Origin of the sequence: Neobacillus rhizophilus (genome assembly GCF_018343535.1) — a bacterium.
Classification (GTDB): Bacteria; Bacillota; Bacilli; order Bacillales; family Cytobacillaceae; genus Neobacillus; species Neobacillus rhizophilus.
Window position 1 is genome coordinate 345368 of record NZ_JAGYPF010000005.1, and the last position, 115343, is coordinate 460710.

125 protein-coding genes, 3 pseudogenes and 2 riboswitches (1 of these 130 cut by a window edge) are annotated in these 115343 nt (G+C 40.5%); of the genes and pseudogenes, 108 read left to right on the plus strand and 20 right to left on the minus strand.

What is annotated here, in order from left to right:
- The 7 genes from hrcA to mtaB all read left to right on the plus strand — a co-directional run.
- Nucleotides 1-831: the 3' portion of a heat-inducible transcriptional repressor HrcA gene (gene hrcA / locus KHA99_RS24555; protein WP_213120122.1), read on the plus strand. 201 nt of this gene lie to the left of the window's left edge; 831 of the gene's 1032 nt are visible here — the last part of the coding sequence; its start codon lies beyond the left edge, outside the window; the stop codon is at nucleotides 829-831.
- 101 nt (nucleotides 832-932) lie between these two features.
- Nucleotides 933-1559: a nucleotide exchange factor GrpE gene (grpE, locus tag KHA99_RS24560; RefSeq protein ID WP_213120123.1), complete on the plus strand. Its 627-nt coding sequence runs from the start codon at nucleotides 933-935 to the stop codon at nucleotides 1557-1559.
- 33 nt (nucleotides 1560-1592) lie between these two features.
- Nucleotides 1593-3428 carry a molecular chaperone DnaK gene (dnaK, locus tag KHA99_RS24565; RefSeq protein ID WP_213120124.1) on the plus strand — a complete coding sequence of 612 codons (1836 nt, stop codon included), beginning with the start codon at nucleotides 1593-1595 and terminating at the stop codon, nucleotides 3426-3428.
- Between the two features lie 215 nt (nucleotides 3429-3643).
- Nucleotides 3644-4780, plus strand: coding sequence for a molecular chaperone DnaJ (dnaJ, locus tag KHA99_RS24570; protein ID WP_213120125.1), 1137 nt, complete (start codon nucleotides 3644-3646; stop codon nucleotides 4778-4780).
- 17 nt (nucleotides 4781-4797) lie between these two features.
- The gene (gene prmA / locus KHA99_RS24575; protein WP_213120126.1) at nucleotides 4798-5739 is read left to right on the plus strand and encodes a 50S ribosomal protein L11 methyltransferase; all 942 of its coding nucleotides are present in this window, start codon (nucleotides 4798-4800) and stop codon (nucleotides 5737-5739) included.
- 109 nt (nucleotides 5740-5848) lie between these two features.
- The gene (locus tag KHA99_RS24580) at nucleotides 5849-6598 is read left to right on the plus strand and encodes a 16S rRNA (uracil(1498)-N(3))-methyltransferase (protein ID WP_213120127.1); all 750 of its coding nucleotides are present in this window, start codon (nucleotides 5849-5851) and stop codon (nucleotides 6596-6598) included.
- A gap of 7 nt (nucleotides 6599-6605) precedes the next feature.
- The gene (gene mtaB, locus KHA99_RS24585; RefSeq protein WP_213120128.1) at nucleotides 6606-7979 is read left to right on the plus strand and encodes a tRNA (N(6)-L-threonylcarbamoyladenosine(37)-C(2))-methylthiotransferase MtaB; all 1374 of its coding nucleotides are present in this window, start codon (nucleotides 6606-6608) and stop codon (nucleotides 7977-7979) included.
- Between the two features lie 877 nt (nucleotides 7980-8856).
- Here the strand turns inward: mtaB and KHA99_RS24590 are convergent.
- Nucleotides 8857-9801: a Na/Pi symporter gene (locus KHA99_RS24590; RefSeq protein WP_213120129.1), complete on the minus strand. Its 945-nt coding sequence runs from the start codon at nucleotides 9799-9801 to the stop codon at nucleotides 8857-8859.
- Between the two features lie 218 nt (nucleotides 9802-10019).
- On the opposite strand from KHA99_RS24590, the gene rpsU reads away from it, so the two are divergent.
- From rpsU to KHA99_RS24715, 25 genes are all read left to right on the plus strand, one after another.
- A complete protein-coding gene (gene rpsU / locus KHA99_RS24595) occupies nucleotides 10020-10193 on the plus strand; it encodes a 30S ribosomal protein S21 (RefSeq protein ID WP_007087607.1) in 174 nt (57 codons plus the stop codon).
- Between the two features lie 13 nt (nucleotides 10194-10206).
- Nucleotides 10207-10653, plus strand: coding sequence for a GatB/YqeY domain-containing protein (locus KHA99_RS24600; RefSeq protein WP_213120130.1), 447 nt, complete (start codon nucleotides 10207-10209; stop codon nucleotides 10651-10653).
- 114 nt (nucleotides 10654-10767) lie between these two features.
- The gene (locus KHA99_RS24605) at nucleotides 10768-11403 is read left to right on the plus strand and encodes an NfeD family protein (RefSeq protein WP_213120131.1); all 636 of its coding nucleotides are present in this window, start codon (nucleotides 10768-10770) and stop codon (nucleotides 11401-11403) included.
- A gap of 22 nt (nucleotides 11404-11425) precedes the next feature.
- Nucleotides 11426-12409, plus strand: a complete 984-nt coding sequence (gene floA / locus KHA99_RS24610) for a flotillin-like protein FloA (RefSeq protein WP_213120132.1) — start codon at nucleotides 11426-11428, stop codon at nucleotides 12407-12409.
- A 24-nt stretch (nucleotides 12410-12433) separates the two neighbouring features.
- Nucleotides 12434-12856, plus strand: a complete 423-nt coding sequence (locus tag KHA99_RS24615) for a YqfB family membrane protein (protein ID WP_213120133.1) — start codon at nucleotides 12434-12436, stop codon at nucleotides 12854-12856.
- 90 nt (nucleotides 12857-12946) lie between these two features.
- Nucleotides 12947-13231, plus strand: coding sequence for a sporulation protein YqfC (gene yqfC, locus KHA99_RS24620; RefSeq protein WP_213120134.1), 285 nt, complete (start codon nucleotides 12947-12949; stop codon nucleotides 13229-13231).
- A 15-nt stretch (nucleotides 13232-13246) separates the two neighbouring features.
- Complete coding sequence (gene yqfD / locus KHA99_RS24625) at nucleotides 13247-14440, plus strand: sporulation protein YqfD (protein WP_213120135.1); 1194 nt, start codon at nucleotides 13247-13249, stop codon at nucleotides 14438-14440.
- Nucleotides 14437-15399: a PhoH family protein gene (locus tag KHA99_RS24630; protein WP_213120136.1), complete on the plus strand. Its 963-nt coding sequence runs from the start codon at nucleotides 14437-14439 to the stop codon at nucleotides 15397-15399. The genes yqfD and KHA99_RS24630 overlap by 4 nt, the downstream gene beginning before the upstream one ends.
- Before the next feature lie 247 nt (nucleotides 15400-15646).
- On the plus strand, nucleotides 15647-17818 hold the full coding sequence (locus KHA99_RS24635; RefSeq protein WP_213120137.1) for an HD family phosphohydrolase: 2172 nt from the start codon (nucleotides 15647-15649) through the stop codon (nucleotides 17816-17818).
- A 50-nt stretch (nucleotides 17819-17868) separates the two neighbouring features.
- Nucleotides 17869-18285: an rRNA maturation RNase YbeY gene (ybeY, locus tag KHA99_RS24640; protein WP_372447638.1), complete on the plus strand. Its 417-nt coding sequence runs from the start codon at nucleotides 17869-17871 to the stop codon at nucleotides 18283-18285.
- Nucleotides 18263-18652: a diacylglycerol kinase family protein gene (locus KHA99_RS24645; RefSeq protein WP_213120139.1), complete on the plus strand. Its 390-nt coding sequence runs from the start codon at nucleotides 18263-18265 to the stop codon at nucleotides 18650-18652. Before ybeY ends, KHA99_RS24645 begins: the two co-directional genes overlap by 23 nt.
- Before the next feature lie 199 nt (nucleotides 18653-18851).
- On the plus strand, nucleotides 18852-19253 hold the full coding sequence (locus KHA99_RS24650) for a cytidine deaminase (RefSeq protein WP_213120140.1): 402 nt from the start codon (nucleotides 18852-18854) through the stop codon (nucleotides 19251-19253).
- Nucleotides 19243-20166, plus strand: coding sequence for a GTPase Era (era, locus tag KHA99_RS24655; RefSeq protein WP_213120141.1), 924 nt, complete (start codon nucleotides 19243-19245; stop codon nucleotides 20164-20166). Before KHA99_RS24650 ends, era begins: the two co-directional genes overlap by 11 nt.
- Nucleotides 20167-20320: 154 nt before the next feature.
- Nucleotides 20321-20464: a YqzL family protein gene (locus tag KHA99_RS24660; RefSeq protein ID WP_213120142.1), complete on the plus strand. Its 144-nt coding sequence runs from the start codon at nucleotides 20321-20323 to the stop codon at nucleotides 20462-20464.
- Nucleotides 20465-20495: 31 nt separating this feature from the next.
- Complete coding sequence (gene recO / locus KHA99_RS24665) at nucleotides 20496-21248, plus strand: DNA repair protein RecO (RefSeq protein ID WP_213120143.1); 753 nt, start codon at nucleotides 20496-20498, stop codon at nucleotides 21246-21248.
- A 286-nt stretch (nucleotides 21249-21534) separates the two neighbouring features.
- On the plus strand, nucleotides 21535-22917 hold the full coding sequence (locus tag KHA99_RS24670; protein ID WP_213120144.1) for a glycine--tRNA ligase: 1383 nt from the start codon (nucleotides 21535-21537) through the stop codon (nucleotides 22915-22917).
- A 1000-nt stretch (nucleotides 22918-23917) separates the two neighbouring features.
- Entirely contained in the window at nucleotides 23918-24553 is a 636-nt protein-coding gene (gene ccpN, locus KHA99_RS24675; protein ID WP_284036049.1) for a transcriptional regulator CcpN, read from the plus strand.
- A 34-nt stretch (nucleotides 24554-24587) separates the two neighbouring features.
- Nucleotides 24588-25397, plus strand: coding sequence for a pyruvate, water dikinase regulatory protein (locus tag KHA99_RS24680; protein ID WP_213120145.1), 810 nt, complete (start codon nucleotides 24588-24590; stop codon nucleotides 25395-25397).
- Between the two features lie 367 nt (nucleotides 25398-25764).
- Nucleotides 25765-25935: a DUF188 domain-containing protein gene (locus tag KHA99_RS24685; RefSeq protein WP_213120146.1), complete on the plus strand. Its 171-nt coding sequence runs from the start codon at nucleotides 25765-25767 to the stop codon at nucleotides 25933-25935.
- A gap of 130 nt (nucleotides 25936-26065) precedes the next feature.
- On the plus strand, nucleotides 26066-27874 hold the full coding sequence (gene dnaG / locus KHA99_RS24690; protein ID WP_213120147.1) for a DNA primase: 1809 nt from the start codon (nucleotides 26066-26068) through the stop codon (nucleotides 27872-27874).
- A 43-nt stretch (nucleotides 27875-27917) separates the two neighbouring features.
- A complete protein-coding gene (rpoD, locus tag KHA99_RS24695; RefSeq protein ID WP_213120148.1) occupies nucleotides 27918-29060 on the plus strand; it encodes an RNA polymerase sigma factor RpoD in 1143 nt (380 codons plus the stop codon).
- Between the two features lie 352 nt (nucleotides 29061-29412).
- The gene (locus KHA99_RS24700; RefSeq protein WP_213120149.1) at nucleotides 29413-30552 is read left to right on the plus strand and encodes an acyl-CoA dehydrogenase; all 1140 of its coding nucleotides are present in this window, start codon (nucleotides 29413-29415) and stop codon (nucleotides 30550-30552) included.
- Between the two features lie 191 nt (nucleotides 30553-30743).
- Nucleotides 30744-31112 carry a cytochrome c550 gene (cccA, locus tag KHA99_RS24705; protein WP_213120150.1) on the plus strand — a complete coding sequence of 123 codons (369 nt, stop codon included), beginning with the start codon at nucleotides 30744-30746 and terminating at the stop codon, nucleotides 31110-31112.
- 79 nt (nucleotides 31113-31191) lie between these two features.
- Complete coding sequence (locus KHA99_RS24710; protein ID WP_213120151.1) at nucleotides 31192-31914, plus strand: tRNA (adenine(22)-N(1))-methyltransferase; 723 nt, start codon at nucleotides 31192-31194, stop codon at nucleotides 31912-31914.
- Nucleotides 31901-33016, plus strand: a complete 1116-nt coding sequence (locus KHA99_RS24715) for a Nif3-like dinuclear metal center hexameric protein (protein WP_213120152.1) — start codon at nucleotides 31901-31903, stop codon at nucleotides 33014-33016. The genes KHA99_RS24710 and KHA99_RS24715 overlap by 14 nt, the downstream gene beginning before the upstream one ends.
- Before the next feature lie 31 nt (nucleotides 33017-33047).
- Here the strand turns inward: KHA99_RS24715 and KHA99_RS24720 are convergent, their stop codons facing one another.
- Nucleotides 33048-33992, minus strand: a complete 945-nt coding sequence (locus tag KHA99_RS24720; protein ID WP_213120153.1) for a 4-hydroxy-3-methylbut-2-enyl diphosphate reductase — start codon at nucleotides 33990-33992, stop codon at nucleotides 33048-33050.
- Nucleotides 33993-34118: 126 nt separating this feature from the next.
- The gene (gene vrrA / locus KHA99_RS24725; protein WP_249366882.1) at nucleotides 34119-34859 is read right to left on the minus strand and encodes a VrrA/YqfQ family protein; all 741 of its coding nucleotides are present in this window, start codon (nucleotides 34857-34859) and stop codon (nucleotides 34119-34121) included.
- 343 nt (nucleotides 34860-35202) lie between these two features.
- Here vrrA and KHA99_RS24730 point away from each other — a divergent pair, with 343 nt between their 5' ends.
- Nucleotides 35203-36516: a DEAD/DEAH box helicase gene (locus tag KHA99_RS24730; RefSeq protein WP_213120154.1), complete on the plus strand. Its 1314-nt coding sequence runs from the start codon at nucleotides 35203-35205 to the stop codon at nucleotides 36514-36516.
- 17 nt (nucleotides 36517-36533) lie between these two features.
- Nucleotides 36534-37427 carry a deoxyribonuclease IV gene (locus KHA99_RS24735; RefSeq protein WP_213120155.1) on the plus strand — a complete coding sequence of 298 codons (894 nt, stop codon included), beginning with the start codon at nucleotides 36534-36536 and terminating at the stop codon, nucleotides 37425-37427.
- 337 nt (nucleotides 37428-37764) lie between these two features.
- On the opposite strand, the gene KHA99_RS24740 is transcribed toward KHA99_RS24735, so the two are convergent.
- Nucleotides 37765-38022 carry a DUF2624 domain-containing protein gene (locus KHA99_RS24740; protein WP_213120156.1) on the minus strand — a complete coding sequence of 86 codons (258 nt, stop codon included), beginning with the start codon at nucleotides 38020-38022 and terminating at the stop codon, nucleotides 37765-37767.
- A gap of 180 nt (nucleotides 38023-38202) precedes the next feature.
- On the opposite strand from KHA99_RS24740, the gene KHA99_RS24745 reads away from it, so the two are divergent.
- From KHA99_RS24745 to zur, 3 genes are read left to right on the plus strand one after another with little or no spacing between them, the layout of a single operon-like run.
- Nucleotides 38203-38970: a metal ABC transporter ATP-binding protein gene (locus tag KHA99_RS24745; RefSeq protein ID WP_213120157.1), complete on the plus strand. Its 768-nt coding sequence runs from the start codon at nucleotides 38203-38205 to the stop codon at nucleotides 38968-38970.
- 1 nt (nucleotide 38971) lies between these two features.
- Nucleotides 38972-39811, plus strand: a complete 840-nt coding sequence (locus KHA99_RS24750) for a metal ABC transporter permease (protein WP_213120158.1) — start codon at nucleotides 38972-38974, stop codon at nucleotides 39809-39811.
- A 16-nt stretch (nucleotides 39812-39827) separates the two neighbouring features.
- Complete coding sequence (zur, locus tag KHA99_RS24755) at nucleotides 39828-40241, plus strand: zinc uptake transcriptional repressor Zur (protein WP_213120159.1); 414 nt, start codon at nucleotides 39828-39830, stop codon at nucleotides 40239-40241.
- A 52-nt stretch (nucleotides 40242-40293) separates the two neighbouring features.
- On the opposite strand, the gene KHA99_RS24760 is transcribed toward zur, so the two are convergent.
- A complete protein-coding gene (locus KHA99_RS24760; RefSeq protein ID WP_213120160.1) occupies nucleotides 40294-40896 on the minus strand; it encodes a 5' nucleotidase, NT5C type in 603 nt (200 codons plus the stop codon).
- A gap of 371 nt (nucleotides 40897-41267) precedes the next feature.
- Between KHA99_RS24760 and KHA99_RS24765 the strand changes: the two genes are divergently transcribed.
- A complete protein-coding gene (locus KHA99_RS24765) occupies nucleotides 41268-41627 on the plus strand; it encodes a DUF4190 domain-containing protein (protein ID WP_213120650.1) in 360 nt (119 codons plus the stop codon).
- Between the two features lie 54 nt (nucleotides 41628-41681).
- On the opposite strand, the gene ispG is transcribed toward KHA99_RS24765, so the two are convergent.
- The 4 genes from ispG to KHA99_RS24785 all read right to left on the minus strand — a co-directional run bounded on the left by ispG (nucleotide 41682) and on the right by KHA99_RS24785 (nucleotide 44900).
- Entirely contained in the window at nucleotides 41682-42782 is a 1101-nt protein-coding gene (gene ispG / locus KHA99_RS24770) for a flavodoxin-dependent (E)-4-hydroxy-3-methylbut-2-enyl-diphosphate synthase (protein WP_213120651.1), read from the minus strand.
- A 114-nt stretch (nucleotides 42783-42896) separates the two neighbouring features.
- Nucleotides 42897-43226: a protein YqfZ gene (gene yqfZ / locus KHA99_RS24775; RefSeq protein ID WP_213120161.1), complete on the minus strand. Its 330-nt coding sequence runs from the start codon at nucleotides 43224-43226 to the stop codon at nucleotides 42897-42899.
- Between the two features lie 95 nt (nucleotides 43227-43321).
- Nucleotides 43322-44095, minus strand: coding sequence for a DUF1189 domain-containing protein (locus tag KHA99_RS24780; RefSeq protein ID WP_213120162.1), 774 nt, complete (start codon nucleotides 44093-44095; stop codon nucleotides 43322-43324).
- A 109-nt stretch (nucleotides 44096-44204) separates the two neighbouring features.
- On the minus strand, nucleotides 44205-44900 hold the full coding sequence (locus KHA99_RS24785) for a Crp/Fnr family transcriptional regulator (protein ID WP_213120163.1): 696 nt from the start codon (nucleotides 44898-44900) through the stop codon (nucleotides 44205-44207).
- A 371-nt stretch (nucleotides 44901-45271) separates the two neighbouring features.
- Here KHA99_RS24785 and KHA99_RS24790 point away from each other — a divergent pair, with 371 nt between their 5' ends.
- The 21 genes from KHA99_RS24790 to KHA99_RS24890 all read left to right on the plus strand — a co-directional run bounded on the left by KHA99_RS24790 (nucleotide 45272) and on the right by KHA99_RS24890 (nucleotide 64848).
- On the plus strand, nucleotides 45272-45880 hold the full coding sequence (locus tag KHA99_RS24790; RefSeq protein ID WP_213120164.1) for a superoxide dismutase: 609 nt from the start codon (nucleotides 45272-45274) through the stop codon (nucleotides 45878-45880).
- A 115-nt stretch (nucleotides 45881-45995) separates the two neighbouring features.
- Nucleotides 45996-47213, plus strand: coding sequence for an MFS transporter (locus KHA99_RS24795; protein ID WP_213120165.1), 1218 nt, complete (start codon nucleotides 45996-45998; stop codon nucleotides 47211-47213).
- 172 nt (nucleotides 47214-47385) lie between these two features.
- Nucleotides 47386-49476, plus strand: a complete 2091-nt coding sequence (locus KHA99_RS24800; RefSeq protein WP_213120652.1) for a peptidoglycan D,D-transpeptidase FtsI family protein — start codon at nucleotides 47386-47388, stop codon at nucleotides 49474-49476.
- 189 nt (nucleotides 49477-49665) lie between these two features.
- Nucleotides 49666-50574 (plus strand): phosphate ABC transporter substrate-binding protein, encoded by a 909-nt coding sequence (locus KHA99_RS24805; protein WP_213120166.1) that lies wholly within the window; start codon nucleotides 49666-49668, stop codon nucleotides 50572-50574.
- A 94-nt stretch (nucleotides 50575-50668) separates the two neighbouring features.
- Nucleotides 50669-51592 carry a phosphate ABC transporter permease subunit PstC gene (pstC, locus tag KHA99_RS24810; protein ID WP_213120167.1) on the plus strand — a complete coding sequence of 308 codons (924 nt, stop codon included), beginning with the start codon at nucleotides 50669-50671 and terminating at the stop codon, nucleotides 51590-51592.
- On the plus strand, nucleotides 51589-52476 hold the full coding sequence (gene pstA / locus KHA99_RS24815; RefSeq protein ID WP_213120168.1) for a phosphate ABC transporter permease PstA: 888 nt from the start codon (nucleotides 51589-51591) through the stop codon (nucleotides 52474-52476). Before pstC ends, pstA begins: the two co-directional genes overlap by 4 nt.
- Before the next feature lie 14 nt (nucleotides 52477-52490).
- Nucleotides 52491-53312, plus strand: coding sequence for a phosphate ABC transporter ATP-binding protein PstB (pstB, locus tag KHA99_RS24820; RefSeq protein ID WP_249366883.1), 822 nt, complete (start codon nucleotides 52491-52493; stop codon nucleotides 53310-53312).
- A 12-nt stretch (nucleotides 53313-53324) separates the two neighbouring features.
- The gene (gene pstB / locus KHA99_RS24825) at nucleotides 53325-54098 is read left to right on the plus strand and encodes a phosphate ABC transporter ATP-binding protein PstB (RefSeq protein WP_213120169.1); all 774 of its coding nucleotides are present in this window, start codon (nucleotides 53325-53327) and stop codon (nucleotides 54096-54098) included.
- Nucleotides 54099-54111: 13 nt separating this feature from the next.
- The gene (gene phoU / locus KHA99_RS24830; RefSeq protein WP_213120170.1) at nucleotides 54112-54771 is read left to right on the plus strand and encodes a phosphate signaling complex protein PhoU; all 660 of its coding nucleotides are present in this window, start codon (nucleotides 54112-54114) and stop codon (nucleotides 54769-54771) included.
- A 363-nt stretch (nucleotides 54772-55134) separates the two neighbouring features.
- On the plus strand, nucleotides 55135-55821 hold the full coding sequence (locus KHA99_RS24835) for a DUF4912 domain-containing protein (protein WP_213120171.1): 687 nt from the start codon (nucleotides 55135-55137) through the stop codon (nucleotides 55819-55821).
- Nucleotides 55814-57055 (plus strand): glycosyltransferase family 4 protein, encoded by a 1242-nt coding sequence (locus KHA99_RS24840; RefSeq protein WP_249366884.1) that lies wholly within the window; start codon nucleotides 55814-55816, stop codon nucleotides 57053-57055. Before KHA99_RS24835 ends, KHA99_RS24840 begins: the two co-directional genes overlap by 8 nt.
- Before the next feature lie 16 nt (nucleotides 57056-57071).
- Nucleotides 57072-57710, plus strand: coding sequence for a hypothetical protein (locus KHA99_RS24845; RefSeq protein WP_213120172.1), 639 nt, complete (start codon nucleotides 57072-57074; stop codon nucleotides 57708-57710).
- A 54-nt stretch (nucleotides 57711-57764) separates the two neighbouring features.
- The gene (rpmG, locus tag KHA99_RS24850) at nucleotides 57765-57914 is read left to right on the plus strand and encodes a 50S ribosomal protein L33 (protein ID WP_082692947.1); all 150 of its coding nucleotides are present in this window, start codon (nucleotides 57765-57767) and stop codon (nucleotides 57912-57914) included.
- 57 nt (nucleotides 57915-57971) lie between these two features.
- Nucleotides 57972-58538 carry a 5-formyltetrahydrofolate cyclo-ligase gene (locus tag KHA99_RS24855; RefSeq protein WP_213120173.1) on the plus strand — a complete coding sequence of 189 codons (567 nt, stop codon included), beginning with the start codon at nucleotides 57972-57974 and terminating at the stop codon, nucleotides 58536-58538.
- Nucleotides 58535-59320, plus strand: a complete 786-nt coding sequence (locus tag KHA99_RS24860; RefSeq protein ID WP_213120174.1) for a DUF92 domain-containing protein — start codon at nucleotides 58535-58537, stop codon at nucleotides 59318-59320. The genes KHA99_RS24855 and KHA99_RS24860 overlap by 4 nt, the downstream gene beginning before the upstream one ends.
- 26 nt (nucleotides 59321-59346) lie before the next feature.
- A complete protein-coding gene (locus tag KHA99_RS24865; protein WP_213120175.1) occupies nucleotides 59347-60303 on the plus strand; it encodes an L-lactate dehydrogenase in 957 nt (318 codons plus the stop codon).
- A 92-nt stretch (nucleotides 60304-60395) separates the two neighbouring features.
- Nucleotides 60396-60590 carry a protein YqgO gene (gene yqgO, locus KHA99_RS24870; RefSeq protein WP_213120176.1) on the plus strand — a complete coding sequence of 65 codons (195 nt, stop codon included), beginning with the start codon at nucleotides 60396-60398 and terminating at the stop codon, nucleotides 60588-60590.
- 338 nt (nucleotides 60591-60928) lie between these two features.
- Nucleotides 60929-62311, plus strand: coding sequence for a rhomboid family intramembrane serine protease (locus tag KHA99_RS24875; RefSeq protein WP_249366885.1), 1383 nt, complete (start codon nucleotides 60929-60931; stop codon nucleotides 62309-62311).
- 67 nt (nucleotides 62312-62378) lie between these two features.
- Complete coding sequence (locus KHA99_RS24880; protein ID WP_213120177.1) at nucleotides 62379-62588, plus strand: YqgQ family protein; 210 nt, start codon at nucleotides 62379-62381, stop codon at nucleotides 62586-62588.
- A gap of 9 nt (nucleotides 62589-62597) precedes the next feature.
- Nucleotides 62598-63593, plus strand: a complete 996-nt coding sequence (locus tag KHA99_RS24885) for an ROK family glucokinase (protein WP_213120178.1) — start codon at nucleotides 62598-62600, stop codon at nucleotides 63591-63593.
- Between the two features lie 118 nt (nucleotides 63594-63711).
- The gene (locus KHA99_RS24890; protein WP_213120179.1) at nucleotides 63712-64848 is read left to right on the plus strand and encodes a YqgU-like beta propeller domain-containing protein; all 1137 of its coding nucleotides are present in this window, start codon (nucleotides 63712-63714) and stop codon (nucleotides 64846-64848) included.
- Nucleotides 64849-64881: 33 nt separating this feature from the next.
- On the opposite strand, the gene KHA99_RS24895 is transcribed toward KHA99_RS24890, so the two are convergent.
- Together KHA99_RS24895 and KHA99_RS24900 are read right to left on the minus strand one after the other, a co-directional pair.
- The gene (locus KHA99_RS24895) at nucleotides 64882-65058 is read right to left on the minus strand and encodes a DUF2759 domain-containing protein (RefSeq protein WP_213120180.1); all 177 of its coding nucleotides are present in this window, start codon (nucleotides 65056-65058) and stop codon (nucleotides 64882-64884) included.
- Between the two features lie 103 nt (nucleotides 65059-65161).
- Complete coding sequence (locus KHA99_RS24900) at nucleotides 65162-65638, minus strand: hypothetical protein (RefSeq protein WP_213120181.1); 477 nt, start codon at nucleotides 65636-65638, stop codon at nucleotides 65162-65164.
- Nucleotides 65639-65732: 94 nt separating this feature from the next.
- On the opposite strand from KHA99_RS24900, the gene KHA99_RS24905 reads away from it, so the two are divergent.
- Entirely contained in the window at nucleotides 65733-66368 is a 636-nt protein-coding gene (locus KHA99_RS24905) for an MBL fold metallo-hydrolase (RefSeq protein WP_213120182.1), read from the plus strand.
- 187 nt (nucleotides 66369-66555) lie between these two features.
- Entirely contained in the window at nucleotides 66556-67653 is a 1098-nt protein-coding gene (locus KHA99_RS24910) for a class I SAM-dependent methyltransferase (RefSeq protein WP_213120183.1), read from the plus strand.
- Between the two features lie 29 nt (nucleotides 67654-67682).
- Here the strand turns inward: KHA99_RS24910 and KHA99_RS24915 are convergent, their stop codons facing one another.
- Both KHA99_RS24915 and KHA99_RS24920 read right to left on the minus strand, forming a co-directional pair.
- Nucleotides 67683-67925 (minus strand): DUF2626 domain-containing protein, encoded by a 243-nt coding sequence (locus KHA99_RS24915; protein WP_213120184.1) that lies wholly within the window; start codon nucleotides 67923-67925, stop codon nucleotides 67683-67685.
- Between the two features lie 85 nt (nucleotides 67926-68010).
- Entirely contained in the window at nucleotides 68011-68709 is a 699-nt protein-coding gene (locus tag KHA99_RS24920) for a helix-turn-helix transcriptional regulator (protein ID WP_213120185.1), read from the minus strand.
- 257 nt (nucleotides 68710-68966) lie between these two features.
- Here KHA99_RS24920 and comGA point away from each other — a divergent pair, with 257 nt between their 5' ends.
- From comGA to KHA99_RS24960, 8 genes are read left to right on the plus strand one after another with little or no spacing between them, the layout of a single operon-like run.
- A complete protein-coding gene (gene comGA / locus KHA99_RS24925) occupies nucleotides 68967-70019 on the plus strand; it encodes a competence type IV pilus ATPase ComGA (RefSeq protein ID WP_213120656.1) in 1053 nt (350 codons plus the stop codon).
- On the plus strand, nucleotides 70006-71037 hold the full coding sequence (comGB, locus tag KHA99_RS24930; protein ID WP_213120186.1) for a competence type IV pilus assembly protein ComGB: 1032 nt from the start codon (nucleotides 70006-70008) through the stop codon (nucleotides 71035-71037). The genes comGA and comGB overlap by 14 nt, the downstream gene beginning before the upstream one ends.
- Before the next feature lie 24 nt (nucleotides 71038-71061).
- Nucleotides 71062-71409, plus strand: coding sequence for a competence type IV pilus major pilin ComGC (gene comGC / locus KHA99_RS24935; protein WP_213120187.1), 348 nt, complete (start codon nucleotides 71062-71064; stop codon nucleotides 71407-71409).
- Complete coding sequence (comGD, locus tag KHA99_RS24940) at nucleotides 71409-71849, plus strand: competence type IV pilus minor pilin ComGD (RefSeq protein ID WP_213120188.1); 441 nt, start codon at nucleotides 71409-71411, stop codon at nucleotides 71847-71849. The genes comGC and comGD overlap by 1 nt, the downstream gene beginning before the upstream one ends.
- On the plus strand, nucleotides 71833-72165 hold the full coding sequence (comGE, locus tag KHA99_RS24945) for a competence type IV pilus minor pilin ComGE (protein ID WP_213120189.1): 333 nt from the start codon (nucleotides 71833-71835) through the stop codon (nucleotides 72163-72165). The genes comGD and comGE overlap by 17 nt, the downstream gene beginning before the upstream one ends.
- Complete coding sequence (gene comGF / locus KHA99_RS24950) at nucleotides 72113-72589, plus strand: competence type IV pilus minor pilin ComGF (protein WP_249366886.1); 477 nt, start codon at nucleotides 72113-72115, stop codon at nucleotides 72587-72589. Before comGE ends, comGF begins: the two co-directional genes overlap by 53 nt.
- Nucleotides 72586-72966 carry a competence type IV pilus minor pilin ComGG gene (gene comGG, locus KHA99_RS24955; RefSeq protein WP_213120190.1) on the plus strand — a complete coding sequence of 127 codons (381 nt, stop codon included), beginning with the start codon at nucleotides 72586-72588 and terminating at the stop codon, nucleotides 72964-72966. The genes comGF and comGG overlap by 4 nt, the downstream gene beginning before the upstream one ends.
- A gap of 56 nt (nucleotides 72967-73022) precedes the next feature.
- Nucleotides 73023-73220, plus strand: a complete 198-nt coding sequence (locus KHA99_RS24960) for a YqzE family protein (RefSeq protein ID WP_213120191.1) — start codon at nucleotides 73023-73025, stop codon at nucleotides 73218-73220.
- A gap of 44 nt (nucleotides 73221-73264) precedes the next feature.
- Here the strand turns inward: KHA99_RS24960 and KHA99_RS24965 are convergent, their stop codons facing one another.
- Together KHA99_RS24965 and KHA99_RS24970 are read right to left on the minus strand one after the other, a co-directional pair.
- Nucleotides 73265-74056, minus strand: a complete 792-nt coding sequence (locus tag KHA99_RS24965) for a YqhG family protein (RefSeq protein ID WP_213120192.1) — start codon at nucleotides 74054-74056, stop codon at nucleotides 73265-73267.
- Nucleotides 74034-75722 carry a DEAD/DEAH box helicase gene (locus KHA99_RS24970; protein ID WP_213120193.1) on the minus strand — a complete coding sequence of 563 codons (1689 nt, stop codon included), beginning with the start codon at nucleotides 75720-75722 and terminating at the stop codon, nucleotides 74034-74036. The genes KHA99_RS24965 and KHA99_RS24970 overlap by 23 nt, the downstream gene beginning before the upstream one ends.
- Before the next feature lie 159 nt (nucleotides 75723-75881).
- A riboswitch (glycine riboswitch) is annotated at nucleotides 75882-75971 on the plus strand.
- A gap of 3 nt (nucleotides 75972-75974) precedes the next feature.
- Nucleotides 75975-76051: riboswitch (glycine riboswitch) on the plus strand.
- A gap of 151 nt (nucleotides 76052-76202) precedes the next feature.
- Here KHA99_RS24970 and gcvT point away from each other — a divergent pair.
- The 3 genes from gcvT to gcvPB are packed head-to-tail and all read left to right on the plus strand — an operon-like array spanning nucleotide 76203 to nucleotide 80127.
- Entirely contained in the window at nucleotides 76203-77309 is a 1107-nt protein-coding gene (gene gcvT / locus KHA99_RS24975; RefSeq protein ID WP_213120194.1) for a glycine cleavage system aminomethyltransferase GcvT, read from the plus strand.
- A gap of 18 nt (nucleotides 77310-77327) precedes the next feature.
- Entirely contained in the window at nucleotides 77328-78674 is a 1347-nt protein-coding gene (gene gcvPA / locus KHA99_RS24980; protein WP_213120195.1) for an aminomethyl-transferring glycine dehydrogenase subunit GcvPA, read from the plus strand.
- Complete coding sequence (gene gcvPB, locus KHA99_RS24985) at nucleotides 78667-80127, plus strand: aminomethyl-transferring glycine dehydrogenase subunit GcvPB (protein ID WP_213120196.1); 1461 nt, start codon at nucleotides 78667-78669, stop codon at nucleotides 80125-80127. The genes gcvPA and gcvPB overlap by 8 nt, the downstream gene beginning before the upstream one ends.
- Before the next feature lie 210 nt (nucleotides 80128-80337).
- On the opposite strand, the gene KHA99_RS24990 is transcribed toward gcvPB, so the two are convergent.
- Nucleotides 80338-80721 carry a rhodanese-like domain-containing protein gene (locus tag KHA99_RS24990; protein WP_213120197.1) on the minus strand — a complete coding sequence of 128 codons (384 nt, stop codon included), beginning with the start codon at nucleotides 80719-80721 and terminating at the stop codon, nucleotides 80338-80340.
- 180 nt (nucleotides 80722-80901) lie between these two features.
- Between KHA99_RS24990 and lipM the strand changes: the two genes are divergently transcribed.
- The 11 genes and pseudogenes from lipM to KHA99_RS25040 all read left to right on the plus strand — a co-directional run bounded on the left by lipM (nucleotide 80902) and on the right by KHA99_RS25040 (nucleotide 92472).
- On the plus strand, nucleotides 80902-81738 hold the full coding sequence (gene lipM, locus KHA99_RS24995; RefSeq protein ID WP_213120198.1) for an octanoyltransferase LipM: 837 nt from the start codon (nucleotides 80902-80904) through the stop codon (nucleotides 81736-81738).
- 318 nt (nucleotides 81739-82056) lie between these two features.
- Nucleotides 82057-82848: pseudogene (locus tag KHA99_RS25000) on the plus strand (ribonucleotide reductase barrel domain-containing protein); the annotation flags it as partial.
- 327 nt (nucleotides 82849-83175) lie between these two features.
- Nucleotides 83176-83823, plus strand: a pseudogene (locus KHA99_RS25005) (ribonucleotide reductase barrel domain-containing protein); the annotation flags it as partial.
- 202 nt (nucleotides 83824-84025) lie between these two features.
- Nucleotides 84026-84382 (plus strand): hypothetical protein, encoded by a 357-nt coding sequence (locus KHA99_RS31030; protein WP_249366887.1) that lies wholly within the window; start codon nucleotides 84026-84028, stop codon nucleotides 84380-84382.
- On the plus strand, nucleotides 84324-84971 hold the full coding sequence (locus tag KHA99_RS25010) for a restriction endonuclease (RefSeq protein ID WP_249366888.1): 648 nt from the start codon (nucleotides 84324-84326) through the stop codon (nucleotides 84969-84971). The genes KHA99_RS31030 and KHA99_RS25010 overlap by 59 nt, the downstream gene beginning before the upstream one ends.
- A gap of 59 nt (nucleotides 84972-85030) precedes the next feature.
- Nucleotides 85031-86149 (plus strand): annotated as a pseudogene (locus KHA99_RS25015) (ribonucleotide reductase barrel domain-containing protein); the annotation flags it as partial.
- Between the two features lie 170 nt (nucleotides 86150-86319).
- Complete coding sequence (locus KHA99_RS25020) at nucleotides 86320-86772, plus strand: C40 family peptidase (RefSeq protein WP_249366889.1); 453 nt, start codon at nucleotides 86320-86322, stop codon at nucleotides 86770-86772.
- 882 nt (nucleotides 86773-87654) lie between these two features.
- A complete protein-coding gene (copZ, locus tag KHA99_RS25025; RefSeq protein WP_213120202.1) occupies nucleotides 87655-87861 on the plus strand; it encodes a copper chaperone CopZ in 207 nt (68 codons plus the stop codon).
- Nucleotides 87862-87894: 33 nt separating this feature from the next.
- On the plus strand, nucleotides 87895-90309 hold the full coding sequence (locus tag KHA99_RS25030; RefSeq protein ID WP_213120203.1) for a heavy metal translocating P-type ATPase: 2415 nt from the start codon (nucleotides 87895-87897) through the stop codon (nucleotides 90307-90309).
- Nucleotides 90310-90409: 100 nt separating this feature from the next.
- Nucleotides 90410-91120, plus strand: a complete 711-nt coding sequence (locus KHA99_RS25035) for a response regulator transcription factor (protein WP_213120204.1) — start codon at nucleotides 90410-90412, stop codon at nucleotides 91118-91120.
- Complete coding sequence (locus tag KHA99_RS25040; RefSeq protein WP_213120205.1) at nucleotides 91096-92472, plus strand: sensor histidine kinase; 1377 nt, start codon at nucleotides 91096-91098, stop codon at nucleotides 92470-92472. The genes KHA99_RS25035 and KHA99_RS25040 overlap by 25 nt, the downstream gene beginning before the upstream one ends.
- A 111-nt stretch (nucleotides 92473-92583) precedes the next feature.
- On the opposite strand, the gene efp is transcribed toward KHA99_RS25040, so the two are convergent.
- From efp to KHA99_RS25055, 3 genes are all read right to left on the minus strand, one after another.
- Nucleotides 92584-93141 carry an elongation factor P gene (gene efp / locus KHA99_RS25045; protein WP_213120206.1) on the minus strand — a complete coding sequence of 186 codons (558 nt, stop codon included), beginning with the start codon at nucleotides 93139-93141 and terminating at the stop codon, nucleotides 92584-92586.
- Between the two features lie 21 nt (nucleotides 93142-93162).
- Nucleotides 93163-94224, minus strand: a complete 1062-nt coding sequence (locus KHA99_RS25050) for a M24 family metallopeptidase (protein ID WP_213120207.1) — start codon at nucleotides 94222-94224, stop codon at nucleotides 93163-93165.
- Nucleotides 94225-94302: 78 nt separating this feature from the next.
- Nucleotides 94303-94800, minus strand: a complete 498-nt coding sequence (locus KHA99_RS25055; protein WP_213120208.1) for a YqhR family membrane protein — start codon at nucleotides 94798-94800, stop codon at nucleotides 94303-94305.
- Nucleotides 94801-95036: 236 nt separating this feature from the next.
- On the opposite strand from KHA99_RS25055, the gene KHA99_RS25060 reads away from it, so the two are divergent.
- Together KHA99_RS25060 and KHA99_RS25065 are read left to right on the plus strand one after the other, a co-directional pair.
- Entirely contained in the window at nucleotides 95037-95981 is a 945-nt protein-coding gene (locus KHA99_RS25060; protein ID WP_213120209.1) for a DUF1385 domain-containing protein, read from the plus strand.
- Nucleotides 95982-96038: 57 nt separating this feature from the next.
- The gene (locus tag KHA99_RS25065; protein WP_284036025.1) at nucleotides 96039-96428 is read left to right on the plus strand and encodes an SA1362 family protein; all 390 of its coding nucleotides are present in this window, start codon (nucleotides 96039-96041) and stop codon (nucleotides 96426-96428) included.
- Nucleotides 96429-96460: 32 nt separating this feature from the next.
- On the opposite strand, the gene KHA99_RS25070 is transcribed toward KHA99_RS25065, so the two are convergent.
- Entirely contained in the window at nucleotides 96461-97345 is an 885-nt protein-coding gene (locus KHA99_RS25070) for a patatin-like phospholipase family protein (protein WP_213120211.1), read from the minus strand.
- A 254-nt stretch (nucleotides 97346-97599) separates the two neighbouring features.
- On the opposite strand from KHA99_RS25070, the gene KHA99_RS25075 reads away from it, so the two are divergent.
- The 23 genes from KHA99_RS25075 (at nucleotide 97600) to KHA99_RS25190 (ending at nucleotide 115211) form a co-directional block, all read left to right on the plus strand.
- Nucleotides 97600-99393, plus strand: a complete 1794-nt coding sequence (locus KHA99_RS25075) for an urease accessory protein UreH domain-containing protein (RefSeq protein ID WP_213120212.1) — start codon at nucleotides 97600-97602, stop codon at nucleotides 99391-99393.
- A 29-nt stretch (nucleotides 99394-99422) separates the two neighbouring features.
- On the plus strand, nucleotides 99423-99914 hold the full coding sequence (locus KHA99_RS25080; RefSeq protein ID WP_213120213.1) for a DUF6803 family protein: 492 nt from the start codon (nucleotides 99423-99425) through the stop codon (nucleotides 99912-99914).
- Nucleotides 99915-100094: 180 nt separating this feature from the next.
- Complete coding sequence (locus KHA99_RS31630; protein WP_338088289.1) at nucleotides 100095-100547, plus strand: PCYCGC motif-containing (lipo)protein; 453 nt, start codon at nucleotides 100095-100097, stop codon at nucleotides 100545-100547.
- A gap of 10 nt (nucleotides 100548-100557) precedes the next feature.
- Nucleotides 100558-101211, plus strand: a complete 654-nt coding sequence (locus KHA99_RS25095) for a c-type cytochrome (protein WP_213120216.1) — start codon at nucleotides 100558-100560, stop codon at nucleotides 101209-101211.
- Between the two features lie 249 nt (nucleotides 101212-101460).
- Nucleotides 101461-102525 (plus strand): hypothetical protein, encoded by a 1065-nt coding sequence (locus tag KHA99_RS25100; protein WP_213120217.1) that lies wholly within the window; start codon nucleotides 101461-101463, stop codon nucleotides 102523-102525.
- Between the two features lie 13 nt (nucleotides 102526-102538).
- On the plus strand, nucleotides 102539-102991 hold the full coding sequence (locus KHA99_RS25105) for a cytochrome c maturation protein CcmE (protein WP_213120218.1): 453 nt from the start codon (nucleotides 102539-102541) through the stop codon (nucleotides 102989-102991).
- A gap of 25 nt (nucleotides 102992-103016) precedes the next feature.
- Complete coding sequence (locus KHA99_RS25110; RefSeq protein ID WP_213120219.1) at nucleotides 103017-104999, plus strand: heme lyase CcmF/NrfE family subunit; 1983 nt, start codon at nucleotides 103017-103019, stop codon at nucleotides 104997-104999.
- 1 nt (nucleotide 105000) lies between these two features.
- Entirely contained in the window at nucleotides 105001-105507 is a 507-nt protein-coding gene (locus KHA99_RS25115; protein WP_213120220.1) for a cytochrome c-type biogenesis protein, read from the plus strand.
- Nucleotides 105508-105519: 12 nt separating this feature from the next.
- Entirely contained in the window at nucleotides 105520-105891 is a 372-nt protein-coding gene (locus KHA99_RS25120; protein WP_213120221.1) for a hypothetical protein, read from the plus strand.
- Nucleotides 105888-106883, plus strand: coding sequence for a hypothetical protein (locus KHA99_RS25125; RefSeq protein WP_213120222.1), 996 nt, complete (start codon nucleotides 105888-105890; stop codon nucleotides 106881-106883). Before KHA99_RS25120 ends, KHA99_RS25125 begins: the two co-directional genes overlap by 4 nt.
- 25 nt (nucleotides 106884-106908) lie before the next feature.
- The gene (locus KHA99_RS25130) at nucleotides 106909-107613 is read left to right on the plus strand and encodes an ABC transporter ATP-binding protein (protein ID WP_213120223.1); all 705 of its coding nucleotides are present in this window, start codon (nucleotides 106909-106911) and stop codon (nucleotides 107611-107613) included.
- Nucleotides 107610-108290, plus strand: a complete 681-nt coding sequence (locus tag KHA99_RS25135; protein WP_213120224.1) for a heme exporter protein CcmB — start codon at nucleotides 107610-107612, stop codon at nucleotides 108288-108290. Before KHA99_RS25130 ends, KHA99_RS25135 begins: the two co-directional genes overlap by 4 nt.
- 3 nt (nucleotides 108291-108293) lie before the next feature.
- Entirely contained in the window at nucleotides 108294-109055 is a 762-nt protein-coding gene (locus tag KHA99_RS25140; protein WP_213120225.1) for a cytochrome c biogenesis protein, read from the plus strand.
- A 12-nt stretch (nucleotides 109056-109067) separates the two neighbouring features.
- The gene (locus KHA99_RS25145) at nucleotides 109068-109199 is read left to right on the plus strand and encodes a CcmD family protein (RefSeq protein WP_213120226.1); all 132 of its coding nucleotides are present in this window, start codon (nucleotides 109068-109070) and stop codon (nucleotides 109197-109199) included.
- 154 nt (nucleotides 109200-109353) lie between these two features.
- Complete coding sequence (locus tag KHA99_RS25150) at nucleotides 109354-109863, plus strand: TlpA family protein disulfide reductase (protein ID WP_213120227.1); 510 nt, start codon at nucleotides 109354-109356, stop codon at nucleotides 109861-109863.
- Between the two features lie 177 nt (nucleotides 109864-110040).
- Nucleotides 110041-110958 carry a stage III sporulation protein AA gene (spoIIIAA, locus tag KHA99_RS25155; RefSeq protein WP_213120228.1) on the plus strand — a complete coding sequence of 306 codons (918 nt, stop codon included), beginning with the start codon at nucleotides 110041-110043 and terminating at the stop codon, nucleotides 110956-110958.
- Complete coding sequence (spoIIIAB, locus tag KHA99_RS25160; RefSeq protein ID WP_213120229.1) at nucleotides 110959-111474, plus strand: stage III sporulation protein SpoIIIAB; 516 nt, start codon at nucleotides 110959-110961, stop codon at nucleotides 111472-111474.
- 11 nt (nucleotides 111475-111485) lie between these two features.
- Nucleotides 111486-111689, plus strand: coding sequence for a stage III sporulation protein AC (gene spoIIIAC, locus KHA99_RS25165; RefSeq protein WP_007084610.1), 204 nt, complete (start codon nucleotides 111486-111488; stop codon nucleotides 111687-111689).
- Nucleotides 111690-111714: 25 nt separating this feature from the next.
- Nucleotides 111715-112095, plus strand: coding sequence for a stage III sporulation protein AD (spoIIIAD, locus tag KHA99_RS25170; protein ID WP_284037974.1), 381 nt, complete (start codon nucleotides 111715-111717; stop codon nucleotides 112093-112095).
- Between the two features lie 29 nt (nucleotides 112096-112124).
- The gene (gene spoIIIAE, locus KHA99_RS25175) at nucleotides 112125-113333 is read left to right on the plus strand and encodes a stage III sporulation protein AE (protein WP_213120230.1); all 1209 of its coding nucleotides are present in this window, start codon (nucleotides 112125-112127) and stop codon (nucleotides 113331-113333) included.
- 16 nt (nucleotides 113334-113349) lie between these two features.
- The gene (spoIIIAF, locus tag KHA99_RS25180) at nucleotides 113350-113979 is read left to right on the plus strand and encodes a stage III sporulation protein AF (RefSeq protein WP_213120231.1); all 630 of its coding nucleotides are present in this window, start codon (nucleotides 113350-113352) and stop codon (nucleotides 113977-113979) included.
- Entirely contained in the window at nucleotides 113972-114634 is a 663-nt protein-coding gene (gene spoIIIAG, locus KHA99_RS25185; RefSeq protein ID WP_213120232.1) for a stage III sporulation protein AG, read from the plus strand. Before spoIIIAF ends, spoIIIAG begins: the two co-directional genes overlap by 8 nt.
- Nucleotides 114635-114650: 16 nt before the next feature.
- Complete coding sequence (locus KHA99_RS25190) at nucleotides 114651-115211, plus strand: SpoIIIAH-like family protein (RefSeq protein ID WP_213120233.1); 561 nt, start codon at nucleotides 114651-114653, stop codon at nucleotides 115209-115211.
- The last annotated feature ends 132 nt before the right edge of the window (nucleotides 115212-115343 follow it).

The following is a 115343-nucleotide window of genomic DNA, read 5'->3' on the forward strand; positions in this document are numbered from 1 at the left end:
GAAAAAGGTTATCGTTACTACGTTGACCATTTGCTTTCACCGCAGACTTTGAATCCTCAGGATATTTCAATCATCCAATCCATCTTTGCAGAGAGGATTTTTGAATTTGAGAAAATTATCCAAAGGTCTGCGAGAATTTTGTCAGAAATGACGAATTATACTTCGATTGTTCTAGGGCAGGATGTCGGCATCAATAAGCTGAAAAGAATCCAAATCATCCCCTTAAACAAAGAAACAGCTGTTGCGATCTTAGTGACAGATACTGGCCATGTGGAAAATAGGACCTTTTCTTTGCCGGCTGCACTTGATATGAGCGAATTGGAGAAAATCGTCAACATCCTAAACGAAAAATTATCCGGTGTTCCGCTTGAAGATTTACATGATAAGATTTTTAAAGAAGTGGCGATGCTTTTAAAACAGCATATTAGTCGTTACGACCTTTTTCTTCATACCATTGCGGAAACCTTTAAAATGCCAGCAACTGAAAAGTTATTTTTTGCAGGGAAAACGAACATGTTAAGTCAGCCAGAATTTCATGATATTGCCAAAATACGTAACCTATTAACCATGATAGATCGAGAAGATTGGATTACGAATTTAATCAGAAGCAATCAAAAGGGTATTAGCGTGAAGATTGGCAGTGAGAATCAAAATAGTATCATGGAAGATTGCAGTCTGATCACGGCTACTTATTCTGCCGGCACAGAAAAATTGGGGACGATTGCGATTCTTGGCCCGACAAGGATGGAATATTCACGTGTTATCAGCTTATTGCAGTTATTAAGCCATGATTTATCGGCAGTATTAACAAAGCTGTATCAATACAAATAACACTGGTAATATTGAGTAAGGGTGAAATCAACCATTTCACCCTCTTACCATGGTTATCAGCCATAAAATAAATGTGATTTGATCCTTTAAGGGAGGTGAGTATGTTGTCAAACGAAAAAAATAATACCTTGAATGAAGAAATGGAAGATTTAAGAGGCAGCGAAAGCGTTGAATTTACTGATAATGAAGCCGTTCGTGCAGGACAATCAATTGAACAAACAATTGAAATGGAGGCAGAAACTGCTGAACAGCCTGTTCATGCTGAAGCTGAAGCGCAATTACAGGAAATGCAAATATTAAAGGATAAACTGGAGGCGGCAGAGAACCGCTACCTTCGCCTGCAAGCAGACTTTGATAATTTCAAACGCCGTACCCGCTTGGATCAAGAGGCGGGAGAAAAATATAGAGCGCAAAAACTAGTTACAGATTTACTTCCGGTCCTTGATAACTTTGGAAGAGCGTTGCAGATTGAGGCAGACAACGAACAAACAAAGTCAGTGCTGCAGGGAATGGATATGGTATACCGCAGCTTAATCGATGCTTTGAAAAAAGAAGGTGTCGAGCCAATTGAAGCAGTGGGGAAGGAATTTGACCCTCATCAGCACCATGCTGTAATGCAAGGAGACGATGCTAACTATGGCTCAAACGTAGTGATTGAGGAATTCCAGAAGGGCTATTTACTAAAAGACCGGGTGATTCGGCCATCAATGGTAAAAGTGAATCAATAAGCTTACATATAATTATAAAGGAGGATAAAGGCAATGAGCAAAATTATCGGTATTGACCTTGGTACAACCAACTCCTGTGTTGCTGTACTTGAAGGCGGGGAACCAAAGGTAATTCCCAATCCAGAAGGCAACCGTACAACTCCATCTGTTGTAGCCTTCAAAAATGGGGAACGTCAAGTAGGGGAAGTGGCAAAGCGCCAGGCTATCACAAACCCAAATACGATTATTTCCATTAAGCGCCATATGGGTACTGCCCATAAGGAAGAAATTGAAGGAAAGCAATATACACCACAGGAACTTTCGGCTATTATTCTTCAGTATTTAAAATCCTATGCAGAGGATTATCTTGGTGAGCCTGTAACAAAGGCAGTCATTACAGTGCCGGCATACTTTAACGATGCTGAGCGCCAAGCGACGAAGGATGCGGGTAAAATTGCCGGTCTTGAAGTAGAACGGATTATCAATGAACCGACTGCTGCTGCTCTAGCATACGGTTTGGATAAAACAGACCAAGATCAAACGATTCTTGTTTATGACCTTGGCGGCGGTACATTTGACGTTTCCATACTCGAACTTGGAGACGGTGTTTTTGAGGTAAAATCAACTGCTGGTGACAACCGTCTTGGCGGTGATGACTTTGACCAAGTGATTATTGATTATTTAGTTGATCAATTCAAAAAAGAAAATGGCATTGACCTTTCTCAAGATAAAATGGCCTTGCAACGTTTGAAGGATGCGGCTGAAAAAGCGAAAAAGGATCTTTCCGGTGTGACTTCCACACAGGTATCCCTGCCATTTATTACTGCAGGCCCTGCTGGTCCACTTCATTTGGAAGTAACTTTATCAAGAGCTAAATTTGATGAATTAACAGCACATCTTGTTGAACGTACGATGGGACCTGTCCGCCAGGCGTTGAGCGATGCTAGCATGTCTCCTTCTGAACTTGACAAAGTTATTCTTGTTGGTGGTTCTACTCGTATTCCCGCTGTTCAAGAAGCCATTAAAAAGGCAACTGGCAAGGAGCCGCATCGCGGAGTAAACCCTGATGAAGTAGTAGCGATGGGTGCAGCAATTCAGGGCGGCGTTATCACTGGTGACGTTAAAGACGTTGTACTGCTAGATGTAACGCCTTTATCCCTTGGTATTGAAACTATGGGTAGTGTATTTACAAAATTAATCGATCGTAATACAACCATCCCAACTTCCAAGTCACAGGTGTTCTCAACTGCTGCTGACAACCAAACAGCCGTGGATATCCATGTTCTTCAAGGTGAGCGTCCAATGGCAGCGGACAATAAAACATTAGGCCGCTTCCAATTATCTGACATTCCGCCGGCACCTCGTGGAATTCCGCAAATCGAAGTAACTTTTGATATCGATAAAAACGGTATCGTCAATGTTCGTGCCAAGGATCTTGGTACAAATAAAGAGCAGCAAATTACTATTAAATCATCGACAGGACTTTCTGATGATGAAATTCAAAAAATGGTCCGTGAAGCAGAAGAAAACGCGGATGCGGATAAACAGCGTAAAGAAGAAGCAGAACTTCGCAATGAGGCAGATCAGCTAGTCTTTACAACAGAAAAAACCTTAAAAGACCTTGAAGGTAAGGTAGACGCTGATGAAGTAGCGAAAGCAAATGAAGCGAAGGATGCGCTTAAGCAGGCTATCGAGAAAAACGACTTAGCTGAAATGCGTGCGAAAAAAGATGCTCTTCAAGAAATCGTTCAAGCTTTAACTGTCAAGCTGTATGAGCAGGCTGCCGCTGCACAGCAAGCGCAGGCAGGAAGCGCGGATGCTGGTGCCTCTGGCAAAAAAGACGACAATGTAGTTGACGCAGAGTTTGAAGAAGTAAAAGATGACAAATAATTGATTAAAAATAAAAAAGTCAAAGTCAGGCTAATGGCTTTGGCTTTTTTAGCTAATCAGAATTTATTCCATAAATTCTGAACGCATAAATACAACTACGCTTCATGAGCAGTCTTAAGGGACTCGCCAGTCGGCGAGTTTTTATTTATTGCTATACCTTTCCTAGGGTGTTAGAATAATCTTTATGTGAAAAGATTCGGGAGTGATGGTAATCAATGAGTAAACGGGATTACTATGAGGTGCTTGGTTTAAGCAAAGGTGCCTCTAAGGATGAAATAAAAAAGGCTTATCGCAAACTGTCTAAACAATATCACCCGGATATCAATAAAGAACCGGATGCAGCGGATAAATTTAAGGAACTTGCAGAAGCCTATGAAGTGTTGAGTGATGATCAAAAACGGGCACACTATGACCAATTCGGACATACAGACCCGAATCAAGGCTTCGGAGGATTTGGCGGCGGTTCTGATTTCGGCGGCGGTTTTGGCGGCTTTGAAGATATCTTTAATACCTTTTTTGGCGGAGGCGGTTCTCGTCGGAGAGACCCGAATGCGCCAAGACAGGGTGCAGACCTGCAATATACAATGACCATTTCTTTTGAGGAAGCGGCATTCGGTAAAGAAACGGATATTGAAATTCCTCGTGAAGAAACATGCGAAACATGTAGTGGTTCAGGAGCAAAGCCTGGAACGAAGCCAGAGACCTGTAAACATTGTCAGGGTTCAGGACAAGTAAGTGTGGAGCAGAATACTCCATTCGGCAGAATTGTGAACAGACGTACCTGCCACTACTGTAATGGAACCGGTAAAGAAATTAAAAATAAATGTGCTACTTGCGGCGGCGCTGGTAAAGTGAAGAAGCGGAAGAAGATCCATGTGAAAATTCCTGCGGGAATCGACGATGGCCAGCAGATGCGTCTCTCTGGACAAGGCGAAGGTGGTATTAACGGCGGTCCGGCAGGAGATCTTTATGTTGTTTTCCACGTTCGTGACCATGAATTTTTTGAGCGTGATGGCGATGACATTTATTGTGAAATGCCAATCACGTTTGTTCAGGCGACACTCGGAGCCGAGATTGAAGTGCCAACCTTGCATGGGAAAGTGAAATTGAAGGTACCTTCTGGTACACAAACCGGAACAAAATTCCGATTAAGAGGAAAAGGCGTTCCTAATGTCCGTGGTTATGGTACGGGAGATCAACATATTCTTGTTCGGGTTATCACCCCAACAAAATTAAGTGATAAACAAAAACAATTGCTGCGCGAATTCGATGAGGCAAGCGGCAATGCTCCTCTTGGGGAACATGAAGAAAGCTTTTTTTCAAAAGTAAAACGTGCCTTTAAAGGCGAGTAAGGATTGGAGCTGGTAGAATGAAGTGGTCTGAAATTAGTATCCACACAACAAATGAAGCGATTGAGCCAATTTCTCATATTTTACACGAAGCTGGGGCGAGCGGTGTTGTAATTGAGGATCCATTTGAATTGACAAAGGAAAGGGAAGATCAATTCGGTGAAATCTACCAGCTTAATCCAGATGATTACCCTGAGGAAGGTGTCATTGTAAAGGCCTATATGCCGGTCAATAGCTTCTTGGGCGAAACAGTCGAAGCGATTAAAGATTCTATTAATAATCTTATCCTATTCAATATTGATATAGGCATAAACAAGGTTACAATCAGTGAAGTAAACGAGGAAGAATGGGCGACTGCTTGGAAGAAGTATTATAACCCTGTTAAGATCTCTGAAAAGTTCACGATTGTTCCTACTTGGGAGATATATAACCCTGTCAGCAGCGATGAATTAATCATTGAATTGGATCCAGGCATGGCGTTTGGTACGGGGACACATCCGACGACGGTGATGTGTATTCAAGCCCTTGAAAGAACGGTCCGCCCGGGTGATCGGGTCATTGATGTTGGAACAGGTTCGGGTGTTCTAAGTATTGCTGCTGCCATGCTGAGAGCCGAGGATGTCAGGGCTTATGACCTTGATGAAGTAGCGGTTACACAGGCAAAATTAAATATTAAGTTAAATAAAGTTCACAATATGGTTAATGTTTCACAGAATAACCTGCTTGATGGCGTTGAAGAAGGATCAGCTGATGTCATTGTAGCCAATATTTTAGCGGAAGTCATTTTGCGATTTACCGATGATGCGGCTCGGATTGTTAAGCCGGGAGGTTATTTCATTACTTCAGGCATTATTCAACAGAAAAAAGATCAAGTAAAAGAGGCACTTGTATCATCCGGTTTTGAAATTACAGAAACCATTTTAATGGAGGATTGGGTTGCCATTATTTCTAAAAGGGTATAATGAAGAAGCTGAGGGGGATATTCAAGTCCCCTTTTTGTATTTCATTCTTTATTATTGCTTTAAATTTTAGTAAAATAAGACGTATTCTGTTTAGAGAGGGTGCAAGGTTGTGCAGCGCTACTTTGTTAAAAATCGAGCAAGTGAAGATCGTTTTTTCATAGACGAAGAAGATCGTCACCATATAGTCAAGGTGATGCGCATGGAACTTGGCGATCAAATCATCTGTGTCGATCCTGATGGAAAGCAGGCCATCTGCCGGCTTGCAGAAATTACCGATGAAAGAGTTGCTGCAGACGTTGTACAATGGAAAGAAGAGGTTTCAGAGCTGCCGATTTCAGTTACCATTGCAAGCGGGCTGCCTAAAGGGGACAAGCTTGAGTGGATTATCCAAAAAGGAACGGAATTAGGAGCTCACCAATTTATCCCATTCACGGCCGTACGCTCAGTTGTTAAGTGGGATGAGAAAAAGGCTGCGAAAAAAATAGATAGATGGCAAAAAATTGCCAAAGAGGCGGCCGAGCAATCACATCGTGCGATGCTGCCAGAAGTGGAAAGAGCGATGAGTTTTAAAGAATTGCTTGCTAAAAGTAATGAATTTGATTATAAATTAGCTGCGTATGAGGAGGAAAGTAGAAACGGAGAAACATCCGTTTTTTCTGCTGTCCTGAAACAATTGAAACCTGGTGAATCTCTTCTTCTTGTCTTTGGACCCGAAGGGGGTCTTTCAGATGAAGAGGTACAGCAGTTAAAGCTTAATGGTTTTGATCTTTGCGGACTTGGTCCGCGCATATTAAGGACGGAAACGGCCCCATTGTATTCACTTGCGGCCATTTCCTATCATTTTGAATTACTGAGGTGAACATATAATGGCAACAGTTGCTTTTCATACATTGGGTTGTAAAGTCAACCACTATGAAACAGAAGCCATTTGGCAATTATTTAAGCAAGAAGGCTATGAGCGCGTGGATTTTGAATCCATGTCAGATGTTTATGTGATAAATACCTGTACGGTTACGAATACAGGAGATAAAAAAAGCCGCCAGGTTATCCGTCGTGCGGTTAGAAAAAATCCTGATGCGGTGATCTGTGTTACAGGCTGCTATGCGCAAACATCACCGGCAGAAATCATGGCTATTCCTGGCGTAGATGTTGTTGTAGGCACACAGGATCGTGTTAAAATGCTGGATTATATCGAGCAGTATAAAACAGAAAGGCAGCCAATTAACGGTGTCGGCAATATCATGAAGAATCGTGTTTATGAAGAATTGGATGTACCATCCTTTACAGACAGAACACGTGCCTCTTTGAAAATTCAAGAAGGCTGTAATAATTTTTGTACGTTCTGTATTATTCCATGGGCACGCGGCCTGATGAGATCGCGTGATCCGCAGGAAGTTATTCGTCAGGCCCAGCAATTAGTGGATGCGGGATATAAGGAGATTGTCCTTACAGGTATTCACACAGGCGGTTATGGCGAGGACATGAAGGATTATAATCTTGCGATGCTGCTTCGTGACTTAGAGGCACAGGTTAAAGGAATAGAACGACTGAGAATTTCTTCGATAGAGGCCAGCCAAATTACCGATGAAGTAATTGAAGTCATCAAGCATTCGAATATTGTGGTCCGCCATTTGCATATTCCGATTCAATCTGGTTCAAATACTGTTTTGAAAAGAATGCGTCGTAAATATACGATGGAATTTTTCGCAGAGAGATTGGAACGTTTGAAGGAAATCTTGCCAGGTCTAGCTGTAACCTCTGACGTTATTGTTGGTTTCCCTGGTGAAACGGAAGAGGAATTTATGGAGACTTATAATTTTATAAAAGAACATAAATTCTCTGAGCTTCATGTTTTCCCTTACTCCAAGCGTACAGGAACACCCGCTGCCAGAATGGAAGATCAAGTTGATGAAGAGGTCAAAAATGACCGCGTACACCGCTTAATCACTCTCTCTGATCAACTAGCAAAGGATTATGCTTCAGAATTTGAAGGTGAGGTTCTGGAGGTTATTCCGGAAGAGGAGTTTAAAGAAGAGGCTGAATCAGGCCTTTACGTGGGCTACACTGATAACTACTTAAAGGTTGTTTTTCCAGCAACTGAAGATATGGTCGGCAAAATTGTAAAAGTAAAGATTACAAAAGCCGGGTACCCTTACAACGAGGGACAATTTGTCCGTGTTATTGAAGATAAAGTATCAGTGAAGGAAGAAGTTTTTACAACTGAAGAAGCGGCCATTTAATAATAAAGGGTGCCCACGGGGACACCCTTTATTTAATTGTTCAGCAAATAAGCTTGGAACAAAAGCGAATTGGTGCCCCAATTGGTAAATGATTCAGGCTTTCGGTAACCAATGGCCTGTATTGGTGCCCCAATTGGTAAATGATTCAGGCTTTCGGTAACCAATGGCCTGTATTGGTGCCCCAATTGGTAATGATTCAGGCTTTCGGTAACCAATGGCCTGTATTGGTGCCCCAATTGGTAAATGATTCAGGCCTTAGGTAGCCAATGGCCTGTATTGGTGCCCAAACTGTTGAATAATCCTGCTCCTCGGTAACCAATGGGCCGTATTGGCACCCCAATAGGTGAATGATTCAGGTTTTGGGTAACCAATGACTCGTATTGGTGCCCCAATTGGTAAATAATTCAGGCTTTCGGTAACCAATGACTCGTATTGGTGCCCGAACTGTTGAATAATCCTGCTCCTCGGTAACCAATGGGCCGTATTGGCACCCCAATAGGTGAATAATTCAGGTTTTGGGTAACCAATGACTCGTATTGGTGCCCGAACTGTTGAATAATCCTGCTCTTAGGTAACGAATGGGCCGTATTGGCACCCCAATAGGTGAATAATTCAGGTTTTGGGTAACCAATGACTCGTATTGGTGCCCCAATTGGTAAATAATTCAGGCTTTCGGTAACCAATGACTCGTATTGGTGCCCAAACTGTTGAATAATCCTGCTCCTCGGTAACCAATGGCCGTATTGGCACCCCAATAGGTGAATAATTCAGGTTTTGGGTAACCAATGACTCGTATTGGTGCCCCAATGGGTGAATAGTTCAGCCTTTCGGTAGCCAATCTCCTTCTGATTAGAATATAAGGTTAAAGTCCAGCAGATTATTTCACAATAGGCTTTTTTGGTCTTCTATCGTGTAAGAATAAAATCATCTCGCCAAACTTTGTTGCAAACGGCAGCACCAACAGAGAGGACACGACATTAAAAATAACGCTGATATGAGCCAATTGAACATCCTTCCTGGCTGCGAGCAGCGGGGCATTTTCAGTCAGCAGAGGGATGAGCGGGATAAATAATAATACGCCAAAAACATTCAGCCACACATGCGCATAGGCCGCCAATTTCGACTCCTTCCCGCCGCCAATGGATGCAATAATGGCGGTGATACAGGTTCCAATATTAGCCCCTAGAACAATGGCAATTCCCGCATCAAGCTGCAGGAGACCTGCTGTTAGAAATCCCATTGTAATCCCAGTCATTGCCGTACTTGATTGAATAATGGCAGTAATGATCGTTCCCGTTAATAAACTCATCAGAATATTATCATTTATGGAAAGAATGAATTGATTGATCACATTCATCGATGTTAATGGCTCTGCTAACCTTTCAAATCCCTTCATCGCCGTAAAAACAGAAGCGATGCCAAACAGAAGCATTCCGATACTTCTTGCTTTTTTATTGGGAAATAAAATTAGAATTGCCCCAATTATCGCAAATGGGACAAGAACAGCATCTATGTCAAACGTAATTAATTCTGTCTTAAAGGTAGTACCAATATTAGTACCAAGAATAATCCCAATCGATTGAGGAAAAGTCATGATTCTTGCGGATATTAAGCCGATTGTAATAACCATTACCGCAGAACTGCTTTGCAGGAGTGCGGTTATAAATGTCCCGGTCAGCATTCCTTTTAAAGGTGTACTGGTTAGTTTAATCAGCCATGACTTAAGTTTGTTGGCGGATAAATTAAATAGTCCAAATCTGATAATTGTCATGCCAAAAATAAATATTAAAATGCAAAGTACAAATAATAATATGTAAAGCATGGTCTATCCTCCCCTCCCTTCATTGTATGGTCCGATAGGGGGGGACATGCCATCTTTAAAAGGAAAATTAAGACATGCTAAAAAATTTTCTGCATAAAATGTACATTCCTTGTCACTTCACTGTGAAATACAGTTGACCTTGCACCTAGGTTATATTATAATTGCAAGGTACATGGATTGAATGTAAGTGTGTTGTGTTTCGGAGGGAGGGAAAGAGAATGTCTAAAACCGTTGTTCGTAAAAACGAATCGCTTGAAGATGCTCTTCGTCGCTTCAAACGTACAGTATCAAAAACTGGTACTTTGCAAGAGGCAAGAAAGCGCGAATTCTACGAAAAGCCAAGTGTAAAACGTAAGAAAAAGTCTGAAGCAGCAAGAAAACGTAAGTTTTAAGAGGGTGTAATAAATGAGTCTTCTCGAGCGTTTAAATAATGACATGAAACAAGCGATGAAAAACAAGGAAAAAGACAAACTTTCTGTTATTCGGATGATTAAAGCTTCGATTCAAAACGAGGCGATTAAGCTTGGTGTAAGTGAGCTGTCCGATGCAGATGAGTTAACGGTCCTTTCTCGCGAATTAAAACAACGCAAAGACTCCCTCCATGAGTTTGATAAGGCCGGTCGTGAAGACTTGGTTGAAAAATTGCGTACAGAGATCGCTATTGTCGAACTGTATATGCCGAAACAGCTTTCCGAAGAGGAACTTTCAGAAATAGTAAAAGAAACTATTGCTGAAGTCGGTGCAAAATCAAAAACGGAAATGGGAAAAGTGATGGCTGCTATAATGCCTAAAGTAAAGGGCAAAGCAGACGGGTCACTTGTTAATAAATTTGTACAACAACACCTTTCATAGTATTCTGACACTAAGACCATAGGTAAATGCCTGTGGTCTTTTATTTTTTAAATGAAACTTTCAGGCCAATAATCCGTATGTATTATTATAGGATGTAAAGGAAGGAGGGCTCGGATGGTTGAGTTTCTTATGAACCCTGTTGTTGTAACCGTTCTCCTGACGATTGGCGGAGTTGGACTGGTATTGGAGCTTTTTTCGCCAAGGTTTGGACTGTCCGGCTTAATTGGACTTTTGGCGCTTGTTTTATTTTTTTATGGGCATTTCATGGCAGGCTATGCCGGTGTGGGCACTCTGGTGTTATTTGCTGGGGGAATCCTGCTGCTTTTTTTTGAATTGTTTCTTCCGGGTGCAGTTGCGGGAACTTTGGGCCTGGCAGCTTTGATTTTAAGCTTCTTTCTTGCCGGGGAGGATGCTTTACAAATGGGTGTTTCAATTTTAATTTCAATTTTCTTATCAACCCTCGTGTTCTTTTTAATGATAAAGGTGTTGGGAAAAAAGCTTGTTTTATTCAATAAAATGGTTTTATTTGATGCCGCCAAAAAAGAAGATGGTTATGTTTCCAATATTAATCGTACCGATTTATTGGGGAAAGAAGGAGTCGCATTAACTATCTTAAGGCCTGCTGGTACAGCAATTTTTAATAATGAAAGAGTTGATGTGGTAAGTGAGGGCGGGTTTATTGCCCAAAATGCAAAAATTAAGGTCATCAAGGTAGAAGGTGCTCGAATTGTTGTCAGAGAGGTAATTTAATAACAGAAGGGAGTAATGGACTGTGGACGGATCTATTTTTATTATTGGTTTTGTGGTTATTGCCTTAATTTTATTTGGCATCCTGTTATCGTTTGTACCGGTCATGCTTTGGGTTTCTGCACTTGCTGCGGGTGTTAGAATCAGTATTTTTACCTTAATAGGAATGAGGTTGAGAAGGGTAACACCAAGCAAGGTGGTTAATCCCCTAATTAAAGCCCATAAGGCTGGTTTAAATGTTACCACAAACCAGCTCGAAAGCCATTATTTGGCGGGCGGAAATGTTGACCGTGTGGTAAATGCACTTATTGCAGCACATCGGGCAAATATTGAGTTATCATTTGAGCGTTGTGCTGCAATTGACCTAGCGGGACGTGATGTACTGGAAGCCGTTCAAATGAGTGTAAATCCGAAGGTTATTGAAACACCGTTTATTGCAGGTGTTGCCATGAACGGAATTGAAGTAAAAGCAAAGGCAAGAATTACTGTTCGTGCCAATATTGATCGGCTTGTTGGGGGCGCCGGCGAGGAAACGGTCGTTGCTCGTGTTGGCGAAGGCGTTGTCTCCACCATCGGTTCATCAGATAGCCACAGCAAAGTCCTAGAAAATCCTGATTTGATTTCGCAAACGGTACTGGCCAAAGGGCTTGATGCAGGCACCGCATTTGAAATTCTCTCGATTGATATTGCTGATGTTGATATCGGCAAGAACATTGGCGCTGAATTGCAGACGGAACAAGCGGAGGCTGACAAAAAGATTGCCCAGGCGAAAGCGGAGGAACGGAGGGCTATGGCTGTCGCCCTAGAGCAAGAAATGAAGGCCAAGGTGCAGGAAATGAAGGCCAAGGTGGTAGAGGCCGATGCAAAAGTGCCGCTTGCGATGGCTGAGGCATTGAAATCGGGCAATATCGGCGTCATGGATTATCTTAACTTTAAAAACATCTCCGCCGATACTGAAATGAGAGGGTCAATCGGGAAAATAACAGGAGAAAACAAAGATGGTCAGTAAAATTCATCTTCGGAGGCGGTTGTAATGGAAACGCTGCTTTTCCTAATCATTATTGGAATCATCTCCACAATTTTTCGCAAAGGGAAAAAACCAACGACAAAATATAAACCATTTTCTATGAATACCTTTGAAGATTTAAGGGCTTATTTTCAAAATGAGCCGGTTAAAACGAAATTTAAACAATCTAAAGAAAACAACGAAAAGGATATAGAAAAAGCGTATCAAAAGGTAAAACAGAAGATGGCCGGTTCAACTGTCAATCATAACCAGGAAAAGCCTGCCGAAATCAGCCAGAAAGCAAAGGTAGATCATAATGTAGTCGAGGAGGAAACTGCCATTTCTGTGGAACCAACTCCGCAAAAAATAATCAACGGTATCATTTGGGCCGAAATTCTTGGTGAGCCACGATCTAAAAAAAGGTATTACGTAAAAAAGGGTAGAGGGTAATGCCTTAAGAACGCAGACCCCAATACGAAAAAGATGTGCTAGAACCCCTATTCATTTCATAAACATGAGATGAAAGGGGGTTCTTTTTTTATGGCAAAAAAATGGGGCCAACGGATTCGCAACTGGATGGCTAATAAAATGGATCTTCCTCAAGACGTTCTGATGGATTTGCCCCGAATTACGATGATCGGACAAATCCATATTTATATAGAAAATCACCGAGGCTTGCTCGCCTTTACCGATAAAGAACTCCGTCTGCTATTAAAACAGGGGCAGTTGCAGATAAAAGGAAAATCTTTCGTCATTAAAACCATCTTACCTGAAGAGATATTACTCGAAGGAAAAATAGATCAGGTTATGTTTATTAATGATTAATCTGGGAGGAACATAATGAAGAATTTGTGGATGGAATATTTATTTGGAATTGTCACAGTAAAAGTATCAGGTAAAGGGATGGAGCGCTTTATTAATGTCCTGATTAGGAATGGCTTTTACATCTGGAAGGTAAAGCGGCATGGAACGGAAACCATTACGTTTAAAATGAGGCTTGAGGATGCCAAGAAAATCAGGTATTTTGTTCGTAACAGCGGGTGTAGGGTTTCATTTTTACGAAGAACAGGTATGCCCTTTTTATTTAAAAGAATGTTGAAAAATAGCGGCTTCTTGATAGGTGCGGGAGCCTTCCTAATCATAATTTTTGTTTTATCAAATGTCATTTGGGGTATCGAGATTAAAGGGGCTAAGCCCGCAACTGAGTATCAAATTCGTAAAGAATTGGACAAGATGGGCGTTAAGATTGGCAAGCTGCAATTTTCGGTAAAAAATGTTGAGGGAATTCAAAGACAGTTAACCAATAACATTGGTGATCTTACATGGGTTGGTGTGGAATTAAAAGGGACAACCTATCATCTCCAGGTGGTCGAAAAAAACGAACCGAAGAAGCCTGAGCAACTATCTCCGCAAAATCTCGTCGCCAAAAAGAAGGCGATTATAGTTAAAAGATATATTGAAGAAGGACAACCAATGGTGGATAAGAATGATCATGTGGAGGAGGGGCAATTACTCGTTTCCGGTGTAATCGGGGAAGGTGAAAATTCCAAAATGATTGCAGCAAAGGGAGAGGTCTGGGGCGAAACTTGGTATATGAGCCATGTTGAGCTGCCGTTTGAAACCAGTTTTAAAGTCTATAACGGAAACGAGGAACAAAAGCATTCATTATTATTTGGAAAATATGAGCTGCCAATCTGGGGCTTTGGTAAACCGGATTTCAAGGAATCTGAAACCGAAACGGTTGAACATAAAATTCATTTCTTAAAATGGGAGCTGCCCATCTCCTATGTTCATAAAACCATTCGGGAAAGAGAGGAATATACGAGAAATTACACAGAAAAAGAAGCGGAAGAAAACGCACTCGAATTAGCCAGAAAACAAATAAAAAGTCTTTTAGATGAGGATGCTATCATTAAAGATGAAAAAATTTTACACAAAGACAATAAAAATGGTAAAGTTATACTGGACGTTCATTTTAAAATAATTGAAAACATTGCAGTCGGACAACCGATTTCCAAGGAGACTCATGAATGACAGAAAAGTTAACAACCATTAAGGTACAGCTTGAAAATCCTGCAGAAGCAATGGCGCTGCTCGGAACTTCAGACCAACATTTAAAAATTATTGAGCAGGAACTTAATGTTTCGATTATTACAAGGGGTGAGTCGCTCAACCTCTCGGGAGATGAGGAGCAGGTTTCTCTTGCTGGGCAAATACTCGACCGTTTAATGTTTGTCATCCGAAAGGGAATTGCCATTAGCGGGCGAGATGTCTTATATGCCGTGCAAATGGCTCAAAAGGGAACCCTTGATTACTTTGTAAATCTATACGAGGAAGAAATCGGCAAAAACGTTAAAGGAAAATCCATTCGTGTTAAAACACTTGGCCAAAGGCAATATATCAACTCTATTAAGAAAAATGATTTAGTATTTGGAATTGGCCCTGCTGGTACAGGAAAAACGTATTTAGCCGTTGTTATGGCCGTTAACGCCCTGAAAAATGGTCAGGTTAATAAAATCATTTTAACTCGCCCTGCTGTTGAAGCAGGAGAAAGTCTTGGATTTCTTCCCGGCGATTTAAAAGAAAAGGTCGACCCATATTTACGGCCATTGTATGACGCGCTCCATGATATATTGGGGGCAGAACATACAGGAAGGCTTATCGAACGGGGGACAATCGAAATTGCTCCGCTTGCGTATATGAGGGGACGAACGCTTGATGATGCTTTCGTTATCCTGGATGAAGCGCAAAATACCACTCATGCGCAAATGAAAATGTTCTTGACCAGGCTTGGATTCGGCTCAAAAATGGTCATTACAGGCGACCGAACCCAGATAGACTTGCCAAAAGGCGCTAAATCAGGCCTAGTTGAGGCTGAAGAAATTCTACAAAATATAAAAGGCATTTCCTTCGTCTATTTTGAAGCTGTCGACGTCGTTCGCCACCCGCTTGTCGGAAGAATCATACAGGCATACGAAAGAAAGGAAAAATAAGATGGATTTGAAAGGGACTCACTGCATATAAAAGTGAGTCCTTTTTTGCTAATAGGAAAGTATAAATTCAACTACGCCTTTGTCTTCGCCCTAAGGGGCTCGAATCGGCGAGTTTTCTTTATTTGAGGATGAAACTTGACGGAAAAACTGTTATCATTTTACATAAAGCAAACTTTCATCTAAAATCAATAAATAACATAAGTGTAAAGACTTGATAATTCAGGGAAACGTGGTTGGAGGGATATAGTTGGAGAAACTGCAGGAGCATTTCATTCGAATTCGCAAACTGCTGGATAATACATTCTTTCGTATTCTTTTTTTCCTGGTATTAGGAATTGTTCTTTTCACAGCTATGTTTAACAACGTAAAGCCGGAAAAGCTGGATATTGAATTGTTTTCAGTTGCAGGAAAAACGATACGGTCTCCAGGGACAGTCGAGGATAAGAAAAGCACGGAGAAGAAAAGAAAAGAGGCGCGCGATCAAGTTCAGGCTGTCTATACATTAAAAAATGAATATACACAAAACCGAGTTGACCTAATTACCTCCATTTTCAGCGCTGCGGCTGAAGTAAATGATGAAGTAAAGGATAATAAAAAAAAGCAGGCTGCAGAGGCTTCTGAGGAGCCGCCACAAATTATAGAGCCTAGTGTTTCAGAAAAAGTTACGATGCTTAAGTCGAAATTAACGCCGACGGTATCGAAGGATTTATCAGATCAGGTTTTTTCCGCATTAGTTCAGGCAAATAATGAAGAATTGTCCATTGCAAAAGATTTAACGGTTACCGCCATTAACAATGTAATGACGAAAAGAATATCTGCGGATGAAGTCGAAAATGCTAAAAAAAGGGTTGAAGAAGAGGTAAAATATTCAGCATTGAGTGAGAATATGAGAATTGCGGCAATTGATCTTGGCAGGTATGCTGTGATCCAAAATGAATTTTATGACCCTTCGGCAACCGAAGAGCTTAGGAGGCAGGCGGCTGAAAGTGTTGAACCCGTTAAGATTCTACAAGGGCAAATTATTGTAGAAGAAGGGAAACTCATAAATCAGGATATTTACCGTCAATTGAAGCTTGTTGGACTGCTACATAACGAAAAATCCTTTAAGCCGTTCATTGGATTAGTTGTTTTAATAAGCATTATACTTACTTCGCTTTATTGTTACTTTTACCAAATGAAATCGCACCCCGAAAAGAGACAAAGCTTTTTGTTATTGTTCGGGATGATTTTCATTCTATCAATTTTTTTATTGAAAATACTCAGCATGCTGCAAGTATTTAATTATTCTGCGATTGGCTATCTATTTCCTGCAGCCTTGGCGGGGATGATGATAAAAATTTTAATTGATGAAAAGCTGGCTATTATGACCTCTATCATCCTTGCAGTTTGCGGCAGTGTATTATTTAATGAAGGGGTATCGGGTACATTAAACTTTTCAGAAGGTATCTATATTTTATTTAGCGCTTTGGGAGGCATATTATTTTTAAGTAATCAAAACCAGCGCTCAAAAATTCTGCAGGCTGGGATATTTTCAGCAGTAGTGAATCTGTTGACCATTTTGGCTTTAATGTATTTGCCAAACGGGCAGTATTCCGGCTTGGAATATGGGTATTATTTTATTACAGCCCTTGTATCAGGTATTGCTTCTGCGGTGTTGACTATTGGCTTACTGCCTTTTTTTGAGGCAAGTTTCGGCATACTATCAACCATGAGGATGATCGAATTATCGAATCCAAACCATCCGCTTTTAAGGAAAATCTTAATGGAGGCGCCTGGGACATATCATCATAGCGTGATGGTGGCAAATTTAGCGGAATCTGCCTGCGAAGCTATTGGTGCAAATGGTTTGCTCGCAAGGGTAGGAAGCTATTATCATGATATAGGCAAAACGCGGCGACCAAACTTTTTTATCGAAAATCAAATCCACCATGATAATCCGCATGACCGTCTGCCGCCGGACAAAAGCGCGAGCATCATCATTGCCCATGTAACGGATGGTTCGAATATGCTAAAGAAGTGCCATATGCCAAAGGAAATAATTGAAATCGCGGAACAGCATCATGGGACCACTTTACTTAAGTTTTTCTATCATAAAGCGCTTCAGGCCAACCCTGATGTAAGGGAAGATGATTTCCGTTATCCCGGTCCGAAAGCACAGTCAAAGGAATCGGCCGTGGTGGGAATTGCAGATAGTGTTGAGGCTGCGGTACGGTCCTTATCACAGCCTACGCCAGAGTTGATTGAGTCTCTTGTGAAAAAAATTGTGGCTGACCGTCTTCAAGATGGGCAATTAAATGAATGTGATCTGACCATGAAGGAAATTGAAACTGTCACTTTCACATTGTGTGAAACATTAAAGGGGATCTTTCATTCTAGGATTGAATATCCTGAGCTAACAAAGAAGGTGAAACAAGCATGACATTACTTATTGATTCATTAGATGAAACAGAGCAGCTGTCTGACCAACAGATGCTTGATGTTGAAAGGTTACTAAATTTTGCAGCAAATAAGCTAAGCATTGAAGAACATAGTGAAGTTTCGGTTACCTTTGTGACAAATCAAAGAATCCAAGAAATTAATCGTGAATACCGCGATAAGGACGCACCAACTGATGTGATTTCTTTTGCCATGGAAGAGTTAGGTGAGGGAGAAATAGAAATCGAGGGCGCTGAGATGCCAAGAGTATTGGGGGATATTATCATTTCAGTTCCTAAGGCAATGGAGCAGGCAGAAGAATATGGCCATCCTTTTGTAAGGGAACTTGGCTTTTTAGCTGTGCATGGATTTCTTCATTTGTTAGGGTATGACCACATGACAGAAGAAGAGGAAAAAGAAATGTTCTCTTTGCAGAAGGAAATTTTAAATGAATATGGACTCATTAGATAAGTCTAAACGCAGAAAATTTTGGGATACCTTTGCCTATGCCACAGAAGGAATTGTGACGGCCTTAAAGCAGGAAAGAAATATGCGGTTTCATGCAATAAGCGCGGTTATTGTGATTGCCTTTGGCTTGTTCTTCTCTATTACTAAAATAGAATGGCTGTTTATTCTTGTTTCGATCGGCGGTATGTTTTCGTTGGAATTACTGAATACGGCCATTGAACGCGTAGTAGACCTGGCAACAAATGAGTATAAACCTCTAGCCAAACAGGCTAAGGATATTGCTGCCGGAGCAGTGTTCATTTTTGCCATAATTGCACTTGTAATGGGAATCGTCATATTTTTACCCTATGTCTTGAAATTGTTTTTGTAAGCTTTTGATTACAGGATTTGAAATGGCCGCTTGATTTAGGTAAAATGACTAAACAGCTTCTTCTAAGAGAAAATGATTTTTGGGAATATTTCAACTATTTTAAATCTTTTATTTTTTTAATTACAAATAATGTTTTTTTGGAAAATTTGAGGTAAAATAAAGAAACAGCAGGACTCCTGCTGGAAAGGAAAGAAGACTAGTGAACATCGAACAACTAATCGAAGAAGCTAAAAAAGCAAGAGAAAAAGCTTATATTCCTTATTCTAAGTTTGGCGTGGGAGCAGCGCTTTTAACAACAGATGGTAAAGTATATCATGGCTGTAATATTGAGAATGCCGCCTACAGTATGTGTAACTGCGCAGAGAGGACTGCTGTTTTTAAAGCGTTTTCAGAAGGCGACCGGCAATATCAAATGATGGCCGTTGTTGCTGACACTGATAGGCCATGCTCGCCATGCGGGGCCTGCAGGCAGGTCATTGCAGAATTATGCCCGAGGGAAATGAAGGTGGTTTTAACCAACCTTAAAGGGGATGTTCTAGAGACCACAGTAGAACAGTTATTGCCGGGTGCTTTTTCGCCGGAGGATTTAAATGGTAAATAATACGAGTTCAGGAACAGATTATAAATCAGGGTTTATATCCATTATTGGCCGCCCAAACGTCGGGAAATCAACTTTTTTGAATCGGGTAATCGGCCAAAAAATCGCCATCATGAGCGACAAGCCGCAAACGACGCGCAATAAAATTCAAGGAGTTTTGACCCTTTCAGACGCCCAAATGGTGTTTATCGATACCCCTGGTATCCATAAACCAAAACATAAATTAGGTGACTTCATGATGAAGGTTGCCCAAAATACTCTTAAAGAAGTAGACTTAGTTTTATTTATGGTCAATGCCGAAGAAGGTTTTGGGCGTGGTGAAGAATTTATTCTTGAAAAATTTCAAACCATTGATACACCAGTCTTTCTAGTCATTAATAAAATTGATCAAGTTCACCCTGATGAGCTGTTGCAGATTATTGAATTGTATAAAGAAAAGTATGCTTTTCAAGAAATTGTGCCAATTTCTGCACTGGAAGGAAATAATGTCGAAAGACTGCTTGAGCAAATTAAAGCGATTCTTCCTGAAGGGCCGCAATACTATCCTGCTGATCAGGTAACCGATCATCCGGAACGCTTTATCATTACAGAGTTAATCAGGGAAAAAGCCCTTCATTTAACAAGGGAGGAAATCCCTCATTCCTTGGCCGTTGTCCTTGATAAAATGGAACGGCAGGGGAATAAAGACATTATTCATGTCATGGCAACCATTATTGTCGAACGCGATTCACAAAAAGGGATTATCATTGGCAAGCAGGGAAGCATGCTGAAGGAAATAGGCAAGCGTGCTCGTGTTGATATCGAAAACCTTCTAGGTTCCAAAGTCTTTTTGGAACTGTGGGTAAAAGTTCAAAAGGATTGGCGCAATAGAATGTCCCAGCTTCGTGAATATGGCTTTAATGAAAACGAATATTAGTGAATCACTTTAACTAAAGTATTAACACTCGTTCAAGAATATGCATAATCAGTTTTAACAAAATTTACGTCTTATGATTAATGCGTAGGCAGGCTATGATAATTGTAAGGTTTGAACTGTAACGCTAGTCTAAATATCGAAAGGTGGGGTTTTCATGTTGGATTTTACGTGGAAAATATTTAGCCAAACAGGTAATATTGACACATATCTTCTCTTTAAAGAGCTTGAGAAGGAAAACCAAGAAATACCCGGTAATCTGAATGAAGAGCTAGCACAAATCGATTTTCCAGTTTCATAAGCAAGTCACGCGCCTCGAGAAGGTGACAATCATGCTTCAGAAATGTGAAGGCATCGTCATTAGAACAACAGATTATGGTGAAACGAACAAAATTATTACACTATATACAAGGGAATGGGGAAAGGTCGGCTTTATGGCCCGTGGAGCTAAAAAGCCTAACAGCCGTCTTTCTGCTATTTCCCAGTTATTCACTCACGGTTACTTCCTCGTTCAAAAAGGAACAGGCCTAGGAGGCCTTCAGCAGGGTGAAGTCATTTCCTCGATGCGATCGATTGGGGAAAATATTTTTCTAACCGCATATGCAAGTTATATTGCCGAATTAACGGATAAATGTACTGAGGAGAAAAAGCCTAATCCTTTTCATTTTGAATTGCTTTATCAGACCCTTCACTATATGAATGAAGGCTATGATGCCGATATTCTTGTGAATATCTATGAGATGAAAATGTTGAATGTTTTAGGATTATATCCTATCTTGAATCAATGTTCCGTTTGTGGAAGCACAGACGGGCATTTTTCTTTTTCCATCCGGGAAGGCGGATTTATCTGTCACCGGTGTGTAGACAAGGATCGCTATCATATAAAACTATCACAAGCAGCAGTAAAATTATTAAGGTTGTTTTATTATTTCGATTTGTCTAGATTAGGGAATATCTCTGTTAAAGATGAAACAAAGGCAGAACTGAAGAAAGTTATTTCGGTTTATTATGATGAATATTCTGGGCTTCATTTGAAGACAAAAAAATTCCTCGACTCGATGGGGCAATTTCGTAATCTTTTATAAATGCGATGTTGACAATGTTAAAAGTTTTGGTTAATATTAGCTTTAAAATTAATATTTGCGTTGACAGAAAGTAGTACTTAGTTCCCTCTATAAAAGCGAACCTAGGACAGTGTAAGCTAGGGTGTAGAGCATTAAGGAAGGCGTTCTTGAGCAAAGTTGTATTAAGGTGGCTGCTTTTAGGCAGCAAATAGGGTGGAACCGCGGGTAACTCTCGTCCCTATGCTTATTATAGGCATAGGGACGGGAGTTTTTTATTTATTAAGAATATGAAAAAGGAGTTATTACGATGAGTGTAACAATGGAACAGATTGTCTCACACGCTAAGCACAGAGGTTTTATTTTTCCGGGGTCTGAAATTTACGGAGGACTTGCAAACACTTGGGATTACGGTCCTTTAGGTGTCGAATTTAAAAATAATATAAAAGCTGCCTGGTGGAAGAAGTTTGTTCAGGAGTCACCATATAATGTTGGCTTAGATGCGGCAATCCTCATGAACCCAAGGACATGGGAAGCTTCAGGGCATATCGGCAACTTTAACGATCCAATGATTGACTGCAAAAACTGTAAAGCCCGTCACCGTGCTGATAAATTGATTGAAAATGCGCTTGAAGAAAAAGACATTGAGATGGTGGTAGATGGCCTTCCGTTTGAAAAAATGGAAGAGCTGATTAAAGAGCATAATATTGCCTGCCCAGAATGTGGCAGCCACGATTTTACCGGCATCCGCCAATTTAATCTTATGTTTAAAACATTCCAGGGTGTTACGGAAACAAGTGCAAATGAAATTTTTCTTCGTCCGGAAACAGCTCAAGGTATTTTCGTAAACTTTAAAAATGTACAGCGGACAATGCGTAAGAAACTGCCATTTGGTATTGCCCAAATCGGTAAAAGCTTCCGTAATGAAATTACACCGGGTAACTTTACCTTCCGCACGAGAGAATTTGAGCAAATGGAGCTCGAATTCTTCTGCAAACCAGGAGAGGAACTAAATTGGTTTGATTATTGGAAGCAATTTGCGGAAAAATGGCTCTTGTCATTAGGTCTTAACCAAGAAAACTTAAGGCTTCGCGACCATTCCGAAGACGAACTGTCCCATTACAGCAATGCTACAACTGATTTTGAATATAAATTCCCGTTTGGCTGGGGTGAGCTTTGGGGTGTTGCCTCTAGAACAGATTATGATTTGAAGCAGCATATGCAATATTCCGGTGAGGATTTCAATTATATTGATCCGGAAACAAATGAGCGTTATATTCCATACTGCATTGAGCCTTCCCTTGGTGCAGACCGGGTAACGTTGGCTTTCTTAATCGATGCTTATGATGAAGAGCAGTTAGAAGATGGAACATCCAGAACAGTTATGCGTTTCCATCCTGCCCTCGCACCGTTTAAGGCAGCAATTCTTCCGCTTTCGAAGAAGCTTTCCGACGGAGCACGAGAAGTATTTGAACAATTAGCAAAACACTTTAACGTAGATTATGATGAAGCAGGCTCTATCGGTAAACGATACCGCCGCCATGATGAAATTGGTACTCCATTCTGTATCACATATGACTTTGATTCCCAGGAAGATCAAATGGTTACCGTCAGAGACCGCGACACAATGGAACAAACAAGGGTTCCAATCGCGGAGCTTGCTGCATTCTTACAGGAAAAGGTATTATTCTAAGAAAAAGGTGCGGAAACCCGCGTCTCAGATTGTCATGAAAAGTTATTTTTAATTCGGCAAATTTTTATTAATAGATTGTCCCTGCTAACTGGCCTGTTGATTTCCGCTCCGGGCACTCGCTTTCCGCGGGGAGGTCCTGGAGCCTCCTCGGCGCTGAAGGCGCCTCCGGGGTTTCCAGTGACCTCTATATCCCGCAGGAGTCGGTGCCCTCCGCTCCAATCAACAGGGAGGTAAATCAAATAAAGTATTGCAACACACTTTTTCCAATCTTGCTTAGTGTGTTGCAATCTTTTTTTTATTTTGGCATGCTGTAGCTTGGAGGGCTCGTTCACTGGAATTTTCAATTCGCTGATTTTGTTCTTCTACGTATTTGAGGGACATTTCCTTATCGGGTTCCTGCTTTTTTATCCTTCGATTGATGAAAGGCATTTGTAAAGGGGAGACCATGGTAATATTAGAATCAGCTTCTTTACCATTTGTTTCATCACATCCCTTTTTATTATTTTGTGAGTTGAAGGCATTATTGAGCACACCTGTTGATTGGAGCGGAAGGCGCGAAGACTCCTGCGGGAGTACGGGGCAGGGGAGACCCCGCAGGAGCGATAGCTCCGAGGAGGCTCCACGGCACGCCCGCGGAAAGCGAAGCGCCTGGAGCGCAAATCAACAGCCCTTTTGAAAAGTCTTTAAATTAATAAGGATATAACAAATTAAAGAGGAGTATTGTTAATGAATGAAATATAAGGCTATCGAAAGTTTTTCGACAGCCTGAGGTGCGGAAACCCGCACCTTTTCCTATTTGGCTAATAGGAAATTATAAATTTTCACAAATTTATAATTTCCTAACGCATAAATTCAACTACGCCTCATGAACCGTCCTATCGGACTCGCCAATCGGCGAGTTTGCATTTATAGTTCATAGCCTATTCATTTCAATTAGATAGCATTTAGTATATAATATTGCTAAATAAAAGGCTTCTGGATACTTTCAGGAATTTTAAGGGTGGTGAGGACAATCGAACTGACAAAACGCCAAGAGCTGATATTAGATATAGTAAAGGAAAATGGGCCGATCACAGGGGAGCATATTGCTGACCAATTGAACTTAACCAGAGCTACCTTAAGACCGGATCTTGCCATTTTGACAATGGCCGGTTTTTTAGATGCCAGGCCCCGGGTCGGATATTTTTATACAGGAAAATCAGGAGCGCAATTATTAACGGAAAATCTCCAACGAGTATATGTGAGGGACTACCAATCCATCCCGGTTGTCGTAAATGAAAACGTCTCGGTTTATGATGCTATTTGCACCATGTTCCTTGAGGACGTAGGGACATTATTTGTGGTCGACCAAAATACTGTTTTAGTTGGAGTTCTATCCAGAAAAGATTTGCTTCGGGCAAGTATTGGGAAACAAGAGTTAACGACCATTCCTGTCAATATCATCATGACAAGAATGCCCAATATAACCATGTGCGAACGGGATGACCTGCTGATTGAGGTAGCAAAAAAGTTGATTGAAAAACAAATTGATGCACTTCCGGTAGTGAGAAAAACGGAAAAAGGCTATGAAGTTATCGGCAGAGTAACGAAAACGAACATTACCAAAGCCTTTGTTTCATTAGGCGATGATGAATAAAAGTTTGTTAATAAGAAGGAGTTGATTTGGGAGAATGGTCTCGCCAGTGATTTATGTGGTATCAGATTCAGTAGGTGAAACGGCCGAATTAGTAACAAAAGCGGCTATCAGTCAGTTTAACGGATCCGGGATGACATTAAAGAGATTCCCTTATGTAGAAGATAAGGAACATATAGATGAAGTCTTGTCACTAGTTTCTATGGACCATGCAATGGTGGCATATACACTTGTCAAACCGGAAATGCGTACATATATGAAAGAAAGAACAGATATAGAAGGAATATCAGCTGTGGATTTAATTGGTCCGATTATCGATCAAATTCAAAGCTTCAGCGGCAAAGAACCATTGTGTGAACCAGGGCTTGTCCGTAAATTGGATGAGGATTATTTTAAAAAGGTTGAGGCAATTGAATTTGCTGTAAAGTATGATGACGGCCGTGATCCCCGAGGGATTTTAAAGGCAGATATTGTGCTAATAGGTGTATCTCGAACCTCGAAAACTCCTTTATCCCAGTATTTGGCCCACAAACGTCTAAAAGTGGCCAATGTCCCGCTTGTTCCAGAGGTTGATCCGCCGGAAGAACTTTATAAAGTCCCGAAAGAGAAATGCTTTGGCTTAAAAATCAGTCCAGAAAAGTTAAATAACATAAGAAGAGAAAGACTGCTTTCTTTAGGATTAAATGATCAGGCTAGCTATGCAAACATTGACAGGATAAAAGAAGAGCTGAATTTTTTTGAAAAGGTTGTACAGAAAATTAATTGTCCTGTTGTTGATGTAACCAATAAAGCAGTTGAAGAAACGGCCAATGTTATTTTAAACTATATTCAAAAAGGCAGGCCATAGCACATAATCTTATGATTATGTGCTTTTTGCTTATTGGGTGAAAAAAATAATAAAAAAAATAATAAAAAAAAGTTATGGCAAAATGATAACGAATATACTATAATAAAAAATTGTGATAAAAATATATGTTTTTAGGTTTAGACTTGCATTTGAACGAATAAACTATTTACTGTGAGATGTCAAGGGGACCTACAAAAAAAAATTCGACATAAATCCTTTTTTTCACTCTAAGGAATTTTTTTTTGAAATTCTTATTTTATCGGGAAAATTTCTCCATAACCCGTTTGCCTGCTCGTAAATCGGCGAGTTTTCCCAATAAAATTAATCTGGAAAGAAGGAATATTCGGAGTGATGTAGAATTAATAAAATGGTGAGAGACCACCCGACAATTTATGTCGATGCTGATTCCTGCCCGGTCAAGGCGGAGATTGTCGAAATTGCAAAGAAATTCGCCATTGACATATTTTTTATCGCCTCCTATGACCACTACAGCAAGGAACAGATTCCCCAACGCGAAGGCTTTGAGGAAGGGAGTTAAGGTAAAGATCCAACCTTTTCGTTTAGCGGATCGGCAAAAATTTACGGCAGAATTAACAAAAATTTTGTCGAAATTTGCAGGAATTTAAAATGAAGGTGTTGAATACCTGTATATCAATGGAGTTGTTTTCATGGCAGACCGTATTGCCGAAGAAAAAATAGATCAAATTCGTCAGGCTGTTGATATTGTCGAGGTAATCAGCGATTATGTAGGGTTGAAAAAACAGGGGCGAAATTACTTCGGATTATGTCCTTTCCATGGAGAGAGCACCCCGTCATTTTCAGTATCGCCTGACAAACAAATCTTCCATTGCTTTGGCTGTGGTGCAGGCGGAAATGTTTTTTCTTTTTTAATGGAACTAGAGGGAATTTCATTTCAGGAAGCGGCTATGAAACTGGCTGCAAGAGGAAATATTAATCTTGAAATAAATTTATCCTCCGCTCACTCCGAGAAAAAAATTTCTGATGAACTTCAGGCCATGCTTGATGCTCATGAGCTGTTACGTAAATTTTATCATCACTTGCTGGTAAATACAAAAGAAGGACAGCATGCATTGGAGTATCTGCTTGGAAGAGGATTTACACATGAGTCGATTGAAAAATTTCAAATTGGTTATTCCTTGAATTCGTGGGATTTTGTTTATAAGTTCCTAACGAAACGGGATTTTTCTCCCGAATGGATGGAAAAAGCCGGACTCATCATTAAACGTGAAAAAGATGGAACATACTTTGATCGATTTAGGGATCGAATTATGTTTCCGATATTCAACAGAAATGGAAATACGATTGCTTTTTCAGGGAGAACACTAGGGGCCGATGAGCCCAAATATTTAAATAGTCCCGAAACAGCAATCTTTAATAAAAGCAAAATTTTATACAATTACAACTTGGCTAAGCCCAGCATAAAAAAATCCCAGCAGGCAGTTTTATTTGAAGGGTTTGCAGATGTGATTGCCGCTGACCGCGCTGGAATCGAAAATGGCATTGCGACAATGGGGACATCGTTGACTGATGATCATATCGCTCTTTTGCGTACTAGCGCGCAAATCATCACCATTTGCTATGATTCAGATAAAGCAGGAATTGAAGCAGCGTTTCGAGCTGGCAACCATTTGAACGATGCAGGCTTTCAAATAAAAGTAGCTTTAATGCCTGATGGTATGGACCCGGATGAATATATTAAGAAGAACAGTCCGGAGAAATTTCGCGGCGAGGTAATTGGCGCAAGTTTAACTTGGATGGCTTTTAAAATTCTTTATTTTCGAAGAGGAAAAAATCTTCAGAATGAAGGAGATAGGCTTGCTTATATCGAACAAATAGTAAAAGAAATCAGCAAATTAACAAAAGCCGTTGAAAAGGATCATTATTTGAGGCAAATTGCGGCAGAGTTTTCCCTATCATTAGATTCCTTAAAACAGCAGGAACAGCAGATTTATTTTGCGGAGAAGAAAAAGGAAATTGGTAAGAACGAACCAAAATCTAAACCGATTCTTGTACAAAAAAAAGTAAATGAATTAAAACCTGCGTATTATAGGGCAGAAAGATGTCTCATTGCTCATATGCTAAAAAGCAGGGATAACACCTATAAGGTGCAGGAGTTACTACAGGGAGATACGTTTAACGAAGATGAACATCAGGCAATCATAACCTATCTTTTGGCATTTTACGAAGAACATATTAACCCTGATTCAAGCGCATTTTTATCCTATATTCATGATGAAAATCTAAGAAGAATAGTCGCCAACATCGAAATGATGTCAATTAATGATGAATTAAGTCATCAGGAATTAACTGATTATATCAAACAGGTGTTGAAACATAAAAAATTGTTAAAAATAAAGGAAAAAGAAGCTGAGTTAAAAGAAGCGGAGCGACACAGTGATTTTAGGCTGGCTGCTGCGATTGGAAATGAAATCAATCAATTGCGTAAATCACTATAGAGTAATTTAGTGTGTTTGATTATTTGAAGGAGGGGACCCCCGTATGGCTGCTGAAAAATCAGCACGTGCAAGCGAGGTCGAGAATGAATTGACCCTTGAGCAAGTGAAAGACCAGTTAACCGCATTGGGTAAAAAAGTTGGTGTCCTTGCCTATGATGATATTGCTGAGAAAATGGCAAATTTCGACGTGGAATCCGATCAGATGGATGAGTTTTATGAATTCCTTGGCGACCAGGGAATTGAATTAGTTGGTGATAGTGATGAAGAGGACGATGATGATCCAAGCATCAAGGCGCTATCAAAAGATGATGATGGCGATGAATTTGATTTAAATGATCTAAGCGTACCTCCAGGTGTAAAAATCAACGACCCTGTTCGTATGTACTTAAAGGAAATTGGCCGGGTTGATTTGCTTTCTGCTGAAGAGGAAATTAACTTAGCCCACCGCATTGAACAAGGTGATGAAGAAGCAAAGCGGCGCCTTGCTGAAGCAAACCTCCGTCTTGTTGTTAGTATTGCAAAACGCTACGTTGGCCGTGGCATGTTGTTCCTTGACCTTATCCAGGAAGGAAATATGGGTCTCATCAAAGCGGTTGAAAAATTTGATTATCGTAAAGGCTTTAAATTTAGTACATATGCCACATGGTGGATTCGCCAAGCCATAACCCGCGCCATTGCCGATCAGGCGAGAACAATCCGGATACCAGTGCATATGGTAGAGACAATTAACAAGCTTATTCGTGTTCAGCGTCAGTTGCTGCAGGATTTAGGCCGGGAACCAACTCCGGAAGAAATTGCCGAAGATATGGACCTGACACCTGATAAGGTAAGGGAAATTTTAAAAATTGCCCAGGAACCTGTCTCACTTGAAACACCAATTGGTGAAGAAGATGACTCGCACCTTGGAGATTTCATCGAGGATCAGGATGCTACATCCCCTTCAGAACATGCTGCTTATGAGTTGTTAAAGGAGCAGCTTGAAGATGTTCTCGATACCCTGACGGACCGGGAAGAAAATGTTCTTCGCCTTCGTTTTGGGCTGGATGACGGCCGTACCCGCACCCTCGAAGAGGTCGGCAAGGTTTTTGGTGTCACCCGCGAGCGAATCCGGCAGATTGAAGCAAAAGCCTTGCGGAAACTGCGTCACCCAAGCCGCAGCAAACGCCTTAAAGATTTCTTGGAATAAGGCTCAAAAGATAGTTTACTTCTTTTATGAAGTAAACTATTTTTTTTACTTTTTTTGAAAGCACTTTCTCTTTTTTCTCTATTTTACTGAATTGTCTCTCATTTTGCAAATATGCCAATTGGTGTTTTCTCCCAAATAGCAACTTAATTATTATTGTAAAAAAGGTGATCTAAAGTCAATTTTGCCTATTCAGATAAGGTTTATAGTGCTAAATGCCATACCTGATGAGGTTTTTCGCCCCATATTCAGATAATATTATATTTTCTAAAATTTATTAAAGTTGAGAATTGTTAGGTGAAAAGAATATAATATATTTGTAAGCGTATACATAGATGATTAGGGGGAGATGGACTTGAACTTTGACTTAACATCTGAACAACAAATGATTAAAAAGACAATTCACCAGTTTGCAGAAGAAGAGGTTGCGCCAGATGCAATAGAACGTGACAGAACAAAACAGTTTCCGACAGATGTGTTTAAAAAAATGGCAGAAATGGGAATGATGGGACTTCCCTTTCCGGAGGAATACGGCGGGGGAGGGGCAGACACCGTTAGTTTTGCGATTGTGGTGGAAGAGTTAAGCAGAGTTTGCGGTTCAACAGGTATCACTTATTCAGCGCATATTTCCTTAGGGGGCGCTCCTTTAAACTTATTTGGTACAGAAGAGCAAAAGGAAACCTATTTAAGACCCATTTGCACAGGCGAATCGTTAGGTGCCTTTGGATTGACAGAGCCAAATGCCGGATCCGATGCCGGGGGAACTAAAACAACCGCAAAGGAAACGGAAGGCCAGTTTGTCATCAACGGGAATAAATGTTTCATCACGAATGCCAGTTATGCCAAGCATTTGGCACTGACCGCCGTAACGAATGAAACAAGCGGTAATAAAGAAATCAGTGCCATCATTGTTCCAACGAATACAGCTGGATTTACAGTTATTGATAATTACGAAAAAATGGGCTTAAATTCCTCCAATACAACTGAGCTTGTTTTAGAGGATGTCAAAGTACCTGTGGAAAACCTGCTGGGAAGACGCGGCGAGGGTTTTAAGCAATTTTTAATTACCCTTGATGGAGGCAGAATTGGAATCGGCGCCATGGCTGTCGGGATTGCTCAGGGTGCTTACGAGAAAGCGCTAGCCTATGCTAAGGAAAGAAAACAGTTTGGCAAATCAATTTCATCCTTCCAAGCTATTCAATTTAAGCTGGCTGACATGGCGATGAAAATTGAGCTGGCCCGCAATATGGTCTATAAGGCTGCTTGGTTAAAGGATCAAGGAAGAACATTTTCAAAGGAAGCAGCTATGTGTAAATTATATGCATCCGAAATATGTATGGAAGTTACGAGCCAAGCAGTCCAAATTCACGGCGGATACGGCTATATGAAGGAATACCAAGTAGAAAGAATGATGCGTGACGCCAAGCTCTTGGAAATTGGCGAAGGAACATCCGAAGTCCAACGAATGGTTATTTCAAGGTTAATTGGTTGTTAAAAAATAAATTGGGAACTATAACAAAGAGGCTGAAATAAATAATTATTTTAGCCTCTTTGCTCTTTTTTTAAAAGATTATAGTGATAAAATAACTTTAGGGCTTTTCCTTCTGTTCATTTTCAAGTAAAATAGTAGTTGTTTGCAGGCGGTTTTATTTATTTACAGATGTTTATACATAGGGAGGTAAAATTATGAAAAAGAATCCGGTAATTCCTTACATTCTCATCATGGTTTTTGGGATTGTCCTTATGTTCACTTTGTCTTTTAAAGGACTAGGGGATAGTAAGGAGCTTGCTGCTGAGAAAGGTGAAGGCAAAGGCAGTGAGAAAACAGAAGTGGCTGCATCCAAGCCAGAAGACATTTATAAAACAACTTGTATTGGCTGTCACGGCGATCAATACCAAGGGGTTGTAGGTCCTCCGTTAAAAGGTGTTGGCGACAAGCTTTCTAAAGAAGAACTTAAAAACATCGTGACTCACGGTAAAGGCTCCATGCCTGCCGGTCTTGTTCCCGAAGATAAAGCAGCTGCAATGGCAGATTGGTTATCGAAACTTAAATAATTTGACAAAAGGTCCTTTGCATCTGTAAAGGACCTTTTATATTATTAAGGCATACATATTGAAAAGCAGGTGTGTTAATTTGAATGCAGAAAAATTATCAATGCGTTTAACGGCTGTTGCGAAATACGTTCCAAAGGAGGCAAGATTAGCAGATATTGGTTCTGATCATGCCTATCTGCCTAGTTACTTGGTTAAGAACGCTGGCATTCCGTTTGCCGTTGCCGGTGAAGTAGTGAGAGGTCCATACCAATCTGCAAAAAGCAACGTAATGGCAGAAGGACTGTCAGATAGAATTTCAGTCAGGATGGGAGACGGCCTCGAGGTTATTGAATCTGGTGAGATAGACTGCATTACGATTGCCGGCATGGGTGGCGCTTTGATTGCCAGTATTTTAGAAAATGGAAAAGAAAAGCTGGAAACCGTCAAGAGGCTTGTGTTACAGCCAAACATTAGCGCCATTTCCATCCGTTTATGGTTTTTGGAAAATGAATGGGAGTTGATTACCGAAGAAATTCTTGAGGAGGACGGCAAAACCTATGAGATTTTAGTTGCTGAAAAAGGTGATGCAAAACGCCCTTATCAAAAGAATAAAATGGAGATGGAGCTGTTAATGGGACCATTTCTCATTCGGCACCAAAATGAGATTTTTAAGAAAAAATGGCTGTCTGAAAGCAGCAATTGGGAAAGAGTTAAAAAACAGTTAGAAAACGCTGCTGCGACCCCTGAAACAGTGGAGAAAAGAAAGGAAATAGAAGATAAGCTAAAACTTGTGGAGGAGGCATTGAAAATTGAAAAAAGCTAATGGTCATGAAATTATTCAGCTGTTTGAAAAATTTGCGCCAAAGAGTCTGGCAATGGAAGGCGATAAAATCGGCCTGCAAATTGGACGCCTTAATCAAAAGGTAGAACGGGTAATGATTGCCTTGGACATTCTTGATTCCGTCATTGATGAGGCCATTGAAAAAAAGGTTCAGCTTATTATTGCTCATCATCCGCCGATTTTCCGACCATTAAAAAATATTATTACTGATACTGTTCAAGGGCAGATAATTGAGAAATTACTCAAACATGATATTGCAGTATACGCTGCCCATACCAACCTAGATGTGGCCAAGGGCGGGGTAAATGATTGGCTGGCTGAAGCTTTAGGGTTGGAGGATGCAGAGGTTTTAGTTCCTACTTTTGATACAAAATTAAAGAAATTAGTGGTGTTTGTGCCTGTCAGTCATGCTGATGAACTAAGACAGGCGCTTGGGAACGCCGGTGCAGGTTTTATTGGCAGCTATAGCCATTGCTCATTTACGGCAAACGGTACTGGACGATTTTTGCCTGGGGAAGATACGAATCCTTTTATCGGTAAGCCTGGGGAGCTAGAAACGGTCGAAGAGGTTCGGATTGAAACGATTGTACCTGAGCCTATCTTAAAAAAGGTAATTACCGCTATGATTAAAGCTCATCCATATGAGGAAGTGGCTTATAATGTTTATCCGCTTGAAAATAAAGGAGAGGTACTTGGGCTAGGCAGAATAGGAAAGATCCCGGAAATGACGTTAGGGGAGTTTGCCGAAAAGGTAAAAGTGGCTCTTGAGGTGGACAGGGTTCGCGTTGTAGGAGATTTGCAGGCCAAAGTGAAAAAGGCTGCCGTCTTAGGGGGCGATGGCAATAAATATTATTCCCATGCCAAATTCAAAGGGGCGGACGTGTACGTGACAGGGGATATTTATTATCACACCGCACATGATGCGATGATGGATGGCTTGAATATGATTGACCCAGGACATAATGTTGAAAAGGTCATGAAAAAAGGCCTGACCGAAACGTTGCAGACATTATGCCAGGAAGCAGGATATGAAGTGGAGATTTTTCCTTCACAAATTCATACCGATCCTTTTCAATTCATATAAGAAGAGGCTGACCTTTGTCAGCCTCTTTCGCTTAGCTTTCTCTTTTTACTTTCGGCAAGATTTTTGCCAATGGAACGTTTTTCTTGCGTTCCCATGTAGCTTCATTAATTGGATCGAATTGTTCAAGGAACGCGATGACTTCCTTCGTAATTGGTGTCGGAGTTGATGCACCCGCAGTAACAGCTACTGCTTTGGCGTCCTTAATCCAATCAATGTCAAGTTCTGTTATATCAGCAATCCTATATGCTGTTGTACCAGCAATTTCCTGAGAAACCTGAGCAAGGCGATTAGAATTATTGCTTTTTGGATCACCGACGACAATGGTGACATCCGCTTGTTTAGCCTGCTCGGCAACAGCTTCCTGCCGGATTTGGGTGGCATGGCATATCTCATTAAATACCTCGACATGGGGATATTTTTCTTTTACCTTTTCCATCGTATCGAAAACGTCCCATTGGCTCATGGTTGTTTGGTTAGTGACAATGAGTTTATCATAATCGAGATTCAATGCTTCGACATCAGCAGGTGTTTCCACAAGGTGGACCATGCTAGGTGCCACTCCAAGTGCCCCTTCAGGCTCTGGATGCCCTTTTTTGCCGATGTAAATCGTTTGGTATCCTTCCCTGGCCTTTTCTTCAATAAGGTCATGCGTCCTGGTTACATCCGGGCAGGTCGCGTCAATGGCGACTAGCCCTTTCTTTTTCGCAAGTTCCCTTACCTCTGGCGAGATGCCGTGGGCTGTAAAAATAACGGTCCCTTTGTCAACTTTCTCTAAGATATCAAGACGATTCTTTCCGTCAAGGGTGATGATTCCTTCTTCTTCAAAGGCATCTGTAACATGTTTATTGTGAACAATCATCCCCAAAATGTAGATGGGACGAGGCAGCGTTTTATCTAATGCCGCATTTCTTGCAATGACCATGGCATCAACAACACCATAACAATAACCACGCGGCGAAATTTTAACGATTTGCATATATGAAGTCCTCCAAAAGGATTTTAGTAGATTATATGTCCATTATATAAAACTAATAGATATATTACAAAGAGACATTTTTCCTGCCCAAAATAGTAAAGAATGCCGGAGGCCGGCATTCTTACGTTAAATATATAATTTTGGTATCGAGGTTCCTTTTGGGTGCTGTCTTTTTTCCTGCGCACTTGTCTTGTGTGTGCTTTTTCTACTGCTTTTCCTGTCGGAACTGGTTTGCTGAGTTCCTTTTCGACTCGTTTTTTTAGATGAAGTTTTGGTTGTTGGATTTGTTGATGTTAAGCGGCTGCTAGAGGATTCTTCCCCTGAATGATTTTTCTTTTCATTCGATTCTTCCTTATCTGAATCAGAGCTTTTTAAACCGCGATATAACTTCCATAAGGCTGGCAGATTTCTCACTAATGGACCATACTGCTGGATCATCGGGCCGATTGTCTGGGCAGTCTTTATAACTTGTTGTGTATTGTTAAGAATACTTGATAGTCCACCCGGGTTAGACAAGGATTGGAGCAATCCGCCTCCTCCTGCGGCTCTGCCGGCACCCTGCATCCCCATCAGGCCGCCAGGTCCACCGCCGCCCATCATTCCGCCTGGACCGCCCATGCGGTTTCCTCCACCCAAAAGCCTAGAGAGTAATCCGCCGCCCCTGCCCATTTGTTGTCCGCCCATTCCGCCAAAGGGATTTCCTTGCGGGCCCATCATTTGATTTCTTCCACCGCCAAACAGTCCTCCACCGGGTCTCATCATTTGATTTCCCCCGCCTAATAAACCGCCTGGTCTGCCCATCATTGATCCACCGCCGCCAAACGGTCCCATTCCCCCTGGCATTGGGAATCTAGGTCCTGGTTGCATACCATAAAACCTCCTCTCGTTTTTCAGCACATGAAGACACCGTTTTCCCATAAAAAAGAAATTATAAAAGGAAAAAGTGCGAATGGGGAAAACTTCTTGAACATGTGCGGAATTTCCACTTTTACCCTCTTGAATTACAATATGCATACACCTTGTTTTTGTTTAGGTATTATACTCAGAATCAAATGAAATTTATGGTTTTAAAAGCTGTAGGAAAGTAAAAGATGATAATAGCTGGAGATTTCCCTTGAACTCTACTATAATTACTTGATGGACGTGAAATTCGCAGGTCCCCCAATCATTTGACTTAAAAATAAGATATTTTTATATAAGGAGTACGTAAATGAAAGAAACTAAATTTGAACGTTTTGATTTTCAAGGCTTTATTATTGAGGCGCTTAACAAGCTGGACTTCAATCAACCGACGGAAATTCAGGAACGAATGATTCCGTTGGTATTAAAAGGGGAAAGTGCGATTGGCCAATCACAAACCGGAACGGGAAAAACATTTGCCTATGTGCTGCCAATCCTAGATAAGGTGGATGCTTCGAGACAAGAGGTTCAAGCAGTCATCACGGCACCTACCAGAGAGCTTGCCAGCCAGATTTATCAACAAATTTTAAAAATTACTGAGCATTGTCCCCCTGAGAAAACAATTACCGCCAAATTATTTACAGGCGGAACAGACAAGCAGCGGACTATCGAGAAGTTAAAAATACAGCCTCATATTGTCGTCGGAACGCCTAGCAGAATTAACGACCTTGTAAAGGAACAGGCGCTATTAGTACATACAGCCCGGATTCTTGTCGTCGATGAAGCGGATATGATGCTTGACATGGGCTTTATTGAGGATGTTGACCGTGTTGCCTCAAGGCTGCCGGAAGATCTGCAAATGTATGTTTTTTCCGCCACCATTCCGGAAAAGTTAAAGCCTTTTCTGAAAAAATACATGGAGAATCCAAAAAACATTCAGATTGAACCGACAAGGAAGGCTGCTGAAAACCTTGAGCATTATTTGCTTCCATCAAGACACCGCGATAAAAAGGGGCTTGTTCATGATGCTCTTATCGCCTGTAATCCCTATTTAGCCATTGTATTTACAAATACGAAAAAAATGGCCGATGAAGTGGCGGATTATTTATATCAAAAAGGGTTGAAGGTTGGACGAGTTCACGGGGATTTAACACCAAGAGAACGAAAAAAAATGATGAAGCAAATTCAAGATTTGGAATTTCAATATATTGTTGCGACAGATTTGGCTTCACGGGGAATTGATATTGAAGGGGTAAGCCATGTCATAAACTATGAAATTCCTTCTGACTTGGATTTTTATATTCACAGGGTTGGCAGAACCGCTAGAGCAGGAAATGCCGGGATTGCCTTAACGATTTATGATTTATCAGATGAAGATGCTTTAATTCGTCTTGAAAAGATGGGCATTCAATTTAAGAATGTTGACTTGAAAAATAACGAATTTGTTGAACTGGAAGGTCGAAACCGCCGGAAAACACGAGTAAAGCCAGAGGATGAGATGGACCATCGTGTTAAGGCTGTCATTAAAAAGCCGAAAAAGGTAAAACCAGGGTATAAAAAGAAAATGCAAACAGAAATAGAGAATATCAAGAAGCGGCAGCGCAGATTGAATAAGAAGAAATAAGAGAGGGAGAGGAAATGATGTTAAAATTAGGGTCGCACGTTTCGATGAGCGGCAAAGAAATGCTTCTTGCTGCAAGTAAGGAGGCCGTTTCTTACGGTGCCAATACCTTTATGATTTACACGGGAGCCCCGCAGAACACTAGAAGGAAAAAAATCGAGGATTTAAATATTGAGGCGGGCAGAAGACATATGGAGGAGAATGGAATTTCCGAAATAGTTGTCCACGCTCCCTATATTATCAATATTGGAAATACCTCCAATCCGGATACATTTGAATTAGGCGTCCGGTTCTTACGGTCGGAAATCGAACGGACAGAAGCTATTGGCGCCAAGCAAATAGTCCTTCACCCAGGTGCTCACGTCGGTGCCGGTGAGGAGGCTGGGATTAAAAGGATTATCGAGGGTCTTAATGAAGTGCTAACCGGAAAAGAACAGGTTCAAATCGCTTTAGAAACAATGGCTGGAAAAGGTTCGGAGTGCGGGAAATCATTCGAGGAACTTGCGACGATAATCAATGGTGTCAACTATAATGAAAAACTGTCAGTATGCTTGGACACCTGCCATACCCACGATGCCGGCTATAATATCATCGAAGATTTTGATGGTGTTTTAAATGAGTTTGATAAAATTATTGGGATAGATAAATTAAAGGTGCTTCATATCAATGACAGCAAAAATGCATCAGGAACAAGAAAAGACCGTCATGAAAACATCGGGTTTGGCCATATTGGATTTAAGGCGCTGAACTATATTGTCCATCATCCACAATTAATGGATGTACCGAAAATTCTCGAAACTCCGTTTGTCGGTGAAGACAAAAACAATAAAAAGGCGCCATATCGCCACGAAATCGCCATGCTTCGCGAGCAGAAGTTTGAAGAGGATTTACTGAATAAAATAATGCAGTCTTAAATTCCAAACAAAAAAGCTGTGCAATGCGTACAGCTTTTTTATTTAAATCTATTGATTGACTCTGCAACTAGGCCTGTTGATTGCAGCGAAGTGGCCTCGCTTTCCGCGGGGAGGTCCTGGAGCCTCCTCGGCGCTATAGCGTCTGTGGGGTCTCCAGTGTCCTCTATATCCCGCAGGAGTCGAGTGCCCTCCGCTCCAATCAACAGACTTGTTGAAAAGCCTATATATTTACATTATTATAACAAACTATAGCGGTGGATTATTAAAGAAAAATAACAAAATAAAAGGCTATCGAAAGTTCTTCGACAGCCTGCACTGTGCAGATTCTCAATGCTTTTCATTTTTTTACTAATTCTGCAAAAAGTTTATTGACCTCCCGGGCAGTTTGCGGGCCCGCGGCTTTGGCAATTTCCCTTACTAAATGGGCACGCTGCAGGTCATCAAAAATATTGATGTTTTTTCCTCTTAAGTATTCGGCTATTTTTTTTGCCTGACTGCGGGTTATGGCTATATTAAATTGGTTTGCATATTTTAGCAGTTCATCGGCAGTGATGGTATTTATTTTATGATTGATAATACTTTCAAAAATCTTCACCTTAATCACTCCTCCATGCTAATTTATGAAAAAGCGGCTGGAGTGTGACAGTGACTTATAAAGGCGGTAAAATAAGCGTATTCGCGAATTGCTCCGCTTTACAAACACAAAATAACTATTGTATACTACATAAAGTTAAATCGGAATGATTCTTAAAATTAAAGTGAGAGTGCGAAATCTATGCAATCAATTATTGATATTAAACAGCTGTCCTATCGATATGAAAAGGACGTCGTTCTTGAAAACATCAATTTATCCGTGGAAAAGGGTGCGTTTCTCGCCATTGTCGGCCCCAATGGTTCTGGAAAATCAACACTATTAAAGTTAGTTTTGGGATTGTTAAAGCTGCAAAAGGGAGAAATTTACCTATTTGGCCAAGAAATCAATAAATTTAAAAATTGGGACAAAATCGGCTACGTTTCCCAAAAGGCCAACTCCTTTAACACAGGTTTCCCGGCTACCGTATATGAGGTAGTGGCAAGCGGTTTAACAAAAAAGCTAGGCCTGTTGTCTTTTTTCAAAAAGGAGCACTCGGAAAAAGTATTAGCCTCATTGGATGCAGTAGGGATGAAAAAATTTAAAGACCGGAATATTGGCGAGCTTTCAGGCGGCCAACAGCAGCGGGTATTTATAGCTAGAGCCTTGGTGAGTGAGCCAGAGCTGTTGATTCTTGACGAACCAACCGTTGGGGTTGATGCAGAGAACATAAAGGCTTTTTATGAAATGCTTGATGTGTTAAATAAAAATAAGGCGATTACATTGGTGATGGTCACACATGACATCGGGACCGTTTCCGATAAGGTATCCCATGTAGCCTGTTTAAATAAGCATTTGCATTTTCACGGACTGACAAATGAATTTGAACAGATGAGAATGGAAGACCTTTCATCATTCTATGGACATGATGTGCAAATGCTGACTCATCATCATGAACACGGAGGCATGTAGTATGATTCAAGGGATTTTACATTATGAATTTTTACAAAACGCCTTCTTAACTGGAATGTTAATTGGCATTCTAGCTCCATTATTGGGAGTATTTATCGTGGTAAGAAGATTGTCTTTGATTGCCGATGCGCTTAGCCATGTAACTTTGGCAGGGATTGCGGCAAGTCTGTTGCTTGAGCGCTATGTTGCTGCACTTACGGGACTGAATCCATTGTATATGGGCATGGTTTTTTCGGTTGGCGGAGCTTTATTTATTGAAAAGCTAAGAGGAGTCTACAAGCACTATCAAGAGCTGGCGATTCCGATCATTCTTTCCGGAGGAATCGGGCTGGGGGTTATATTTATATCTCTTGCCAAAGGCTTTAATACAGATTTGTTCAGTTATCTATTTGGTAGTGTATCAGCCGTCAGCCGTACCGACCTTTGGGTGATCCTGGTAATCAGTATTGCAGTGGTGCTGGCTGTGGTTCTCTTGTATAAAGAGCTGTTTTTATTGTCTTTTGATGAGGAATACGCCAAGGCATCCGGTATTGCAGCAAAAAGTATCCATTTCATTTTCATTATTTTAGTGGCGCTGGTCATAGCAGCTTCTATGAGAATTGTCGGAATCCTGTTGGTTTCTTCGTTAATGACACTTCCTGTTGCAGCAAGTATCCGAATTGCCAAAGGGTTTAGGCAGGCCATTGTTTTATCGGTTATCTTCGGTGAAGCATCGGTGCTTGGCGGGCTGAGCCTTGCTTATTATGTGGACTTGGCTCCAGGTGGAACAATTGTCATGCTCTCTGTATTGATATTAATATTGGCGATATTTTATAAAAAAATCTTGGTGAATAAAGCATAAGCGAGGTGTGTAAATGATGAATGTACAAGAAGCACTTCAATATTTAAAGGAAAATGGATTTAAGCAGACCGGAAAAAGGGAAGATATGCTTCAATTGTTTGCTGAAAGCGATAAATATTTAACAGCAAAAGATGTTTTAGATCTATTGAAGGATGATTATCCGGGCTTAAGTTTTGATACTATTTACCGTAACCTTTCCCTTTTTGTTAACATGGGAATACTAGAGATGACGGAGTTGTCAGGTGAAAAACATTTTCGTTTTTCCTGCTCGCAAACCCATCATCACCATCATTTTATTTGCTTAAGCTGCGGCAAGTCGAAAGAAATTGAGACATGTCCGATGGAGGACCTCAGTGCAAATTTAAAAGGCTATGACATCTCCGGGCATAAATTCGAAATATATGGCCGATGTCCGGATTGTGTACAATAAAAAGGCTGCCCATGAGCGGAATGACCGCTCATTTAGGGCAGCTTTTTTATTTTTATTTCATTGAGCCAGCCATTTCCCGTATATTATCCTGTTTCTTGAGCCATTTCTCCACCCAAATGGCTGCTTCTGCCCAGTTATTGACACGGATGACACCTTGTGGAATGGGCTCTTGATTATAGGGAGTATCAAATAAAATGACCGGAATTCCGCATTCTTCATGAAGAGCAACGGCGTTGTCGTGTTTATCCTCAAAAAAGAGATCCACTTTCAGATTTTTAGCCGTTTCTACCTTGTCATGAGAGCCAATCAGTTCGATGTGATGGAAAGTTAATCCATGCGCTGAAAACCAATTTTCGGTCACCTCAAGCAAGTGCGGTCCTCTGGCACTAATAAAAAACAATTCATGTTCATTTTTCCATTTATTTAATACCGGCTTTACGCCTTTAGCAAGTGGAGATTCTTTATATATAATCGGCTCGTTTTCTGAAAACCAATGGGCAAATACTTTTTCATCCACATTCACAAAAGGAGTTAAATCGTATTGAGTGATGTCCTCATAGGCAATGTTCATCCCAAATGCCTTGTTTATAAAAGGCAATAACGATGTAGGGCAGGTAACTGTTCCATCAATATCAATTCCAAATCTTTTTTTCATTTTTAAATTCACCTTCAGTTGTTTCCTCTGTTCTATTTTTATTTTACCAAAGACCGTGAACTGTTTGGCATGAAATTTTTTGCGGAATATGAAATAACTAACTAGTTAAGACAAACATTGTCATAGTAAAAAGGCTTTAATGACTAACAATAATAAATGCTCCTACATTGAAAGTGAGGGATTAAAGAATGGCAGATGAACGCGACACGAAGGTGCAAGAAGCTCTTCGTGGCCCAATTATCGGTGAAGATATACCAAATTCTCCATCGGATTATCGTGAGGCCACAACTTCCGAAATCGCAACACCTGTAACAACCCAAGCTTCCAAATATGATGAAGAAACGGCAGAGGAATTTGGAGCGTCTGTCCCAATGAGGGTATCTTTAAAGAAAGATGATCTGCCAATTGGGGCATCCGTGCCAATCCGTTCTTCCTATAATGAAGAAACTGCTGCCGAAATCGCGGCCCCCGTACCTATTATAAGAGGCAGGGAAAAAGACAATATTGATGATAATGGTCGTGGACGTGCTGTTGGCGGTGCCGGACTAGGAACTGTCGCTTTGGTCCTTTCCATTTTATCCTTGTTCGTAATGCCAATCCTCTTTGGTGCAGCGGGGATTATTCTGGGATTTGTTGCTAGACGCCGCGGCTCCGAAGGGCTTGGAGCGTGGGCTATTGGGATTGGAGCGGTATCGATTATCATCGGAATCTTTATTCTTCCGTTCTTTTAACATAGGAGCAAAGAAAAGAGGCTGTCTTTCGGGACAGCCTCTTGTTACGTTTACCTATTTGTTTACCTTTTCTTCTGCTTCCTTCTTGCGGAAATATTCTTCGGCAAGCTGGTCAATTTCCTTTTTGAGTTCTTCGACCATTTGTGATTCTGGCACCTTCCGGACAATTTCGCCTTTCCTAAACAATAGTCCTTCACCACGGGCACCGGCAATTCCGATGTCTGCTTCACGAGCCTCACCAGGTCCATTTACCGCGCAGCCTAGAACTGAAACCTTGATAGGTGCTTTAATATGGGAGATATATTCCTCTACCTCATTGGCGATGCTGATCAGGTCTATTTCAATCCGTCCGCAGGTAGGGCAGGAAATTAAGGTAGCAGCGTTGGAGGAAAGATGGAATACCTTCAAAAGCTCACGTGCTACTTTAACCTCTTCAACTGGGTCTGCACTTAATGAAACTCTTACCGTATTACCAATACCTTTGCTGATGATTGCACCTAATCCGGCTGCGCTTTTAATTGTTCCGGAGAAAAGTGTTCCAGATTCGGTTATCCCAAGATGCAATGGATAATCGAAGGTGCGGGCCGCTTTTTCATATGCTTCAATAGCAAGGTTGACATCAGAAGCCTTCATTGAAACGATAATATCGTGGAAGTCTAAGTCCTCTAGAATTTTGATATGATGGAGGGCGCTTTCGACCATGCCATCAGCGGTTGGGTAGCCGTATTTATCAAGAATTCGTTTTTCCAATGACCCCGCATTTACACCAATCCGGATTGGGATTCCTTTTTCTTTAGCGGCTTTTACGACGGCTTCAACCTTTTCTTTTCTGCCGATGTTTCCAGGATTGATCCTGATTTTATCAGCGCCGCCTTCAATCGCCTTAAGTGCCAATTTATAATCGAAGTGGATATCAACAACAAGTGGAATGTTGATTCTTTTTTTGATCTCAGGAATGGCATTTGCAGCCCTTTCATCTGGGCATGCGACCCGGACAATTTGGCAACCTGCTTCCTCAAGACGTTTGATTTCGGCAACGGTAGCCTCTACATCATGGGTTTTAGTGGTTGTCATACTTTGAATGATGATTTCATCATTGCCGCCGATGGTTAAATTGCCAACCTTAATCGGCCGTGTTTTCGTACGATGTATAATTTCACTCACGTTGAATTCGCTCCTTTAGCTGGATTCGAATATAGGATTAAAAACAATTCACCTTTTATTGTATCAGCCTGCATCTAATTTTGACAAGAATAAGGATTATCTTCATTAGTTTGAGTAATCAGGAAAATGATATGTAGAACCGATTTGGATTTTTTCTGGTGACTTCCCTGGATTTAATGCCTGAAAATCTTCGATTAAGTCAGAAATAGATACAGGAAGAGATTTTCCTAATTGGTGTTCGACAATGGAAATAACAGTTTCACCTGGTTTTACCTTTTCTGTAAAAGAAGGGATGCTGGTACTAGGTTTAGCGGTTTGATTAACATTTGCCTCTACCTGAATGTTTGCTGTAGAAGGCAAAGTTCCGACAGTTAAGTCGAAGTAAATAACATATATGACTAAAATGGCAATTAAAATACCAAACAATTTCTTCATTGGACAAGCCTCCAAACAAAAGTTTCTACAAACCTATGCTTGTCCACCTTTAAATAGAACTTATAAATGAAAAAAGCATCCGTTGAATGGATGCTTTAGCTACTTTTTTTCGGTTTTGGGATTTCATTTATCGCCAAATATAAAACAATGATAACGACAAACCAATTGATCCAAAAGCTGTTTGGTACGGCTGTTTTCAGTGCGGCCATTATCGTAAAAAATAATGTCGGCAATGTTTCACTGTATGCGGCCATTCTCCATAAATGCCGATAAGTAAGCTTTCTTCCGGCGAGATTTTTTAACACAAGTCCGATTAAAGCAAGAACAGAAACTTCAATGAAACTAGCGGCACTTGAAAACAAATAGATGAATAAGGAGACAATCGGGATAATAATGCCCTTTAGTCCACTAATAGAGTTAACAAAATCAACGAGATCTTTCTTTGAAAGTTTCAGACCTTCCATCATGGAATAGGGGTATGTATCGCTTTGACCACCGGCTGTAATAACAAACTCGTCTTTTAACAGGGCGAATGAATTTCCTTGATCGGCTGCATCTTGGCTAGAAACGGCACCGGTAGGGTCCAAGATAATCGTAAAATCATCCTTTTTAATCGTTACAGGAACCTTAGTATCTGCCTCTAATTGTCCATTCTTTATCGTAAAATCAGGAGCCTCCTCTTCCAGAAGGGTTTTGGCAGAATCCAATCCGGTTGTTAAGGCTGTACTGAAATAAACAATCGACGGAAGGACCGAAATAAATGTCAATAAGAAAACAAAAAGAATTGTTTTTCCGATACCTTGGAAACGAAATAAGGCTATATCCTTCGGCGAGTAGATACTTTTAAATAATTGCTTGAAAATATTCATATTAACCACCTCATATAGATTCACCATTCTATTGTAGCTTTTGAAGCTATGATAGACAAGAACAAGGTAGTTAACACTTTAAATAGGGCCGCCATAGAGGCAGGTTAAATCAGTTTAAGCCGCAAATTTCCGCGGAACAGTTTTGGCAATCTACGGTTTGCTTGAGGTAGTTGAGATTTCTTATCGTAAATTTTTGATTGTCATAGGAGATAATGTTTTGCTCTCGTAATTCCTTGAGGGCACGCTGAATCACTTCCCTAGTGCCAAAAGTTAAATTGGCCAATTCTTGGTGAGTCAAGGGCATATCAATCAGGATCCCATCGGGTGTCATGACTCCATACGAATTGCATAGACGGATAAGGATTGAGTAGAGTCCGCCTTTTTTACCGTTCATGATTAAATCCTGGCATTTCATCTGCACCTTCAAATAGCTTGTTGATAGCCATGTGGCAAGTGCTTGCATTGCTTCGGGGTCCGTTAACACAAAATTTTCAAAGTCCTCCCGTTTGATTGCAATCAGCTCACAATCCGTCAAAGTTTTGGCATAGAACTGATAGCGGGGATTTGCTTTAAAAAGCTGGTATTCAATTATTAATTCTTGGTTATTCACGATTTTTAAAATAAAATCCTTTCCTCTAACATGCATTCGCCCTAAGGCAATACCGCCATTTAGGAGCAGGTATATAAATTCGGCCGGATCTTTCTCATGGAAAAGCACACTACCTACTGTTATCTTTTGTACCGGCGCAGTCTTTTTGAAAAAATAATGTAAGATTTCATAAATAGAAAGGCTGTTTTTCTGCATGTCCTGCCACTCCTCAAAACCATGTATATGATGATTAAAAGGAATAAAATATAACTAGTCAATAGTGCGTTTAACAAAATATGTAAATAAAAACAGTTGCTATGACATAAATCGTTGACAGCATGCCGATTGCATGATTCATGACAATTTTTCGAAAAGTCGATAGTTGTGAAACGTTAATGTAAAAAAGCTGCATAAAACTCTGAAAAATGGATATTTTATATATGGTGGTTTAAGCAAATTATTTGATACTTACCACTCAACTTTGGTAATCTTAAGTCACAAAGCTTTGGAAATATTTTAAAATTCTTTTCGCTGAATTTTAGTGTGCCAAGGCCTTTAAAAAAATAGTACATAGGGAGGAATTTTTCATGGCATTTGAATTACCAAAATTACCTTACGCGGAAGATGCCCTTGAGCCACATTTCGATAAGGAAACTATGAACATTCACCACACAAGACATCACAACACTTATGTGACTAACTTAAACAACGCTTTAGCAGGCAACGAAGAATTGCTTTCTAAGTCTGTTGAAGAAGTTATCTCAAACTTGGATGCTGTTCCTGAAGCAGCACGCACTGCTGTTCGTAACAACGGTGGCGGTCATGCGAACCACTCTTTATTCTGGCAAATTCTTTCTCCAAATGGCGGCGGTGCTCCAAGCGGAGAATTAGCTGATGCGATCAACAGCAAATTTGGCAGCCTCGAAGCTTTCAAAGAAGAATTTGCAAAAGCAGCAACTACTCGCTTTGGCTCTGGCTGGGCATGGCTATCCGTTAATAACGGCGAATTAGAAGTATCCAGCACACCAAACCAAGACTCTCCATTAATGGAAGGCAAAACTCCGATCCTTGGCCTTGATGTTTGGGAGCATGCTTACTATTTAAAATACCAAAACAAGCGTCCAGACTACATCGCTTCTTTCTGGAACGTAGTAAACTGGGACGAAGTTTCCAAGCGTTACAGCGCAGCAAAATAATTAATATCTGTAAAAAAAGGCAGCTCATTGCAGCTGTCTTTTTTTCATGCTCAAATTTGAATAAGAACCTGCCGCTTGTTAAAGACTACCTCTTAAGACAAAGGGGAGTTTTTTTATGGCAAAAAAATTTAAGTTTTTAGGGGATGTTGAATTAACAAAGGATTTAACCCTTTTACTGATTATTGGCGGCTTATATTCTTTAAGCGTTGCCTTATCCAACACATTTGTGAACATATATTTATGGAAGCAAACTGGCCAATACTCCGATCTCGCCTTGTATAACCTTTCCATCGTCGTTTTACAGCCGCTCACATTTATTTTGGCAGGCCGATGGGCAAAGAAAATTGACCGCGTGATTGTTCTCCGTATAGGAGTTACTTTTTTAGCGTTCTTCTATTTGGCCGTCTTACTAACCGGGACTAAGGCTGCCACTTATTTGCTGCTCTTAGGGGGACTGTTGGGAGTAGGGTACGGTTTTTATTGGCTAGCCTACAATGTGCTGACTTTTGAAATCACCGAACCGGAAACAAGAGATTTTTTCAATGGCTTTTTAGGAATATTATCTTCCTTAGGCGGGATGATTGGTCCTATCGCAGCAGGGGTGATTATTACTCGATTCGAAAAGTTTACCGGCTATACGATTGTTTTCGGCTTGTCATTAGGATTATTTGCCCTTGCGGTGTTGTTAAGCTTTTCTTTGAAACCAAGACCAGCGAAGGGGAGATATTGCTTCAAACGAATATTTGAAGAAAGAAAACAAAATGAAAATTGGCGTCTTGTCACGAACGCCCATTTTTTTCAGGGCCTCCGAGAAGGGACGTTTTTATTTGTCATTTCAGTCTTTGTGTATATTTCGACTGGCAGCGAAATGGCTTTGGGGACCTTTGGGCTGCTAAATTCGGGAATCTCGTTTGTTGCCTATTTTCTTGCTTCCAGGCTGATTAAAAAAAATTATCGAAAAAAGGCCATACTCATTGGCGGACTTATACTATATGCCGCAGTCATTCTGATAGCCTGGGAAGTAAACTACGCAAAGCTGTTAATTTATGCTGCTATGATTGCGATTGCGTATCCGCTTTTGCTCGTTCCGTATATGTCAACAACGTATGATGTGATTGGAACAGGCTGGAAGGCAGCGGAAATGCGAATTGAATATATTGTAGTGAGGGAAATTTTCTTAAATATTGGCCGTATTGTTTCCGTCCTTGCTTTCCTTGCAGCAGTCACTCTATTTAATGAAGAAAAAAGCATCCCATATTTATTATTGATTTTAGGAGCAGGGCATACATTGATTTATCTCTTTATCAAAAGGGTCCGGCTGCCCGCTGTATAATGCGATGAGTGAAGATTTTGCTCATCGCTTTTTTATTTTGAAAAAATGGTAAGTCTTCTCCATAGAAAAAAACTACACTTTCTTATACAATTAATTAGGTTATGACTTAGGGAGGTGCGTTTTGACCTTGAAAAAGAAAAAGAAGAAGCCGGCGGTTCCTTTTCGCTTAAACATGCTTTTCTTTGTCGTCTTTTTGCTTTTTTCCATTCTTGTATTACGGCTTGGAGAATTACAAATTGTATTCGGAGACGATTTTAAAAGGGAAATTGAACGGACGGACAATATTACGGTCTCGAATCCCGTGCCAAGAGGGAGAATGATAGATCGAAACGGTAACGTTATTGTTGATAATTCACCGCTAAATGCGATTACGTATACTAAATATCAAAATACAACACCGCAGGAAATGCTCGAAACAGCTAAAAAATTGGCAAAATTAATTACTATGGACACCTCAAAGGTCCGCGAACGTGATAAAAAGGATTTTTGGATGTTAATCCATCCGAATAAAGCAAAAGAGAAAATTACCGCTAAAGAGTGGACCGAATTAGAAAACAAAAAGCTGGATGATAAAGACATTTATAAACTACAGCTTAAGAGAATTACTGACGAAGATTTGAACAGTCTGACCCCGGATGAGGTAAAAACGCTAGCTATTTATCGGGAATTCAACAGCGGTTACGCTTTAACACCGCAAATCGTCAAAAATAAAGATGTAACTCCTGAGGAATTTGCCGCTGTCAGTGAAAACCTGGAAAATCTCCCGGGGATTGATACCACCACAGATTGGGCTAGAAATTATGTTTTTGGAGATACCCTAAAATCTATTTTAGGGGATGTATCATCTTCTGATTCGGGGCTGCCAAAGGAACAATTGGACAAGTATCTTGCCAAAGATTACAGCCGAAATGAACGGGTTGGAAAGAGCTATCTGGAATTAAAATACGAAGATGTCCTCCGTGGGGAGAAGGCTAAAGTAAAAAATACAACCAATAAGTCGGGAAAAATTTTATCTTCTGAGGTCATATCGGAAGGCAATCGTGGAAAAGATCTTGTCTTAACCATTGATATGGACCTTCAGGCACAAGTAGATAAAATTATTGAAGAAGAGATTTGGAACGCAAAAAAGAGCCCGAATACTGGACTTATGGATAGGGCCTTTGCCGTTATGATGAACCCAAAAACGGGTGAAATCCTGGCATTGTCAGGTAAACAGCTTGTAAAGAATAAGGAAACAGGCAAACTGGAAATGCGGGATTATGCCCAAGGGACGTTTACAAGCTCATACAACATGGGGTCAGCTGTTAAAGGTGCGACTATTTTAACAGGCTATCAAACTGGTGCCATAAGACCGGGATCTGTCCTTCGGGATGAACCACTAGTCATTAAAGGAACACCTGTTAAAAAATCTTGGAAAACTTTCGGCGACATTAACGATTTACGGGCGCTGCAGGTCTCCTCGAACGTGTACATGTGGAAAACGGTAATTGCTATGGCTGGCGGCCGTTATATTCCGAATGGACCGCTTGTATTGGATACGGACAAAGGTTTCAGTACAATGCGGAAATCCTTTAATCAATTTGGCCTTGGAATTCGTACAGGTATTGACCTTCCCAATGAAATGAGCGGTTTTCCAGGCTCTGACAAACGGTCAGGTCTGCTTCTTGACTTTGCCATCGGCCAGTACGATACGTATACACCTATTCAACTTGCGCAATACATTTCGACCATCGCAAACGGGGGCTACCGGATTCAGCCGCATGTTGTGAAGGAAATTCGTGAACCAGAATTGGATAACAATGAATTGGGTCCGATTGTGGCGGAAATTCAGCCGAAGGTATTAAATCGTATTGAAATGAAGGATGAATGGATTAAACGCGTCCAAGAGGGATTTCGAATGGTTATGCAGGTTGGCGACGGTACCGGTACCGGCTTTTGGAGAAGTAAGCCATATAATCCGGCAGGCAAAACCGGTACAGCGGAAGCTTTTTATGATGGCTCTGATAAATCGAAACGTGGAACCGAAGTTTGGAATTTAAGTCTTGTCAGCTTTGCGCCGTACGATAATCCTGAAGTGGCCATTGCCGTAGTGGTGCCATGGGCTTATGAAGGAAACAGCGGCCCAAGTATTAACCACCTAATTGGCACAAGGGCAATGGATGCCTATTTCAACTTAAAAAATGCCCGCCAAAGCGGAACAGCAGCTGCCGGGGAGGATAACACAGCGGCAAACAACCCACCCGCTGAACAACCGCAACATTAATAAAAGTGACACCTGTCTCCAGGATGAGGCAGGTGTTTTTTTTTGCCAGATTGCTAGATTTTGATTTACAAAAACTAAACATTCATTTACATAACCTTTACAAAACATTAAAACTCTATTTACAGTCATCCTTTATTCTTATGTTTGTAAGGCAGAACAAACAGCCAAACTCTTAGGGGGAATTAGTAAATGAAAAGTTTTAAAAAAATTAGCCTAATGATGTTAATTGCGGCTTTCATGATTATAGCAGCAGCATGTGGAAGTGATTCTTCTTCAGATAAAGATAGTGGTGGAGGGAAAGACTCTGGAGAACTATCAGGCTCAATTTCTGTTTCAGGATCATCAGCTATGCAACCGTTAATTGCTGCAGCTGCTGAAGAATTTATGGCTGAAAATCCAAAAGTTGATATACAAGTAAATGCCGGCGGCTCTGGGACAGGCTTATCACAGGTTGCTGAAGGATCAGTTCAAATCGGTAACTCAGACGTTTTTGCTGAAGAAAAAGAAGGAATTCCTGCTGACAAACTTGTTGACCACAAAGTGGCAGTGGTGGGGATGACAGCTGCTGTTAACCCTAAAGTAGGAATTGATGATATTAAAAAAGAAGATCTAATCAAAGTATTTACTGGAAAAATTACAAACTGGAAAGAGCTTGGCGGTAAAGATCAAAAGATTGTTCTTGTAAACCGTCCTGATTCATCCGGAACTCGTGCGGTTTTCAATCACTTTGCTCTTGATGGTGCGACACCTGCTGAAGGAATTACTGAGGATTCTTCTAACACGGTTAAAAAGATTATTAACGAAACTGAAGGTGCAATTGGATACCTTGCATTCTCTTACTTCACTGATGATTCTGTAACTCCGCTTTCGATTGATGGTGTGAAACCGACTGCAGAAAATGTACAATCCGGAAAATTCCCGGTCTGGGCATATCAGCACTCTTATACTAAAGGTGAAGCAGAAGGTTTAACAAAAGCGTTCTTAGATTATTTAATGTCAGATGATATCCAAAACACTCTTTTAAAGGAACAAGGATATCTACCTGTTACAAAAATGAAAGTAGAACGTGATGCTGAGGGAAATCAAAAAAATATCTAATAGAAACATTTAGAATGAACTGTTGAACAATAAAAGAGGGTAAATGCAGAGCGTTTACCCTATTATCACGTATTCAAGAGGAGTTTGGTTTACTATGGAAAAACTTCTTCCCGCAAAAGATAGATTGCTAAAATCAAAGAGAAGCAGACTCGATGGGGAATTTAGAGGGAAATTAATTGTCATTTTGTGTGCCGTTATCATGATATCGGCTACGATTGCGATTACGATCTTCCTTGGAACAAAAGGAATGCAATCATTTACGAAGAACGGGATTAGCATCATCGAGTTTTTAACAAGCACTAATTGGAATCCTACAGATAAAGCGAGCCCGATGTATGGAGTTCTTCCGTTTATTTTCGGATCCTTTGCTGTTACCTTTCTCGCCGCACTTATTGCCGCACCATTAGGAATTGGCGGAGCGATTTTTATGACAGAAATTGCTCCTTCATGGGGAAGAAAAATTCTTCAGCCAATCGTGGAATTATTAGTAGGTATTCCATCAGTTGTGTATGGATTTATTGGTTTAACTGTATTAGTTCCGTTTATTAGAGAAAATGTCGGCGGGCTTGGATTTAGTTTACTATCCGGGATGATTGTCCTTGCCGTCATGATCTTACCGACGATTACAACGATTGCAACGGATGCAATGAGTTCACTTCCGAACCATCTCCGGGAAGGATCTTATGCCTTAGGTGCAACAAGATGGCAGACGATTCGAAAAGTGTTGGTGCCGGCTGCAATGCCTTCTTTGCTTACAGCCATCATTCTTGGTATGGCGAGAGCATTTGGTGAAGCATTGGCAGTTCAGATGGTCATCGGAAACGTGAGAAATTTGCCATCAAGTATTTTGGATGCATCAGCAACATTAACGACCATTATTACATTAAATATGGGGCATACCACTTATGGCAGCGTGGAGAATAACACTCTTTGGTCAATGGGTCTTATTTTATTGATTATGTCGTTTGCCTTCATTCTCCTCATTCGTTATCTGTCATCAAGGAGGAAGTTACGATGAATAGTAAAGCAGCCGATCGAATTGCAACAGGGGTCTTCGTAGCCATTGCCATCACGATTGTAACGATTCTCGCAGGATTGTTTTTCTATATTTTCGTCAATGGATTTAAACATATTTCGCTTGAATTTTTAACATCTCCTTCAAGTAATGTCCGGGCTGGCGGAGGGATTCGCGACCAATTATTTAATTCATTTTATATTTTGTTTATCACGATGCTGATTACCGTTCCGATTGGAATTGGCGGCGGCGTCTATATGGCTGAGTATGCGAAACCGGGTAAAGTAACCGACTTAATCCGGACCTGTATTGAAGTGTTATCGTCATTGCCTTCCATTGTTATTGGTATGTTTGGATTATTGATTTTTGTCAACACAACCGGCTGGGGTTACACCATTTTAGGCGGTGCATTGGCACTGACAATCTTTAACCTTCCGACAATGGTACGTACGACCGAGGATGCCATCCGGGCAGTACCTCGTGATTTAAAAGAAGCCAGCCTCGCCTTGGGAGTTACCCATTGGCATACGATTAAAACGATTATTTTGCCAGCGGCATTCCCGTCCGTCTTAACTGGAGCCATTCTTGCTGCAGGAAGGGTTTTTGGTGAAGCTGCAGCATTATTATTTACAGCCGGTCTGTCAACGCCAAGACTGGATTATACAAACTGGAATCCTTTTTCAGAACAATCACCGTTGAATATTTTCCGCCCTGCTGAGACATTGGCGGTTCATATATGGTCTGTAAATACACAAGGATTAATTCCTGATGTCAATGAAGTTGCCAGCGGTTCTTCTGCGGTCCTCGTTCTTTCAGTCTTGATCTTTAATCTATTGGCGCGCTGGATCGGAAGTTTGATTCACAAACGGGCAACAGCAACTAAATAAAGAGGTGGAGTCGAATGTTGACAGCGATAAAGGAGAGAACGAATGTGGAATTACCTTTTCAAACAACAAGTGTATTCCAGCCTGAAACTATTTTAGCTGTGAAGAATTTAGAAATTTTTTATGGAGAAAAACGAGCGGTTAATGGGATTTCTTTGGATATTGAGAAGAATACTGTGACTGCCCTAATCGGTCCGTCAGGCTGCGGGAAATCAACGTTTCTAAGGAGTATCAACCGCATGAATGACTTGATCCCCGGGGCAAAAGCAATCGGAGAGATTATCTATGAAGATCTCAATATTTTATCTGAAGATATCAATGTAGTGGCCTTAAGAAAGGAAATTGGCATGGTGTTTCAAAAGCCTAACCCCTTTCCAAAATCCATTTATGAAAATATTACCCATGGCTTGAAATTTGCTGGGATTAAGAAAAAAAGCAAACTTGATGAAATTGTCGAAGAGAGTTTACGAAAAGCGGCTCTATGGGATGAGGTGAAGGATAGACTTCATAAATCAGCCCTCTCGCTTTCTGGCGGGCAGCAGCAGCGCCTTTGCATTGCCAGAACGATTGCTATGAAACCGACCGTCATCCTGCTTGATGAGCCATCTTCAGCACTTGACCCAATCTCGAATGCCAAGGTTGAAGACCTAATTGTTGATTTAAAGAAGGAATACTCAATTATTATTGTTACTCATAATATGCAACAGGCTTCCCGGATTTCGGATAAAACGGCTTTCTTCTTAAGTGGTGATTTAATTGAATACGACAGCACGGAAACAATCTTTACCAATCCATCAGTTAAAAAGACAGAAGAATACATTTCCGGCCGATTCGGATAAGGGGGAAAACTCATGTCCACACAGACATTAACAAGAGATATTTTCGATGTAAAAGATCTTAATTTATGGTACGGTGAGCACCATGCCTTAAAAGGCATCAACTTTCCTATCCAGAAAAAAGAAGTCACAGCCATGATTGGTCCTTCGGGCTGCGGAAAATCAACTTTTCTAAAAACGCTTAACTTGATGAATAAAATGATACCGAATGTAAGAATAACCGGAGAAGTGAACTTTGACGGTGAAAATATTTTAAATCCTAAAACGGACTTAGTAGAATTGCGTAAACATGTTGGCATGGTCTTTCAAAAGGGAAATCCGTTTCCACAGTCCATTTATGATAATGTAGCATATGGGCCGAGAATTCATGGAATTAAGAAAAGAACACATCTTGATGAAATTGTTACGAAGGCATTAATAGATGTGGCTTTATGGGACGAAGTTAAAGATCGTTTGCATGCCCCTGCACTTGGACTGTCAGGCGGACAGCAGCAGCGCCTGTGTATCGCCAGGGCTCTTGCAACTAAGCCTGATGTTTTACTAATGGACGAACCAACCTCGGCGCTAGACCCGATTTCAACCCTGAAAATCGAGGAGTTAATCCTTGAGTTAAAAGAAAAGTATACCATTGTCATCGTCACTCACAATATGCAGCAGGCTGCTCGTGTTTCAGACAAAACGGCCTTCTTTCTTATGGGGGAATTAATCGAGGTAGATTTGACACCAAACATTTTTTCAATGCCAAAAGATTCAAGAACGGAAGACTATATCACTGGACGATTTGGATAGTGGGGTGAAAAGGATGAATACAAGGTCTAATTTTGATAACAATTTAAAACATTTAAAAGAAATGCTGCTTAAAATGGCCGGGATATCGGAACAGGCAATTAAAGACGCCATGCTTGCTTTGCTAAATCAAGATCTTGAATTAGCAAACCGTGTCATTAACGGTGATAATGCCATTGATGACTTGGAACAGGAAATACATGAAAAAGCACTAATGTTGATTGCTACAGAATCACCGGTAGCCAGGGACTTAAGAAGAATTAATGTCGCATTGAAGGTCTCATCCGAGGTTGAGCGAATGGGGGATATGGCTGTCAATATTGCTAAGTCAGTCGTCCATATTGGTGAGGAAAAATATATTAAAGAAATTGTTGATATCCCGCAGATGATGGAAGCTGCCTTGGAGATGGTGACTGATTCCATAACCGCATTTTATACCGAGGATATCACGATTGCTCAAAAATGTGCAGAAAAGGACGATGCAGTCGACAATATGTTTGGGAACCTAGTTCATGAGCTGATGACATATATCCCGCAAAATCCAAACTCTATGAACCAAATTATCCAATTGTCCTTTATTTGCCGGTTCATTGAAAGAATTGCCGACCATTCAACGAATATTGCTGAAAATGTAATTTACCAAGAAACTGGAAAACGGCTGAATTTAAATAAATAATATGATGAAGGATGGGGCTTTAGGCCTCATCCTATTTTTTTGCTAATAAGAAAGTATAAAATTTTCCCGAATTTTATACTTTCTTAACGCATAAATTCAACTACGCCTCTGTCTTCGTCCTAACGGACTCGCCAATCGGCGAGTTTTCATTTATGTTGTCGATTTTTAATTGAAATTCGCATAATTTATAAGTTAATAAAAATTTCCCTGTGGCAAACACGCTTTGCATATGGCTTAGGCAAAATACGACAAATTGCGTTCATTGTCTGACTCTCATTCTGGTGTTACGATTAAATAAACGACTGATAGGAATAAATTGTTATTTTAATGCATATATTGTTTGTTTGCAGAATGGAGGAAACCATGATTAATGAAATTATCGAATTAAGAAGGAAGGGACTTTCCTTTCGTAAGATTGCCGTAGAACTTAACACTACCGTTGGGAAAGTCCAATACAGCTGGAATAAATGGATGGAAAGCGAGAACCAAGATAATAGTGAAAGTCTCCATGTTCAAAATAACCTGAACCAGGAAAAATCTTCGGTTACATCTACTCCACAAACCTTTGTTCCTCTAAAGGGTGAACTTACAGCCAAGCTTGTTACACCCCAAAAAATGTTTCTCTATTGGGATTTTTCAGAAACACCCAAAAAAATCGTTCGTTTATATTTCAATCAACCTTTTGAGGAGTTAGTTACTGTATTAAGGGTTTACGATGTGAAAGATATCATTTTTAATGGAAAAAATGCTCACCATTATTATGAAATCAATGTTCCTTATCAGAACGGGTATTGGTTTGTTAAAGGATTAACAGGAAATAGAAGCTTTATAGCGGAGCTAGGTGTGCTGTTGCCGGGAACAGGATTTTTCCCTCTATACAGGTCCAATTGTATTCAAACACCAGCGGCTGAGATACCAAGCGGGAATGAATTTTATCAAGATTTACTGCAATTTAAACGGTATGAGGATAGCCCTCCGAAGTGGCGAAGCCATGTCAGTACGTATAGTTATTATGAAGAATCAACCAATTTGGAGAATAAAAATGCCTAACATGCTTGTCCCTGAGGCTGATTTGAAGCAAAGTCGATTATCCGGAAGAAATATAAAATTACTGATGCTTTGCTGGGAGTACCCGCCGAATGTAGTTGGGGGCTTGGCGAGACATGTATACGGATTATCAGTTCATATGGCGAAAATGGGATACGAGGTTCATGTCATCACTGCCGGAGACAGTAAGTTTCCTGACCATGAAATCGTGAACCAAGTAAACATACACCGTGTTTTCCCAATCAATGAACTGGACGAAAACTTTCTGTCATGGATTGGCGGACTTAATTTAGCGATGGCTTTTCGGGCGGAAAAATTGGCAGAAGAAATCTCTTTTGACTTGATACATGCCCATGATTGGCTTGTAGGTGCCGCCGCCATTACTTTGAAGGAGTTACTGGACATTCCGCTTTTAACGACCATTCATGCAACGGAGCATGGCCGGAATAATGGGATTTTTACGGAAACCCAAAGATTTATCCATGAAAAAGAAGAGCAATTAATGAGCGAATCAAATCAGCTAATTGTTTGCAGCAGCTACATGAAGGAGCACCTTGCTGGCGTATTTCAGGCTGATGATAAAAAAGTAATCATCATACCAAACGGGGTTGAAGAGCCGAGTTCAAATATGGGTGCCGGAGAGGTAAATTCTTGCCTGCAAGAAAAAAAATATATTTTTTCAATTGGCAGAATCGTAAAGGAAAAAGGATTTGAAACGATTATTGAAGCAGGGGCAATTGCCAAGGAAAAGGGTTTGGATTACTTTTTTGTTGTTGCCGGAAAGGGGCCAATGCTCGAAACTTACCGCCTGCAAGTTCAGGAAAGGCAATTGGCCGGCCAGATTGCATTTGTCGGCTATATTACAGATGAACAGAGAAATACGTTAATTGACAAGTGTTCAATGGCTGTTATTCCTAGTTTGTACGAGCCCTTTGGAATTGTTGCCTTGGAAACAATGGTGTTTGGAAAACCAACTATTCTTTCCAATACGGGTGGCATGAAAGGAATTATCAAGCATTTGCAAACGGGCCTGTTGATGAATCCGGGGGATGCTGAAAGCATGCTTGAACAGATCGGCTATCTTACGGAAAATCCAGCCATTGCCGAGGAAATCGGCTCTAATGGCAAAGAAATTGTAAAAAGCTTATATGGCTGGAGCCGAATTGCTTCGGAGACTGGCAAAGTGATGGGAGATATGGCTCTACAGAAAAAAGTAAATGAAACTATGAAAAAATAATTAGGTGAAAGGTGCAGTGATGAAGGAATTAATCGAGTCCCAAAAAAGTAAACAAAACACGAACCGCCATGGTTTAATGGAGCAGCTGCAAATAGTTCTCGGCATCTGGGTAAATGGAAAATGCTACTTTCTGCATAATAGTGCCGAAAAAGTCATCTATGAAGAAGGCTTAATTCTAAGGATTAAACCGGAGCCGATCCATTCTAAAATTCGCTTCTTCAGCGTTTATATTAGTAATCATAGCAATATCAAGAAGGACATTAAAGTCATTGTCATGCATCATTTTTCTAATGTCAACACAGACAGCCTCACGTTTATTTCACCAGCAGAAGGCAAAATTTTTCACGTCCATGACCATAAGGTATTTCTCGTCAATGGGAATTTTAATGGAGCGGGATTAAGTGAGTATACAACCATTCCGCTTTGGAGTGCGTATACCGACCAAATTTGGAGTTCATTGGAGAATGGAGCCTTAAGATACCAGCCAATGGCAAAAGGGCCTGCAGCAAGCATTTATACCGTTAAAATGTCCCTTGGTTCTCGGGAAACCCAGAAAATGAATGCCTGGACGATTTCCGGCTCGAGTAAAAAGGAATTAATATTAATAGAACAAGCACTTTTAAAAAACCCACTAGCATTTCCAAACGAAAAATGATATTATAGAAAAGTCGTATGAACGAACAGCTTAATCGTTTGGAGGGAAATAGACATGCGTGTAAATATTACGTTAGCTTGCACTGAGTGTGGAGACCGTAACTATATTTCAAACAAAAATAAACGCAACAACCCAGATCGTCTTGAGCTTAAGAAATATTGCCCAAGAGAAAAGCGTACAACCGTACACCGCGAAACAAAATAAGCAGCAGGGCTTCCTGTTGCTTTTTTTGTTGCCTAAAAACAAGGGGGCGCTCTAAAAATGCACGATAAAAATTCCATTCGTCAACAGATGAAAGAATCGCTGTCAAAGCTCACAAAACCTATTTATGAGGATTACTCTTATAAAATTGCTTGCAGGCTTTTTGAATTGGAAGATTGGGAGCAAGCGCAAGTGATTGGCATTACCATCTCCAGGACACCAGAAGTCGATACATATCAAATTATTAGAAAAGCATGGGAATCAGGCAAGCAAGTTGTTGTTCCAAAATGTTATCCGAAGGAAAAAAGGTTATCTTTTCGAAGCTTAACTGAGTTTTCTCAGTTAGAATCCGTTTTCTATGGATTGCTTGAGCCAAATGTAGAACAAACTACTGAAGTCAGTCCAGATAAAATTGACCTTCTCATCGTACCCGGGCTTGCCTACACTCGTTCGGGATTCCGCTTAGGCTTTGGCGGCGGATACTACGACCGATTTTTAACAGGGTACTCCGGGAACACCTTATCCCTTGCCTTCGAAGAGCAATTGATTCCAGAATTTCCTGTTGAACAATATGATATCCCAGTAGCAAAAATTGTTACAACAAATGAGGTTATCAAAACTGTATGATTGTTCCAATCCTTATCATTGTTGTCCTCCTTGCAGGAGGCTTAGCTGGTTACCGGGAAAAATCGCTGACAGCCTCAGGCGCTATTGCAGCCATTTTCGTCGGTCTTGCCATTTATGCTGGATTCGGGATCAAGGGGCTTATTATTTTAGGGGTGTTTTTTGTTTCCTCAAGTTTCTGGTCAAAATATAAAAGTTTTGCCAAAAGGGAATTGGAAGAGAAATTAGCAAAAGGCTCTACAAGGGATTGGCGCCAGGTAATCGCCAATGGCGGCATGGCTGCATTATTTAGTATCTGCCATTATTTTTATCCAGGAGAAGGCTGGGTAATTGGCTTTATTGTTTCATTGGCTAGTTCCAATTCTGATACCTGGGCTTCGGAGATTGGCAGTTTAAGCAGGAAAGAGCCGATTTTTATTCGGACATTTAAGCGAGTAGAAAAGGGCACTTCTGGGGCAGTCAGTTTGCTTGGCAGTACGGCAGCACTACTGGGGTCACTGATTATTGCATTGGTTAGTTTTTGGTTATTTCAGTTAAGTCTCGTTAATGTAATGTTGGTATTTTTATTTGGCTATATTGGGAATGTCATTGATACATTATTTGGGGCATTTTATCAACAGGCTTATGTCTGCAAGCAATGCGGAATAGAAACAGAAAAAAGAAACCATTGCGGTCTGTCGACTTCCCGCATTAAGGGCATTTCTTTGGTGGATAATGATATGGTTAATTTTCTATCCGGTTTGATGGCAGCGGCCATAGCAATATTTGTCGCTCAAATGCTTTAAAAATATTTATTAATGGGGGATTTAGTTTGTTGAATCGTGTGAACAGGGTAGTCGTAATCGGAGCAGGATTTGTGGGTTCAAGCTACGCCTTTGCCCTCTTAAATCAAGGTATTACTGAAGAACTCGTTTTAATTGATTTAAATAAAGAAAAAGCCCAAGGAGATGCGATGGATTTAAATCACGGTCTCCCCTTTGCGCCGTCACATACAAAAATCTGGTACGGGGACTATTCCGAATGTGGTGAAGCGGACATCGTAGTTATTACAGCCGGTTCTAACCAAAAGCCAGGTGAAACCCGCCTTGATCTGGTTGAAAAAAACACGAAAATTTTTAAGGGAATTGTTGAAGAAATAATGGCCAGCGGATTTAATGGGATTTTCCTCGTTGCTACTAATCCGGTAGACATCCTTACTTATGCAGTTTGGAAATTTTCCGGATTTCCAAAAGAACGTGTAATTGGTTCAGGGACTATTCTAGATACGGCCCGGTTCCGTTTCTTACTTGGTGATTATTTCAATATTGATACACGTAATGTTCATGCTTATATTATCGGTGAACACGGGGATACTGAACTTCCCGTATGGAGTAATGCTGATATTGCCGGTACAGCTATCTCTAAATGGGCAGAAAGCAAGGACGGGTTCCGACAGGAAGAACTTGATCAGATTTTTTTGAATGTACGTGATGCCGCCTATCATATCATTGAGAAAAAAGGTGCCACTTATTACGGAATTGCTATGGGACTTGTGAGATTAACAAAGGCAATCTTACAGAATGAAAATTCTGTTCTGACGGTTTCTGCTTATCTCGATGGAGAGTATGGACAAAAGGATCTGTATATTGGCGTTCCCGCCGTCGTGAACAGGGATGGTGTAAGAGATATTGTAGAGCTTGAATTAAGTGAAGAGGAACAACAGAAATTTATTCATTCTGTCGATGTTTTAAAGAAGACAATGAATTCCGCATTTCCTGCCGGTAAATAAATTTTCTTATTCCGAGTAAATTTCTATTTTTTTCTGGAACGTTTGGATAATCTTTCAGTCGGAATCACAAAATAATGGCAGGAGGGATAAAAATGTCTCGAATGCTGACTTCTATTTTAATGATTGGTTCGCTTGGTTATTTTGCTTATAGGTTTAGATACCGTATTATCAACACACTCCTTTCTTCCGGTTGGTTGAGGAGAATTGCGGTTAGCTCAATGATGAGTCTGCCTGGAATAAAACGAAGAATGATGCAATCAGTATTTGGAGGACCATCTGAATGGTGAAAACCGCAGATGGTTTTTTATTTTTGACAGAAAATCAACATCTCAGGTTTTAGAGCCTATTCAAACGGTAAAGCCATTAGTTTCGGTTATAATGAAAGAAACAAGGCAAAAATGAATACAAATATTTATAAAATAATTGATATGAAAGAAAGCAGGGGAGAGCCATTAATCGAGAGGAATATATTTTTTGGAGGCTTGTCTTTTCTTTTATTTCTGAACAAGACTATCGGATTATTCAATTATTTGAGAACCAAAAGGAAATATGGCTGGAAAAATTGGAAAACAAAAAAGCCCCAATCATTAGAGTCCATCTTGAAAATCTTGATTGGAGCAATGTTATGCAAAGAGATATCGAGTTTGCAGCAGCTAATGGAGAAAGAATCCGCCAGCAGTTAGGGCGCCCTCAACTGGATATCGTTAATATTTATATCAGTGAATTTCCACCTGTAGATGAGTATGAATTTCGGCTGAGGCATCCCTACCTTTTTGCTGAAGGAAGTAAAACATCAGTCAGTTCTTTCCTATTAACGAAGGGAGAATGGGAAACAGGCTTGAAGGTTCTTGCAGATCGGCTGCAAAAAGACATCCATTTTGATATCCAAAACGATTATTCGGAAAATGAAGTAGAAGAGCTTAAAAGATTAACTTTGGGGGCGGCTGTAAATAAAGTAAAAAGGGAAAAGGCAGTCCTTACTTATAGCAAGCCTTTCTTTACTTATGTGTTTATCGTGATTCAGCTGGCCGTTTTTGTATGGCTGGAATTAAATGGGGGAAGTACAAATACTTCTACCTTAATCAAATATGGGGCCAAAGTTAATCAGCTAATTTATGAAGGAGAATACTGGAGGTTCATAACACCAGTTTTTCTTCATATCGGTTTTTTGCATTTGGCGATGAATACCTTGGCATTGTATTTTTTGGGCACGGCTGTCGAACAAATCTTCGGCAGAATCCGTTTTTTCCTTATTTATTTATTTGCTGGTGTAGCTGGCGTCATCGCGAGTCTTTTGTTTAGTACGCATTTATCTGCTGGAGCAAGCGGAGCCATCTTTGGGTGTTTTGGAGCTTTGCTTTATTTTGGCGTGATGAACCCCAAATTATTTTTTCGAACGATGGGGCTAAATGTAATTGTCGTTCTCGCTATTAATCTTGTATTTGGATTTTCAGCATCTGGCATCGATAATGCCGGCCATTTAGGCGGTTTGGCCGGAGGATTTCTGGCTGCCGGTGTAGTCAATCTCCCAAAAAAATCAAAGCTTCTGCTTCAGCTTATCTTTTTAATCATGAGTGCAGGTATTGTTTGGGGCTCCTTAAACTATGGATTTAGTGCTTCAGGGCAAAAACAGGATGAAGATTCGCAAATCCTGCTGGCTCAGGAGTATATCAAACAAAACAATTACGATAAGGCATACAGTGTTTTAAAAAATTTTGAGGATCGTTCAAAGTCCGAAACAGAGAAAACCTACTTTCTTTTATCCTACGTTGAAATAAAAAAGCAAATGCTTACGGACGCCAAAATCCATTTGCAGAAAGCTATTCGGCTTGATCCTAAATTTCATCAAGCTTACTTTAATTTGGCGTTAATAAATCTCGAGGAAAATGATCTAAATGACGCAAAAATCAATGCCGAAAAAGCAGTCAAGTTAAACCCGAACCAAAAAGAATATACAAATTTGGTTGATGAAATTAATCAACAGATAAAAACATCGGGCAGTGAATAGATTTGCCTTGAGGTCAATTTTGGCATAGGTTATACTTTTTGTTGACTAGGAATGAAGGAGACCCACAATGAAAACGGTTTATGAAATTCAACAATTTCTAAAAAGGTTTGGAACCATCATTTATATTGGCGATAGGGTTGCAGACCTTGAGCTGATGGAGGCTGAACTGAAAGAACTGTATCAGTCACAGCTTATGGAGCCGAAAGAATATCAAACGGCCCTGTTAATCTTAAGACATGAAATCCAATTTTTAAAAGAACAAGGACAAAAGAAATAGGTGAGAATATTGTCAAAAAAATGGATAGTGGGAGTTGACCTAGGGGGGACAACAACGAAAATAGCTTTTATCACGATGGATGGGGACATTATTCACAAATGGGAAATTCCAACCGATAATTCGGATGAGGGCCAGTATATTACGAGTAATATTGCCAAATCGATAGAAGAAAAATTGCTTGGGCTAAATCATCCGAAAGATATGCTGGCAGGGGTTGGAATGGGCGCTCCTGGCCCTGTCGACTATGATACAGGTGTGATCTTAAATACAGTTAACCTGGGCTGGAAGGATAATTTTCCGCTAAAGGATAGTCTGGAGAAAGCAACATCACTTCCTGCTGCTGTTGAAAATGACGCAAACTGCGCTGCCTTGGGAGAAATGTGGAAGGGTGCCGGCAGCGGTGCGAAGAATCTGGTTTGTGTCACACTGGGGACTGGAGTAGGCGGCGGTGTGATTTCAAACGGAAACATTGTTCAGGGAGTAAACGGGGCCGCCGGGGAAATTGGCCATATCACTGCCATTCCATTCGGAGGAGCACCTTGTAATTGCGGAAAAACGGGCTGCCTTGAGACTGTTGCTTCAGCAACGGGAATTGTGCGGCTAGCGCTTGAAGAAATTCAGAAGGATGGAGCTAAGGGCCCTTTAGCGGATGTTTATGTGAAAAATGGGAAGATAACAGCAAAGGATGTTTTTGATACAGCAAGAACGGATGATAAACTGGCGCTTTCTATCCTTCAGGAGGTTTGTATCCATTTAGGGCTTGCTTTAGCCAATATTGCTAATCTGCTTAATCCGGAGAAAATAGTTTTGGGCGGTGGAGTATCCAAAGCAGGAGAGATTCTGTTAGAGCCTGTAATGGAGAATTTTAGGCGGTTTGCTTTTACACCTGTGAGAAACTCCACCAAACTGGCAATCGCGAATTTAGGAAATGACGCTGGAGTGCTTGGAGCAGCCTGGCTAATTAGAAATAAATTAGAAAATGAGAAGGATACTTTGAATATTTAAAAAAGCCGAATTTTCTGCGGCTTTTTTCCTATTTTTGTAATGAAATTAATATAATTGAAACAAAATAGGCTGCTTTTTCGTACTAAGTATAGAGAGGAAATTGGCGGGGAGGGAAAAAATGATTCAAATAAAGGAAAGCGCTCCAAGAGGTATAGCAATAACTGTGTTTTTAATCGTTTTAACCCTCCTGCTCGGTGCGTGTGCTGACCATAAGCAGATAAAGTCTAAAGGCTCTGCCGGCACAGAAAAGCCGAAGGCGCCGAATACAGAGAAAAGTGATCAGCAGGTAATCCCCATTTCCATTCCGGATGGTGAATTTTATAAAAGTTTTGGCTGGCTGACAGAGGAGGAAATAGTTTATATCACCAATGTCGGACAATCTTCTAATGTATATCGTTATCATCTCTTGACGGGGAAAAGCGAGTTAATCTACAAAAGTGAATTTCCGATTGTCACCGTCCAAATTAGTCCTTCCAAAAGCTTTATTTTAATTCATTCTTCGCCATCTTCCTACGAGGGTTTAGTAACAATAATCGATACGAAGGGAAATGAAAAACTTAAGCAGTCGTTTCCATCCTACGAGTTATCCTTTGAATGGAATCCATATGATGACTCAAAAGTGCTTGTATCAGCTTTCAGTGAAGATTGGGATTTTAACGTTTTCCTATTGGATTTCAAATTTGGTGAGAAAAAGGAATTGTCACTCCCGCAACCATTTAATAAATGGATGAGTGCAAATGAACTTGCTTTTATAAATTGGGATCAAGAACATCCTTCTTTATTTGCCCCGCTGATTAAGAAGGGGTTAAATAATGGGGTGGAAAAAACGTTATTTCCGACTGTTTTACAATTTTCAACATTTAAAGATCTTCTTCTCAAAATTGAGATAAATGACCACAGCCAATTAGCGCGTTATTCTTTCTTGGATAAAGATTTGCAGGAAATCTATTCTTTTTCAAACCCACTGCTGACGAAATATTCTGATTGGCTCGTCCCTTATTTTGATTATAACGAGAAGGAGAAGGAATTTATTACTTTAAACGCAGTAAAAGATGGAGAAGCTGATGTGTACACGGAAGGTTTTAATCTTGTTGCTTATGATTTGAAGAAAGACAGCAGCCAAATAATTTTAACCGGCCTTAAAAATGCTCCAATAATGATTTCACCATCAGGAAAAACGATTTTATATGGAGAGCGGTTTGATAAAATCATTGATTTGGATACCAAGAAAATTTTCGACTTGGTCAAGGAATAATCATAAAAAAAGACTGCCAAGGGCAGTCTTTTTTTAGTGGGTACCAGTTGGGTACCCTGAGTTGATAAGAGTCATAACGGTAAACCATCCAAATACTACGAAGGAAGCGATCCCCCAGAATGCACCCAATAGATTTTTTCTTTTAAGTGCACGAAACCCTCCAATTGCTGCCAGAATGGTTACTAACGCGAAAATGATGACCAATCCCATGAATAATCCCCCTTTTCAAAAAATAAGGTCGTTACAGCTGCATGATTAGAAAATTATGTAACAATATTATATACATTCGCCTCTTATTTTATATTTTTTTCTTTCATTTGTCGATAGTAAATGAAAGAACAGTTTTATATGCCTTAGCAATATTCTGAATCAGTTCTTTATTATGTGTCTCTAAAAAAAATAAAGCTGTCTCATTATGGATGGTTTCAAACACCAAATGCTCTTCTACCTGATATTTGGCCATCTGAATATCATTTGGGTTTCCTGCGGTAAATGAGAAATAAAGCAAATCTGCTTTAAACAAACAATAGCAATCGTCTAATAACTGAATGCCAAAATCCTCGAAATACGGTCCTAATATTCCGTTATTAGTGAGAATGACTTGATGCAGTTCCTCAAACAATTCTGCAGCCGTTAAAATTTCTTTTGCATAGTCCGCATCATCGGCATTGAGATAAATAAACATGTTATCTTTTTGGAAGGTTATGTTTGTTTCATTTAATAATAACTCTTTAATCTCAGGTAGAAATTCTATTTCTCCCTTAGCTTCAACCGCAATGGCCGGTTTCATTCTCATTCCCCCTTGTATTTCATTCATTTCTTTCTCCAAGACATGAATATAGTGTAAAATAATTCTAGTGCAAATCCAAATTGGAGGTAAAGTAATGAAGTGGCAGCAAATTCCCTTAGGGAGCATTCAAACAAATTGTTACATTGTTGAAAACAAAGATAAAACATGCTTAATTGTCGACCCTGGCGGTGATGGAAAAAAGCTGTTGAATCTTTTAAACACCAGAGGATTAAAACCACTGGCCGTGCTATTGACACATGCGCATTTTGACCATATTGGGGCAGTTGAGGACGTCCGAAACACTTATCAAATTCCGGTTTATATACATAAACAAGAAGAAAAGTGGTTAGGGGATCCAGCTCTAAATGGATCACAGTTTTTCCCGTTAATTGAACCTATTAAAGCCAATGCAGCTGATCATCTAATCAAGGATGAAGGGGAAATGAACATCGGTGAATTTACATTCAACGTTTGTCATACTCCTGGGCACTCACCAGGAAGTGTGTCTTATTATTTTGCAAAGGAAGGGTTTGTGATTTCTGGTGATGCCTTATTTCAAGGCAGTATAGGACGTACGGACCTTCAAGGGGGTAATCATGCCCAGCTTTTAAAAAGTATCCATGATAAGTTGTTAACATTACCAGAAGAAACATATGTATTGTCAGGTCACGGACCAGTTACCACCATCGCAGACGAAATGGACAGCAACACTTTTTTAAATGGATTTTAATATGAAAACAGAGCGAGTCTGGAGCAAGACCTCGGGAATAAATAGAAAGACCCTATTCCATTTAGGAAAGGGTCTTTCGGGGGATGTTTCTATTCATATAATGGGAGGGGATATTGTTAAGCTACTAACTTTACAATATACCAAAGTTAGCACTGTGTCAATAGTGTTAACTTAAAAGGAGAAAAATATGATTTCGTACATAAAGAGCTTTATTCAACACTCACCCAACCAATTGATTACCTATGCAGATTATATAAGTGCTGCTCTTTACCATCCGGAATATGGATACTACATGCGAGATCAGCAGAAAATCGGACGGCAGGGTGATTTTATTACAACCAGCAATATTTCAGATATATATGGCAGGTTGGCGGCAAAATGGTTTTCTTATATTTGCGAAAAAACGGGACTTCCTAATGCCTTTTGCGAAATTGGCGCAGGAAACGGACGCTTTGCCCATGCATTTTTGCAGGAGTGGCAGGAATCCATAAAAAGACCTTTACACTATGTCATTGTCGAAACAAGCCCCTACCATCGGAGACTGCAACAAAATTTATTAAATCAATATCCTTCAGTTATTCAAGTAGAGGATATAACGGCTATAAAGGACTTCGAAGGAATGATTTTTTCAAATGAGCTATTCGATGCCCTCCCGGTTCATGTCATTGAAAAAATAAATGGTGAATTGCTTGAGGTTATGGTAGGCATTCAAAACGAAGGATTTGTTGAACAAAGGGTTCCATTGACCAATCCAGCTATTTTGCAGTTTTTGCAGGAAAGCGGGCTGGAATTAAAAGAGAGGCAGCGGATTGAAGTGCCTTTAGCGATGAAGGTGATGTTAGGTTCCATTGCGACAGCCATCAAAAAAGGGCTGATTGTAACGGCTGATTATGGTTATACCAATGAGGAATGGATGCATCCAGCAAAGTCGACCGGAAGCCTAAGAGGATTTTTTCAGCATCAAATGTATGATAATATCTTAGCAAATCCTGGAGCGATGGATATCACCACGCATATCCATTTCGACTACCTGATTGAAAAAGGGAGACAGTTAGCGTTAGAATTTGTCACCATGCTGCGTCAGGATGAGTTTCTGTTGAAGGCAGGAATCCTTCAGGAGCTTGAGAACCATTATGACCCTAATCCATTTTCTGAGGTCAGCAAAAGAAATCGGGCGATTCGCAGTTTAATTATGCCGGGCGGGATGAGTTCTTATTTTCATATTGTTATTCAGGAAAAAGGAATGGAAACGCAGGATATAAATTTATTTAAAAATCAAAAATAAAAACGCCGTAAACGGCGTTTTTATTTTTCTTAGTGTCCCCCACCAAGCGGCATCATGAACGTAGTCCAATATGTAAAGCCAGCAAAGAAAATAGTTAGATATGCTCCGAACACATACATATACATACGTTCAGACAATTTAAGATAACTAAGTAGAACGAAGAATCCTGTTTGGGCTAGGAAAAGCAATGCTGTTTTGTTTAAATCGCCAAGATATAACATCACAGTAAAAATGCCCGTCCAGAAACCACATACTCTGAACATGCGGTCCATATGTATCCCCTCCTTTTACCCTTTCGATACCATCATTACAATATTATAAGTAAAAGAAGGAATAATGTAAATAATGGTTTCAGAATTAGTTTGTTACAAATGCTTGATAAGAGCAAGTTTCACAGCCAGCAATCATATTTTCCTTTTCAATCAGGTCGACGGAATCAAACAGCGCTTCAAACATTCCCTTTAAAAATTCATGATGCATATTGCAGACAGTTTCGGTATGTTCTTCCGCTATTTCTTTGAATGGGCAATTGAAAATCGAGAAATAAATTTTCGTTTCATCCCCATTTGCTTCAAATTCCGGATAGAAGCCTGCTAGCGTGGCTGCATTTTTTAATATGCTTAGCTTTTCATCAAAATTTAATTCATCGCCAAGAGCTTTTTTTGCTTTTTCCTGCTCAATCACTTCAACCCCAAAACGCCTCCCTGTTAAATAAAGTGCATCCCTTCCAGTATCGCCAAGGGAAATCATCGTTTGAATGGCCACTTTTGATAAAAGCATATAATCTCGGAATGGGAAGTGGAGCTGGATCACATCATCTGACAAACGATATAATCTGCTTGGCCGTCCGCCTTTACCTGTTTTCTTTGTTTCCGAAACCAGCATGTTAACGTCTTCGAGCTTAGAAAGATGCAATCTTGCTACATTCGGGTGGATGTTGAAATTATCCGCGATCTCCTGAACGGTTACTTCCTTGTGGCGTTTCGTAATGTATTGATAAATGTAGTATCTAGTTGGATCTGACAACACGTTAGTAATTTTTAACGTTTGTTCCATCTCGTTTCACCTCGGACCCCCATGATTTATTCCATTATAATACAGCGATTATAAAGTGGGAATGAGGTTAACAAGGTAAACACTATATGTTTAGAAAATGTTCACAATTATTGACGATAAATTGTAACAAAATTAGAAATATACTCCTTTTCTTTACAAAAAAACTTTTTTAAAATAAAGAAGGAAGGGTAAAAAGATTGTCGAAATATCAGAAAAGAAATTTAAAGGCGGTGATTCCCATTGTTAGTTCAATTGAAATGTTAGCTGATAGAATTATTCGTGACGCTGCAAGAAACCAGGCAACTGACATTCACATAATTCCCAGGCAAAATGACACACTCGTTCAAATCCGGTTAACCAACAAACTCATTCCTCTATTATCCCTTCCAAAAGATGAATGCGACAAATTGATCTCCCATTTTAAATTTAAAGCAAATATGGATATCGGCGAAAGAAGACGTCCGCAAAGCGGTGCAATTTTTTGTGAGGTTAACGGACAATTAATGGGGCTGAGGCTATCTACCCTACCATCGAATACACGCGAAAGCCTTGTCATCAGGCTATTACCCCAGCAGGAGCAAATCCCTTTTCATCAACTTTCCTTATTCCCTGCAATGACCAGAAAACTTCTAGCTTTATTAAAACATGCACACGGTTTAATAATTTTTACTGGGCCGACTGGCTCAGGGAAAACGACTACATTATATTCTCTTTTAAATGAAACCGCCCACCTATTCCATCGCAATGTTATTACACTTGAAGACCCGATTGAAAAAAATTACGATTCCGTTCTGCAGGTACAAGTGAATGAAAAAGCTGGTGTCACTTATGCGGCCGGCCTCAAAGCAATCTTAAGGCACGACCCGGACATCATAATGGTCGGGGAAATAAGGGACGCAGAAACAGCTAGGATTGCTGTACGCGCAGCTTTAACAGGGCATTTAGTGCTTTCAACGATGCACACTAGAGATGCGAAGGGAGCGGTGTTCCGCCTGCACGAATTTGGGGTGAATTGGCTGGAGGTTGAACAGACCTTAATTGCGGTGACTGCCCAAAGACTTGTTGAATTAACCTGTCCATTTTGCGAGGGTGAATGCACTCCATTTTGTTATTCGTATGGAAGGTGGAAGAGGGCGAGTGTGTTTGAGCTTTTGGCCGGGAAAAATTTGAATAACGCCATGAAAGCTGCAAAGGGAGAGAAGGTTGAAACCCATTATCGGGCAATCCGGGATGTCATTAAAAAAGGGATTGCCTTAGGATTTATTCAGGAATCTGAATACGACAGGCTGGTTTATGATGAAGAATCATAAATGGTCTGTAACTGAGCAAGCCAACTTCTTAAAACAAATTGGCGAGCTGTTGGCACGGGGATATCCAATTGCCGAAGCAATTGATTCCATAGCATTGTACTTGCCTCAGAAAAGAAAGGAGGAGTTATATCAATCATTAACAGTTTTAAAAAACGGGCTGCCGTTTCATGAGGTCCTTGAAAGGCTTGGCTTTCACAAGGATTTAACCGGTTTTGTTTACTTTGCTGAGCAACACGGGAGTTTTGCAGAAGCGCTGCTTGAGGGCAGCCGTCTCGCATTGTTAAAGGAGAAGGATCTGCATAAGCTTTTAAAATTGCTTCAATATCCTGTATTGCTGCTTTTTATTACCGGGATTCTCTTCGTTTTCCTAGAGAATACATTGTTGCCAAGGTTTACAGAACTTTTCTCATCTCTTGGTTTGGAGGAAAATTTTTTTACTAAGGTCATCTATGCTTTTGATAAAATTTTCCCCATGGTCATTGGTGCTTTGCTTACATTCTTATTGGCAACAGCAATTTATTATTATTTTATCTTCCGAAACTATCCCATTTTAAAGCAGCGAATGATGCTCGTGCGTCTGCCCTTTATCGGCAGAATCCTCAAATTGCTGTTTACTCATTATTTCTCCATTCAATTAAGCTTCCTTTTATCTGGCGGAATTTCAGTTTCAGAGAGCTTGGGTCTCTTTGAGGAAAATAAAAGACAGCCTTTTTACAGTGAACTTGGTAAAGAAATTAAGGCCAAGCTTGTAACGGGCGAAAAATTGGAAACCATATTGGCTTCGATGACTTTTTTTGACAAGGGTTTTCCGATGATTATTAAACACGGCCAGGAAAATGGCAAATTGGAACAGGAATTGCTCTTTTTTAGCAAGCATTGTGTGATGAACCTGGAAGTACTAATTGAAAAAAGCCTAAGGACGATTCAGCCCATTCTTTATCTGTTTATCGGTTTATTAGTTGTTTCCATGTATTTAGCGATCCTTTTACCCATGTTTCATATGCTTGATGGAATTTAATTTTAAAAATGGAGGTTTAGGAAAATGAAAAATATTAAAAGAAATAAACAGGCTGGTTTTACACTGATAGAAATGATGATTGTTATGCTCGTGATTTCTGTAATTTTAATTATTACAATTCCAAACGTCGCTAGACATAACGCAAATATAAAGACTAAGGGCTGTGAAGGCTTTCAGAAAATGGTCGAGGCTCAGGTACAGGCCTATGAAATGGAAAAAAATGAACCAGCGACAATTGAAAAACTAAAAAGTGCGGGATATTTAAAAGATGCCAAAGGATGCCCGGGGAAAGAAGTTGTGATTGAGGCTGATGGCACTGTTACATTGAAGGAAACCGAAACAAAAACGGCCGCAGACACCTCTACAAATTAATGAAATACAATCAACAGGGATTCACCTTAGCCGAGTCTCTAGTGGTCCTGTCCATCTTCATGATTTTGTCCTCGGTAACCGTTTTTTCGGTAAAGCCACAGCATACGCTGGTCGAGGATGAAGCCTTATTAACCCAATTAAAAGCGGATTTATTTTATGCCCAGTCCTATGCGATGTCCCATCAGCAGGAAGTGTCGGTCGTCATTTTACCTAACGAATCAAAATACTCGCTTGTTTTGCGCTCTGACCAGCCGCATCTGCTCGACAGAAGCTACTCCTCAAGTTTTCATATCATCGAAGGTTCGATGCCCTTATATTTCAAATTTCAGCCTGATGGAAATGTAAATAAATTTGGTTCTTTCTTCATAGAAACTGAGAAGAAGACTTATCGAATGACCATTTTAATTGGAAAAGGCCGGTTTTATGTTACAGAGCAATAAAGGGTTCTTTTTATTAGAATTGCTGCTGTCCTTATCAGCAATGTTTTTGATTTGTTTGGTTTTCATTCCGTTGGTCACGGATTTAAGAAAGCAATCCGTAAATTTGGAGATTGAGAAAAAGATGAGGCAGATCATGTATGAGGAACTGGAGGCAAAATTAATTGATAATCGGACATTTGCCAATTATACATTGGTACAAAATGAGATTGGTTATCAAATTATTTGGAAGGACTCCTTCGGGCAAAAGGAGGTTTGCGTTAAAGTTGAAAAAACGTCCTTACATTTGGAAAATGAAATCTGTGGCAGTCTCGAATGAAAAAGGTTTTACGCTCATTGAGGTAATGTTTTCGTTGGTGATTCTTTCAATTATTGTTTTTTATATGACACCTCTCTTTCAACTTATTCTTGACAATAAGGAGAATCAATCCAGCCTTCAGGCAATGGAATGGGAGGTTTTCTGCAGCCAAATAAAAAAAGAAATCCGCTGGTCGACCAAGGCTGAGGTAGTTTCCAATCGGCTGATCTTAACAAAAGACGGAGAAACCATTTATTATGAAATTTACGGCAACAATTTAAGAAGACGGGTTAACTCGACGGGGCATGAAATCATCCTGCAGAATGTTTCTTGGCATTCGTTTGCTTTGGTGAATAATGCGGTAAAGGTAACGGTAAAGGATTTGAAAGGAATAGAGTATTCTGTTACCGCCTATTCTTTAATTGATTGGAATAAGAGCACATGAAAAATAGCCAAAAAGGCTTCACTTATCCCCTTACATTATGTTTGTTGATCATTTTTCTGCTGTTTTTTTCAATCGAGGTGGAGAAGCTCCTGTCGGAGAGAAAGCTAGCGCACGAATCAGCCGTTATTTTGCAGGAAGAGTATTATTTCTTGTCATCCGTAAAGAAATTCGAAAATCAGGCCCAGGTGTCAGGAACAATCCCATCTAAAGGAACGTTTGGATTTCAGAAGGGGAATATGGATTTTCTCGCCGATCCCCCGTCAGGATATGTCCAAAGAGTTTCCTTTACACTCCGGCTTCATTCAGGTGAATTGGTAAACGGGAAAGGATATTTTGACACGAGGTCAAAAAAGCTAATTAAATGGATTACTTATTGATTCGAAAGGATAAACCTTGGACATACTTGTAATGTAAGTTAAAGGCAGGTGTGTACATGAAAACGAATGATTATGTAAAATATATGACGCAAACAATTGTCAAATATGCGGACCAGCCAAAGGACGAACGAAAACGTCAGCGCCTCGAGCGAAAACAGACCAAAGCATCCTTCTGGTATCGCTGGTTTGGCATCCTTCCCTATATTGTGTATTCAGAGGTTAAGAGACGGAAAATGAAAGACAGTGGACTTTAAAAAGAAAACCCCCAAGTATAATTTCACGACTTGGGGTTTTCTTTTTAAATTGCTTTTTCTGTTAAGTAAAACAGCCCGCCATTGATAAAGGAAATATGAATTCGCGGCTCATATTGATCCTTGAGTGCCTGTTTTTCTGTCTCATAGCTTTCGTTTTCATCTTCGATGTCCTCATAAAAATGATTCAGCAGTTCTAAATCCTTCTCCCAGCGTATCTTTGCTTCATCGGCCCAGGTATGGTCATCATTTTCAATGACTGATTTTAAATAATTTTCAATTCGAATCATTCCGCTTTTTGGTTTAACCAGTGGTGATAATGTAAACGAGTAATCAGGGATTTTCGGCGTTAACGAAATTTTAAGCAGGTAATTATGAAAATCCTCCACCATTTTCCCGTTAATAAGCTGAAGGCCGATTGACTTAAAAATATCGCGTTTACGGTCACATTGATAGGAGATTTTAACATTCATGCATAGCCATGGCAGCAAGGGAGTCTGGACGGCGGAGTTGCCGTGATTTTCATAAAGCCTTATATATCTGGCTAAATTTTTTGTAGACTCAAAAACTTGATGCAGGCGGGGCGAACCAAAATGGATGGTTTCCCCTCTGAGATTTTCAGGTGCTGCTTTTTGGTTGGTGATGAGGGTCAATCTCATTGGATTCGGTATTCCGCCAGTTTTCTCTAAATAATGCCAGTAAAAGGGCCGATTCATTAGTTCCTTATCCATTTCAATTGTTAGTTGGACATCTAAGTATCCAGGGTGATTGGTGACAATGGGACATTCATTTGCCATAAAATAATTTAAAAGAAACTTATGAATTTCCTGCTGCTGCATGTGATTCTCCTTTTTTCATATTTTGTGCAAATTCAATCATTGATGATAAATTCTCCATTTTAATCCGCATTTCCCCTTCAGAGCAGGAGTCGCCAAAAATATCCATTATATGATCTTCAATATTTCCGAATTCTAGTTTTGTTAGAATATCATCAAGTTCTCCGATGACTTTTTCAAATAAATCAATCTTTTCGTATAAAAGTTTTAAAATATGCTCTTCCACCGTATTTTTGATGGCAAAATTATAAATCATGACATCCTTTTCCTGACCGAGGCGGTGAATCCTTCCGATGCGTTGCTCCAGTCTCATCGGGTTCCACGGCAGATCAAAATTGATAATGTGGTTGCAAAATTGCAGGTTAATCCCTTCCCCGCCCGCTTCAGTAGCAATCAACACCTGGGCATGCTTTTGGAACAACTCGCGCATCCAGTCCTTTTTCCCGCGTTTAAAACCGCCTCGGAAAGGAACGGAGGAAATTCCGTGCTGCTTTAAGTACCACTGTAAATATAATTGGGTAGCCCGGTATTCCGTGAAAATAATCACTTTATCATTTATTTTCTGAATTAATTCAAGGGCTTTTACTGCCTTGGAATTTTGCTCGACAGTCTCCACTTTTTTAATTAAAAAGTTGATTTGTTCTTGATAGGCCTGCGTGGGGTTTTCCTTTTTAAGAAGCATGTTTTTTAAGGTATAGAAAACGGCCTCGCGGCTTGAGCATGCTTCACGCTGCAAAGTCATCACAGAAAAACTGCTCGTTTGAACCCAGTCTCCCTCATTTTTAAGCTCTAAGATGGAGTCATACAGGTCGCGTTCCGATTTTGTAAATTCAATCGGTATCGTCTCCACATGCCGTTTCGTCCATTCGATTCCTGTATCGGCACGACGGTTGCGGATCATGACTTTATTGACTAGCTCTTTTAGATGCTGGTCATCATTTAAGGAACGGGAATCTCGTTTATATTTTTCGTAAAAGACAGTTTCATTCCCTAAGTGACCAGGCTTTAATAGGGATACGAGGTTAAAAATCTCCTCAATCCTATTTTGAATAGGTGTTGCCGTCAGCAATAAACAAAACTTCTTTTTTAAGTTTTGAACAAATTCGTAGTTTTTTGTTTTATTATTTTTTAATTTATGGGCTTCATCGATAATGATGAGGTCATAGTCTTGCTTGTAAATAATCTCCCGATGCGGATTTCGTTTCGCCGTATCGATGGAGGAAACAACGACATCACATTGTTCCCAAACATAGCTTTTTCTTTGAGTGACAGCCGGTATATAAAATTTGCTATTTAATTCCTGTGCCCACTGGGTGACTAAGGAGGCGGGAACAAGAATTAACACTTTTTTCACTAATCCGCGAATCATGTATTCTTTTAAAATTAACCCAGCTTCGATAGTCTTTCCGAGACCCACTTCATCCGCAAGGATGGCCTTTCCGTTCATGTTTTCAACCACCTGCTTGGCCGTTTCAAGCTGATGGGGGAGAGGCGTCAAATTTGGCAGATGCTTTGGAGCCTGCAGACCTTCGAATTCCGGGACCACCAAATGATTTTCAATATCGATGGCCAATTTAAAAAGCTCCCAATTTCCCCAGGGTCCATCATGATCAATTTTATGTAAAAAATCATCCTGCCAGGAGGAATCAAATTCAATTTCGACATTCATCCTTTTCAGCTCCTTTTTAAGATAAATTATTATTGCCCGATATGTTGTTTTAATGGTAGGATGATAATAGCTTTGAAAGTTTTAAATATTTAAATAAGGTAATCTATTTTTTAAGTATAATTAGTATGACCAAATTGGAAAATAATATTATAAGTGCGAATGAAAACAAGGGGAGAGACTACTTTTTGTAGCGCCGAAGGAGCAAGCAGCTTATGTGAATCTCTCAGGCAAAAGAACTCTTGTTGGACGCAGCTCTGGAGAGTGCTGGATGATACCAGCCACCAAAGGGGACAGCCGATTTAGGTAAACTTTCAGGTGCAAGGACAGAGACCTTCTTTACTGTTAAAGGGAGGTTTCTGTCCTTTTTTGCACCTTTTTGTTGTATTTAGGAAAACGACAAGGAGTTTTCCTATTTTTGTTAATTGGCAATAATTCATTTTTACAAATAATGAACATGTAGTAAATGAAGGGGGATTTATGATGACGGAATTAAAACGCACTCCGCTGTTTGAAGTTTACAAGGAATACGGGGGAAAAACCATCGATTTTGGCGGCTGGGAGTTGCCTGTCCAGTTTTCAAGCATCAAGGATGAGCATGAAGCTGTCCGCACGAAAGCCGGTTTATTCGATGTGTCCCATATGGGCGAAGTTGAGGTAAAGGGCCCAGACAGCCTCAATTATTTACAAAAATTGATGACAAATGACATTTCAAAAGTGAAAGACGGCGGGGCGCAATATACCGCGATGTGCTATGAAAACGGCGGAACTATTGACGACCTGCTTGTTTACAAGGTTGAAGACAATCATTATTTGCTAGTTGTCAACGCATCGAATATTGAAAAGGACTACAACTGGCTGGAGAAGCACCTTGAAGGAAATGTAACAATCGAAAACCTGTCTGAAACAATGGCACAGCTTGCGCTTCAAGGCCCTCTTGCAGAAAAGGTATTACAGAAGCTAGCTCCACAGACGGATTTAAGCCAAATCGGCTTTTTTAAATTCCAGCAGGAAGTTGTTTTAAATGGGAAAAAAGCACTTGTATCTAGAACTGGTTATACAGGGGAAGACGGCTTTGAAGTATATTGTGATGCTGGTGATGTCGTCGAAATCTGGACAGCCATTCTGGAAGCCGGAAAAGACGAGGGAGTTATTCCTTGCGGCCTAGGTGCGCGCGACACACTTCGTTTTGAAGCAAACTTAGCGCTTTACGGCCAGGAATTATCACCGGAAATTTCCCCGCTTGAGGCAGGAATTGGCTTTGCGGTGAAATTGAATAAAGAGGCTGATTTTATTGGAAAAGAAGCTCTATTGAAACAAAAGGAAGCGGGTTTGTCCCGGAAGCTTGTTGGGATCGAGATGGTTGACCGGGGAATTCCGCGCCACGGCTATCCAGTTTACAAAGGGGAAGCGCTAATTGGTGAAGTTACCACCGGTACACAGTCCCCAACCTTAAAGAAAAACATCGGTCTTGCCCTCATTTCTTCCGAACATGCAGGACTTGATACCGAAGTGGAAGTTGAAATTCGCGGCAAACGTTTAAAAGCGAAAGTGGTTCCTACACCTTTTTATAAAAGAGAAAAGAAATAGCAGAAGGGAGCAAGGGTTATGAAACATCGCTATTTACCCATGACTGAACAAGATAAGCAGGCAATGCTGGAGACAATTGGAGTTTCCACTGTCGATGAACTATTCAGTGATATTCCTGAAAAGGTCCGATTTAAAGGTGAATACAATATTAAACCGGCAAAATCTGAAACAGCTTTGATGAAGGAACTTTTTCAGTTAGCAAGCCGGAATGCTGATTTAAAATCGAATGTGTCTTTCTTAGGTGCCGGAGTTTATGACCACTATATGCCGGTTATCGTTGACCATGTCATCTCAAGATCGGAGTTCTACACAGCCTATACACCTTACCAACCGGAGATCTCCCAAGGGGAACTGCAGGCGATTTTTGAATTCCAAACAATGATTTGTGAATTAACAGGAATGGATGTGGCCAACTCCTCGATGTATGACGGTGGTACTGCACTTGCTGAAGCAGCAATGCTAAGTGCTGGTCACACTAAACGGAAAACCATCCTGGTTTCCAGTGCTGTTCACCCTGAATCCCGTGAGGTTCTGGAAACTTACGCAAAGGGTCAATACCTTGATGTGATTGAGGTTCCTGTGAAGGATGGAATTACTGATATTGAAGCCCTAAAAGGATTGGTAAATGCTGACGTAGCCGCAGTTGTCGTTCAATATCCAAACTTTTTAGGCCGAATTGAACCTTTAAAAGAGCTTGAAGAGATTATTCACGAAAATAAAGCAATGTTTGTTGTTTCAAGCAATCCATTATCACTTGGAATTTTGACACCTCCAGGAAAATTTGGTGCAGATATTGTTGTCGGCGATGCCCAGCCGTTTGGAATCCCGACTGCCTTTGGAGGTCCGCACTGTGGCTATTTTGCGGTTACGACCAAGCTAATGCGTAAAGTTCCCGGACGTCTTGTCGGCCAGACAACAGATGACCAAGGCCGCCGCGGTTTTGTTTTAACACTGCAGGCACGTGAGCAGCATATCCGCCGTGATAAGGCGACTTCTAATATTTGCTCAAACCAAGCATTGAATGCCCTTGCTGCATCTGTTGCGATGACTGCCCTTGGAAAAAAAGGTGTCCGCGAAATAGCAGCAGCCAATTTACAAAAGGCTAATTATGCAAAAATTGCCTTTAAAGTAGCAGGGTTTGAAGTGGTTAATGATGGTCACTCCTTTAACGAGTTTGTTGTCAATTTAAATAAACCGGTAAAAGAGGTTAATCAGCAGCTGCTCCAAAAAGGAATCATAGGCGGTTATGATTTGGGCCGTGACTATCCTGTGCTTGCGGGCCATATGCTCATTTGCGTGACAGAGCAAAGAACGAAGGAAGAGATCGATACATTAGTGAAAGAATTGGGGGATTTGCATGCATAATCAAGACCAGAAGCTGATTTTTGAAGTTAGTACACCAGGCCGGGTCGGATACAGCCTTCCGGAAATGGATGTTCCTGAAGCAGATGTTGCTGCGCTCCTTCCAGAAGGATATTTAAGGGAAGAGGAGCCGCTGCTCCCTGAGGTTTCTGAACTGGATATCATGCGCCATTATACGTCCCTCTCCAGACGGAATCACGGTGTAGACTCCGGTTTTTATCCATTAGGTTCTTGTACGATGAAATACAATCCTAAGATTAATGAGAATGTAGCCCGCTACAACGGGTTTGCGCATATTCACCCGCTCCAGGATGAAAGTTCCGTTCAAGGTGCGCTTGAGCTTTTATATGACCTTCAGCAGCATTTAAAAGAAATTACCGGAATGGATGAAGTGACCTTACAGCCGGCAGCAGGTGCCCACGGAGAATGGACCGGATTGATGATGATTCGCGCATACCATGAAGCAAATGGCGACCTAAAACGGACTAAGGTTATCGTACCTGATTCCGCTCATGGTACAAACCCAGCTTCTGCTACAGTAGCAGGTCTTGAGACGGTTACAGTAAAGTCGAATGAAGATGGTCTTGTAGACTTAGAAGACTTAAGAAGAGTGGTGGGGGAGGATACAGCAGCATTAATGCTGACTAACCCAAATACGCTTGGCCTTTTTGAAGAAAACATTGTCGAAATTGCTGAAATCGTCCATGAAGCTGGCGGTAAGGTTTATTACGACGGGGCAAACCTAAACGCAGTTCTATCAAAAGCCCGCCCGGGTGATATGGGCTTTGACGTAGTCCACTTGAATCTTCATAAAACGTTTACTGGCCCGCACGGAGGCGGCGGTCCAGGTTCCGGTCCTGTCGGTGTGAAGGCAGATTTAATTCCGTTCCTGCCAAGACCGGTTATTGCCAAACGAGGCGACGAGTATGTCCTGGATTATGATCGTCCGCAATCAATTGGCCGCGTTAAGCCATACTACGGAAACTTTGGCATTAACGTCCGCGCATATACCTATATTCGGTCTATGGGACCAGACGGCTTAAAAGCAGTGACTGAATATGCTGTTTTAAATGCTAACTATATGATGAGAAGATTGGCGGAGTATTATGATCTGCCGTTTGACAGACATTGTAAGCATGAGTTTGTATTAAGCGGAAGGCGCCAGAAGAAATTGGGCGTCCGTACATTGGATATTGCGAAGCGACTGCTTGATTTCGGCTTCCATCCGCCAACCATTTACTTCCCATTAAATGTGGAAGAATGTATCATGATTGAGCCGACAGAAACAGAATCTAAGGAAACGTTAGATTCCTTTATCGACATCATGATCCAAATCGCCAAGGAAGCGGAGGAAAATCCGGAAATAGTCCAGGAGGCTCCGCACACAACCGTGGTAGGCCGCTTAGATGAAACTACAGCTGCGCGTAAGCCAGTTTTACGATATCAGAATGCATAAAAAGATAAACAGGCTCTGGATTGCTCCAGAGCTTGTTTTTGTTAGGGCTTTTTATTAAAGTTGCCAATAGATTGGGGAGATTCGCCAATAGACGTGGAGAATTCGCCAATAGACTTGTCAAATACGCCAATAGAACGTATTGGTGGCCCATTTTTTAATAAAAATCAATATAAAAGGCCCCAGAAAAGTTCTGGAGCCCATTAATTACGATTATTTTTTGGCTTTCACTTTACCAGACCACTTTTTGAACCCGCCTTGAAGCTGGGTTAGATCCTTGTAGCCTTTTTTGTGTAAAAATTGAGCTGCACGAGCACTGCGCATGCCACTTTGGCAATATAAATAAACAGGCATGTCCGGTCTAATTTCTTTCATGCGCATTCTAATTTGTGACATTGGAATATTTCGTGCTCCTAAAATATGTCCGCCTTCAAATTCATTTGGTTCACGAACATCAATCAGCTGTGCCTTTCTGTATCCTGTACGGAATTCCTCTTCTGTTACTGTTTTTACAATCCTTTTTTGATAAAAAAAAGTAAAAACAGAGTAGATGATAACCGCTACGACAATGATTAATAAAACATAAAGTGAATTCAACTTCTATTTGCCCCCTTCAAGCTTGTTGCACTAGTATTTATTATATAAGTCATTTTCTTAAAGATAAAGAAGAATGGACAAAAATCTTCTTAAAAAATTATACCAAAAACATCTCATTTTGAAATTCCCCCTCATTTTGATAGACTAAGAAAGGAAATTATAAATAAACGAGGTTTTTCTATGGAAAAAGAAATATGGTGGTTTATCGATTCTGGCAATAGTTCTCCTGCTTTTAATATGGCATTGGATGAAGCTTTGTTAGATTGGCACAGCGAGGGGAAGATTCCACCGGTGATCCGATTTTACGGCTGGAACCCGCCGACGCTGTCCGTTGGGTACTTTCAAAAGGTTGAAAAAGAAATTGATATGGAAGCAGTAAAAACACACGGGCTTGGATTTGTAAGAAGACCAACTGGAGGCAGAGGGGTTCTCCATGAGCATGAACTGACATACAGCGTCATTGTTTCAGAGGAGCACCCAGCAATGCCAAAAACAGTTACTGAGGCTTATCGTGTTATTTCTGAAGGGATTTTAAAAGGATTTCATCAACTGGGACTAGAAGCATATTTTGCTGTTCCGAAAACAGTTGAGGAACGGGATGCCTTAAAAAATCCTAGGTCCGCGGTTTGCTTTGATGCCCCCAGCTGGTATGAGTTGGTGGTGGAAGGGCGCAAGGTCGCAGGAAGTGCGCAAACACGGCAGAAGGGTGTCATTCTCCAGCATGGATCGATCCTTTTGGACCTGGATGAAGACAAGCTTTTTAGCTTATTCAAATACCCGAATGACCGGGTGAAGGAGCGGATGAAAAAAGCTTTCAAGGATAAGGCTGTTGCCATTAATGCGATCAGTCCGCGAAGGATTGCTCTCGATGAGGCTAAGGAAGCTTTTTATAAAGGATTTGCAGAAGGTTTAAATATTGAGCTTGAATCCTATCAGTTGACAGATGAAGAGCTTGCCTATGTTAATAAGCTCGCCAAAGAACGGTATGAAAATGATGAGTGGAATTTTAAGAGATGACTTGCTAAAGCGGCTTTGCCGCTTTTTTCCTATTTCATTGGAGGCAACCGGCGAAAATTGTTAAAATTTCTCGTTTTATAGCGAAAATTGCACTATATCTTTTATTTTCTCGAGAATCTATTTATTTTAAAGTTTGACAAAATAATTGTTTTTTGCATGACATACAATATATAGGGGTGTCGAAAATATTTTCGGTACTATATATTGATTTTTCCTGTTTTAATATGGTAACTTAAATTTATTAAAACAACTAGATAAGCAAAAGCTTACTAGATTCCTACACAAGATAGAGAATATATAGATAAAGGAGTTGTATTCATGTCTGTAGTTTTTAGACAAGAATTGAATATTGATTTTGGGAGGTTGAATGAGGATATCCGCCTTTTTCCACAGGTGCACCCGGTCACCCCAGATATGAAAATAACTCACAAGGGTGTTTCGCGTTTGGTCATGCTCGACCGCTACACCTTCAAAGACACTGAAAAAATTACCCTCACAAATGGCGACTTTGTTGTTCTTACGATTAAAGAAGATCCAAAATTCCCGGCACGCGGCTTAGGATACATTCAGGAAATCGATTGGGAGAAGAAGAAAGCTAAGGTTTTGGTTGAAGAGGAATTTAGAGGCGTCCTCGATGGTGAAGCAACAGAAACTGGAGTTATTTATAGTTCGCTGGATGTCATTGAGAAGCCGTTAGAGCTTTTCTATGAGCAGATTGCTAAACGTGTTGCGACTGGTATTGCTGCTGTAGAAGAGACGGAAGAGAAGCGCATCGAATGGACAGAAAAGTTTTATCAAGAGCTAGTGAACTTGAACTTCATTCCGGCCGGCCGTGTTCTTTATGGTGCAGGCTCTGGTACTGAGGTAACTTATTTCAACTGCTATGTAATGCCGTTCGTAGCGGATTCTCGTGAAGGAATCTCTGACCACCGCAAGCAGGTAATGGAAATCATGAGCCGCGGCGGCGGTGTTGGAACTAATGGTTCGACATTACGGCCAAGAAACACCTTGGCAAGAGGTGTAAATGGCAAATCGTCTGGTTCGGTTTCTTGGTTGGATGATATTGCGAAGTTGACTCACCTTGTTGAGCAGGGTGGATCAAGACGTGGTAAATCAGCATAAGTGCCTCGTCTATAAATAAACCTCGTGAATTGCTGGGAACTCTTTAATAACCTGTTGGCTACAACGTGACCGGAAACGGTGAACGTGAATGCTTGAAAACAACGGTGGATAAAGACAATCAGCAGCCGAGCTCCTACGTTCTTGAATAGAATATGGAGAAGGTTCAACGACCATCGAAAGCACACTAATAAGTGGAAGTGAGTAGAGTAGGGATCAAGTGATTCCGAAGCGCGAGGGCATTCTGAGAATGCAAGAGATGGTCTGAACTCTGGGGTGACCTAGAGAGTTGATGTAACGAATCAACGCAACATAATGGCGCAGATGATTATGCTGGCGGACTGGCATCCAGACATCATTGAATTCATTATTTCTAAAATGCAAAATCCGAGAATTCTAAGATTTTTAATTGAAAATACATCTGATGAAACAATCAAAAAACTTGCTAAAGAAAAACTGAAGTTTAAACCATTCACCCTTCAAGAAGAAGCGATGTACCAAGGAATTGTAAATTATAAGAACATTCCTGGTTATGGTGGCTTCAGTGAATCAATTATTGCAGATGCTGAGGAAAAACTAGCAACTGGCGGTACTTATTCAGTTCATAATCCAGAGTTCCTCACTGGAGCAAACATCTCTGTTTGCTTAACGAAAGAATTTATGGAAGCTGTTGAAAATGATGGTGAATATGAACTTCGTTTCCCTTACGTAGAAAACTACGACCAAGAGGAAATGAAAATCTATAATGAAAAATGGCATGAAGTTGGAGACGTTCGTGAGTGGGAAAGACTTGGTCACAAAGTTCGAGTCTACAAAAAAATTAAGGCAAAAGAACTTTGGAACTTAGTTAACATTTGCGCAACGTACTCTGCTGAACCGGGAATATTCTTCATCGATAATGCCAATGACATGACGAATGCTAAAGCATATGGTCAGCAGGTAGTAGCAACGAATCCGTGTGGTAAAGTAGCTTAGTTTGCCTCACGTTAAAAATTGCGGAATAAAGCGGGAAGGCTGAGATGCTAATCCGAACCGAAGGCTAGATGTAAAAATCTAGTCAGGGGCAACGCATAGATGGTGAACCTGCACTTGCAGAATATAATCCATCCACGAGGCCGCAACATTACACACAAATCCTAGTCAGTACATTTTGAATGGATGAATTTAGGTGATTAAGGTGAATAGAGGGTATGCGGGCTTTTACAAAGGATATTATTTAAGAAGTTCGTATGAATACGCGTTTGCAAAATACCTTGATTTTTATTCGATTCAATGGAGCTATGAGGATCAAGTATTTGATCTGGGTTATAAGTTGTATAAGCCCGACTTTTTCTTTTACGATAAAGATAATAGGCTTGTAAAAATAGTGGAAATTAAGGCAAGAAATACAGAAGTAAAAAAGAATGCAAGAAGAGACCTAAAAACCATTGAAGAAAAATACCACATAAAATGTGAACTTGTTTCTTATGAGGAATTGCTTAAGATTTATAAGGAGTTGCCATTTTTCTTTAACATCAACCATTAGTGAATGGATAAATTCCAGTGAAACTACGATAAATAAGGCTGCTTTTGGTGAACTTAACGGGCATTATAATCTTAAGCACAATAAAAATTCCAAAAAGAGGATCGGTGAACACACTAAAAAGTTATGGGCTACTGAGGGTACTACAAAGCAAAGAATGATTGAGGGATTAAGAAAATCTGGTTTGGCACAAAAAGGTAAATTAAAGAAGGAAAGACAAACTAGATTTTGTGAGGTATGTGGGCAAAAATTTATTGTAATAGTAACTTCCCCTCAAAAATTTTGTAGTCAATCATGTGCTGGTAAAGTTGCAATAAAAAAAGCAACAGATATTTATGTGGGCAATAGATTAAAGATTCATGAAGCTATTAAAGATTATATTATTCAATGGTCAAAGGAAAACAGAGAAATTGTACTTGAAACTCCATTAAATAAAATAAAAACCACTATTAAGCCATTACTAGATGACATCCAAAAACATTTCGGGGTGAAAGATTTCAGAGTCATTTCAAAAGCAGTTTTTGGAGAAGATCGTGGAAGAAAAGAATTGATTAAATACATGAAACAAGTGTGTAATGAAAAGGTATGCTGAACTTACAGGAATAAAACTGTAAGAACTATTGGATAAAAAGCCAATGGGATAACAAATTGGAACAACCACTCGCACCATTTTCCGTCTGTAACCTTGCTGCAGTAAACCTTGCAGAAATGGCAGATAAGGAAACTAAAACAGTTGACTTTGAAAAGTTAAAAAATACAGTAGCAGTCGGCGTCCGCATGCAGGACAACGTCATCAATGCTACTCCATACTTCTTGGAAGAAAACAAAAAGCAAGCACTCGGTGAACGCCGCGTCGGTCTTGGGGTAATGGGTCTGCACGACCTGCTTATCTACTGCGAGACTGAGTACGGTTCACCTGAAGGAAATAAGCTGGTCGATCAAGTTTTCGAAACAATTGCAACTACAGCCTACAAAGAATCCGTTGAATTGGCGAAAGAAAAGGGAAGCTTCCCATTCTTAACTGGTGAAACACTTGAGGAAACAAACCGCTTACGCCAAGCATTCATCAATACCGGATTTATGAAGAAAATGCCTGAAGAAATCCGTGAATCTATTGTGGAAAACGGAATAAGGAATTCTCATTTGCTAACTGTTGCTCCAACGGGTTCCACTGGTACCATGGTTGGCGTTTCAACGGGATTAGAACCTTATTTCTCATTCTCATATTTCCGCAGCGGACGCCTTGGTAAATTTATCGAAGTAAAAGCAGACATCGTTCAAGAGTATTTAGACCGTAACCCAGAAGCAGATTCAAGTAACCTGCCAAACTGGTTTGTCACTGCGATGAATCTTGCTCCTGAAGCACACGCAGATGTCCAATGTGTCATCCAGCGCTGGATTGACAGTTCCATCAGTAAAACAGTTAATGCACCAAAAGGATACAGCGTTGAGCAGGTTGAAAAGGTATACGAGCGTTTATACCGCGGCGGTGCAAAAGGCGGTACTGTCTATGTAGACGGTTCACGCGATTCTCAGGTTTTAACATTGAAAGCTGAAGAAAACACAAATGAACAATTATCTATCTTTGAAAAAGAAGATAAGCAGCATGTAGTCTTAGTCGAAACCATCACTGACCTTCGTTCAACGGATGTAACGATTGGTTCTGAAGTCGGCAACACATGCCCAGTATGCCGCAAAGGAAAAGTTAAAGAAATCGGCGGCTGTAATACATGTACTAACTGTGGCGCACAATTAAAGTGTGGACTATAAAATGATTTTGAGAGAGGATGGAGATATACTCCATTCTCTTATTTTTTATATTCATTCATAAAAATTATGTCAATATAATTTTGTGGTTGGATTGTAATTTCCTTGTGACCCATCTGTTATGCATCCCTTGTATAGTGTAGATATCAAATCACTCAAGGGGGAATAACAAAATGTTAAAGAAAATCATCCCAGCACTTGCTATGACAGCAGCCTTAACAACGTCTTTGTTAGCCACCCTGGGTGATAAAGCAGAAGCAGCATATTATCATACAAAAGCAATTTCCGTAGCAAAGGCAAATCTTGGTGTTCCATATAGATGGGGAGGCATATCCCCAAGTGGTTTTGACTGCTCTGGTCTTGTAAAATACTCTTACAGTAAAGCTGGAATCTGGCTGCCACGAACAGCCGCTGATATGTTCAATAATCGAGGGTATCGTGTCGGCAGTCTTCAGCCCGGCGATTTAATGTTCTTCGCCCCAACAAAAGCAAGCAGACCAACCCACGTGGCTATGTATATTGGAGCAGGCAAAATGATTATGGCATCATCTTCTAAAGGGGTTATGATCACTTACACAAGCAATACCTATTGGAAGCCAAAATACATTGGCGCTAAGCGTATATAAAATGATTCAGAACATCTCGGCTAAGCGTCGGTGTTCTTTTTTATTATATTTAATAATACTTGCACGAAATAACGTTAAGACAAAATGCTCAACGGTAAAAATAGAACAGTTATTTTGCCCGAGGAACCGTTTCAAGAAGCCCAACGGTAAAAATAGAACAGTTATATTACCCGAGGAACCGTTTCAAGAAGCCCAACGGTAAAAATAGAGCAGTTATATTACCCGAGGAACCGTTTCAAGAAGCCCAACGGTAAAAATAGAGCAGTTATATTGCCCGAGGAACCGTTTCAAGAAGCCCAACGGTAAAAATAGAACAGTTATTTTGCCCGAGGAACCGTTTCAAGAAGCCCAACGGTAAAAATAGAACAGTTATATTACCCGAGGAACCGTTTCAAGATGCCCAATGGTAAAAATAGAACAGTTATATTGCCCGAGGAGCCGTTTCAAGAAGCCCAACGGTAAAAATAGAGCAGTTATATTGCCGGAGGAACCGTTTCAAGAAGCCCAACGGTAAAAATAGAGCGGTTATTTTGCCCGAGGAACCGCATCAAGAGGAGCAACGGTAAAAAATAGAGCAGTTATTTTGCTCAAAGGTATCACTTCAAAAGACCCCATCAGTAAAAATATCCCCAGTTTTTTGCCCGAACCGGTGCCCCTTCAAAACAATAGGGGGCATATTAAATTTGACCGTTTCATGACACATAAAAAACTACATACGGTCTTTATATTGTTTTGCTAGATTAAAAACATAAACAAAACTACATCAGCATTTGTGGACATTTTGTGAAACCCAGGCAAAACACTTTACATAGGGTAGGGGGGTATAGTAACATAAAATTAGAAATCAAAAATGACAAATACATTTTTGAAAGGATGATTAGCATGGAAAAAGTAACATTAAACGTAAAAGGAATGTCTTGCGGACATTGTGTAAAGGCGGTTGAAGGAAGCGTTGGGACCCTGGATGGAGTCACTGCCGTTAAGGTGAATCTAGACGCAGCAACGGTTGATGTCGAGTTCAACCCGCAAACCGTCAGCCTTGATCAAATCAAAGAAACAATTGATGATCAAGGATATGATATAGTTTAAATTTCAACTCACTATATGAGGAGTTGACTTACTATGAGTCAAACTATCAAAGAAACAAGCCTGCAAATTTCCGGTATGACCTGTGCAGCCTGTGCGGCCAGAATTGAAAAGGGTCTGAAAAAACTAACCGGAGTTGAAACAGCAACTGTCAATCTTGCATTAGAAAAATCGGCAATTAAGTACGATCCTTCCCAGATAAAACTGGAAGAAATCGAACAGAAGATTAAGGATTTAGGTTATGAAGTCGTAACCGAAAAAGTGGAATTTGATATCACAGGGATGACTTGTGCAGCCTGCTCGGCCCGGATTGAAAAAGGCTTAAATAAGCTAGATGGCATCATAAAGGCAAACGTTAACCTGGCACTTGAAAAAGCAACGGTAGAATACAACGGTTCCGCCCTGACAACTGCAGACATCATAAAAAAAGTTGGAACTCTTGGCTACGGGGCAAGACTCAAACAAGAAACAAAAGATCAAGTGGACCATCGCCAAAAGGAAATCGAAAAGCAATCGAAAAAATTTATCTTTTCGGCAATTTTGTCTTTTCCGCTTTTATGGGCAATGGCAGGGCATTTTTCGTTTACATCTTTTATTTGGGTACCGGATATGTTCATGAATCCATGGTTTCAACTGCTTCTCGCCACACCGGTTCAGTTCCTAATCGGCGGACAGTTTTACATCGGTGCCTATAAAGCCTTAAAAAATAAAAGTGCCAATATGGATGTACTTGTTGCATTGGGAACATCGGCAGCTTATTTTTACAGTTTATATTTATCTATATTGTCGCTTACCAAAGGTTCACATATGGTAGAACTTTACTATGAAACCAGTGCTGTTCTAATCACCTTAATCATATTAGGAAAGCTTTTTGAAGCAAGGGCAAAGGGACGATCCTCAGAGGCAATCAAAAAATTGATGGGGCTCCAAGCCAAAACGGCTACTGTAAACCGCGATGGCCGCGAAATGGAAATCCCGATAGAAGAAGTTATTCTAGGGGATATTCTTTACATTAAGCCGGGTGAAAAAATTCCTGTTGACGGTAAAGTCATAGAAGGGCAATCCGCAATCGATGAGTCAATGCTGACCGGTGAAAGTGTTCCGGTTGATAAAAAAATTGGCGATGAAGTCATAGGGGCTACGCTGAACAAAAACGGCTTCCTAAAAGTTGAAGCAATAAAGGTTGGCCGTGATACCGCTTTAGCACAAATTATTAAAGTGGTTGAAGAGGCCCAGGGCTCCAAAGCCCCGATTCAAAGGCTTGCCGACAAAATATCTGGAGTATTTGTTCCAGTTGTCGTGACCATTGCTGTGATAACCTTTATTATCTGGTATTTGTGGGTAGAACCCGGTAATTTCGCTGAAAGCTTAGAAAAAATGATTGCCGTTTTAGTTATCGCCTGTCCGTGTGCTTTAGGCTTGGCGACACCTACTTCTATCATGGCTGGTTCAGGCCGTTCGGCTGAATATGGAATCCTCTTTAAAGGTGGCGAACACCTGGAAATAACTCACCGTATCACAACAGTAGTTTTGGATAAAACAGGCACAGTCACAAATGGGACACCAGTGTTAACAGATTTCTCCCATACCAATTCCATCACTGAGGAAGAATTTTTAACCTTGGTTGGTTCTGCTGAAAAGCAATCAGAACATCCGCTTGCACAAGCTATCGTGCAAGGTATTAGGGAAAAGGGGCTTCAACTAAAAGAGCCAGCCGAATTCGAAGCCATCCCGGGCTTCGGAATAAAGGCCGCAGTGGATGGAAAGCAATTATTAATTGGTACTAGAAAGTTAATGACGAACTTTAATGTGGAAATAGATTCAGCACTTTTACAAATGGAGGAGCTGGAAAGAGCCGGGAAAACAGCGATGATAACGGCTATCGACGGACAGTATGCTGGAGTTGTAGCGGTTGCGGATACGATTAAAGGAACCTCCAAAACGGCCGTCAGCCGCCTCAAAAAGATGGGTCTTGAGGTTATCATGATTACTGGTGATAATCAGCAGACAGCAAAGGCCATAGCTGGCCAAGCAGGAATTGAAACCATCATCGCAGAGGTTTTGCCTGAAGGAAAAGCAGCAGAAATTAAAAAGCTACAAGCGGAAGGCAAGAAAGTGGCAATGGTCGGGGACGGCATTAATGATGCACCTGCTCTCGCCGTGGCAGATATAGGAATGGCCATCGGGACAGGCACCGATGTCGCCATGGAAGCGGCTGATATCACGCTCATTCGCGGCGACTTAAACAGCATTGCAGATGCAATTTTCATGAGCAAAAAAACAATCACAAATATAAAGCAGAACTTATTCTGGGCGATGGCCTACAATTCCTTGGGCATTCCGATTGCAGCCCTTGGGTTCCTAGCTCCTTGGCTAGCTGGGGCAGCAATGGCATTCAGTTCGGTGTCTGTGGTCTTTAACGCACTTAGATTACAAAAAGTTAAACTATAATTTTTAAAAGGCTGACACAGAATTGTCAGCCTTTTCCTGCGTTTTCACCATTGTCAGCAAGTATACTTTACTTATCAAAAAAGCAATCAGGTGATTCCAAATGAACCAAATCTTATTGATTGAGGATGAACGAAGCGTATCAGATGTAATCAAAGCCTATTTAGAGAAGAACGGCTACAAAGTCTACTGGGCTGGCAATGGCTCAAAAGGATTGGAAATCTTTAAATCAGCGAATATAAACCTTGTTATTCTCGATCTGATGCTCCCCGATATGGCCGGCGAGGACGTTTGCAAAGGGATGAGGGAAACATCAAATGTCCATATTTTTATGCTGACAGCAAAAGGCTCTTTAAATGACCGTGTCGAAGGTTTAAATATGGGTGCCGATGAATATCTAGTTAAACCCTTCAGTCCACGGGAATTGACAGCAAGAGTCAATGCCCTTTTCCGCAGATTAAACGGCACAAACTCATCAGTCTGTATGATTTTTGATGATGGGAACTTATCCATTCATTTTGAAAAAAGGCTGGTTACCGTGAGGGGAGAAGAAATCCCGTTCACACCGATTGAATTTGATATCCTCTGGGCATTAGCGGCTAGTAAAGGCAAGGTGTTATCAAGAGAGCAGCTAATTCGGAAGGTATATGGTGAAAATTTTGATGGCTTTGATCGGACTATTGATGTCCATATCAAAAATATCCGCAAGAAAATTGAAATGGATACGAGAAACCCAAAATATATTATCACAGTCCTGAAAGCAGGCTATAAATTTGGCGGTGAGCAAAAATGCATTCCATTAGCCGCAGATTAAGTTTATTTTTTACTGCTTGCACCATTGCCTCTATCCTGCTTGTGACATTGACTGTAAATCTTACTGTTACCAATAAATTTAATCAATACATGATGGACATTCAAAACAAAAGGTACGAAAGAATTATAGCCTACTTTGAAGATGCCTATAAAAAAGATGGCAGATTAACAGAAAACACCGGAATTGAACTCATGCATGAGGCCTATATGGGCAATTATTGCATTACGTTAAGGGACCAGCATGAGCAAACGATTTGGGGAATGGACCCGAAGGAAATCAAAAAACAGTTAAACATGGGGACAATGCCAGTCCAGCAAAAAGGAGTTTATACGACAAAGACATTTAAGCTTAAAGAGGGAGATAAAGTAGTAGGCTATGTGGATATCGGTCAGTATTCTTCTGTTCTCTTAACGGAGGAAGATCAAAACTTTAAATCGTCCATTAATAAAAGCATAATTGCCAGCGGACTGTTGACCCTCATTATCATTACTGGTTTAAGCCTCTATTTTTCGAAGCAATTTTCGAGTCCTATTAAGGAAGTGGCCAAGCTTTCTGTTGACTTGTCCAAGGGGAATTTTAACAGTAAATCCGTTGTGAAAAGCAACATTCATGAGCTAGAGGACTTGCGAAAAAGTGTAAACATATTGGCTGGTAAATTACAGTTTCAGGATATGCTCAGACAGAGATTAATCTCCGATATTTCACATGAAATAAGGACACCGTTAAATGTCCTGCAAAACAATCTAGAGGCCATGATTGACGGGGTATATCCAGTTACGCAAGAAAAGCTTCATTATCTAAATGAGGAGGTAATCAGGTTTGGCAGGCTGATTAACAACTTAAATGTCTTAAAGGAATTTGAGTCTGAAAGCACCAAGCTGAGTTATGAAATCATCGAACTTGATCAATTGCTTCTGGAGCTTTGTCATGATTTTCATGCACCTTCTGAAAAGAAAAAACTTAAAATCGATTTCGTCATTCAACCGGATAAAAAGTTTTCAATTACTGGAGACAAAGATAAAATCAAGCAGGTATTTGTTAACCTGCTGGCAAATGCTATTAAATTCACAACTGCAGGCGGCAGGATTCTTGTCCAATTATATGAAAAGAATGATGATATTATTGTGGAAGTAGTTGATACCGGCATTGGTATTAACAAAGAGGATCTCCCTTTTATTTTCGAAAGATTGTACAGGGGAGATAAAAGCAGGCAGGAAATTGAGGGAAATGGAATTGGCCTGACCATTGTTAAAAACATCTTACAACTGCACGATGCCTCCATCGAAGCAGAGAGTGAAGAAGGAATAGGTAGTAAATTTACCATCTGTTTTCCGAAAATAAAAAAGCCTTAAGCGCCCAAATAGGGTCTTAAGGCTCTTTTTAGCTAATAAGAAAGTATAAATTCAACTACGCGTCTGTCATCGTCCTAACGGACTCGCCAATCGGCCAGTTTTAATTTACAATTAAGCTCTTGATACGTAAGTACCTTCAGCTGTGTTGATGATCAAGCGATCACCTTGGTTAATGAAGAAAGGAACCTGAACGACAAGGCCGGTTTCCATCGTTGCCGGCTTGGAGCCGCCTGAAGCAGTGTCACCTTTAATGCCAGGCTCAGTTTCAGTTACTTCAAGTTCAACCGTATTTGGCAGCTCAACTCCAAGTGTTTCGCTTTGGAACATCATGATATGAACTTCCATGTTTTCCTTTAAAAACTTTAATTCATATTCAATGCTTGTTCCAGGCAGTTCAACCTGCTCGTAGGACTCCATGTCCATAAACACGTGTTGGTCGCCGCTTGCATACAGATACTGCATTTTACGGTTATCAATTTGTGCTTTTTCTACTTTTTCACCGGCACGGAATGTTTTTTCCTGCATGGCTCCGGTACGCAGGTTACGCAATTTGGAGCGGACAAACGCTGCTCCTTTACCAGGCTTTACGTGCTGGAAGTCCATGACGCGCCAAAGGCCGCCATCCACTTCAATGGTTAATCCAGTACGGAAATCGTTAACAGAAATCATTGGCAAATCCTCCTAAAATAGTTACAAAATAATTAAGTCTTTTGTAGAATGTGTGAGCCTTTCGTTATGATCCTTCGTAATAAGCGTATCGTCTTCAATTCTAACGCCGCCAAGTCCAGGAATATAAATGCCTGGTTCACAAGTTACAACCATACCTGGTTCTAAGATAATGTCAGATTTTAATGAAAGAGCCGGTCCCTCGTGAACCTCAAGCCCGATCCCATGTCCGGTTGAATGTCCAAAGTACTCTCCGTACCCTTTCTCTGTTATGTAGTCCCGAGTTAAAGCATCCGCTTCTTTTCCTGTCATTCCAGGTCTGAAACCATCGATGCCGCGTAATTGAGCTTCGAGGACAATCTGATAAATTTCTTTCAGCTTGGCGTCAGGCTCGCCGACAGCAACAGTCCTTGTAATATCGGAAACATACCCTTTATAATAGGCACCAAAATCAAGGGTGACCATATCCCCTTTTTCAATGACCTTGTCAGAGGCAACACCATGTGGAAGAGCCGAGCGATACCCTGAAGCGACGATGGTATCAAAGGAAGAAGATACTGCTCCGGCTTTTCTCATAAAGAATTCCAGCTCATTCGATACTTCCAGCTCCGTTTTTCCCGGGCGAAGGAAGTCTAAAATATGTTTAAATGCGGCATCAGCAATATCCGCTGCTTCCTTTAATATCTTAATCTCTGAATCGGTCTTTATCAAGCGTAACTTTTCGATTAATCCCGAAACAGGGACAAGTTCAGCTTCGACCTCTTTTTCATATACTTTAAAGGAGGAGTATGTTAAATAGTCCTCTTCAAAACCTAATTTTTGAATCCCTAATTTTTTCGCCTGTTCAGCGACTTCTTTAGGAAGCGTATCTGAAAATTTAATGATTTCAAATCCTTCACATTGCTTTTGGGCTTGTTCAACATAACGAAAATCTGTAATAAATAGAGCTTTATCAGCACTGATTAAAACAATACCTGCTGTACCTGTGAAATTTGATATGTAACGGCGGTTATAGGGGCTTGTAATAAGTATGCCATCGATTCCCTCTGCTGAAAAACTTGACCTTAATTTTTCTAATTTCTCCATCGTGTCCACTCTCCTTTTCCAATCCGTTAACGGACACAATCATTTTATCATAATCAAACTAATACGACTAATAACAGTTTAAGTGGCTGGTTCGTTTTTTTGTACTTCTTGATTTTGATATTCATAGCTGATCGAGTAACCAACGAAAATTCCATACAGAATATAGAGACAAAGGGAAGACAGGATGGTATCTCTGCTTAAATCGAAAAATGGTTTCATCCCAGGAAAAAGGGGATTCAGAACAACAAAAACAATTAAAAATAATATGATTCCATACCCTAAGCCAATCCACATACCTTTCAGCTTTTTTAATAACGCATAATATAGGTAGGCTGCACCAACTGATAGCACGCCCATGATGAGAATGGACAAAATCGTTCCTTTCCAGCCATATTTCCAGTTCCCCAGCATCCATGGTTCAAGGATTATATTTGGACGGATTTCTGTTAAACTAAAGTAGCATGCAAAAAAACCGACCGTTCCCCAAAAAACCCCTCCAAATAAACCAGTCCAAAAGACCATCACCGGTAGGGACATTGGCTTAGGGTATGTTCCCGTTTTTTTATCAGCAGCCATTAAAACAACCTCCATTACTTTTTGATACCAATTATTTTCTGTCCAAAATAAATACCAATTTTATTATGCCCCTGTAACGACAATCCTTGCATAAAAAAATAATTTTCTAATTTAAATGGAAAACTTATGTCATATCCTAGAGGTTTTTTCGGTTTTCTAGTAGAATACATTTAAGTACATACAGATTTATCATTTCTGCTATCGTGCTACTTTTGCATAGGTTGGTGTTCTAGCTAATGTCTAATACACAAAAGAATGTTTATGGCGGTCAAGCCGTGGTTGAAGGAGTTATGTTCGGAGGTAAACATCATTATGTTACTGCAATAAGGAGGAAGGACCATTCAGTCGAATACTTCCACCTGCCGCGTAAAACAAATCCTTATTTAACGAAAATTAAAAAAATTCCGTTTATTCGTGGAATCGTTGCTATAATAGAAGCAAGTGCCAATGGTTCTAAACATTTAAATTTTTCAACTGAAAGATTTGATTTAGACCCAAAGGAGGATGACACCTTAAAGGAAAAAGAAGTTTCAAAATTGACGATGTACTTGGGTGTGGCAGTGATCGGGGTTATCTCATTTTTATTTGGCAAATTTGCCTTCACACTAATTCCTGTTTTCTTAGCGGAATTGACAAGACCCATTTTTTCATCGGATTTTTCCCAGGTTCTGATCGAAGGACTCTTCAAGCTTATCCTTCTTCTTTCCTATATTTATTTTGTTTCCTTAACACCCTTGATTAAAAGAGTGTTTCAATATCATGGTGCTGAGCATAAAGTAATAAATACCTACGAGTCCGGAGTGGAACTAACTGTAGCTAATGTTCAGGCCCACTCAAGGCTTCATTATCGCTGCGGAAGCAGTTTTATCTTATTTACTGTTTTTGTTGGTATCTTTGTTTATATGCTGGTGCCAACTTCGCCGCTGTGGTTGAGAATTGTTGACCGCCTTTTATTAATACCGGTTGTGTTGGGGATTTCCTTTGAAATCCTCCAATTTACAAATAAATTAAGAGACGTTCCTGTCTTAAAATATTTAGGCCTGCCAGGTCTTTGGCTTCAGCTTTTTACAACGAAAGAGCCAAACGATGAACAGGTGGAAGTAGCCATTCTCTCCTTTAAAGAATTGTTAAGAAGAGAAGAGGAAACAGACAGATTCGTCAAACAAGAAGAAATTGTCTAAATCGTTGTTAGGAAGTGTTTAAAAGAATAAAAAAATGCTTATGATGCTCTTAGGGAGGTGGCTTTCTTGAAAAATCGGACATCCGCATATATTGTGGGGGTACTTATTATCCTTGCTTTACTTGGGCTTTATGGTTCTTTTACGGCTGACCCGGCTGCATTTTTGCAAAAAATAGCTGTCTTCGTTTTAATTGGTTTGGTCATATATTTTGTTGTTCGCAAGTTTTCAAATTCGAGCCCTCAGAAAAAAGAGCAGCGGGCATTTCTTAAAGCAGCAAGAAGGTCTAAAAAACGCTTGCAGCATCGAAGTGGAGAGCCAAATGCAAAAGGTTCCACTTTAGGTACATTGACGACATTAAAGAAAGGCAAGGCCAAAAAGAAACCTCCTGCCCATCTTACCGTCATTGATGGAAAAAAAGGAAAAAAGAAAAATCGGGCGTCTTTTTAAACGCTCGATTTTTCTTTTTTCTAACTGCTTTATTAATAACTCCATTTATTCAAGAATCTCTTCGCCCGTTCCCTGCCTAAGTTTACAAGCTCCTGTTTCTTTTCCTCGGTTAAATGAAATTCAATGGTCATTACCCCTTCTGTCGGGATAAATATAATATTTTCGGCATGTTTTTTGGAAATATATCTGGAATCGTGGGCATCCTTCATGGTTTCAAACAACGCCCCGAAAAGCTCAATCGCGTTGTTTATTTTATGCTTTTCATGTTCGTATTCACTTGGACTTAATTTGATGCCTAGGACAGGTCTTGTTTTTTTAATATTCTCCTGGTCAAAAAGCCACATTGGAAAATTACTTAATACCCCTCCGTCCACTAAAACATTAGTCCCTTCCTTTGCCCGTAATCTTACAGGTTCAAAGAAATATGGGATGCTGCAGCTCATGCGGATGGCCTTGGCAATTGGAAAAGAGCCCGGTGAAATCCCGTATTTCGGTAAATCATCAGGTATAACAACCATTTGTCCGTTAGAAAGGTCTGAAGCGATAAACCTTAACGTATGAGGCGGTAAATCAGAAAATGTTCTTAATCCTTTGGCCTCTAATTTTATCCTAAGCCACTTTTCCAATTCGTTCCCTTTGTAAAGACCTAATCTCCAATAAAGTAACAGCCATTTGGCGAGTTTAAAAGGTATGATGGTTTTGCGGGTATCGAGCAGATTAGTTAGATCCACTTCGTCAATGAGCTGATAGATTTCTTTGCTTGTATAACCTGCGGCAATTAAAGCGGCTATTATGGAGCCAGCACTAGTTCCAGCGACCCTGACAAATTTAAAACCGCGTTCTTCAATTTCTTCACACGCCCCGATAAGCGCAAATCCCTTTATTCCTCCTCCGGAAAAAACTCCATCAATATTCATGGCAGCCACTCCCAATGATGTACTCATTGTTACATCTTTAAGCGGCTGTTTTACAAAATAGTACGGGAGACAAGATAAATATTTTAGTGGATAATCTCGTTTGGGCAGCTTGATGGTTGTTCAAGAATTAGAAAAATTATGTCCACAAATTGGTCACCAGGCTCTCATTTTTCTTCATACCACCAACATATCGGTTTTTTATACTTTAGCTATCAAGATGGTAAAGGGAATTCGTTTAAAGGCTGGTGGCCGCTATGAGTGTCAAACGGATCAGATTAAAGGTTTACGATATGACTTGTTCGTCCTGCGAAAAACGGGTAGAAAGAACCGTGAAAAAGCTTGAGGGGGTAAAAAATGTTCAAGCAAGTTTCAGTGGTCAATTTGCTGATATTGAATTTGACGAAGACCAATGTACTTTAGGCCTGCTGAAAGGCGCAATCCGACAGGCCGGATACAGTACGGAGGGTTCAAAGGGCTATAAGTTTATCGGCATTTTTATCATTGTTGCTGCTATTGTCCTCCTTGGCATCAATACCGGCAGCTTTAATATGGAGGAAAAACTTAACTCCGCCTCGTATGCCGTTTTGTTTGTCGTTGGGTTAATCACCTCGCTCCACTGTGTAGGAATGTGTGGTGGCATTATGCTGTCCCAGACGATTGGTAAAGAAAAAAATAATAGATGGGATGCCGTAAAGCCATCGCTTCTTTATAACCTAGGGAGAGTGACTGCTTACACCATCATTGGCGGAGTTATTGGAGCAATCGGGTCAGTGTTTGCCCTTTCGTTGGCAGCCAAAGCCGGACTTCAGATATTTGCAGGGGTATTTATGATGATTATGGGATTTAATATGGCTGGATTCCGCCTCTTTAGAAAGCTGCATTTCAAATTGCCTGCTATCACTTGTAAGCCGGTGAAAATGCCAAGAACGCCCTTTCTGGTTGGGTTTCTTAATGGCTTAATGCCCTGCGGACCATTGCAGACGATGCAAATCTATGCGCTTGGTACGGGTAGTGCCTTAACCGGGGCATTGTCAATGTTTATGTTTTCCATTGGTACGGTCCCGCTGATGCTGAGTTTTGGAGCTCTCTCGGGTCTGTTAAGCAACGGGTATACAAAGAAAATCCTTAAATTCAGTGGAATTCTAATTATTGTGCTCGGGCTGATTATGAGCAGGAGGGGGCTGGCACTTGCCGGTGTGCAAACTGGTCCGCTGGACATCATGGCAAGCGTTGGCGGAACCAACTCAAATACGTCGGCGAATTCAACTGATGCGATTAAAGCAACCATCAAAGATGGCGTGCAGGTTCTAAATATGACGGCGGACGTATACGGTTACACCCCAAGAGTTTTATATGTAAAAAAAGGGATGCCTGTCAAGTGGGTGGTTGATGTCAAGCAGCTTACCGGATGCAATAATACGATCGTGGTTCCTGATATGAATGTACAGCAAAAGCTGCAAAACGGTAAAAACGTTATTGAATTTACACCGGGAATTGAAGATATCCCATTTAGCTGCTGGATGGGAATGAAGCGGGGCATGATTAAGGTGGTCGATGATCTTGGGGAAATTTCTGCTTCGAGCAGCAATGCGGACGGAATCGATGCCTCGACTAAGTCAACAGCTGAAAGCTCTTCGCAGACAAAAGCAAGCATATATGGAAATGATATTAGCAAGGTTCCAACTGAGCGTCTGGTAAGAAAGGCTGAGGTTTATAATAATCAACAATCCTTAGCTGTCAAAGGAATTGGCTACGAGTTTGAACCTTTAGTTATGGTGGTTAATAGAGGAATTAAGACGAAGCTGACTATCGATTTATCACAATTAGATCAAGCTGCCGGGAGCTTTTTAATCCTGAATACAAAAACAAAGCAAATTGCGGCTGAATTTACCGGTAAGGAGGCGATTGCCGAAGTTGATTTCACACTGGACCGCACTGGAACTTATGGAATTTATCTTAATGAGGAGGAATTACTAGGGATTATTGAAGCTGTTGATGATGTAACGGCTGTTGACTTAGAGGTAGTGAGAAAACAGTTTCTTAAATAATATAGAGTATTTGATAGGAGAGAGAAATTATGAACATGACACATTATATGGGATTGCTTGCTGATAATCAGCCCTGGAATTTAATTATCTTTATGGCCATTCCAGTCATATGTGCGGAAACAATCGCTGTTACTGAACTGGGTATCTTATTTACCCGTAAGCTCGATGGTTCCTTAAAGAGAGTAAATAAGGCAGTCAGCATTTTTGCCGGGATTTATTTCACTGGAATATTTTTATATCTCCTAATGAATGCGTATATCCCGCTGACGGCTAACGGCGAATGGAAAGGATGGATTGACGTAACCGCCGTTACCTTCTACCTTCTGGGGGTTGTGCCGTTATTAGGCATGGCGCTTCTTGACCTGGGGATTTTCTTTAAAAATAAAACTGCTGTTGAAAAACTAAAAACACATGCCTTTTTTGTAGGGATGTTCTTAGTAGTTGCGCATGTGGCAATGATTTTTGGAATGGTTGACCCATCCATTGGTACAAGCACAGGCGGCCACATGATGAACATGTAGATACCCATCGTCGGACATTCCTTACGGAGACTCCGGCGATTTATATTTTTTCTTTGAATCTATTATTTATACTTTATCAAGCTTAAAAACTTCACCAAATAGTAAGAATTAGCGCCTGATGGCTGTCTTTCTATTTGTTAAAATAAATTTGTGATATCAAGCTGGAAGGGGTGACAACTTTTGAAAAGAATACCTTCACTTTTTGTTCTTTGTTTTGCTATTGTCCTTATAGCAGCTGGGTGCGGATCCAATGTCAGTGATAAAAAATGGGCCCTTGATAAAAAGCACGAACCGTTGCCTGATTATGTGTTAAATTCATCTGATCAAATTAAAGAAACCTATATTATGGCAGCTACATACCCGAAGGTACTGGCGCAGGTCCCATGCTATTGCGGCTGTTTTGCGCAGGATGGCCATGAGAGTAACCTCGATTGCTTCGTTGACCAATTTGGGTCGGGTAATGCAGTAAAAGAATGGGATTCGATGGGAATATCGTGAGACGTCTGTATAGATATCGCCCGGGAGGCGGTAGAGATGCATCTTGACGGTAAAAGCCCTAAGAAGATTTATGACCTAATTACTACGAAGTATGAAGATTTTGGGGAACCGACTCCTACACCTGAACCAAAATAAGGAGCAGCCCATGAAGAAAATTTTAATCGGAACCTATATTTTAATTACAATTGGCATTGTCTTTTGCATTGCCAATAGCGGCATTTTCAGCAGTGAAAATTCCAAGGCCATTGCGGCAGGTGAAAAAGTGTATGCAAAAAACTGTCTTGCCTGTCATGGCGAAACAGGAAAAGGTGAAGGAGCAAAGGACGGGACAGCGATCAATAATCAACATTTTTTAAGTTCCGTTTCTGATCAAGACCTTTACAATTATGTGAAATATGGGCGGGAAGGGACAAGCATGCCTTCCTATGAAACTCGTTTGTCCGACAAGGATTTGAAGAATCTAGTAACGTTTATGAGAGAATGGCAGACTGAGGAACTGGACTTAAAAGCATCGGCATCTATATTAGGAGACCCTGAACGAGGCAAGGAACAATATAAGCTTTATTGTCTCTCCTGTCACGGGGAAAATGGAGCAGGAAAAATCAAAATGGGAACAGTCCTTTCCAGTCCCCAATACTTGAAATATACAAATGACAAACAAATTTGGATTGGGACAGCTTATGGGCGTGAAGAAACCCGGATGGGACCATCATTGAAAGGCCAAGAAGGCGCCCGACAACTCACCGAACAGGATATTTCTGACATAACCGCCTATATCCGTTCGCTAGAAAAGAAATGACGTAAAAACAGCTTTGAATCTTTTAAAGGATTTAGGGCTGTTTTTTTTTTATGTAAAAAATATCCCATTTTTACAAATGTGAACAATTTATGGTTATTTTTTGACGAAAAGGTAACGATTGTTGCTGGTTAACAAAATGTTCAATAGTCCATCAACAACAGGCAACCGAGAAAGATTATATTTATTTCAAAGAGGACTATAGTGAAAAAGTCACGGTTTTAACCAGCTTTTGATTCAAGGAGGATGACTATGCGAAAAAAGAAATGGATGGCATTATTCGTTATTTTAGCATTTATGACAAGCCTGATCGTACCAAAGGCAAGCGCAGAGACAGTTTTTCAGCCGGAAAAGTTTCCATATAAGAGTATGCAGATTCAAGTCATGCCAGAGTTTGACTATCCGGAGGATTGGCCGTCGAGGGATATTCCTTCCTTGCTGGTAGGTATGTACGGAACGATTACCAATAAAAGCGGGCAAGATTATGATGGGAAAATAGAAATTCCTGTTCCTGCAAAGGATAAAGGGTTTGAGGCCTTCCTGGTAGCCGAATTTCCAGAAAAAGATAAGCCTGAGGTTCAGCGGCCGTATGATGTTGACAAAGACAAGGGAGTGGTTGTCTGGAAACCGGGAAAAACCATTAAAAATAACGAAACCTATCAATTCGTAATTGAATACTATACGCAGTCTATTGATGTGAAGGACCAAAAAAGTTTTACATACGAATTTACAAACAGAGCTGAAACAGAACAGCTTGGTGTTGTGTTTTACGCGCCGATGAATGCCAAGGATATTCAAGCTGAGCCAAAGGCGCAGGAGAATTCAAAAAACGAATATGGAGAAGAACTTTATTTCTATCAATATAAAAATGTAAAATCCGGTGAAAATTTAAAATATTCCTTTGCTTACAAGAAAACGGGAACAGAATCAACGATGGAAGCGATGAGCAAGGTTAAACCACCAAATGATGAAAACCATTCTGGCGTGAACGGCAGCGCGACTGATCAAGTTTTAGATGGCAATGGCACTGGCACTAAGGACACTGCAAAACGTCCTATTATTGGCATCGGTGGAGCGTCCATTATCGGAATTGCACTGATTATTGCCGGTGCATTCGTCTACCTAGGAATGAAGGCAAATGCGGCAAGTACGGCCAAAAGACAGAAACAAACAAAACCTCAAGTTATGAAACAGTCTTCGAGCAAAAAAGAAATTAAGACGATGAATGTTGAAGCCAAAAAGGAACTTAGGAAAAAGCTGTTAACAGGCAAGATTGACCAAGAAACGTACGATGAAGAAATGAAAAAATTAATTTAATGAGGTGAAAAGAATGAAGAAAAATACGTTAGTTCTCCTCGGTGGTTTTATCATTGCTGGTGCAATTGTTTTTCTCTTAATGGCTGCCACTCCAGGTTCGAGCGGAATTGAATTAACCTTAAAAGACCTCTTGGCCACCCAAGATGAGCATAAAGATGATTTTGTGACCGTTGAAGGACTATTAATCGAAGACTCTATTAAATGGAATCCTGACAAAATAGAGTTGAAATTTGATGTGAAAGACAACGAAGGACATATCATGCATGTCATCCATAATGGGCCAAAGCCTGATAATTTCTCTGAAGGGGTAATCACCATTCTTCAAGGCTCGCCGACCAAAAAAGATACTTTCGCTGCTGAAACAGTGAAAACAAGATGCCCTTCCAAATATGAAGGAAAAGACATGAAGAACTACGATCCGGAAACCCATAAGGACAAGTTGAATCAGCCACCGAAAGAAAAATAACAGGTAAACATAAGAAGGTGACGAAATGTATCTATTTGCTAATGCAGCCATTTATATTGGATTTGCGGTTGCAATCTATTCACTCTTGGTTATAACACTTGGAATCAGTACGAAAAATCAAAAGCTCATAAATAGTGGAAAAGGCGGAACTATTGCATTGCTGGTTTGTACGTCACTGGCCATGCTGTCGATGTTCTATCTATTAGCTACTTCCCAATTCCAATTTGAATACGTAAAAGACTATACAAGCAGCGAACTGCCGATTATTTATAAACTGACTGCCCTTTGGGCAGGTAATGCCGGCTCCTTGTTACTTTGGACATTCTTCTTAACTTTATATACCGTCATGATTGTGTTTTCAAGGAAGTTGAAAGGGAACCCAATGGTTCCATACATTTCAGCCATCCTAATGGCCAATGCGGTTTTCTTCTTCTTTATCTTGGGATTTGTCGCAAAGCCATTTGTATTGCTTGATAAGGTTCCGCTTGAAGGAAAAGGATTAAACCCAATGCTGCAAAATCCAGGGATGATTATCCACCCCGTTACACTTTACCTTGGTTATGTAGGTCTTGCCATCCCGTTTGCTTTTGCAATGGCGGCCTTGATCATGAAAAACGTTGATGATTTCTGGATTAAAATGACTAGACGCTGGACCATTATCGCGTGGTTATTCTTGAGTCTCGGAAATATTTTTGGAGGCCAATGGGCATATGTAGAATTAGGCTGGGGCGGCTACTGGGCCTGGGACCCGGTTGAGAATGCTTCGTTTATGCCTTGGTTGACAGCCACTGCCTTTCTGCATTCAGTGATGATTCAAGAGCGGAAGAACATGCTTAAGATCTGGAATATCTGCTTAATTATCGTTTCCTATGCCCTGACACTATTCGGCACTTTCCTGGTTCGAAGCGGAGTATTGACATCAGTGCATGCCTTTGCGAATTCCAATTTGGGATTATATTTCTTAATCTTTATGGCTATTGCTGTCATTGGCGCATTGTATGTGCTAATGAGCCGCTATAATCTGCTAAAACGCAGTGCAGGAGAGTTTCAATCCTTTGTCTCAAAGGAAAGCAGCTTTTTAGTTAATAACTTACTTCTTGTTGGTGCAGCCTTTGCTGTTTTCTGGGGAACAATTTTCCCGCTCGTTTCAGAAGCAGTCCGCGGCACAAAGGTAACGGTCGGCTTGCCATTCTTCAATAAAGTAGAAGCGCCGATTCTATTGTCCATGATGTTTGTGATGGCAGTTTGTCCGCTCTTGGCTTGGCAGCGTTCAAGCGTGAAAAATCTTCGAAAGAACTTTTTGATTCCCGCCATCCTTGCTGTTATCGCTATGGTTTTAATGGTGGTGCTGGGTATTCAGAAAGCGTGGGCCGTCATTGGCTACGGAGTTATTACTCTATTATTTATCACTCACTTTTTAGAGTTTTATAGAGGGGTGATGGCGAGAAGAAAGATGACGAAGGAAAAACCGTTAACCGCCCTTTACCGCCTGATGATTCGAAATCGTCGCCGTTACGGGGGATATATTGTCCACCTTGGAATTGCCTTCATAACCATGGGGATTATTGGTTCACAAAACTATGATGTTGAAACAATGAAAACTGTACCATTAGGCGGTTCGCTTGAGATTAATAATTACCGGCTAAATTACGAGCGGCTTGATCAGAAACGAGAAGGTATAAACGATATTGTTTACGCTGATGTAACGGTATTTAAAAATGGAAAAAGATTAGGTACTTTCCAGCCCGAAAAGGTTTTCTATGGAAACTGGGAGCAGCCTTCTTCTGAAGTGGCGATTATCTCCTCAATGAAGGAAGACTTATATATTGTTTTAAGTGCCTGGGAGGATGATGGGAAGGCCACATTTGTGGTAAAGGTTAATCCGATGATGAACTGGTTATGGATGGGCTCATTTATGATTGTCATAGGTGCACTTTTCGCCGTTTGGAACGGAAAATATGGAAATGTTACTCCGAGATACACCGGGGTACGCAAAGAGGTGGCATAGCGTGAGAAATAAAATTTATCTGGGGCTCCTTCTTATTGCGTTTATCTTCCAAGGTTCAATCCTTCATGCAGAAGCAAAAGAAGAATTTGACTATAAATCACCAGAATTTAAAGCCGTTGCACAGCAGTTTGCCTGTACATGCGGATGCGGGCAGGACCATTATGAATGTGATCCCAATACATGCCAGCTGACAAAGGATTTTAAAGCTGACCTTGTCGGTATGATGAATAAAGGCTGGGATAAGGACAAGATTCGGCAATATTACGTGAATATTTACGGCGAAGAAATTTTAACCGCACCTGAGAAAAACGGATTTAGCTTAACTGCTTGGGTATTGCCATTTGTGGCATTAGGTACCGCTGGTGGTGGATTGTTCTTTGTTATTCGTAAATGGGTCAAACGAAAAGGAACGGAAGAACCAGTGATGGAAAATCAGACGACTGAGGAAGAAGTGGAAGGCGAAATACTCTCTTCCATAATAGATGAAGAACGCAAAAAGTATCTATAGGATGTGAACAAAATGCACGATATCTCCATCATTTCGATGATTTTTTCCGCTGCCTTGGCGTTGACCTGCTTGTTTCTAATATTGTCACCGTTATTTAAGTGGGATACGTACTTACATCTCGATTCAAAAAATCAAGACTTGGCTACAACAAAGGAAGCCTTATTGACAACGTTAAACGAAATAGAGTTTGAGTACAAGATGGATAAGATTTCTCCCGCCGATTATAAACATTTAAAAAAACAATATGAAACAGAAATAGCAACCATCATGAAGGAAGAAGAAATGATCAGCGGCACAACAGATAAAGATTTAATGGCTGAAGTGGAAAAAGAAATTGAAGAACAAATGAAAAGCTACAAAAACAAAAGGAGGGATGAAAAGTGATTCGAAAAATCACCATTCTCCTCCTGGGTCTGATGCTGTTTATTCCTGTTAAGGGGTTGGCAGCATCCGCCCCCAATATATTGATTGATATGCATTACCTGGTTGTCAGTCCGGCCGAAGACGGTTCAACAAATCTGATGAATATGGTCGATTACACAAATAAATCGGCAGAAGAGTATAAAGGCGATGGCCAGAATGAAGCGGTATTAACCGTAACGCTGCCGGAAGGGGCCAAGGATTTAAATTTTCTTGATAACAAAATTGCTTTTAAACAGGTGGATAAAGGATTTATTACAACTACATCGATTCCAGGCAATCAAACCATGGTACTGCCCTATAGCTTTCGGATGCCAAAGGGAAAAGAAATTAATCTAATCTCTGATTACCCGGTTCAGATGCTGCAAATTCTCGTACCAGAGGGCAGAGGAAGCATCGAGATAACAGGGGCACAATCAACCAATCAGGGTCTATTTAAATTTGATGATCAAAATTATTGGGGATACAGTATTGAAAATTTAAAAGCGGGTCAGTCCTTTAAGCTGGGTTATAACAAGGATGTCCAGCCTAAAGCTGATAGCGCCACGCAAACACAGGCAGCGGGGGGAACTGCTAAAAATACATCTGTTACTCACACGGCACCGGCTTTCCATAATCCTGGCCACCTCAGGATGTGGGCGCAATCACCATTGCACCGTTTTAATCCGCATATTTTTCTGATTATTTTAGGGGCAATCGTTATTGCAGGAATATCCTATTATGCCTACTTTAGAAGAAAAGCGAGATTTGAAAGTGAGCGACTTGGTGCTGATAAGGAGGAAAAGGCTTTTAAGCTGTTAATGTCAAAGCAGAAAGCGATCCTGGATAAGATTATTGAATTGGAAGAAACCTTCGGTGATGGAAAGCTGACTGAAGAGGAATATCACGCTAAGCTAGATGCTTACAAACAGCATTTGGTTCAGGTGAAATTAAATTTACGCAATTTTGTAGAATAGCAGCTGGAGTGGGAGGGATGCGCAAATGATAGAAATTAAAAAACTGACGAAGCAGGCTGACAACAAGCTGATTTTACGTGGTGTTGACCTCTCTATCCATAAAGGGGAAACTGTCGGGATTCTTGGTCCAAACGGGGCAGGAAAAAGCACGCTTCTAAAGGTGCTGGCCTCATTGATTAAACCGACATCAGGAATGATCAAGATCAATGGTTTGGACTTGAAGAAAGATTCGCTTGAAATAAAAAAAATATTAGGCTATCTGCCTCATTCCAGCTTGCTTTACGACCATTACTCCCCATTAGAAAACCTCGTCTTCTTCGGGAATATATATGGGGTTAAAAATGTAGAACAAAAAGCGGCCGAGCTTGTTAAAGAAGTGGGCTTATCCTTCTTTTTAAATGAACCGGTCAAAAACTTTTCACGCGGCATGATCCAACGAATTGCAATTGCCAGAGCGATTATTCATGAACCTGAAGTATTGCTCCTGGATGAGCCGCATACCGGGCTGGACCAAGGTGCTATTGCCATTTTGAACAACGTGATTCTCTCTATGAAAGAGAAAGGAACGACAACCTTGATGGTCACCCATGATTTCAAGCAGGCAGCCGAAATCTGCGACCGCATTGTTATTGTCAAAAACGGCAAAATTGTCGATGACTTCAGAATTGAAAATTCAAGCTTGGGATATGTTTCACAAAAATATGAGCTGCAGGTGGAGGGTGTATCATGAATCTATTTCGCACAGCCTTCTTGCTTGCCCAAAAAGATTTATATTCAGAGTTAAAAACAAAACAAATTTTGGTCACGCAAATTATCTTTGCTGGACTCGTCATCGTTGTGTTCAGTTTTGCCTTTGATCCGGCCAATAACACGACAAAGGCTGTAATCCCCGGGATTATTTGGGTCATTATTGTGTTTTCAGGTATTTTAGGCCTTAACCGGTCGTTCATTTCGGAGCAGCGAAATGATACCATGCAGGGGCTGCTTGTTGCACCGATGGAGGCCGCCAGTATTTACTTAGGCAAGTTCTTGGCAAACTTTGCAATGATATTAGTTGTTGAAATTGTTTCTGTTCCGTTTTTATTCTTATTATTTGATTTTAAATTTCTTGGCAGTTTTCCGTATTTTCTATTGGTGATTTTTTTAGGAAGCTTTGGCTTTATTGCCATTGGGACTTTTTTGGCAGCTCTTGCGGCGAATTCCAAAAGCAGTGAAATGCTGCTGCCGCTGTTGCTATTTCCAATTACCACCCCTATTTTAATCGGTGTGGTTCAGGCAACTAAAATTATTTTAACGAACATGGATCAGTTTTCGAGCGCTTTGGCGTGGATTCAGCTGGTTACAGCGTATGATGTGATTTTCTTTGTAGTTTGTTTCTTATTAATTGATTATGTGCTGGAGGTTTAAGTGATGAGTATGAATCTCGAACGGGAAAAAGCGGTCCTGCCCCCTTCGCAAATGACAGACACGAAACGTGTTAGCATAGGAAAAGTATTGTTTGGCGCAACCATCATATCGATGCTTACGGCACTATATTTTATCTTTATTTTTGCAAATGAAGAAAAAACAATGAGGGCTGCGCAAAAAATTTTCTATTACCATGTAAGCTCAGCGTGGCTTGCCTTCTTGGCGTTTTTTGTAACATTCTTTTTCAGCATTTTATTTTTAATAAAGCGGAAAAGGATTTATGACACGTACGCCTATGTTTCCGCAGAAATTGGTGTCGTTTTTACGATTATCGTTCTGACAACAGGTCCAATCTGGGCAAGATCGGCTTGGAATACCTGGTGGGTGTGGGAACCGCGCCTTATTACAACGCTCATTCTATTCTTTATTTACATTGCCTATATCATGATTCGGCAAATGGATGGGGTTTGGGATAAGAAAGCAAGACTCGCCGCAGTCTTCGGAATTATTGGCTTTGCCGACGTACCGATTGTCTTCTTTGCAATCCGCTGGTGGCAGACAAAGTTCCACCCAATTGTTTTTGGTGATGGCCCTTCCCAAAAAGGCGGCGGAATTGAGGATACAATGCTTGTCGCCTTGTTGGTCACGATTACAGCTTTTACTATTCTTTATTCCTATCTACTTCATAAGGGTGTTTCTTTTGAAAAAATGAAAATAACAGTGGAACAATATAAGGAAAGATTAAGAGAATCATTAGATAAATAGGAGGAACCGACCATGAATTATGAATATATGTTAGGTGCTTATTCTGTTGCTTGGGTTGTGATTTTTGCGTATATGTTTATTATAGGAAAACGGCATGACAAGTTGAAAAAAGAAATTGAGTTCTTAAAACAGCTAGATAAATAAATGGAACCGCGCCGATTGGCGAGTCCGATAGGACGGTTCATGAGGCTTAGTTGAATTTATGCGTTAGGAAGGTATAAATTTGTGAATATTTATACTTTCCTATTAGCTAAGGAAGGAATAAGGCTGGGAGACAGCCCGTCAGGAGGAAGTGCGAATGAACCAGCGGGTTATTAAACCACTTGTGTTGATTCTTATTATCGCGATGTTCGGATTTTTTGGTTATAGCCTTGTCACAAAAGGCAAACATACCGATGTTGGCGATAAAGCCTTTAATTTTGAACTGCCTAATTATGATGGCGGAACGACAAAGCTTACAGATTATAAGGGTAAAGTCGTGATTCTAAACTACTTTGCAAGCTGGTGCAAGCCTTGTAAGGATGAGTTCCCAGAATTAGCAGCCTATCAAAAGGATTATGGCGGCAAATATCCATTGCTTATGATAAACCGTGGCGAAACCATTGACCGAATTAAAAAGGTAACAAATGACAATAAAGAAGGAATGGTTTATTTATTCGACTATAATGCCAAGGTTTCCAAGCAATATAACGTAACAGGCCAGCCTGAGACTTTTGTCATTGATAAGCAAGGAATTATAAGAGAACACTACAATGGTCCGGTTACCGAAATGCAAATATATAACTGGATCAAGAAATACGATAAATGATGCACGGGGACGGTTCTTCTGCTTATGAGCAGAAGAACCGTCCCCGTTTTTCGTCTCTATTAAATAGATGTAAAAAAATAGAGTGAAAGCAATTTTTAGAAGATTTGTCAGTCATAATGTGTCCAAGCAGGCATACATTTTAATTAATGAGAAGGGTAAATCAAGGAGGAAGCTTTCGTGGAAACCTTACTTAATTTTTTACCAAGAAAAATCGCCGACCTGATCAATCAAATCCCTCCTGTGCAAAAAAAAGAAATCGAAGAAATTCGGATTCGTATTAATCGGCCCATCGAATTAACGATGAGGGGAGCGCCAACCTTTCTATCGTATATTATTCAGCCTGAAGATGCCGTTCAGTTAATGAATAAAATTAGCCATTTTTCCATTTATACCTTGGAAGAGGAGCTTAAGCGCGGATATATCACTGTTTCAGGCGGCCATCGAATTGGTCTTGCTGGAAAAGTCATTCTGGAGAATGAAAGAGTAAAGGCGATAAGGGATATATCTTCGTTTAACATTCGAATTGCGAAAGAAAAGCTCGGCAGTGCCGAACCTATTATTCCCTACATCTGCAATGGAAACTGGATGAACACGATGATTATCGGGCCGCCGCAAACAGGAAAAACAACACTGCTGCGGGATGTTGCGAGGATTATCTCAACAGGTTACCGGAACATTCCTGCCTCCAAAGTAGGTATTGTCGATGAGCGGAGTGAAATAGCGGGATGTGTAAATGGAATCCCGCAATTAACCTTCGGGTATCGTGTGGATGTTCTCGATGCATGCCCTAAAGCGGAAGGAATGATGATGATGATCCGCTCGATGAGTCCGGAAGTTCTGGTCGTAGATGAAATTGGCCGTAAAGAAGATGCTGAAGCGATCCAAGAAGCCGTCCATGCCGGCATCAAGCTGTTCATGACGACTCATGGGACGAGCCTGGAAGAAATCAGCAAAAGGCCTTCGTTAAAGGAAATACTCAGCCAAGGAATCTTTGATCGATTGATAATCCTTAGCCGTAAGGCTGGTCCGGGGACGATAACGGAAATTTTGGATGGAAGCGGACAAAAATTGAACCAAAAAGCGAGCGTGACATAGATGGTTAAGCTGATTGGTGCCATTTTTATCGTTGTTGCCACTACCTTCACAGGCTTTGAGGCCGCAAGAAACCTAAGTGAGCGGCCGAAGCAGCTGAGAGCCTTGAAATTTGCCCTGCAATCCCTTGAGGCTGAAATCATGTATGGGCATACGCCTCTTCATGAAGCCGCAAGACGGCTGGCAGCCCAGATGGCTAAGCCTCTGTCCACTTTTTTTGAAAGCTTTGCAGGGAAGCTGACCAATTCGGAGACAACTGTAAAAGAGGCTTGGGAATCGAGCCTAAAGGAAATATGGAAATCGACTGCTTTAAAACAGGGCGAATATGAAATTATGAGGCAATTTGGCGAAACCCTTGGCCGACATGACCGCTTTTCCCAGCAGAAACACATCATGCTGACCCTAACACATCTCGAAAGAGAAGAAGCAGAGGCTGTCCAAGCACAAGCGAAGTACGAAAAAATGGTCAAGAGTCTTGGATTCTTATCAGGATTATTGTTGATAATTTTATTATTTTAGGGGGAAAAGTAATGGGTTTAGAAGTGGATATTATTTTCAAAATAGCAGGTGTCGGCATTGTGGTCGCCTTTTTGCATACAGTTCTTGATCAAGTTGGGAAAAAGGAATATGCGCAATGGGTAACCTTGTTTGGCTTTATTTATATTTTATTTCAAGTGGCATCCATTGTAGATGATCTGTTCCAAAAAATAAAATCGGTCTTTTTGTTCCAATAGAAAGGGGGGCTTTGCCATTGAAATTATTAAAATAGTTGGAATTGCCCTCGTCGCTACCTTCCTTGCCTTAATTATTAAAGAACAAAAACCGAACATCGCCTTCCTATTAATTGTCTTTGTCGGATGCTCGATTTTTCTTTTTCTGGTGGACAAGATCTATGAAATTATTCATATGCTTGAAAGACTGGCCGTAAATGCAAAGGTGAATCTCGTCTATGTAGAGACAATTCTTAAAATCATCGGGATTGCCTATATCGCCGAATTTGCGGTTCAGATAACGAAAGATGCAGGCCAGGGGGCGGTCGCCTCGAAAATCGAATTAGCCGGAAAAGTGATTATTCTCGCCATGGCCATACCAATACTTACAGTTTTAATCGAAACCATTATCAAACTAATTCCGAATTAATCGTTTTCGGGAAGAGGTGTTAGTAAAAGATGAAGCAGTGGCTGCAGATTATTCCAATTATCATTCTATTAGTCTTTTTTTGCTATAGTCCAAGTGTCCAAGCCGCACAGGGGTCAGAGCCCACTCAAGCCAATACCAACCCTCTTTCGCCGCAGGAGCTGGTCGATTCACAGCTAGAAAGCCTGGATTTAACGGAGCTTAAACAATTTTGGGAGGATATTAGCAATAAATACGGCGGTTTTCTTCCGGAGAGCCAAAAGGGAAGCCTGTATGACTTTATCAAAGGCGAGAAAGAGTTTTCGCTCAAGCAGTGGGGGCTTGGATTTTTAAAATTCCTTTTCCATGAGTTCCTGGCCAACGGCAAATTGCTCGGCTCATTAATTATGCTTTCGATATTCAGCATGTTTCTGCAATCGATGCAAAACGCCTTTGAAAAAAGCAATATTAGTAAAGTTGCCTATTCGATTGTATATATGGTGCTTGTAATTATCGCATTAAATAGCTTTCATATCGCCATTTCCTATACGAACGAAGCGATTGGAACAATGATATCCTTTGTGCTCGCCTTGATTCCATTGCTGCTTGCTTTGATGGCTGCATCCGGCGGACTGGTGTCGGCAGCGTTTTTTCACCCCGTTATCTTGTTTTTGATGAATATGAGTGGATTATTAATGCAATACGTAATCCTGCCGCTTTTGTTCCTGGCAGCTTTACTAAGCATTGTCAGCACGATGTCTGATCAATATAAGGTCACTCAATTGGCCGCGCTGTTAAGAAACTGGAGCATCGGTTTAATGGGGCTGTTTTTCACCGTATTTCTAGGGGTAATTTCCGTCCAGGGAGCATCTACAGCGGTAACAGATGGAATTACGATACGGACTGCTAAATTTATTACCGGAAATTTCATCCCGGTTATTGGCAGGATGTTTACCGATGCGACTGATACGGTTGTCAGTGCCTCAGTACTTTTAAAAAATTCAGTCGGGATTGCCGGAGTGGCCATTTTGCTGATTATAGTTGCCTTCCCGGCATTTAAAATTTTGATGATTTCATTTATTTATAAATTTGCTGCAGCCATCCTTCAGCCGTTAGGTGGAGGGCCCATTATCACTTGCCTTGATATTATCAGCAAAAGTGTCATCTATGTTTTCGCCGCACTAGGGATTGTCTCATTGATGTTTTTTCTAAGTATTACAGTCATAATCGCAGCCGGAAACTTGACGATGATGATGCGATAGGGGGTGGGGGAGCAAAATGGAATTTTTAAAAGAGTGGGTTACAAATATCATTCTATTTATCCTGCTGGCCACGGTGATTGATATGCTGCTGCCAAATTCAAGCATGCAGAAATATACGAAGATGGTGACGGGCCTTTTGTTAATTGCCATTATTCTAACTCCTCTCTTCAAGATTATTTCAAAGGATTTTGAGGGAGCTATTGCAGCTATTCCTTCTTATCAGGCTCCTGGAGAAAAAAATATGAAAAATTTAATAGATTCGAAGAAAAAAGAAATACAAGCCTCTCAGCATGCATATATTTTAAAAGAAATGGCTGTCCAGCTAAAAAAGGGTGTAGAGGGGGAGTTAATGGAGCAGTATGGATTGGAAATCGCACAAATTGATGTAGAAACAAATGCAGAAAGTGACCGAGCATTCCCTGAAAACCTCCAAAAGGTAATGGTTCTTCTGAAACAGCCAGAAACAGGCGGAAAGACAGTCGAAGCAGTTAAACCAGTAGTAATCAACACAGAAGCACCTCTTCCATCTAAAAAACGGGCAGAAGAAACAGAAAAAATTGCCGCATTTCTCTCTAAAAAATGGAACGTAACAGAAGAAACAGTTGATGTTTCGATTGAAGGGGGGATCCAGAAGAAGAATGGGTAATAATCAAGGGCCAATTTCATGGCTGAAAAAACTGCTTAGAATAGATGAGCAGGATGAAAAATCGGGTAAAAAGCCGGGGAAATTCCAGTATATGCTTCTTGTTCTATGTATTGGAGCAAGCCTAATGCTTGTTGGAAATATCGTGTTAAAAAATGAAACTGGCTCCAAGGCCATACCGGCAGCCACAACCGGAAAGACGGGTGGTGGTGAGGATGTCGCCGCTTTTGGATTGAATAAAAGCTCTGGCAATAAAACCATTGCTGAATATGAAGAAAAATACGAGGACCAATTAAAGAAAGCACTCCAGGAAATGCTGGGTGTCGATGATGTTACCGTGGTTGTTAATATTGATTCCTCAGACAAGAAGATATTCGAAAAGAATAGGTCAAATAAATCGCAAACAACCGAGGAATCCGACCAGCAGGGCGGCCAGCGAAAGGTTCAAGATAATACCGTTGATGAACAGCTGGTGATTATCCGCAATGGCGAAAAAGAAGTGCCGGTTGTCGTGGAAACCAAGAAGCCGGAAATACGCGGCGTCTTAGTAGTAGCGAAAGGTGCTGATAATATTCAAGTGAAAAAATGGATTGTTGAATCTGTTACGCGGGTTTTAGGAGTTTCGAGCCATCGTGTAGCGGTTATGCCTAAAAAATAAAAGGGGGATTTTAAGAATGTTATTGAAAAAGCAAACAGTTTGGTTGTTAACAATGTTGAGTCTAGTCGTGGTATTGTCGGTTTATTACATCACATCTCCAGAGCAAAAGAGCACAGACCTTGCCTCTGTGGAGAAAAATGTAAAGAACCAAGTGGCAAATAAAGATACTAAAACGAAAACCGAAGCAAAGGATGGAAAAACAGTCGTTTCTACAGTTGCTGGTGATGCGGAATTTGAAGAGCTTCGCTTAAAGCTTGATGAACTGCGTGGCGAACAGAAGGAAGAATTAACAGCTACTATGGCTTCGACTGATCTTCCTGCAGAAGAGCGGATGAAAGCAAAGGATCAAATGCAACAGCTGAATGACATTGCCCAAAAGGAAGAACTTTTAGAAACAATGATTAAAACAATGGGCTATGAGGATGCATTGGTAAGAGCCGATGGTGAAAAGGTAAGAGTAACAGTTAAATCCAAGAAAAAGCCAACTGCTTCTGCTGCAAATAAAATAATATTAGAAGTGAAAAAGGAGATCGGTGAAAGCAATTTTGTAGCCGTTACTTTCCAGCCATCTAAATAAAAAGGGAGTTTAGGAAAGCGCTTTTGCGCTTTCCTGTTTTTGTGTTTTATAATTAAGATGATTGAACTCACATTAAGTATTAAGGTATAGTATTAGTAGCAAGTAATAATTTTAATTTGAACAAGAGGGTGT

Coding starts and splice junctions, on each gene's coding strand:
- grpE (WP_213120123.1), top strand. CDS start 933: ATGTTGTCAAACGAAAAAAATAATACCTTGAATGAAGAAATGGAAGAT.
- dnaK (WP_213120124.1), top strand. CDS start 1,593: ATGAGCAAAATTATCGGTATTGACCTTGGTACAACCAACTCCTGTGTT.
- dnaJ (WP_213120125.1), top strand. CDS start 3,644: ATGAGTAAACGGGATTACTATGAGGTGCTTGGTTTAAGCAAAGGTGCC.
- prmA (WP_213120126.1), top strand. CDS start 4,798: ATGAAGTGGTCTGAAATTAGTATCCACACAACAAATGAAGCGATTGAG.
- mtaB (WP_213120128.1), top strand. CDS start 6,606: ATGGCAACAGTTGCTTTTCATACATTGGGTTGTAAAGTCAACCACTAT.
- KHA99_RS24590 (WP_213120129.1), bottom strand. CDS start 9,801: ATGCTTTACATATTATTATTTGTACTTTGCATTTTAATATTTATTTTT.
- rpsU (WP_007087607.1), top strand. CDS start 10,020: ATGTCTAAAACCGTTGTTCGTAAAAACGAATCGCTTGAAGATGCTCTT.
- KHA99_RS24600 (WP_213120130.1), top strand. CDS start 10,207: ATGAGTCTTCTCGAGCGTTTAAATAATGACATGAAACAAGCGATGAAA.
- KHA99_RS24605 (WP_213120131.1), top strand. CDS start 10,768: ATGGTTGAGTTTCTTATGAACCCTGTTGTTGTAACCGTTCTCCTGACG.
- KHA99_RS24615 (WP_213120133.1), top strand. CDS start 12,434: ATGGAAACGCTGCTTTTCCTAATCATTATTGGAATCATCTCCACAATT.
- yqfC (WP_213120134.1), top strand. CDS start 12,947: ATGGCAAAAAAATGGGGCCAACGGATTCGCAACTGGATGGCTAATAAA.
- yqfD (WP_213120135.1), top strand. CDS start 13,247: ATGAAGAATTTGTGGATGGAATATTTATTTGGAATTGTCACAGTAAAA.
- KHA99_RS24630 (WP_213120136.1), top strand. CDS start 14,437: ATGACAGAAAAGTTAACAACCATTAAGGTACAGCTTGAAAATCCTGCA.
- ybeY (WP_372447638.1), top strand. CDS start 17,869: ATGCTTGATGTTGAAAGGTTACTAAATTTTGCAGCAAATAAGCTAAGC.
- KHA99_RS24645 (WP_213120139.1), top strand. CDS start 18,263: ATGAATATGGACTCATTAGATAAGTCTAAACGCAGAAAATTTTGGGAT.
- era (WP_213120141.1), top strand. CDS start 19,243: ATGGTAAATAATACGAGTTCAGGAACAGATTATAAATCAGGGTTTATA.
- KHA99_RS24660 (WP_213120142.1), top strand. CDS start 20,321: ATGTTGGATTTTACGTGGAAAATATTTAGCCAAACAGGTAATATTGAC.
- recO (WP_213120143.1), top strand. CDS start 20,496: ATGCTTCAGAAATGTGAAGGCATCGTCATTAGAACAACAGATTATGGT.
- KHA99_RS24670 (WP_213120144.1), top strand. CDS start 21,535: ATGAGTGTAACAATGGAACAGATTGTCTCACACGCTAAGCACAGAGGT.
- KHA99_RS24680 (WP_213120145.1), top strand. CDS start 24,588: ATGGTCTCGCCAGTGATTTATGTGGTATCAGATTCAGTAGGTGAAACG.
- KHA99_RS24685 (WP_213120146.1), top strand. CDS start 25,765: ATGGTGAGAGACCACCCGACAATTTATGTCGATGCTGATTCCTGCCCG.
- dnaG (WP_213120147.1), top strand. CDS start 26,066: ATGGCAGACCGTATTGCCGAAGAAAAAATAGATCAAATTCGTCAGGCT.
- rpoD (WP_213120148.1), top strand. CDS start 27,918: ATGGCTGCTGAAAAATCAGCACGTGCAAGCGAGGTCGAGAATGAATTG.
- cccA (WP_213120150.1), top strand. CDS start 30,744: ATGAAAAAGAATCCGGTAATTCCTTACATTCTCATCATGGTTTTTGGG.
- KHA99_RS24720 (WP_213120153.1), bottom strand. CDS start 33,992: ATGCAAATCGTTAAAATTTCGCCGCGTGGTTATTGTTATGGTGTTGTT.
- vrrA (WP_249366882.1), bottom strand. CDS start 34,859: ATGCAACCAGGACCTAGATTCCCAATGCCAGGGGGAATGGGACCGTTT.
- KHA99_RS24730 (WP_213120154.1), top strand. CDS start 35,203: ATGAAAGAAACTAAATTTGAACGTTTTGATTTTCAAGGCTTTATTATT.
- KHA99_RS24735 (WP_213120155.1), top strand. CDS start 36,534: ATGTTAAAATTAGGGTCGCACGTTTCGATGAGCGGCAAAGAAATGCTT.
- KHA99_RS24745 (WP_213120157.1), top strand. CDS start 38,203: ATGCAATCAATTATTGATATTAAACAGCTGTCCTATCGATATGAAAAG.
- KHA99_RS24750 (WP_213120158.1), top strand. CDS start 38,972: ATGATTCAAGGGATTTTACATTATGAATTTTTACAAAACGCCTTCTTA.
- zur (WP_213120159.1), top strand. CDS start 39,828: ATGAATGTACAAGAAGCACTTCAATATTTAAAGGAAAATGGATTTAAG.
- KHA99_RS24760 (WP_213120160.1), bottom strand. CDS start 40,896: ATGAAAAAAAGATTTGGAATTGATATTGATGGAACAGTTACCTGCCCT.
- KHA99_RS24765 (WP_213120650.1), top strand. CDS start 41,268: ATGAGGGTATCTTTAAAGAAAGATGATCTGCCAATTGGGGCATCCGTG.
- yqfZ (WP_213120161.1), bottom strand. CDS start 43,226: ATGAAGAAATTGTTTGGTATTTTAATTGCCATTTTAGTCATATATGTT.
- KHA99_RS24780 (WP_213120162.1), bottom strand. CDS start 44,095: ATGAATATTTTCAAGCAATTATTTAAAAGTATCTACTCGCCGAAGGAT.
- KHA99_RS24785 (WP_213120163.1), bottom strand. CDS start 44,900: ATGCAGAAAAACAGCCTTTCTATTTATGAAATCTTACATTATTTTTTC.
- KHA99_RS24790 (WP_213120164.1), top strand. CDS start 45,272: ATGGCATTTGAATTACCAAAATTACCTTACGCGGAAGATGCCCTTGAG.
- KHA99_RS24795 (WP_213120165.1), top strand. CDS start 45,996: ATGGCAAAAAAATTTAAGTTTTTAGGGGATGTTGAATTAACAAAGGAT.
- KHA99_RS24800 (WP_213120652.1), top strand. CDS start 47,386: ATGCTTTTCTTTGTCGTCTTTTTGCTTTTTTCCATTCTTGTATTACGG.
- KHA99_RS24805 (WP_213120166.1), top strand. CDS start 49,666: ATGAAAAGTTTTAAAAAAATTAGCCTAATGATGTTAATTGCGGCTTTC.
- pstC (WP_213120167.1), top strand. CDS start 50,669: ATGGAAAAACTTCTTCCCGCAAAAGATAGATTGCTAAAATCAAAGAGA.
- pstA (WP_213120168.1), top strand. CDS start 51,589: ATGAATAGTAAAGCAGCCGATCGAATTGCAACAGGGGTCTTCGTAGCC.
- pstB (WP_249366883.1), top strand. CDS start 52,491: ATGTTGACAGCGATAAAGGAGAGAACGAATGTGGAATTACCTTTTCAA.
- pstB (WP_213120169.1), top strand. CDS start 53,325: ATGTCCACACAGACATTAACAAGAGATATTTTCGATGTAAAAGATCTT.
- phoU (WP_213120170.1), top strand. CDS start 54,112: ATGAATACAAGGTCTAATTTTGATAACAATTTAAAACATTTAAAAGAA.
- KHA99_RS24835 (WP_213120171.1), top strand. CDS start 55,135: ATGATTAATGAAATTATCGAATTAAGAAGGAAGGGACTTTCCTTTCGT.
- KHA99_RS24840 (WP_249366884.1), top strand. CDS start 55,814: ATGCCTAACATGCTTGTCCCTGAGGCTGATTTGAAGCAAAGTCGATTA.
- rpmG (WP_082692947.1), top strand. CDS start 57,765: ATGCGTGTAAATATTACGTTAGCTTGCACTGAGTGTGGAGACCGTAAC.
- KHA99_RS24855 (WP_213120173.1), top strand. CDS start 57,972: ATGCACGATAAAAATTCCATTCGTCAACAGATGAAAGAATCGCTGTCA.
- KHA99_RS24860 (WP_213120174.1), top strand. CDS start 58,535: ATGATTGTTCCAATCCTTATCATTGTTGTCCTCCTTGCAGGAGGCTTA.
- yqgO (WP_213120176.1), top strand. CDS start 60,396: ATGTCTCGAATGCTGACTTCTATTTTAATGATTGGTTCGCTTGGTTAT.
- KHA99_RS24875 (WP_249366885.1), top strand. CDS start 60,929: ATGCAAAGAGATATCGAGTTTGCAGCAGCTAATGGAGAAAGAATCCGC.
- KHA99_RS24880 (WP_213120177.1), top strand. CDS start 62,379: ATGAAAACGGTTTATGAAATTCAACAATTTCTAAAAAGGTTTGGAACC.
- KHA99_RS24890 (WP_213120179.1), top strand. CDS start 63,712: ATGATTCAAATAAAGGAAAGCGCTCCAAGAGGTATAGCAATAACTGTG.
- KHA99_RS24895 (WP_213120180.1), bottom strand. CDS start 65,058: ATGGGATTGGTCATCATTTTCGCGTTAGTAACCATTCTGGCAGCAATT.
- KHA99_RS24900 (WP_213120181.1), bottom strand. CDS start 65,638: ATGAAACCGGCCATTGCGGTTGAAGCTAAGGGAGAAATAGAATTTCTA.
- KHA99_RS24905 (WP_213120182.1), top strand. CDS start 65,733: ATGAAGTGGCAGCAAATTCCCTTAGGGAGCATTCAAACAAATTGTTAC.
- KHA99_RS24910 (WP_213120183.1), top strand. CDS start 66,556: ATGATTTCGTACATAAAGAGCTTTATTCAACACTCACCCAACCAATTG.
- KHA99_RS24915 (WP_213120184.1), bottom strand. CDS start 67,925: ATGGACCGCATGTTCAGAGTATGTGGTTTCTGGACGGGCATTTTTACT.
- KHA99_RS24920 (WP_213120185.1), bottom strand. CDS start 68,709: ATGGAACAAACGTTAAAAATTACTAACGTGTTGTCAGATCCAACTAGA.
- comGA (WP_213120656.1), top strand. CDS start 68,967: ATGTTAGCTGATAGAATTATTCGTGACGCTGCAAGAAACCAGGCAACT.
- comGB (WP_213120186.1), top strand. CDS start 70,006: ATGAAGAATCATAAATGGTCTGTAACTGAGCAAGCCAACTTCTTAAAA.
- comGC (WP_213120187.1), top strand. CDS start 71,062: ATGAAAAATATTAAAAGAAATAAACAGGCTGGTTTTACACTGATAGAA.
- comGD (WP_213120188.1), top strand. CDS start 71,409: ATGAAATACAATCAACAGGGATTCACCTTAGCCGAGTCTCTAGTGGTC.
- comGE (WP_213120189.1), top strand. CDS start 71,833: ATGTTACAGAGCAATAAAGGGTTCTTTTTATTAGAATTGCTGCTGTCC.
- comGG (WP_213120190.1), top strand. CDS start 72,586: ATGAAAAATAGCCAAAAAGGCTTCACTTATCCCCTTACATTATGTTTG.
- KHA99_RS24960 (WP_213120191.1), top strand. CDS start 73,023: ATGAAAACGAATGATTATGTAAAATATATGACGCAAACAATTGTCAAA.
- KHA99_RS24965 (WP_213120192.1), bottom strand. CDS start 74,056: ATGCAGCAGCAGGAAATTCATAAGTTTCTTTTAAATTATTTTATGGCA.
- KHA99_RS24970 (WP_213120193.1), bottom strand. CDS start 75,722: ATGAATGTCGAAATTGAATTTGATTCCTCCTGGCAGGATGATTTTTTA.
- gcvT (WP_213120194.1), top strand. CDS start 76,203: ATGACGGAATTAAAACGCACTCCGCTGTTTGAAGTTTACAAGGAATAC.
- gcvPA (WP_213120195.1), top strand. CDS start 77,328: ATGAAACATCGCTATTTACCCATGACTGAACAAGATAAGCAGGCAATG.
- gcvPB (WP_213120196.1), top strand. CDS start 78,667: ATGCATAATCAAGACCAGAAGCTGATTTTTGAAGTTAGTACACCAGGC.
- lipM (WP_213120198.1), top strand. CDS start 80,902: ATGGAAAAAGAAATATGGTGGTTTATCGATTCTGGCAATAGTTCTCCT.
- KHA99_RS25010 (WP_249366888.1), top strand. CDS start 84,324: ATGAGGAATTGCTTAAGATTTATAAGGAGTTGCCATTTTTCTTTAACA.
- KHA99_RS25020 (WP_249366889.1), top strand. CDS start 86,320: ATGTTAAAGAAAATCATCCCAGCACTTGCTATGACAGCAGCCTTAACA.
- copZ (WP_213120202.1), top strand. CDS start 87,655: ATGGAAAAAGTAACATTAAACGTAAAAGGAATGTCTTGCGGACATTGT.
- KHA99_RS25030 (WP_213120203.1), top strand. CDS start 87,895: ATGAGTCAAACTATCAAAGAAACAAGCCTGCAAATTTCCGGTATGACC.
- KHA99_RS25035 (WP_213120204.1), top strand. CDS start 90,410: ATGAACCAAATCTTATTGATTGAGGATGAACGAAGCGTATCAGATGTA.
- KHA99_RS25040 (WP_213120205.1), top strand. CDS start 91,096: ATGCATTCCATTAGCCGCAGATTAAGTTTATTTTTTACTGCTTGCACC.
- efp (WP_213120206.1), bottom strand. CDS start 93,141: ATGATTTCTGTTAACGATTTCCGTACTGGATTAACCATTGAAGTGGAT.
- KHA99_RS25050 (WP_213120207.1), bottom strand. CDS start 94,224: ATGGAGAAATTAGAAAAATTAAGGTCAAGTTTTTCAGCAGAGGGAATC.
- KHA99_RS25055 (WP_213120208.1), bottom strand. CDS start 94,800: ATGGCTGCTGATAAAAAAACGGGAACATACCCTAAGCCAATGTCCCTA.
- KHA99_RS25060 (WP_213120209.1), top strand. CDS start 95,037: ATGTCTAATACACAAAAGAATGTTTATGGCGGTCAAGCCGTGGTTGAA.
- KHA99_RS25070 (WP_213120211.1), bottom strand. CDS start 97,345: ATGAATATTGATGGAGTTTTTTCCGGAGGAGGAATAAAGGGATTTGCG.
- KHA99_RS25075 (WP_213120212.1), top strand. CDS start 97,600: ATGAGTGTCAAACGGATCAGATTAAAGGTTTACGATATGACTTGTTCG.
- KHA99_RS25080 (WP_213120213.1), top strand. CDS start 99,423: ATGAACATGACACATTATATGGGATTGCTTGCTGATAATCAGCCCTGG.
- KHA99_RS25095 (WP_213120216.1), top strand. CDS start 100,558: ATGAAGAAAATTTTAATCGGAACCTATATTTTAATTACAATTGGCATT.
- KHA99_RS25100 (WP_213120217.1), top strand. CDS start 101,461: ATGCGAAAAAAGAAATGGATGGCATTATTCGTTATTTTAGCATTTATG.
- KHA99_RS25105 (WP_213120218.1), top strand. CDS start 102,539: ATGAAGAAAAATACGTTAGTTCTCCTCGGTGGTTTTATCATTGCTGGT.
- KHA99_RS25110 (WP_213120219.1), top strand. CDS start 103,017: ATGTATCTATTTGCTAATGCAGCCATTTATATTGGATTTGCGGTTGCA.
- KHA99_RS25120 (WP_213120221.1), top strand. CDS start 105,520: ATGCACGATATCTCCATCATTTCGATGATTTTTTCCGCTGCCTTGGCG.
- KHA99_RS25130 (WP_213120223.1), top strand. CDS start 106,909: ATGATAGAAATTAAAAAACTGACGAAGCAGGCTGACAACAAGCTGATT.
- KHA99_RS25135 (WP_213120224.1), top strand. CDS start 107,610: ATGAATCTATTTCGCACAGCCTTCTTGCTTGCCCAAAAAGATTTATAT.
- KHA99_RS25140 (WP_213120225.1), top strand. CDS start 108,294: ATGAGTATGAATCTCGAACGGGAAAAAGCGGTCCTGCCCCCTTCGCAA.
- KHA99_RS25145 (WP_213120226.1), top strand. CDS start 109,068: ATGAATTATGAATATATGTTAGGTGCTTATTCTGTTGCTTGGGTTGTG.
- KHA99_RS25150 (WP_213120227.1), top strand. CDS start 109,354: ATGAACCAGCGGGTTATTAAACCACTTGTGTTGATTCTTATTATCGCG.
- spoIIIAB (WP_213120229.1), top strand. CDS start 110,959: ATGGTTAAGCTGATTGGTGCCATTTTTATCGTTGTTGCCACTACCTTC.
- spoIIIAC (WP_007084610.1), top strand. CDS start 111,486: ATGGGTTTAGAAGTGGATATTATTTTCAAAATAGCAGGTGTCGGCATT.
- spoIIIAE (WP_213120230.1), top strand. CDS start 112,125: ATGAAGCAGTGGCTGCAGATTATTCCAATTATCATTCTATTAGTCTTT.
- spoIIIAF (WP_213120231.1), top strand. CDS start 113,350: ATGGAATTTTTAAAAGAGTGGGTTACAAATATCATTCTATTTATCCTG.
- spoIIIAG (WP_213120232.1), top strand. CDS start 113,972: ATGGGTAATAATCAAGGGCCAATTTCATGGCTGAAAAAACTGCTTAGA.
- KHA99_RS25190 (WP_213120233.1), top strand. CDS start 114,651: ATGTTATTGAAAAAGCAAACAGTTTGGTTGTTAACAATGTTGAGTCTA.